Origin of the sequence: Levilactobacillus brevis (assembly GCA_021383565.1) — a bacterium.
GTDB lineage: Bacteria > Bacillota > Bacilli > Lactobacillales > Lactobacillaceae > Levilactobacillus > Levilactobacillus brevis_B.
Map to the genome: position 1 here is coordinate 2,364,532 of CP079699.1, position 115,343 is coordinate 2,479,874.

A 115,343-nucleotide genomic window follows, 5' to 3' on the forward strand; every position below is an offset into this window, starting at 1 on the left:
TGACAACACCTAAACGATACGAACTGGAAGATGCTCAGTGGGACCGAATCAAAGGATACTTCCCGCCATACCGGACTGGCCGTCCATCAAGCCTAGACAACCGTACCGCCCTCAACGCTATCCTCTGGCTCATGCGCAGCGGGGCTCCTTGGCGTGATCTACCTGAACGCTATGGCTCTTGGAAAACGGTGTATAGTCGCTTCCGAGCCTGGGTAAGTTCAGGCTTGTTCGAACAGGTTTTTCTCGAATTGATTGACGATCCCGACATGGAAAACTTGAGCTTAGATTCAACGATCGTTCGAGCGCATCAAAAGGCCACTGGGGCAAAAAAAACGCCGAATGTATGGTCGAAAATCAAGCTATTGGACTAAGTCGAGGTGGCCGAACGACCAAGATTCACGCACTCGTTGACGGATTAGGGAATCCCTTGGGTTTTCGCCTAACAGGTGGTCAAGTACATGATAGCCAAGTTGCCAGTGAGTTGCTGGAAGGCTTCGATATTTCTCAATCAAATATTATCGCGGACAAAGCCTATGGCACCGCGAAACTTCGCCAGTATATTGAAGATAAAGCAGGCGTCTATACCATTCCGCCAAAGGAAAATACCAAAGACAAGTGGACCTGTGATTACCACGTTTATTGTGAGCGCCATTTGATTGAGAACTTCTTTAATCAGTTGAAGAACTTTCGTAGGATTGCAACGCGTTATGATAAGCTCGCTCATGTTTATCTGGCTACGGTCTACATTGCCTCAATTTGCATCTTACTTAAGTAGTTTTCAGACGGACCCTAGTAGTTAAGGGCCAATCGAAATTATTAAATATCTGTTGAGATGTTTTGAGGACAAAAAATTGAGGGGTGCTTATATCATGAAGAAGACTTTAAGCAGTATCGTTTTAGCAAGTGCATTATTATTTGGGGCTATGGCACCAGTTACGGCCAACGCGGCAGAAACTGATGTGACACCTTCAACCGGTTCGACGACTGGCTCAATTACGTTTACTAAGCCAGCAAGTACCACGGAGCCAGTTGATCCTTCCAATCCAGACAAACCAGGTGGTAACACTGATGACAATGGTGGTGCTAAGCCAGGTAGTGATGCCGACTTGACCTTCCTGTACGTTTCACCAAGCATGGACTTCGGTTCAAATATTGTTAACCAAACGACCGCTTCTAAGACTCAGATGTACAATCCAAAGACCATTACGACCACTGCCTTCCCAACTGGGACCACGGATACGAACAAGTTGGTTACCGAAGTTTCTGATACGCGTGGGACCAATGCCGGCTGGAATGTATCGGTTGGTAGTACTGAGTTAAAAGCGGGTGACGACGTGATTAGTGGTGCCCAACTCAATCTGGCTGGGGATAACGCAACGATCAAGAACTCCGCTGACTCTGTCGCTACTGGGCAAGCCGCTAACTTAACTACCGGTGGTGATGTTGCCACGATCTACGATGCAAAGACTGGTATCGGTGCTGGTGCAACCGCAATGCAATTGAACCCAAGTGACATTGTCTTGACTAACATTCCTGCAAACGTTAAGGCTACTGAAGCAGGGACGACCTACACGGCTACCTTAAACTGGACTTTGAACAACACTCCAGCTGAATAATTTTCAAAATGCGATTTAAGGTGTCCATTCGGTGCGAATGAACACCTTTTTGCTTATGAATGTAGTATCATGAGGATATTATAGAGTTGCATTAACTAGGGTAAGGCAGAGGTGTAAGGATGTTAGGATTAAAGCGGATTAGATTGGTCATGTTATTGGTGTTGGGTGTGGTTTTAGGTGGCTTTCTATCGTTAGCCCCGAAAGCGAGTGCGGCGACTAATAACGTTGGTTATAATGTGGCAGCCAAAATCCCAAGTAACCAGATCAATAAACAGAATTCGTTCTTTGACTTGAGGATGAATTCGCAGAAGTCCCAACGACTACAAGTCAGGATCTATAATGTAACCAATCAAGATATTACGGTTGAGACGGCGATTCATACGGCGTGGACGAACACGACTGGTGCGATCGATTACGTTAAGCCAGCAAAGTCTTATGATTCGACTTTACGTTATAAAATGAGCGACTTAACGAAGATTCAGGGGAAAAAGACTTTAACCATTCCGGCGAATGGCTCCAAATTAGTGACCGCAAATGTTAAAATACCTAAGACCACCTTTAATGGTGTCATTCTTGGGGGTTGGTATTTTAAGCGCGTAGATGACAAGGTCACTGGCAAAGTTAAGGGAGCCAATAACATTAAGAGTGAATACTCATATGTTATCGGGATGAAGTACACTATGGGGAAGGTTCCCAATCCGACCATGGCACTTGGAAAAGTTAGCGCAGGTCAGAGTTACACGCGGCGTGGTATTATTGCTAATTTGCGGAATACTTCGGCGGTGATTATCCCCAACTTGAAGTTGACCACCACGATTACCAACCGTAATGGTGCTAAACTGGTCAAGAAAGCCAAACAAGAGAATGTGCAAATGGCGCCGAACACAACGTTCCAATATCCATTGCTGTATGGTGATCAGAAGTTAGAAGCCGGACACTATCATTTGCATATGGTTGCTAAGAATACAGACCGCGAGTGGGTATTTGACCGCAACTTTACGATTACACAGGCACAAGCTAATAAGTACAATAAGGATGCCAATGCTGGGATCAGTATCTGGCTCTTAGTTGCCTTGGGTGCTCTGGGTATGCTGATTCTAGTTCTCTTGATTCTGTTGATTATTTACCTTATCCGGCGCAAACGGCGTCAAGATGATGAAGAAGAACAGTAAAGTCAGTCTCGAAAGGAGGCGGCGGTCATGAAAAAGCTCATTAAGCGACTGGTAATGGTAGTTGCGGTGGTTCTAGGTCTAGGTGTGGGTGTGACGGCGTTTGCTGATACGCCTAGCACAGAGACCAGTTCAGCTAACCAATCGACCAGTACCACTGTGGGAATTACTTTTACGGGAACTTATAAGAACCTGTTTAAAATCTGGACAATTTGATATGATAGTTCAAAAAAGGATGATAACTTATGAACTACCCCAGCAATCCCTCACGGCACCAATTTGAACTAATTCGGCCCGATTTAGAAGCAGCTCGGCAATCCACTAGGCCTCGCAAATATGACCTTTATGATTTATTTTGTGCTGTCGCGTATGTTTTAAAAACCGGTTGTCAATGGCGACAGTTACCGGCTGATTTTCCTAACTGGCAATCAGTCTATTACTACTATCGCGTATGGTCTGAGGAACAAATTATTGATGAACCTTCTATTTTGGATAAATGTTTAAAAAAATTATCTTTACCCTACGGGAAAAACAATCACGCTCGGCTAAAACATCTTTCATAATTATTGATGCCCAAAGCGTTAAAAATACCGATACGGCGGAGCATCACGGTTATGACGGTGGCAAACGTATATCTGGCATCAAACGGCACTTAGCTGTTGATATTAACGGCTTACCTCAAGCAATTCATATAACGACAGCTAATGTTTCGGATCGTGATGGGGCCAGTGCTATGTTAGCCCTCAACTATGATCATTTAAGACAAGTTAAGTCAGTTTTGGTAGATGGCGGCTACACAGGTTCCAATTTTGCAGCTGACGTTTACACTAATTTAAAAGCCACCGTGCAGGTGGCTAAACGCAATGAGCTTCATAAATTTGAAGTATTACCGCAACGCTGGATTATTGAACGATCTTTCAGTTGGTTAGATAAATGTCGCCGTCTCTGGAAAAATTGTGAACGTCAACTTAACACTAGTCGTCAAATGGTCATTTTAGCTTTTTTAGTATTGCTGCTCAAGAGATTTTAAACAGGTTCTAAGCCTGGAAGTAATCCTGGCGGCACACCGGCTACGGATGAATCGGGTGGCGACGGTGATGAAATCGCGCCATCCAATAACCATAGTGGTAGCACAGTGACTACTGGTGGTGACGGCGATACCATCGACGGGGACATCCCCAGTGGCCACAATCCCACGACCAGTGTGACCAGCGCGCACCATTCGGCTGCGAATAAGCCGGCCGGTGCGGTGGCCAGTGTCGTGCATTCCGGAACGGCCGATTTGGTCGCCGGTCGGTTACCACAAACGGGTGAATCACAGGTCTTCTTGGCCAGCGTCTTTGGCCTATTCCTGTTGATCGCAATCGTTCTGCTGGCCGTCGTTCGGTGGCAGGCTCGGTTGTTACGGGAGCACAGATAATTTAAGACGAGATTGAAGCGGTGTTGCCAGTGGGCACACTGCTTTTTTGGCGAAAAAAGGACCGCCCATTCGGGCAGTCCCGTGATCGTCATTTAAATAATTCACCTTAGGCCTTGACCAGTGCCATGACGGCTTCTACTAGCATTCCCACGGCCATGCCATACATGGCTAGCATGTCTTGGTGGACAACAACTAAAAGTAGGACTGCAGCGTAGAAGACGACCATGACTAGCCGCCAGATCTTCCGGCGCATTACAGGGCGACAATCTTACCCACAGCGATGGGCAGCGTCACGTGCGTGGAGTAATGGCCAACTGCGCCAGCAACCGTGTCTGGCAGGTCTACGTCATCGGTCACACCGTGGATGTAGATGACCCGCTTGTCCAGCTCGAGTTCGCTGTCGTTGAAGGTCTCCTTGAACTTGGCATTGAGGGCCGCAAGCGGGACAACCTTCGTGTAGGCAAAGTAACCGTTGGCGTCGGCGACCGGGTAGTTGTCGTTAGGCACGTTCATCTCGTGTGGGGCGGCGTCGAAGGGCACCATGGTCGTACCGGAGACGGCACCGGTTTCGGGTAAGTCCACGAAGCCGTCGTGGTTGACGTCCTGGGCAGCAGTTGCGATTTCAGCCGGTTGGCCGTCCGGGAAACCGTGGAAGTGTTCCCAGTGTTGTAAGTTGGCTGGGGTGTCGAACATTTCGATATTGATGGTCAGCTGATCACCGTTGATGGTGAACAGAGCCGTGCCATGGGCGGCGGTTCCGATGGCGTCTGCGTTCAGGGGCACGATGTTTGCTTGATAGATTTTCATAGTCAAATGACCTCCTTGAATTGATACGCTTAGTGTATAATAAAAGACAAAATATAAAATTGATAATTGTCAAGAAAAGGAGAAAAAGATGACGCACGATCCCTTTAAATGTGTTCAAAACGCGCCAATCTTCAAAGGATTGGCCGATGCCGATATTGCTGAACTGACAAAAATTTCCGTGCACCAACAAGAATTCAAACGGGGCAGTGTCCTCTACGATCCAACCCAACCGCTCGAACGCATGCTGATTATTGATGAGGGCCGCGTCAAGGTCTACCAACTCAACGAGAACGGCAAGGAAAAGGTGCTCTACATGCTACGCAGTGGCGCGATTGACAGCGAAGCCGCGCTCTTCAACCAGCGGCCACATTTCAATTACGCCGAGGCGGTGGAAGATACCAAGATTTGTTCGATTGGCCGAGCAGACTTCCAGGCCCTGCTTCACCGGGTACCGACCGTGGCCTTTAATCTGCTGAATATTTTGGGAGACCGGCTGACGGCGTTGGAATCCGTGAGCGCGTTGACCGGTAATCTCAAGGCCAAGAACCGGGTGCTGGCTTACTTGCAGCAGGTTGGCCAGGAACAGCAGGCGACCCACTTCATGTTGCCGGAAAAGAAGAAGGAGCTGGCAAGCTACCTCGGCATCACGCCAGAAACATTGAGTCGCCAACTGAAACAATTGGTGGCCGATGGGCTGCTAGCGATTGACGGTCGGGAAATGACCTTACTATAAAGTTAAATCGCCGCTGAAATGAGTGCTAAGTTTCGGCGGTTTTTGTAGTCATCAAGCGGCGTGTGACAAAAAACTTACCCACGCCGGTTGCCAAACCAGTCGATGAATGCTATAGTGTACTAGTAAAATATAACACTAGGGAGGCGGCCTAACGTGAAATTTGATGATAAGGTCCCGATTTACTATCAGATCAAGAACTATCTCTATCACGAAATGATTACCGGCCAATTGGCGCCCGGCGCAAAGTTGCCGGCCGTTCGCCAATTAGCCGTGGACTTGACGGTCAACGTCAACACGGTTCAACGGGCACTTGGGGAAATGATCACAGCAGGTATTATCACCTCCAAACGGGGCAAAGGCAACTTTGTCACCACGGAGACGGGGCGACTCACACAGCTAAAGGAGCAATTAATCATGGAGCAATTGGAACGGGCCTACGAGCAGTTACACGCCTTGAATTTAACGGATGACGAAATTATCGCCGGTTTGAAACAATATATCGCGCAGAGGGGGCAACAAGATGACTAACGTTTTAGCCATTCACGATGTGGGCTATAAGCATAATTTTAAAACGATTTTGCACGATGTCGATCTAACCCTCGAGACCGGTAAGATCGTCGGTCTGTTAGGCGAAAATGGTGCTGGAAAGACCACGCTGATGCGCCTGATTACCGGTAGTGCCAAGGGATCCGGGACGATTACTGTCTGCGGAGATACCCAACCGGCCCATCACCGTAGTCACGTCAGCTTTACCGAGCAGTTGCGTGGCTTCAGCGCCAACACGCGAGTTGAGCAGGTGGCGAGTTTCTACCGGACGGTGTATCCCGACTTTGACGGAGCGCGGTTCGAGGAACTGGTGACCTTCCTGCAGATCGATACCAGCTTGAAGCTGGCCGCCCTGTCCAAAGGGATGAAGGAGAAAGTTATCATCGCCTTAACGCTAGCCCGGCAGGTCAACTTGTATCTGCTGGATGAACCGTTCAGCGGTATCGACAGCATGAGTCGCAAGCGGATTATCAGTAGTATTCTCAAATGGAAACCGGACGACGCGACGATGGTCATTAGCGATCACTACGTCTCCGAGATTGCGCCCATCCTCGATGAAATTGTGGAGGTCAAGGACCAGACGGTGGCCGTCCATCAGGATAGTGACGCCGTGCGCGAAGAGTTTGGGTTAAGTATCGAAGCCTACTACGAAAGTCTTTACGAAGGGAGTGATCACCGTGACTAGTTTTGGCGCATTATTTAAAGTGTTGGGGCGCAATCGTTTCCGCCTGATGAATTGGGCTATCTTAGGAGAACTAGCCGTAATTGTCGCGACGCTACTGTGGCGCTTTGCCACCGCGGGGATTCAGGGAGGCGATACCTTCTGGGCCGTCATGGGTTGGTCGCTCTTGGCCTTCATCGTCGTGTTTGTTCTCTTGGCCGTCCAGACAGAGCGGGTCTACACCCGCGACACGTACCGGTTATTACCGCTGGGTGAAACGAAGCTGTACTTAACGGATTTACTCACCTCCCTTGTGATGTTCGTGTACTTTGGTGTCATTCAGGCCGTCTTCTATCTGGTGGCTGAGATGATCGACAACCAATACCTAACGACGTGGCTCCTCAGTGGGCCGAGTGATACGACCCAACAGATGGTTAAGGCGATGATCGGTCTAAGCGGTGTGCTACTCGCCCTGGCCATTATGGGCTGGACCACGATATCGTTCATTCACCTAGTGGTCAGCGTTACCAATAACTTTTTACCCACGGCAAGTCGACGGCTGATCAACATTGTTCTCTACATTGTGATGATCATCCTAGTCGTTTGGGTTGCCGGCTATCTGGTCGATGGTGTCAACCACGTGGGGGAATTGTTCTCAGCGACTGGCAACGCCGGGTTCCTCGTGAATATCGTGGGCTTCCTGGTCGTGGCGGCGATTGAGGCTGGGTTAAATATTGTCTTGCTTAAGAAATGGGTCGAAACGATCCCGAATTAAACGGTACGTTACAGCGAATAGAAGTTAGTGCCAGGTTTTCCACCGTGATTGGGTGGGAAGCCTGGTTTTGTCTTGGGGCCGACTAGTTGCCTTGCGTAACGGCCGGGCGGGGAGGTTCAGCGCGCCGAGGAAGATGAGGATTCCCAAGAGAAATTGTCCCAAGAAGCTGAGTCCACCAAATCCGTCTAAATAAAGCATGGCTAACAGCCAGTCGGCTATTTTGAAACAGATAAATAGGCCCAACCAACGGTAAATCACGGTGACGTTGCGGTTTGATTTCATGAGAAGTCCTCCGAATCTAGTCTGTTAGCCAACAATACCAGAGCGATGGGCTAAAGTAAATTAGGACGCACTATAAATTAAATTATAAGTGAATTAAAACGCCAACCCCTTGTCAGGCTGGCGTTTTTGCCGTTTTAATCGGTCGTGAGCGGATGTTGCCGATGGAGATGAGCAGAGAGACCAACACGAGCGGCCAGCTTAAGCCGTAGAAATACAGGCTAAAATCAGCTGTGTCACTGGGTTTAAAGAAATTGAGGATGCCGACCTTCGCTACCGCGCTAACGGCCACCAGCAGGCCGAACATGACCAATTGGCACAGCAAGCCACCGTACGTTGAGAAACGATATTTATGAATAATGGCACTGTCGCTGTCGATACCTTCGAGGGTGTAGAGCGTCTCGTTGAGCGTCGGGTTGTCGTAGCCCACGTAAAGCGTGATCAGCAGGAGTCCCACGAGGTAGCTCCCGACCCAAGGAATCAGCAGGAAAACTTGCCCGACCAGAAGGCTGATGAGGCTGTACTTGCGGGCCGCACGCGCTTGATGGTGGCCCAGCAAGTTGAAGACAGTGTAGCCGGTCTCAAAGCCCAGCAGGTACACGGCAAAGACGGCATACATCCCCGCCGTTCCCAAATAAAAGTAGGCAAAAAAGCTGTTAAAGAGTAGCACGAGGCTGACCAGAAAACCACGGTTCAGTAGGCGCATCTTGTAGTTGGGCAGAACGTGCCAGTCCGCAACCAATTCAATCAGCAGGATGACCAAGGCCACCGCAATGATGGCGAGCGTCAGCCAGCTGGGGATGGTGATTGTGGCCTTGCGTAGCGTGGTCAACACGGCGATGACGCCAAAGAAAATGAGCGATAACACCCAGCGCCAAGTCTGTGAGAGGCCGTGGACGTGGCGGGGCGTCGCGCGATAGAAGTCACTGGTAAAGTTGTTGAGCAACAGGCCGCCGGGAAGTGCCACGAGGTAGAAGATCCCCAGTAGAATAAACGTCAACGTGTAGTTGAATTTAGCCAGCACGTCGGCACCAATGACCACCGCCAGACCGGCGAAGATGAGCCAATAGAGCCGCTTCATTTTAAAGTTCGCCGTATGGGTCAGGTGAAGCTTGACCGTTAAGAAATACGGCCAAATGGTGGCGGCACTGTAGCCCCACAGTAGGCTGCCCACGATGAGCCAGCCCAGTTGCGCGGTCGCCGCAAAGAGCAGGCTCCCGACCGCACCCAGCGTCAGACTGAGAATGAGGTAGGTGCTGGACCTGAGATTCAGGCGCTTGGTGTAGAAGATGCTGGCGGCTCGCGAGATGTAGAAGGCCACGAGGGCGATCAGATACGTTTCGCTCTGGGTCTGTTGCCACTTGGCCAGAATTAAGACGTAGGGCAGGATAATGCCAATATTTGCTAAGAAATTAAGCGTCCCGACAGAAAAGTCGGTGGCGCCTTGATGAAGTCGTTTCACGAAGAGAGCTCCCTTTTTCTATTAAAGTTGTTGGCGGGGACTAGAAGTCTTTAAAGTCGTTGCCACACATGGCGCCCCACCACAGGCCGGTGGCCATGGCCGCGTAGTCGCTACCACCACCATCGCCGCCACCGGTGCCAAAGAAGCGATGCCGCGGCTTGCGCATGTGGCCGGGGGTGATAGTCGTTGGACTACAGGCAACATTGATGATGGCATGAGTCCAGCGGATGTCGCCTGCGATGGTTTTACCGAATTTATCCCGCTCGCGGTACATCGCTTTTAGAATCTCGTCGTAGGTGTACATGGGACTATCCCGAAAGTAAAAGGGCTTAAAATGATCCCGGTCGGCGGGTTTGAGTTGGCACGTCATGTCCCCTTCTCCAAGGATAAGTAGCCGGTCGTAATCAATCGTCAACTTATCGCGTGTATCCTGAGCGTAGTAAATGACCTCCAAGCCGCTGTAATCGACGGGATTAACGTAGGTTACACCGTATTGTTCGATATATAGCGGGTTTAACAACGGTTCCTGTGCCATGACGGCATCCCTTCTTTCAGCTCAAGTATACCAAACTTCGGCGAAGAGGTCGGTTCCCAGACTTCCGCCGACTCAAAAAGGGCTGACAGCACGCTGCCAGCCCTTCGAAATCAAGTTTATTGAATACTTTAGCGATCACCTTACCAGTCGCCTACGGCTGCCAGGGATTCCACCTGCTGTGGGGACCGGCAAGAGCCATGGGACGGTCTCTTGACTCGCCTTGAAGCCACGCCAGGACCGCGCGTCTCCAAGGTCGTCCAGTGCCATAAGCTGGCTGAAGAACACCAGCTAACGCCACTTTCACGGCTGGCTCCATCCCTGGCCTCCTCCGGCTAAGGACAGATGGTACCAGCCAAAGACGTGTTGGACTAAACTTTTTGTTACTGTAACAGCTTAAAGCAGCCGTGAGTAAGCTAAATTTGGGCTCAGCCGGGGCATTCATAACTGGTGGTTTACCAGTTATGAATGGGCGACTTGGAAATGCCGATCTGTGGCGGTTCCAAGCGAGTTTCGAGACCGTTCTTTGGCTCGAAACGTCCTTCCCCAGCGTTCCAGCCCAAATTTGGCGAACGGTAAGGCGGCTCTTAAGCAAGTGACGCGGGAAAGCCAGTTAGTTTTCCGAAGAAGTCTTGGGGGTCAAGCGCTTTTCGATAAAGGAAAGCACCAGATCAGTGATGATCGCCATCAGAGCCGTTGGTAACGCCCCGGCCAAGATGATGGCGCCTCCGTTCGTCGCGTTGGTCCCGCGGACGATGATATCGCCCAGACCACCGGATCCGATGAAGGACCCAATCACGGTAATCCCAATGCCCAAGACTAGGGCGTTTCGAATTCCGGCGATAATCACGGATAGTGACAGCGGAATCCGAATGGTCTTCATGATTTGGAAACGGGTCATCCCCATCCCTTTACCGGCATCCAGCACGTCTTGGTCCACGCTCAACATCCCCGTGTAGGTGTTTTTCACAATCGGGAGTAGTGAGTAGAGGAAGACGGTGGCGATAACGGTGTTTTGGCCGAGTCCCAGTCCCAGCATCAGGATGGACAGCATGGCCAGTGAGGGGATGGTCTGGATAACGTTGGCAATCCCGATGATAATCGGCGAGAGCTTGCGGTTCTGCGAAATCCAAATTCCAATCGGAATCCCCACGATGGCGCCGAACAGCACGCCATAGATTGAAACGAGGAACGTCTGGTTAAATTGACTGAGGACGTACATCCCGTTGTGTGAGAAGTAATACATCAGTTGCCCGAATAAGCCCATGTCTTTCATGCCTAGTTCCCCCCTTCAAAGTAGTGGTGTTGCTTCAAAAAGTCGTTGGCCACGGTTTGTGGTTCTTCCAGTTGGTCATCGACCTTATAGTTTAAGTTTTGCATAGTCTTCAATGAAATCTTGCCGGTCAACCGGTTCAAGACACCCTTCAATTCTGGGTGCTGTTTCAAGATGGCATCGGTGGCCACCGGACTCCCATCGTATGGTGGGAAGAAGTTCCGGTCGTCCTTGAGGATCGTCAGATCATAGCTACCAACCCGGCCGTCGGTGGAATAGCCAAGGATGGCGTCCATCTTACCGGCGGAGAGGGCATCGTAAAGTAAGCCGACCTGCATCGGGTAGACCGTACCAAAACTAAAGCCGTAATCCTTCTGGAAGGCGGGGTAACCGTCACCCTGACGATTTTGCCAGATTTGGTCAATCCCAACGCGCATGTTCGGCGCTAATTTTTTCAGATCGCTGACCGTCTTCAGGTGGTGCTTCTTCGCGTAGCTCTTCTTGACCATCCAAGCGTAGGTATCGGCGAACCCGTAAGACTTGAAGTAAGTCATGTGGTAGCGATCCTTAAATTCATTGACGACGGTCTTATTAACCTTGGCCGGATCCCGTTCGAACTTTTCGTTCAGGATGGTGGTCAAGTCGGTCCCGTTGAATCGAATGGAAGAAATGTCGGCGTTATCGTTCTTTAAGGCGTTAAAACTAACATTTCCGGAACCGAGGTTATTGACAATAGTTGAATCGAGGTTGGTGTAGTGGCTGATCATGCCTTGAATCATGTAGGCCATGATCTGCTGCTCGGTGGTGTTCTGCGAGGCAATCCGGACGGTATTGTTGCCGGAGCCACTCAGACCAGGTAAGCTACAGCCCCCGAGGGGTAAGAGTACGATGACTAACAGAAGTCCGGCTAGCCATTGACGTAAATGTTTTCGCATGACGGACCTCCTATCGTAATTGCCGTGGTGTCACGGTGTTTTCCAATTTACCTAACAAATAGTCGACGAGTAGGGCCAACAAAATAACGGGAATCGACCCGCCCAGAATCAAGTCGGAGCGGTAGAGGTTCAAGCCGTTAAAGATAAAGTCACCCAAGCCACCGGCCCCAATGTAGGAAGCCAGTGTGGCCCACGCGATGACGTAGGTCGCCGACAGCCGAATTCCAGACATGATAACCGGAGCGGCTAGGGGAATCTCGGCGCGCATCATGGATTGCCACCAGGTCATTCCCATCCCCTTAGCAGCGTCACGCACTGTGGGGGAGACCCCCTCCATCCCCAGGTAGGTGTTACGCAGGATGGGGAGTAAGGAGTAGATGAACAAAGCGACAATGGCGGGTGTCGAGCCAATCCCAAAGATGGGAATCATCATGGCTAAAAGCGCCATGGCAGGGATAGTCTGTAGGACACCGGCCAGTGTGATAATGGCGTTGGCGCCACGTTTCATCCGCGTCAGGAGAATGCCTAAGGGCACGGCGACAATGATTCCTAAAGCCAAAGCGGCCGCAGAAATATAGAGATGTTGGCCGGTCTTATCGATCAGCTGCATCCCGTAGACTTGTAAGAAGTGAATCATTGTGATGATTCGCCCCCTTCATGAGTTGCGGCAGCGTGAATATCTGCGTTGATTGGGGAAGCCGGCTCTTCATCGTTGGCTGGTGCGCCACGTAAGGCATCGTAAACAATATCAACCAATGCGGTTCTCGTGACGATCCCGACCAAGTGTTTCTTGGCGTCGACAACCGGAACGTTTTTAACCCCCTGTTTTAGAATCCGGTCAACGGTGTCCCCAATGAGGGCGTTGGCCTGAACGTAGAAGACTTCGTGGTTGGTGAACCGGCTGACCGGCGTCGTGGCGTCGGTGATTCGGTTAATATCATCCAAATCAACGTAGCCTTGGAGCACACCAGATTCGTCCGTAACCAGTAGCGTATCAACTCGCCGGTCATGCATCAGGTCGATGGCGTCGTCCAACGTCTTGTCTGGCGTGATAGCGGCTGGGTTCTTCAGCATAATCTGGCTGACGGAGAGAATGTTTGGTTGGGCTCTGATCAGCCGTTCCTCACCGATTAAGTTGGTGACGAATTCGTTGGCTGGATGCCGCAAGATATTTTCCGGCGTATCGACCTGCACCTGCTTGCCGTGGCTCATGATGACCACGCGCATCGAGAGGTGAAGGGCTTCGTCCATATCATGGGTTACGAAGATAAAGGTCTTGCCCAAGTCTTCCTGTAAATGCTTGACCAAGTCCTGTAGCGATTCCCGCGTGATGGGGTCCAACGCCCCAAAGGGTTCATCCATCAGAATGATTTCTTGGTCGGCGGCCAGGGCCCGAACGACCCCGATCCGTTGCTGTTGCCCACCGGAAAGTTCGCCGGGGTAACGCTTCAGCATTTCTTCTGGCAGTTGGGCCAGGTTGATCATCTTTTTAGCCTGCTCAGCCCGTTTTTCTTTAGACCAGCCGAGCAGTTTCGGTACGATTTCAATATTCTCTTGGATCGTCATATGCGGCATTAGCCCGATGTTTTGAATTACGTAGCCAATGGAGCGCCGGAGCTTGACGGGATCCATCTTGGAAATATCCTTGCCATCAATCTTGATGGTTCCCGAGGTCTGGTGCAGCATGCGATTGATCATCCGCATGGTCGTGGTCTTCCCCGATCCAGACGTCCCGATAAAGGAGATAAATTCCCCGCGGTCGACTTGCAAGTTAAAGTCGTCAACGGCAACTTTACCATTGGGATATTCCTTACGTAGATGTTCCATTGAAAGTAGCATAGATTAACCTCCTGTGTAGTGATGTCACACTTCTGGAAAAACGCCAGAAATATAAAAGAACGATCGGCATGCCAAAGTGGCACACGCGAGGTGAAGCAACTTGGAATCCGGTCGTATTTGGTTAGGTGGGCACTTATGAATATAGCTATTGTACACGAGTCTGACGCGTTTTCCAAAAGATAACTATTGCGAGTGTTGATAATGGCCGGGTATGAAACAGCTTCCTTGCCTGTTAGAACACCGGAATAGCGCCGTTGGCCTTTTTTTCGGCCTTCCACCAATTAAAGCATAACATACCTAAAGTAGTTTTTAATAAGAAACGCCTTATTGAAAGCGAAAAAGTGATGATAATTATGGCCATTTTTTTGGCAAAAAAGGCTTGCCTTCGACCTACTCTAACCCCGTATAATCTTGATTATCAGTTAAAGTGAAAGGGAGTTACGAACTTGAAAAGAATCTTAATTGCCGGCCCGTTAGACCCAACCAGTCAGGCGTTTGTCCGCCAACTCAGTGAGAATATGACGCTTGATTTAACGGTTTATACCCCTAGCCAAGTAGTGCTGCCTGCCGATGTGACAGGCTTTACAGGTGAAACGATGGACGAGGGGGGTCTGAGCGCCGCCATGTTGGACCAAGACCTGGTCGTAGCCCTAGCGCCGACAATTCATTTGGTGGAGATAGTCAAGGCGGTAGTGACGGCGGCCCAAGCCGTGGCCGTGCCACAGGTCATGGTGAGTCGTACCGACGATATTGACGACCTACCCCGTGAGGTGCGGACGGCCCAACAGCTCTTATTGCGGGCGGGGATGCCGACGGATTTGGTCGAGGGCTTCGGTAGCCTCAGTGCGCTCTTGGGCCTCGACGTGTTGCCAGCCCCGACAGCCGTCGATCCCCTATTCGACGCCCGCTTCGCTGGGTAACACTATTTCAGTTGAGCAGCAATGATCGCCTACGGCTACCAGAAATTCCGCCTGCTGTGAGGACCGGTGAAAGCCACAGGGCGGTCTTTCACCTCGGTTTGGAGCCGAGGACCGCGTCTCCAAACACGTCCAGCGACGTAACCAGGCAATAGGATGCCTGGTTACGTCGCACTCACGGCTGGCTCCATTCCTGACCGACGGCTAAGGTTGTGGCGAATTTAAATCGTGTTGATCGCAGTGGGTTTGCCACTTAGTTTCGAATTGTTGTGGGAGCGGATTTAACTGGTGGTTGAACGAGACACTAGCGTAGCCGCGAGTGAGCCAAATCTGGGCTCAGCCGGGGCAATGATGGCTGGGCTTGCCGTCATTGGGTACCTTGAAAACGCTGAACTGTGGCGGTTCCAAGTGAGTTTCGAGACCGTTTTTTGGCTCGAAACGTCCTTCCCCAGCGTTCCAGCCCAGATTTGGCGAACGGTAAGGCGACCAGTTCCCACAGTTGGTGATAGCATAAACCGCCATCTACCGAGAGTAAATGGCGGTTGTGATAGTCTATTTGGCAGCCGGAGGCGACGGTTAATGACTGGCTTGTCGTTGGCGAATTTCCGGGGCGAACCACCAGAGTAAAGCGAGGTTGATGAGCATGAGGATTGCCGTTGAGAAGAAGACGGCGTTGTAGTTGAAGATCCCCGCCAACCAGCCTCCAAGTAAGGCGCCCAGCATGTTGCCAATCGATTGAAACGATTGGTTCCAGCTGAAGACGGTTGAGGTCAGCGTGACCGGTGTGTTTTTGGTCAGGAGCGTCTGAATCTCGGGGAATAGAGCCCCGTCGGGAATCCCGATCATGAAGCGTAGAATCCCCAGCATCCAGACACTGGTGACGAAGCCTTGCGGAAAGTACATGACAGTGGCAAAGATATAGCCGAAGAGCAGAACCCGTCCCGAGCCGTGATGGTCGCCGTAACGGCCCAGTCGTGGTGCAGCGATGATATTAGAGATGCCCGGTAGCGCGGCCAGAATCCCAGCGACCACGGTAATTGGCCCAACGTTGTGCATGAGTTCCTTGACATACAGACTGATGATGGGCGAGATGGACGTGTTGCCAAATTGAACGAACATGGTCGAGCACAGCAAGATGATAATCAATTTTAAATTGGGAACAGCCGCCAGACGATTCGGACGTTTGGCGGTTTTTGATTGGCGTGGCACCGGTTTGAAGTTCTCCTTGACCAGCACCCAGCTGAGTACGAAGGTAATCAGGAGTAGGCTGGCGGTCACGAAGAAGGTCATGCGAATCGAAAAGATCTGGGCCAACACCCCACCGATGATGGGGCCGAGCAGATTGCCACTGGTCCCACCGGTCGTCAGGGTTCCCAACGCCGCTCCCGAGTATTTTCGCGGCGTCTGGGCGGCAATCAAGGCCTGTGCGTTGGGAATGTAGCCGGCAAAGACGCCTTGTAGGGAGCGCAGGGCGACCAATTGCCAAACGTTGGTGGCGAGGCCCATGAGGCCCATTGCCACGGCAATTCCGAGCGAGGTTCGAAGGAGCATGAGCTTGCGGCCCTTGCGATCGGCGACCATGCCCCATAGTGGCGCGGCGATGGCCCCCACGAAGAAGTCGGCGGCGTACACCAAGCCACTGTACATGGTCACCTGTGCCTTGGTGTACGTCCCCAGGCTACTGACATATAACGACAGAAAGGGCATGATCTCACTGAACGCCATGCCTACAATAAACGAACAGAACCACAGAATGTGGAGGTTCCGCCGCCAGAGATCATTATTCTCCTCGGCTTCATCCACGATGGGTCAACTCCTTAACGACAAAAAAATTGCTGATATTGTCATAAACATACCGCGCAAACCGCGAAACGTCAATGATAATCAGCAATTTTTTTGCGCTCGCACGAGTTAACCGAAAGCCTCAGTTAGGCTGCAAGCAATTGTGCAATTTAATCAGTATAACGGCAATTAGTCGTTGGCCACTTGAATCTGGGGCTTCCGGATTTCCGGAATCAGCCACCAGACCAGCGCCAGGTTGATGAGCATCAACAGCGCGGTGGAAATGAAGACGGCGTTGTAGTTGAAGACGCCGGCGATCCAACCACCTAGCAGTGAGCCTAACATGTTGCCGATTGACTGGAAGGATTGGTTCCAGCTGAAGACGGTCGAGGTGAGCTCAACCGGTGAGTTCTTGGTCAGAAGCGTCTGAATTTCGGGGAAAAGGGCCCCATCGGAAATTCCGATCATGAACCGTAAAATCCCGAGCATCCACACGCTGGTGACAAAGCCTTGCGGTAGATACATGACGGTGGCAAAGATGTAGCCAAAGAGCAGAACCTTTCCCGAGCCGTGGTGGTCACCGTAACGCCCTAACCGCGGGGCAGCAATGATGTTGGACACTCCGGGTAGCGCGGCGATGATTCCGGCGACCACGGTAATCGGCCCGACGTTGTGCATGAGTTCCTTGACGTACAGACTGATGATGGGTGAGATGGAGATGTTCCCAAATTGGACAATCAACGTGGAGCATAGGAGAACCAGAATCAATTTAGGATTAGGAAAGGCAGCCAATGGGTTGTGACTGCGCTTGGCATTGGGTTGGTGCACCACCGGCTTGAACTGTTCTTCGACAAAGATCCAACTGAGGAAGAATGTCAGCAGTAGGAGCCCCGCCGTGATGAAGAAGGTAAAACGAATCGTGAAGAGCTGCGCCAGCACCCCACCGATAACCGGCCCTAGCAACATGCCGCTGGTCACACCGGTCATCAGGGTACTGAGCGACGCGCCGGAATGTTTCCGTGGCGTTTGCGAGGCGACCAGGGCCTGGGCGTTAGAGATGAAGCCCGCGAAGACCCCTTGCAGGGCCCGCAACGCAACTAACTGCCAGACGCTGGTGGCAAAGCCCATGAGGCCCATTGCCACGGCCATTCCGAGCGAAGACCGTAGCAACATGAGCTTACGGCCCTTACGATCGGCCACCATGCCCCAGAGAGGCGAGGCGATGGCACTGACGAAGAAATCCGCTGCGTAGACGAGCCCACTATACATGGTGACCTGTGATTTGGTGTAGTCACCTAAACTACTAATATATAACGATAAAAACGGCATGATTTCACTAAAGGCCATGCCGGCAACGAACGTACAGAACCAGAGAACACGGAGATTACGACGCCACGGTCCCCGTTCTCTTTCGGCTTCGTCCAAAACGAGTCAACTCCTTAGGGTCTAGATTGATTGGTGAGATTACCCCGGGTAACGCAAACCAATCGACATTAAATTCTTGACAACAACCCCACTAAGATACCCTCATAACGGCGAAAGGTCAACATAGACGACTTATTTGTATGCGCTCGCAATGGTTTAACGCCGTCTTTTACCGCGCGTCAAAAATATTTCTCGTGGATCGTCAAGCCTCGGCGGGGGGAACCGGGGGGCGTTGTATCACCGGAAAAAGTCCGGAGATACGAAAGGCTCGAGCGCTGGTCTCGAGCCTCAGTCTTCTATTCTACAGGGAAAAGTTCGCCTTCCGCGATGCGTTCTAGCATCAAGCGAGAGGGGATGAAAAAGACGTTACCGGTGATTGGCGTGCTGAAGTCGAGAAGACGATCACTCTTCGTGAACATATTCTCCAGCATTCGCTGGGTTACGGTGAAGTGGCGGGCATAGCCAATGAAGTAGGTGCCTGCGATGCCTTCGCCCGGATTGCCGTAGGGTACGTTCATGCGCACAATCTTATGTTCGATGCCATTGTCGTTGTCCTGGGAGGCTAGGTTGTGGGCGTTGGGAAGTTTCTCCTCATCGTCGAGCTCGCGGTCGGTGAATTTATGCCGGCCAATCGCTTGTTCCTGACCCTCGGTCTTCAGCGCGTTCCAAGCGTCCATGTTGTGTGTGTATTTCTGCGCAAAGGCGTACGAGCCATTCACGAACTCGGGGTCTTCGTCGCCAATCAAGGCGTATTGCGTGGCATCGTGGCCGTCGGGATTCTCGGTGCCGTCGACAAAGCCGATGATGGCACGGCCTTCGAAGTAGCGGAAGCCCTGCGTTTCATCGACCACCGTGGTCCAGTCACGGAGAAATTCGCGTGCCTGGTCCATGACCTCGTAGACCACGGCCCGCTCCTTGGCGCGCACGTGCATGAACAGGTCGCCGGGCGTGGCCGGTGCGGTATAGCGCGGTCCCTTGATGGGCGTGAAGTCCACGAGTTCCTTGGGTTGACTGGCGGTCGGAAATAGTAAGCGCCAGGCCGTGGCCCCAAAGCCAAAGGCCACCTTGAGATTAGCGTCGGGGTAGCGAATGACCATGCTTCGTTCGATGGCGGCCAAGCGGTCTGCGAATTCAGCTAAGGCGCGGCGGTCTTTGGCGATGTCGGTACGATCAATCAGGTAAGTTGTGAATTGAATATTATCACCGGCATCGCGGTAAACATCTTGAGCAGCATCAGGATTCATCATCGTCATGGTAGGTTCCTCCTCATGAATTAGTGGGGACATCATTAAATCTAGTATAGCAAGCGGATCGCAAAATTTTAGCGGTGGTGCTTGTGAATGCTAAAAAAGTTATTTGGCTTACAAAACAAGACGGGAAGGGGGTGTGTTCTAGGGATGAGACAAGCGCTTGGACAGGGGTCCAAGCGCTTGTCGATTCAAATGCTAGTTCGTGGAATCATCGTTCCGCGCTTAGCAATTAAGCTTTTTGAAAATCCTTCACGCCGGTAACCAGACGCTCCAAGCCGTCTTGAAGGCGTTCGGCGGGGCAGGCCACGTTGATTCGAACGAAGTCGTGACCATCGCCGCCGTAAACGGAACCGGCCGTGATGAAGAGTCCAGTCATTTGCCGGATAAAATCGCACAGTGCCGTCGTATCGGTGGTTACGGCCGTGCAGTCAATCCACACGAGGTAGGTGGCGTGACCAGTAATGACGTGGAGTTGCGGGAGCTTCTTCTCAATTAACGTCGTCAGTGCCTGCTTGTTCGCGGTAATCTGGGCGTTTAACTCGTGAACCCACTCTGCGCCGGTCGTATAGGCGGCGATACTGCCGTCGATGGCGAAGGCGTTGGGTTCAGCTAACTCATCGGTGTTGATACCGCGGTCGACGATATTACGGAGATTCTCGTTTGGCACGATCAGTGTGGCCGCGTGGAGAGCCGCCACGTTAAAGGTCTTGCTGGGGGACACCGCCGTAATACTATTGTTAGCGCAAATATCGCCCGCCGAAGCGAATGGCGTGTAGCCGTAGCCCGTTTCGGTGATGTCGCCGTGAATCTCATCAGCAAAGACGACCACGTGATTATCGGCCGCCAGCTCGCCGATGTGGCGCAATTCTTCAGCCGTCCAGATCTTGCCGACGGGGTTGTGAGGGTTACAGAGAATCATCATGGTCGTCAGCGGGTCCGCCATCTTGGCGCTCAGATCGTCCCAATCAATGGTGTATTGACCATCGTGGTACTGCAGATCGCTAGAGAGGACGTGCCGCCCGTTGTTAACGATCGAGTTGTAGAAGATGTTGTAGACCGGGGCCTGAACCAAGACGTTATCGCCGATATGACTAACCCGGCGAACGGCCGAGGAAATGGCGGGAACCACGCCGGTCACGAAGCGCATCCAATCGGTGTTGGGCGCCCAGTCGTGTTCCGTGGCATACCAGTGTTGGACGGCCTCAAAGTAGGTCTGCGGCACTTCTTCATAACCGAAGATCCCCGTGTCGGCCTTGCGTTTGATCGCGTCGACAATCCCTGGTGCGGTGCGGAAGTCCATGTCCGCCACCCACATTGGCAATTCGTTGGCCGCGACGTCCCATTTTACGGAATTAGTATGCCGCCGATTAATCATTTCTGAAAAGTTATAACCCATTATGCGGAAGCCTCCTGAGTAGTCGTGATGATCGTCTGGTGTGCATCAATAGCGGGATCGTCAAAGATAACCTTGCCGATCGCCGGTGCTGTAATTCTACCATTAATTGGGTTCTTCACGCTATCAATGGCCGTGTTGATGGTGGCGTCGATATCGGAACAATACTCGAAAGACAGGTCGGTATTGATTAGAGAACAGTTCTTCATGGTCAAGTGGTCGACGTAACAGAGTCCCTGATCGCTTTCCAACCAACAGTTGACGAAGGTGATGTTCTTGGTGTTCCAAGACAGGTATTCGCCGATGATGGTGGAGTCGTAGATCGTTACGTTGTCGCAATTCCAAAAGGCATCGTGGGTGATAAACGTGGAATTGTGGACTTCCACGTTTTTACTGCCATCGAAGGCGTAGTTGCCGTTGACCTTCAGGTTGTTGGCGACCACGTTTTCACTGTTCATCCCGAAGTAATCGCCGGTGGCCGTCACGTTGTCTAGCGTGATATCTTTGCACCACCACAGCGTTTCCCCCGCGTTAGCGAAGGTGACATCGTCCAAGTGAATATCTTGGGCGTGACGGAACGTCTTGGTGGCTCGGACCATGCTGTGGGTCATGGTCAGGTCGCGGGTGTACCAGATGCCGGCATGGGCGTCGGGTTGCCAGGTAGTGTGATCGACCGTGGCGTGGTTGGTGTACCACAGTGGGTATTTCCACTTGAAGATGGTGTGATCGATGGCGACGTTGCGACTGTGTTTTAACGGAGATTCTCCGTCGACGAACGTACTATTTGTAATGTGGAGGTCGTGGCCTTGAAACAGGGCCCGTTCTCCGGTTAAGGTTTGTTGGTTAATTTCTTTCAAGTTTTCGACTCCTTTGTTGCGCTTAGGTCAATGAAATAGGGCTAAATTTGCCTATGTTTCCATTCTAGTACCTTAGAGCTACTCGAAGGCAAGTCATTTGGTGGAAAATCTCAAATTCGCCGGCGATACCAGTAGAAACGGTCAATCAAGACGAGCCCCCCCAGCCAGATAGCACCGATGAGCAACCAGAACTTGTTGGGTGTTAGCGTCGGCCCGTAGCTGTGTTGGTCGACGAAGAACCGCAGATACTGGTGGGGATGCGTGGTCAGAGACTGTGGGAGTAAGGCATAATTGGCCGGTGCAGTCACCAATTTCTGTGGCTGTTGACTGGTAGCGGTGATGGTTAGGCGATAGTGGCCTGCCGGGAATAGGGGCAGTTGCTGATCCAAGGGAAGCCACTCACCGCGTGCTTGCCAGACACGCTTTCCCTGGTTATCCGTCAGAGTGAGTTGGCCCGTGAAGGCCTCACCGTTGTTAATCAACAGGTGGTCGAACGGTAACTTGGCGGTAAATGGTTGGGTGAGTGACTGGCGATTGGTTAACTTGAGTCGGTGATTTTGGTAGTAACGGCCTTCGTTTTGACTGATCACGCTGATCGGATGGTTCCGCGGCTGAGTCATTAACCCGTAGTTTTGCCAGGCGCCAAGGCTGAGCGCCAAGGTGAAGGCGACCGCAAGTCCAAGCGGCAACCAACGCGTGCGTTGCGACCACTGTAACAGGTTGAGTGGTTGGCGATAACCCGCGGCGGTGCCGGCAATCAGCAGAGGTAGCAGTGGTAAGGCGTAGCGCTCTTCTGTTTCCCAGAAGATGACGTGAAAACAGATCAAGCCAATGATAAAGACGCCCCCGAGGAGGTAGCCGGTGCTAAGCTTGCGCCGACGAATCTGTTGTAGCCCCCAACCGCAATTCACGACTAATAAGGCAAGGTAGCTGATCTGACACCAGTTGGCCAACAGCCAATCGGTGGTGTTACGGTGCTGCCGATACCAGGTTGGCGCGCGGTCAAAGGCTGGCGAAATCTGAAAGCTGTCAAAGGTTCCCGTAGCGAGAAAGAGGCGAGCCTTGCGATAGAGGTGGTGAATAACCCCCACGGGTCCCATTTGCTGTAGGTAGCGCTGGAAATTAGCCTTAGCTCGGCGTTCCTTGGCCGCGGCCGTGGGTTGCTTGATAATCTGCGTGGCGTCGGTGCGATTGTACTCGCCATAGTTCTCCGGATTCCAACTCATGGCAATCCAACTGATGGCAGGTAATGACCGATCGGATTGTGCTTGGTAACCGGCTACCCGTTCGCCGGCCCGAGTGGCCAGGACACCTCCTAGTAGGAGCGCGAGGATGGCCAACGTCACGCCACTACGCGTGATGAACGGATGCGTGGCGGCGTTGGGTAATAGCCATAAGATGAGGAGCACGGCGATAATTAGGACAATAAAGTTGGCCTTTAATAGGTAAGCGAAGGTTAAGACGAGACCGAGGCCTATAGCGCGGGGCACACGTCGCTGCCAACTGGTTGCGCGAAGCAGGCTACCGAGAAAGACCACCGCGAGTAGGCAGGCCGGGAGCACGTAGATGTCGGTGTAGGTGTTGAGCGCATAGGCGTATAGTGGGACCGTCCCGATAATCAGGGTCAAGAAGAGATGACCGCGGGCGGGGTTGCGTCGGCGAATGGTCCACCAAGCCGCCACTAAACCGACATCTAGCCAGACAAATTGAACGAGATTTAGCCAGACTCCCGTATGCGGCCCCATGAGTTGTTGGCCGATCTTCAGTAAGCCACTCAACAGCAGGGTGAAGCTGACGTTGTTAGGGTAGGTGTAGAAGTAGGCGGCCCAGTGGTGGCTACCACGAAGCAGATTAAGGGCCTGTTGGTGAACAAAGTACAGGTCGGCTCGCGGTGCGGCCACCCAGTGCAGGGCCACGTAGAGTTGGATGAGGAGTAGAAGTCCCCATAGGCCGCCGGTTAAAAGGCGGTGTTGCATGGTCGATAACCGGTGGAACCAGCGAAAGGCAAGGCCAATGCCGCCTAGATACACGCCAGCCCCTAAAATAATGACCAGTGGCGATAGCCAATCATGGTCGACACGAAAGGTAATCGGCGCCAGGCCGGCCAGCAGACCAGCTACAAGAAACGTTAAGCTAATAAGGCCACAGAGACCAATGGCCAACCGCTTTCGAATCGACATGAGTTGCCTCCTTACTTAATAGAGTGATGATCGAGATGAAATTCAGTGACCGGCGACTTCGTATCCGTAAAGGCTGGCGTGAAGGTATCGGTCTGAATGATGAAGCGTGGGCGATGCTTGGCCTCCGTGAAGGCGCGGCCCACATATTCGCCAATGGTGCTGATGGCCACAAGTTGAAAGCCCCCCAAAAACCAGAGTGACAGCATGATGGAACTCCATCCGGTGACGACCACGCCGCGGAAGTGCTGAATTAGAATCCAGAGTAACATGGCTAGCGCCCCGCCACAGATGACGATACCGGCGTAGAGTACGGCACGGATCGGTGCGATTGAAAAGGAAAACAGGCCATCAAGAGCGAAGCGAATCATTTTACGCAGAGGATATTTCGACGTGCCAGCCTTACGCGGCGCACGCTTATAGTACAGGCGCGTGCTGGGAAACCCCAATTGCGGGATGATCCCACGAATGAAAGGCCGGGACTCCCGGAATTGCATGAGCGCAGCGACTGCCCGGCGGCTCATCAGGCGAAAGTCAGAGTGGTTCGGGACGAGGTCGACGCCCATCTTCTTCATAAACCAGTAAAAACCTTCGGCGGTCGACCGCTTGAACCATGTATCGGTGGAGCGATCATTGCGGACGCCATAGACGATGTCGAATCCGGCCTGAGCCTGGTCGACCATCTTAAAGATTAACTGCGGATCGTCCTGAAGGTCGGCGTCAATGGTAATAATCAGATCGGCGTAGCGATGGGCGACCTGCATGCCAGCCATTAAAGCGGCTTCCTGACCGTAGTTTCGGCTGAATTTTAAGCCGGTGAAAAGTGAATCCTCGTGACGGAGCTGGGTGATCAGCCCCCAAGTCCGATCTTGGCTACCGTCATCGACGAATAGAATCTTACTATCTGCGGTAATCTGATGTTGCGTCATCAGGCGCGCCATAATCTTATGCAGGACGCGGGCGCTGGTTGGCAACATCGGTTCTTCGTTGTAACACGGCACCACCAGCGTCAGGCGTGGCGTGGATACTTTCTTCATCATTATCAATTCCCCCCAAAGAATGCTCAATGCTTCGTCTTAGATTATAAACCGTGAGTGGGGGAAGCAAGAAATTTGGCCCTCAACTTAAGCCACTTTTAAGTAACTTATCGCAGAGCTTAAGCAATTGACCAATTTAACTTAAAGTGGTCAAAAAAATTGGCTTAGGCCATGTTCTAAAACCTAAACCAATTACTGCTTATCAGTGACGGAAGTGCCGGTTACCCGTGAAAATCAACGCGACGCCGAGCTTATCGGCCATAGCGATTGAGTCCTTGTCACGAATGCTTCCACCGGGTTCCGCGATGACCTTAATGCCATGTTCAGCGGCATATGCGACGCAGTCATCCATGGGGAAGAATGCGTCGGACACCAGCACGGCTTGGCCAAAATTCGGCTTGTCGCTGGCCTTGGTGACCGCAATCTTCACGGCGTCGATCCGGTTCATTTGCCCGGGGCCAATTCCAAGCGTTTGATCCGGCGTGTTGACCACGATTGCATTGCTCTTGACGAACTTGATGGCTTTTAAGCCAAAGGTAATCGCGGCCAGTTGTTCAGTGGTTGGCTGTGCGGTGCTGACGGTATGAAAGTTTGCCGGATCATCACGGACGTTGTCGCGTTCCTGCCGGAGTAGCCCGCCACGAACGGAAATCAGTTCGTCGGCTTCGGGCGCCTGGGCGGTCGCAAAATCGACGGTCATCAGTCGGAGGTTCTTCTTCTTGGCGAGCACGTCGTAGGCGTCGTCGGCAAAAGCTGGTGCGATGATGATTTCTAAGAAGAGTTGGTGCATCTTGGTCGCAGTGGCCAGATCCACCGGTCGGTTCAAGACGATGATCCCCCCGAAGATCGACATGGAATCGGCGGCGTAGCATTTGTCCCAAGCGGCTTCCAGTGTCGCGGCCGACCCGATGCCACAGGGGTTCATGTGCTTGAGGGCGACAACAGTGGGATTGGAAAACTCACGAATCAGTCCCAGTGCGGCGTCGGCGTCTTTGATGTTATTGAAAGACAACGGCTTACCGTGGAGTTGCTTGGCCGCGGCGATAGAGAAAGTCACGGGCTGACAATCGGCATAGAAAGTGGCCGTTTGTTGCGGATTTTCACCGTAGCGCAGAGCCTGCTGCCGTTGATAGGTCAGGGTGAGCGTCTCGGGCTTGGCCTCGTCCGTCAAGTAGTTAGCAATCACAGCATCGTAATGGGCCGTGTGGTGGAAGACCTTGGCGGCTAAATGCTTGCGAAAACGTTGGTCATCGCTGCGATTCTCCAGAGCGAGGCTAACCTGATCGTAATCGGCGACATCGCACACGACCAGTACGTCGCGATAGTTCTTAGCGGCGGCGCGAATGAGTGAGGGACCACCGATATCGATCTGTTCCACGGCCTCGGCGAGCGTGACTTCCGGATCGCTGATGGTTTGGGCAAAGGGGTACAGATTCACACAAACCAAGTCGATCGGTGTAATCGCGTGTTCGGCTAGCGTTTTGACGTGTTGGGGATCTTCTCGGCGAGCCAGAATGCCACCAAAGACGCGGGGGTTGAGCGTCTTAACCCGGCCGTCGAGCATTTCGGGAAAGTGTGTGACGTCCTCGATGGGGGTCACAGCAATCCCGGCGGCGTTCAGGGCGGCTTGTGTGCCGCCGGTCGAGACGATTTCAAACTGATGGGCAATCAAGGTACGAGCGAATTCAACGATGCCGGTTTTATCGGAAACACTAAGCAATGCACGGCGCATGGGCGGAGACCTCCTAGGATTAAATAAAGTAGCTCTATCATACGTGATTTTATCTGAATATTCAACGGGAACAAAATATAATTATTCGTATATTTTGTCAGGCCAGTGTGAATCTTTATCAGGCTAAATAACTTATTTCTTAACGTGATGGGTCATGAAATGAATGGTGTGGTAAATTGGACATTGAGCTAAGGAAAAATGGATAAAATCCGAACAATTCTCAGATTTTTAGTATTTGTAAGCGACCGCATACTATCCGCCAACTTGTGAAACTCGCTACCCCTAAATTCGGTTGAGACTACCAATTTTTCGACTGAAAACAAGTGCTGACTATCGTTGATTTAGCAACGTTTCTGTAATAAATATAATTGTAAAACGGGGTAACGGAACTGCAATCCTTCTGTTACCGAATGCACATTTAACTCGGGTACTGTTAAAGAGGATTTGAAAACGAGGTGGTGAGTGACACAGAGTTAAGGGGAAGCGTTCGGGGATGCAAGACGCTTTTGTTAGGAGTAGGGCACACCAATTTTTAAGTAGGGAAGTGCCAAAGTTATGTCGAATACACATCGTTGGGTTAAACGGTTAACGCAGACCATCGCGGCCGCTAGTGCTTTGATTGGGCTGGCGTGGGGTGGTCAGACCGTGGCTCACGCTAGTACATTAGCCATTCCGGATATTTCCGAGTGGCAGGGTAAACTGACTGCTAGTCAGGTTTCAAACTTAAAGAGTCAGGTCTCGTTTGTGATTAATCGGCGGCAGTACGGGTCGTCGTATCAGGATTTATACGCGACCAATAACACCGCGCTGTACGTGAAGTATGGGATTCCGTTTGGTGAATACGATTACGCCCGCTTCACGAGTGTGGCGAGTGCCAAGCAGGAAGCCAAGGATTTCTATAATCGGTCCAATAAGAACGCGTCCTTCTACGCACTGGATTTTGAAGAAAACGACGTGACGTCTGGGACCACGAACGCCGCAGTCAAGGCCTGGTATGATGAAATGCGGTCGTTGACGGGGAAGAATCTCGTCTTCTACTCCTACCAATCCTTCGCCACGACCTATGCTAATACGGCGAGAACCAATTTTGATGCGCAGTGGATCGCCAACTATTCGTACACACCAACCATTTCGTACGCGTTGTGGCAGTACACCGACCATAATTACCTATCCGCACTGGATGAATATACGGATAATAGTAAAGCCGTGACTTCGGTTCACCCGATTAGCTGGTGGACGGACAGCGTATCGACGGCACTGGCAAGCGTCAACTACGCTTACAGTAGCTACAAGGTAGGACAGCATATTTACCTACATAATAATGCCTCCAAGTATGCCGATGGAACCAAGATTGCCACGTCCGATCGCCAGAAGTTCTATAAGATTTCCAAGGTGAAGAGCCTGACGCAGTCGCGGTCTAAGCAGGCCCTATACATCAGTGATCTGGGTAAGTGGGTGCTGTCGCAGGACGGTACGGGCTACTATGTTGGTCAGCACGGGTCCTACACGTTGAAGCACAAATTGAATTTATATTCAGATTCTGGTTTGACCAAGAAGACGGGGAGCTACTACGTTTCTGGTGATACGGTCGCCGGTAAACTAGTCAAGGCACCGAGTGGAAAATCCTATCGCGTGAAGACTAAGCTAGGTTACATGTCTGCCAACACGCAGTTTGTGATGCCAGCGTACTACGAATCCCTGAATTCGGCGAAGACCATTACCACCAAGAAAAAGATTTACCAGTACAAGAAGTCTTCATTCGTTAAGTCCAATCGATCAACTGCCGTCAAGAAGGGCACCAAGCTGAAGGTTACGGCCGTCAAGAAGCGTTCGACGGGGTCGCGGTACTTCGTCTTGAGTAACGGCAAGTACGTCACAGCCTTGAAGAGCTACGTCACGCGTTAAAAAAGGAGCTGAATAAACATGCAACGAAAAACAAAGATTATTACGGCGGTCACGGCGACGTTGGCGGTCCTAACGTTGGGATCCGGTACGGTACTGCAAATGCACGCTGCCAATAACGTCAGCGCGGTCAGTCAGACGGTCGCGCCGAGTTCGGTTAAATCAGATAGCGCCAAGCTGACGGCCGATAGCACCAGCGGCACCAAGCAGAACTATACGGTCAAGTACGCCGATAAACAGACGGCCGATCAGTCGGCCACGCTGCAGAAAAAAACGTACGGGTCTAGCACCAGTGCCGAGAAGCAGGTGGACTACGTTGGGCCTAATACGCGTGGGACGACGGTCAAATTGAATAAGTCAACGACGGCCGTTGTTCAGGGCGTCATGGGTCACACCTACGTTCACTGGAATCAAGGCGACTGGTCGGTGACGGCCGTTACCAGCAATGCCGACGAAGCAGGAACTCCGACCCAATTTGCCAAGCAAGTTAACCAGCAAGTGAAGTCGTCCAGCCTGCCGAAGAGCTCGACTGGGGCCATCACGGTTTACAGCGGCACGCAGAACGAGGAAGCCAATGAGGTCACGTGGCAACAGGGCAGGCAGCTCTACACCGTCAACGGCAAGACCGCTGACAGCACGGTCAAGCTGGCCCAGGACGCAGATTGACGCCTAGGGCAGGCAAGAAAATGTAGCTGTCCGCCTTGCCGCTCACCAAATTTGGGCTGGAATGCTGGGAAGCCATGTTTTCGGTTTCCCAGCGAGAGAAAAGACCGCTTCTTCAGGCTTTTCTCGTCTCCCACGGCAGGTGGAATCCCTGGCAACCGCAAGCGAATGACCAGGCGATCAGCCGATACCAAACTGCAAACTACCAATTTTGATGGCATCACCAAAAGGATGTTCTGTCCGGTCACGACCGGGGAACATCCTTTTTCGTAGAACTTTAGCCAGAACTTCGAGCTTCCAGACTAGTCAACGGCGCCTTTCCGCCGTACACTAGGAGAGAAGCCAAATCAGGGAGGGGTCGGATTGAAAAATTTGCGTCAGCCGGAGTCAGGTTTTTCCTGGTTCTATCAGCGATTTTTGAATAATCATATTACGATTCTGCTATTAAATATCTTTCTGTTACTGTTAGTGATTAACGAAATTGTCCAGAATGCGGGGTTACTCGATCCGATCTGGAAATTCGCCAGCATTACCATGCCAGCCATTGTGGTAGCGGGGATTCTGTTTTACGTGCTTGATCCTTTCGTTCATTTGATGGAGCGGCGGTTACATATGCGTCAGGGGCTGGCGATTTCAGTGGCCATGTTGATTGCGGTTGGGGTGATTGTGCTGATCTTCTTGAACTTGATTCCCTTCCTCACCAAGCAGGCCACGGGGGCAATCAGTACGCTGCCACAATTTGCCAACGACATGCTGGCGAAGCTGAATCATTTGAATCAGGAACACCACTGGATTTCGAACAAAAATCTTGCTGACGTGAACCAGCGCGTTAGCACGTACTTCTCCAAGCGTGGCCTGAACTTGTTGACGGGAACGTTGACGTCGCTGGGAAACGTGGTTACGACGGTCAGTGACTGGGTAATCACCATCATTACCGCGCCGCTGGTGTTGTTCTTCATGCTCAAGGACGGTACGCGTTTTCCCCACTACGTCAGCCAAGTCGTGCCCACGGCTTATCGGGAACGGTTCATTGTGATGCTGGATCAGATGAACGTAAAGGTTAGTTCCTACGTGCGGGGGCAACTGACGGTGGCGTTGTGCGTGTTGATTATCTTTACCACCGGTTACTCGATTATTGGCCTCCGCTATGCCCTGTTGATTGGACTGTTGGCGGGGCCGTTGAACCTGATTCCGTACTTCGGGTCGGCGATTGCGTTGATTCCAGCCTTGATTATCGGGGCCATTACGAGCCCGTCGATGTTGTTGGGGGTCGTGATCGTTTACCTGATTGAATGGGTCTTGGAGACGCAGGTGTTGTCGCCACTCATCATGGGCAACAGCCTAGCCATGCATCCGATTACCATCGTCTTTGTCCTGCTGGCGGCGGGCAAGATGTTTGGCCTGGTGGGCGTGATCTTCGGGGTCCCCGGCTTTGCGGTGCTCAAGGTCCTGGTCACCACGGCGTTTGAGTGGTACCAAGAGTATTCGGCACTCTATCCCGATGTTTTTCCGCCCGAGGATAAATTGGGAGAGTCTTAACGGTTTATTAACGGCGTAACGAACAACTAAATAGCTTGAAAACGGTGTTGTCCTGCGGGATAACGCCGTTTTTTGTCGGGTACAGTGTGGCCGGTTAGCCGGCACTTTAGGTTTTCGATAAGTCCGATTTGGCATAATCGAGAGCATGTTAGAAATGGAGGCGACTCGAATGAATTTTTTCAAACGGGCCTGGTTAAACGTGTGGGCGAAGAAGGGCCGGTCAGTCTTACTGATCCTGGTCTCGTCCGCCATTCTTATGTTTGTTTTAGCCGGTCTACTGATTAGGAGTGCGGCAGTCAAGGCAACGGAGACGGCCAAACAGGAAGCAGGAGCTACGATGACGCTGTCGGCGAACCGGCAGTCCGCATTTAAGAAGATGCAGAGCAAGCGTTCTAGTAGTACCTCGAAGTCTAGCCGACCCAAGTTGACGTTGACACCGGTCAAGCTGAGCGATGCGCAAAAGATTGCCAAACTCAGTAACATTAAGAGTTACAACGTGACCAGCAGCACCACGGCCAATGCCAAGTCCTACGATACGGTCTCGACCAGTACGGGGATGGGCGGCAACGGTGGTGGCCCAGGTGGCATGAAGGCGGGAAGTAGTTCGTCGGGTGATACCCAGATCAATGGGGTCACGGCGACGTCACTGACTACGGCCTTCGCCAATAACCAGAGTAAGATTACCAAGGGTCGTGGCATTAAGGCGTTCGATAAAGGGACCAACAATGTGGTGATCGAAAAGGAATTGGCCAGCCAAAATGACTTGACGGTCGGCGATACCATGACGGTCAAGGAGACGACCGGCTCCAAGAGTACCCTCAAGGTTAAGATTGTGGGGATTTACAAGGCCAGCTCCACCAGTTCGGCGAGTGCCGGGCCAATGAGTACGGACCCGTCCAACACGATTTATGCCTCGTACACGCTGGCCAACACGATTAAGGGTAGCAAGTATGCCGGTACCGCGGATTCAGTGACGTTTAACGTCAACAATCCCGCCAAGGTCAGTGCAACGAAAAAGGCCGGTAACCAGCTGATTAGCAGTAAGTATTCACTGAGCACGGACGATTCGACTTACCAATCCGTGAAGTCTTCGATGGATAACGTGGCCAGTTTTGCCAATAAGATCGTTTGGTTGGTGGCGATTGCCGGTACGATAATTCTGGCGTTAATCGTTATCCTGATGATTCGGGAGCGCCGCTTTGAGATTGGCATCTTGCTATCCTTAGGCGAGGCTCGCTGGAAGATTGTCGCCCAGTTCTTTACGGAAATGCTGATGGTGATCGTGATTGCCCTAGCCATTGCGGGCGTTGGCGGAAAATTTGTTGGCAATCAGCTGGGGTCCCAGTTGGTCGCGCAAAGTACAACGACCACGCAAACGACCAGTAGTACCTCGGGCCAGCCCGGTGGCGGCCAACCCGGCGGTGGCATGCGCGGTGGTGCTGGTGGTCCGGGTAACGCGACGACGCAGACAACCGCAACCAAGCAGGCCGAGCTGGACGTTAATGTGAGTGCCGTTGATTTGGCGGAACTCGGCGGCTTCGGCTTAGCTATTACGTTCCTGTCGATCATGATTGCTTCCGGTGGAATCCTGCGACTGGAGCCGAAGAAAGTGCTGATATCATAAGGAGGAACGCGTATGTTACGAACCGAAGATCTGGGGTATTGGTATCAAGATAAAGCCCAACCCCTCTTTCAAAAAGTGAATCTCGAATTCGAGGAAGGCCAGTCCTACGCCATTCTCGGCCATAGTGGAACCGGGAAGACGACCTTTCTGTCCCTGATTGCCGGGCTAGATAAGCCGCGGGAAGGGGAAATCTTACTGAATGACCGGGCCCTCAGCAAAATTGGTCTCACCAACTTTCGCCGACATGACGTGGCGATTGTCTTTCAGGCCTACAATCTCTTCACCTACATGTCACCGCTGGATAACTTGTTGACGGCGATGGCCATCACGGGCGCGCGGCATGCCGGCGATAAAGGCTATGCTCAGCGGATATTAAACGACCTGGGAATTGGCGATGATCTCATCACGCGAAACGTCCAGCACCTCTCCGGGGGCCAGCAACAACGGGTCGCGATTGCCCGAACCATGTGTTGCGATGCCCAGCTGGTTGTGGCCGATGAGCCCACGGGGAACCTGGATGAGGACAACACGCGTGCCGTCATCGAACAATTCCAGCGGATTGCTCATGAGCAGAAGAAGTGCGTGATTATCGTGACACACGAACCAGACGTGGCGGCGAAGTGTGATCATCAGTATCGCTTGGAGAATAAGCAGTTTGTGCAGTTGGTGTAGCCTTGTGTACGAAAAAGTGGTGGCCGTTGGTGGTCACCACTTTTGGTTTTTGCCAAGCTCTTTTCGTGTTGAAAAGTTAAAGTTCTTTCGCTAAGAGAAAATCCGTCTGGTGGTCTGCGCCTAAATCAAAGGTATGTTCACCATAGCGGTGGTAGCCCATGAAACGGTAAAAGGCACGGGCATTGTCGTTATGTTCCCAGACACCAAGGATGATCTGAGGCAGCTGGTGATTGTGCGCTTCTTGTTCGGCAAATTCCAGGAATTTTCGACCGAGTCCTTGATGTTGGAACGCTTGTCGCACGTAGACACGCTGAATTTCTAAGTCGGCGTCATGGTAGAGTAGCTTTCCGTAACCGGCGAGTTGGCCATCCTGTTCAATGAAGAAGAACCGGGCAGTTGAATCGGCGAGTTCGCGGCGAAGCTGTTCGGCACTCAGGTCGTGTTCCAGATAAGCGGCCAATTTTTCCGGCGTATTGTCGGCACCGAACGTGGCGGTAAAGGTTTCCACACTGATATCGTGAAGCGTGGAGAGATCGGTCAGTGTGACCGGGGTAATGGTAGTTGTCATAGATGAAGTCCTTTCAGTAGTCGCGGTGATGGCCACATTTAACGTTGATCCAGTCGGTGTTGATGTTGCCTTCGACGCGTTTTAAGTAGCTGGCAAGCTGATCGCGCTCTTCGGGTGTAAATCCCTGTAGGGCGACCTCGTTGGAGTAGGCGTTCTCCCGCTTAATGGTCGGGTAGAGCGCCTCACCCTTGGCCGTGAGAAAAATTTGTTTTTGTTTCTTGTCGGTGGGACTGGGGCGGCGTTCCAAGATCCCGTTTTTTTCCAGTTTTTGGATGGCGCGAGCCGCCGTGGTTTTGTCGACCTTTACGATAGCCGCCAACCGTTCTAGGATAATGCCGGGGGTTTCGGCCACCCGGACCAAATAAAGGTACTGGCCGCGGTTGAGCTCGAGCGCCTTGAATTCGATGTTACTAATGCCGTCGAGCGCCCGAGCCACCGCGCCGATGGATCGGAGAATTTCTGCCAAATGATCGCCTCATTTCTTAATACTCGGTAGTATAAAACTTTTTAGTTGCAATTGCAACTAAAATAAGTCGCTGTTCCAGTCGCTGGAGAAATTTCCTGTTACACTTAATGATGAATGAATTCAAAAATAAAAGAGGTCTTTGTGATGACAGTGTTCAGTGCTTATTCTGACAGTGATATCTTGACTTATCTGAAAGCCCAAGTCGCGGATGGAACGGTGGCGACGGACGAGGCGACGCTCCGGAAGCAGTCGTTCAACCCCAACGCCACGGGTGGTGAAACCGGATTGGCCCGGGCGTTTGTTTCGGTGGCTAGTGTGGCCGATATCCAAGGCGTGTTGCGGACGGCACGGAAATTCCATATTGCGGTGATTCCGCAGACGACCTTCAGTAGTACGGTGATTGGGTCCGATGGGATTACCGGCGCCATCATCTTGTCTACGCGTAAGATGAACCAGATTCTGGAAATCAGCAAGGAAGATTCCGTCGCGGTGGTTCAACCGGGCGTGGTGAACGGTGATTTGGACAAGGAAGCGCGGAAACAAGGCTTGTTCTACGCGCCAGATCCTGGGTCCAAGCCGTTTTCGTCCATCGGGGGCAACGTCTCAACCAATGCCGGGGGGATGAGCACCGTACGCTACGGGGCCACGAAGGATAACGTGCTGGGTCTCAAGGCCGTCTTGGCGGACGGCCGCACGGTCAAGCTCGGTGGACGCACGTTGAAACAGGCCTTTGGCTACGACCTGACCCAATTGTTCGTCGGTTCTGAAGGCACTTTGGGCATCATCTATGAAGTGACGGTCAAATTAATGCCGATTCCGTTGGGTCAGTCTGTCATGGGCGTGGCGTTCTTCGAGAACATGACGGCCTTGGCCCAAGGGGTTACGGCGATCCGGATGTCCGGCGTCTACCCGACGATGTTGGAGGCTCTGGACGGCAACACCGTGATTGCACTGGATAAGTACGAGAAGACCCACTACGCCGAGAACAGCGGTGCCATGCTGATCTTTCGGCTCGAAGGCGGCAGTCCGGAGAACGTTCAGGTCGTGCGCGACCTTTTGGCCAAGTATCACGGGCAGAACGTTACGGTCACCACGGATGAAACGGAACAGGCCAACTTGGAACAGCTTCGCCGCGACATGTTGCCAGCGGTCTTTGCCGGGCGCAATCACCTGATGGAAGACATGGCGATGCCGCTGTCCAAGTTAGCACCGATGATGGACTATCTCCAAGACTTGGGGCATAAGCTGGGAATCACTATCTATACGGCGGGACATGCCGGCGATGGCAACGTTCACCCGACCTTCGTGTGGGATAAGGACGTCGACGAGGTGCCCGAGGTCATCATCGAAGCGCTCCGACAGACCTTCTGGAAGACATTGGAACTCGGGGGCACAATCTCCGGGGAACACGCCGTGGGGATGCTGAAAAATCAGTGGAACAATCCCGAATTGGGTGAAACGGTTGATCAACTTCAGCATCAGATTAAGACGCTGTTTGATCCCATGAATCTCTTGAATCCTAAGCGAAAGATTGACTAAATAAATGATGATGTGTGGTCCCTTAACCGGGTGAGACAGCCGGTTAAGGGGCTTTTGTTAAAATAGGCATAAAACTTGCAAAAGCGCCCGACAAACCGGATAATAATTGTTACAATGAAAGCGAATGCAAGGCTGGGATATACTAATCGCAATCGGTTGCACGAGTTTGATTATGGAAGGAAGAAAGTCATGGGCGGCGCACAGTGGTGGCAACACGCAGTCGGATATCAGATTTATCCGCAAAGTTTTTTAGATACGAATCACGATGGGATGGGAGATTTAGCTGGTATCCAGCGGAAAATCGACTATCTTAAGACCTTGCGGGTCGACTTTGTCTGGATCTCTTCGTTTTATCCCTCAGGTGGGGTGGACAACGGCTACGATGTCACGCAATATGAGGGCGTTGACCCGCAGTTTGGAACCTTGGCGGAGTTCGACCAGTTGGTGATGGCGCTTCATACGGCTAATCTCAAAGTGGTGATCGACTTGGCGCTGAATCACACGTCGAGTGACCATCCCTGGTTCCGTCAAGCCTTGGCCGATCCGACCAGTGCTTACCATGATTATTATATTTGGCAACCGACCACGCCGGACGTGGCCCCCAACAACTGGGAGTCGGTCTTCGGCGGTTCGGCTTGGACCTACCATCCGGCGAGTCAGGCGGCCTATCTGCACACTTTCGCACGTAAACAGCCGGATCTAAATTGGGAGAATCCGGCGGTGCGTCAGGAAATGGCCGCGATTATTCAGTGGTGGGCCGACCGCGGTGTCGACGGTTTTCGCTTAGATGGTGTCACGCATCTGAAGAAAAAGGCGGATTTTGCCGACGTCACGGCGCCACGAACGGGGTATTACCAAGACTTTGCGGAAGTCACGCCCTATTTGGCGGCCCTTAAACCAGTCTTGCAACGCAATCATTTGTTAGCCATTGGCGAAGCGGGTGGAATTGACATGGCAACGGCGCAACGGTGGCTGGATCCCGAGACGGGGTATTTTGACCTCTTATTGGAATTCGACCACGTGCACTACTGGGAGGATGCCGAACCCAAGCTACCAGTGGCCGCTTTACGCGAGAACTTAACCAAATGGCAACTGGCCATGGCTGAAAAAGGTTGGAACGCCTTGTTCATTGAAAATCATGATTTGCCACGTGCTGTTTCATACTACGGCAATCCCGTTGATTATCGGCGGCGTTCCGCGAAGGCGCTGGGGTTGTGGTACCTGTTGATGAAGGGAACACCCTTTATTTATCAGGGCCAGGAACTAGGCTTGCCGAATGCCCACTTCGATCGGATTACCGACTACCGTGACTTGGATAGTCGCCTGTATTACCGGCAACAGCGGGCGAAGGGTGTTAGCGAACGGGACATTTTGGCCCGGTTGGCTGCAAAGAGTCGGGACAACGCGCGCACGCCGTTCCCTTGGAACGACGAGGCTTACGGTGGATTTTCGGATCACGAACCGTGGATTCGACCGGCGCAGTTGACGGAACGCGTGAACGTAGAACGGGAGAGTCACGACCCGTACTCCGTCTTTACGTTCTACCGGCAGCTGATCCAACTAAAGAAGACGATTCCCACGTTACAAAAGGGTCGTTACGAATTGATTGACACGAAGGACGACCAGCTGTATGTTTATCGGCGGACCTATAACGGCGACAACTGGCTGATTGTTGTGAACATGAGTAATGAAACCGCGACAACACAGGAGTTTGATCTGAATCCCAGCGAAATGATTGTCACGAACATGCGGGTGGATTCGGCGTCGGACGATACGCAACTTCAACCTTGGGAAGCGCGGTTGTACCATTTGCGGAAATTGGAATAAATTTGAAAGCGGGGCGGATCCGGGTGAAAACGCGACCCGCCTTTTTTATACACTAAGTTGTATACTGGTTTGGAATGTGACTTTCCGAACAGAAATAGGTGTCGGAGTAGTTTAAACCATAAACTTTTTGACAAATTAGCGAAATCCTATTGCATTTCACAAGATTGTTCTTTATTATTAAATGTATAGATATTTCTATGGGGTCAACCATTTTGCATATTGCTAATCATGTTAATTATATTAGTGGTTAGCAAGTAAAGATAAGGATATGATGAATACTATGGCAAAGAGTAAGGTCGTACATGCGGAAAGTTTTTTCGAATCTTACATGGAATTAAAGCGAGAATTAGAGAAATCAGCAACGCGGTTCCAGCGAGCCATGGGGATTTCGGTGGATCAATATGCAATTCTGCACCATATTTTAGAAAATCCTGGTAAGCTGACGTCAGCCACTGTTGCCGATAGTCGGGGAATTTCACGAGCAGCCGTTTCGCGGGGGATCTCACAGTTGATCCGCCGGGGTTACGTCCTCCAGAGTTACCAGACATCCGATCGGCGCGTCCGGCCGCTATCGTTAACGACTAGCGGTGAGGACTTAGAACGGGCTTGCCATGACCTGCTGATTAAGTCGGCTAAGATCATGAGTGAGACGCCTCTCAAAGATGAAGGCAGTCAGGTGACCGTGGGGGAATTGACCCAGATGTTGGCAGCCGCAACGGCGCAATTGACGCCCGAATCCTCAGAATCGTAAACCGCTTTAAATTTTAGTTAATCGGATCAGTCGTTCACGACTGGTCTTTTTTTTATGACCGATTCCCCTCAAACCTAAAAAAGTGTGCAATCTAGATACCTGTCGAATTTTTGTTTCACGAGAGACGTGTCGGGGATGTAATCGTTTTCTATTCGCTGAGATTCCATGAAACAAATCTGAAAAAATTGCGTTCACCACGAAATTGGCGTGCTATAATCAAATCTGTTGTTCAAAACGAGCACCACAATATATTGTGCTAAGTAGCCACCTCGCCGGCGATAAAGATACTATATGTGGTTAACAAAACATGAGGGAGCGCAATTAGCATGAAACATTACATTCAATTTCTATCTCACCAACTCAAGGGCTGGCCGCAGCAGAACTATTACCTATTCTTTTTCAGTTTAGGCTGCCAAGTCATGACCTTGGTTGGTCAGAAAATAACGTTGCTGGCCGTGTTAACGTTCATCGGAACGACGCTGGGCGGTTCTATGTGTACTGGCCATCAACGCCGCCAAATCAGTCAACGGCTGGCTGGGTGTGCTTTCCGCTATTTGTTTTATCGTTACGGGATTCGCGGCCAAGAATTACTTGAGTATCTTTGAGCAGGTTGCCTACGTGGCCACACTGGATATTCCCGTTCTCCTGAGTGCAAGCTGGAACGTCAATATGGCGTCTAAGATTCGGCAATTCACTGGGAAGAGTTGGGCCGTCGCGTTGGGGGCCACCCTCGTGATTTACCTGATTTCTGGCTGGGGGATTGGCGCGTTCACGGATGACCCCCGCCCCTGGGTCGATGCCATCAGTTTTGCCATCAGTCTGACGGCCGGCGTCATTTGTTTCTTGCGTTTCAACAACCAATACGTTTGGTGGATCGCTTCCGGTCTGGCACAGATGGTGCTGTGGTTCATTTCGTTTCGGCAGGGTTCCGCGACGTTGGCCATGTTCATTAACAGTTCAGTTTACCTGATCAACGACGTGTTGGCCTTTACGATTTCACCGTGGTACAACCAGAAGGAACGTGCGCGGTTGGTCAAGCAGGAAACGGCCTATGCGGCGAGTCTCAACGAAAGTACCAACTAAATGTTGAAAGTTTGTGAACATGCTCCGGTCCTCAGCTGACGAGGCTCATCGTCATTAAACGAGTTATGAACACCACTTGCGGGTTCTAGCTGTTTTGTAGCTGTCGACTTTTAGGTACCCATTAATTGAGACCACTAGTGATTAGTGGTCTGGAACAAAACTCTCCAAATTTAACCGAAAAAAACGATGTTTCGTGATTTCTTCAGCGTAGCGCTAAGGGACGTGGTAAACTAAAGGCATTGTTTTTTAGCGAGGGAGTCGAGACCATGATAGTTGAAAGAAAAATTGGGGCGAAAGATCAGGATTTAAAGTGGATCATGACCATGGTTGAGAGCGACGCTGACCGCAATGACTTGCAGGTCAAGTACGGTCTCACCGATGAAATCCTCACGTACATTACCGATGAGAATGAACGTTCCCACTATGATCGCGATGAATTCTTGAATTCCCAACTGTTCGTCTTGCACGTGCCAGTTGTGGTGGATCAGGTGTCTCAACGGTACATTACCCGGCCAGTAACCTTTCTGCTGAAGGGAAACGCCGTGTTCTCCATCACGACGAAGACCACGCATTGGGTCAACACGTTACTGAGCGAACGATTGAAGTTAAATCAGATCTACGATACCAACGAGCTACTGCTGGTCGGCATGTTTATTCTCTTTGACCAGTTCATTGGGCCGATTCGAAAAATCAATGCGGAACAGAATCGCTTGGATCAACAGCTCAACAAGTCACCGGACAACAAGGATTTAATTGCCCTGTCCAACCTGCAACAGAGTCTGGCCTACTTCGTCAGTGCCACGCGGAACAACGCCATGATGGCGGTCAACCTGAGCAACACGCCGTTTGGTCGGCAGTTGTCGGACACCAATCAGGAGCGACTGGATGATGCGGTCATTGAAGCCCGGCAAACCTCTGAAATGACGGCGATTGAGGCGGATGTTGTCGATCGTATTTCACGGACGTTTAACAACGTGCTGAACAATAACCTGAACGATACGATGAAGTTCTTGACGATCTGGTCGTTGGTCCTGACGATTCCGACCATTGTGACGGGGTTCTACGGCATGAACGTAAAACTTCCGTTGACCAATTACGGGGGCATTTCGTGGCTGATTACGGTGGCGATTACCCTAGGCGTGATGGTCTGGGTCGCCTTGATGCTGAAGCACCGGCATTTCTGGTAAAATTGTGATAACGTATAAATTTATGGGTATAACGGAGATTCTCTTTTGCGAGAATCTCTTTTTTATTGGGCATCGTTTTCTTGGCAACCCACGGCATATCTAATTAGTTGACAGCGCTTTAAGTATTGTTATTCCGCATGATAGAGCCGTTTGTTCGCCAGATTTACCAAGTGCAATATTTCACTAACAAAAAGTAAGTTAAATTACTGGTATTCGCTTTCAAAACGGACTATGATGTTACCAATCAATGATTTTGAGGTGTCATTATTGGACGACACCGACAACTAAGGAGCGCGATTTAAATGACAAAAATGATTGCGGGTCAAGCATTAGTTAAGGTTTTAGAAGCCTGGGGGGTCGACCACCTTTATGGCATTCCCGGCGGTTCCATCAACCACACCGTGGAGGGGCTCTACCTGGAGAAGGATAAAATCCAATATATTCAAGTTCGTCATGAAGAGGTCGGCGCCTTAGCTGCGGCTGCCGATGCGAAATACACCGGTAAGGTCGGGGTTGCCTTTGGTTCCGCGGGTCCCGGGGCCACACATCTGTTCAACGGTCTCTACGACGCCAAGATGGACCACGTGCCGATGCTGGCGTTAGTGGGACAGGTGCCGACCGCCACGATGAACACCAACTACTTCCAAGAAATGGATGAAACGCCAATGTTTGGTGACGTTGCCGTCTACAATCGGACCGCTACGACCGCGGAACAACTCCCTTACGTGGTTAACCAAGCCATTCGGGAAGCTTACCGGCAAAAGGGCCCGGCCGTAGTCATTATTCCGGAAGACCTGTCCGCAACTGAAATCGACTATGAACCGGTTAAGACGCCGAATACGGTTTCTGATACGTTTACCCAGCAGATTGATCCTAAGGCCGTGACGGCCACACTGGAACTACTGAAGGCCGCTAAGCATCCGTTGATCTACGCGGGCCGTGGCCTGCTGGGTGCCCGGGATGAATTGGTCAAGTTCAGCGAACAATTCAATATCCCCGTCCTCAACACCGTTCCAGCAACCGGTGTCATCCCAACCGACCATCCGAACGCCATTGGTACGTTTGGTCGTTTGGGGTCCAAGTCCGGCTTTGAAGCTCTCCAACACACCGATTTGATTCTGTTCTTGGGTTCCGAATTTCCATTTGCACAGTTCTGGCCGAAGAACATCAAGATTATTCAAGTCAACAACAATGCCTTTGATATTGGTAAGATGGTTCCGATTGACTATGCGGTGATCAGCGATGCCAAGAGTTACCTGCAAGCTATGATTGAGACGGGTGAAACGTTGCCTGAAACAGACTGGCTGAAGGCCAACCGCCTGAACAAGCAAAACTGGAACAAGTGGTTGGATCAATTGGCCGCTGACGATAGTCAAGGCTTAGCACCGGAAGCCGTGACCAAGAAGGTCGCATCGATGGTCGGCCCCAAGGATACCTACGGCGTGGACACCGGGAACGTCTCCGAATGGTCGGTTCGGGGCCTACCGATGGACAAGCAGCAACGCTTTGTCTTATCCGGCCTGTTTGCCACAATGGGCTACGGCTTACCTGCCGGCATGGCTGGCGCCTTGAGTGTACCGGACGGTCAAGCTTGGTCGTTCTCCGGTGATGGGGGCTTCGCCATGGTGGCGCCTGACATCATTACGGAAGCGCGCTATGAGTTGCCAGTCATCAACGTGGTCTTTAGTAACCGGCGTTTCGGGTTCATTTACCGCGAACAGGTTGATACGAAACAACACCTGTACGGGGTTGACCTGACCGACGCCGACTGGGCTAAGGTCGCCGAAGGACTCGGTGGTATCGGTTTTACCGTCACCAACAATGCCGAGGTGGAACAGGTCTTTGATCAGATCAAGGATCTGCAGGCCAAGGGCAATAAGAAGCCAATCGTCGTTAACGCTGTGATTAAGAACGACGACCCAATTGGCACGGCCTTCATGCCACTAGACGCCAAACTTTATGGTCAAGAAACCGTGGATGCTTATGCCAAGGAAAACCACATTGACCTTAAACAACAACCCGCATTAGGGGAATTGCTACGGGCCAAGGGTGACAATCTTTAATTGAAAATCAACTGAAATCCGTTCCACGGCCGTTGTGCAGGTGGAACGGTTTTTTTTGCGTGAAACGCCAAATTTACGCTTGAAGTTTCGATAGGATCAGCTTAAAATTGTTAGCTGACTAACAAAAGGAGTTGACGCAGTTGTTAGAACGACGATTAGGCGCTTGGCTACGCGATGCCGAGCACCAGATGAACTTTGAAATGAACGAGTTTGCCCGGCCGTACGGCTTGACCGGCATGCAGATGTCCGTGATTGATTTCCTCAGTCGACGTGGAACGGCCGAGAGCTTTCAAGTGGACGTGGAACGGGAATTTCACGTCCAGCGTTCCACGGCATCCATCTTGATTAAACGCATGGTGGAACACGACCTCGTGACGCGAGTTGTGGCGGCCAATGACAGCCGCAAACGACAATTGCGACTGACGCCCCGGGGGCAAGCGCTAGTGCCCATGATTACGCGGCATTTGGAACAACAGGATGCCAAGATGGTTGCTGGTTTGACGACAACCGAGGCTCAAGCCTTTCGCCGCGCCTTACGCAACGTGACCCGGTGGGGAAAGACACCTAAGGAGGATGACTAAATGGCAACGGAAAAAATTGAACCGCGCGTGGTGGGGGCCGTTCTGGCCACAGGATTGATGTCGCTGAGCGGTGTCATCATTGAAACAGCGATGAACATTACATTTCCAACCTTGATGAAACAATTTGGCGTGACGACCGGCACGGTCCAGTGGATGACGACCTTGTATCTGCTGATTGTGGCCTGTATCGTTCCGATCTCGTCTTACTTGAAACGTCGCTTTAAAATGAAGCAGCTCTTCGTGACGGCCAACCTGCTCTTTATCGCAGGTCTACTGATCGATGCTTTGGCACCAGCGTTCGCTTGGCTGCTGATTGGTCGGGCCGTCCAAGCTGTGGGGACGGGGATTGCCTTACCCCTGATGTTCAACATTATTTTGGAACAGGTACCGCTGAGCCGCATTGGAATGATGACCGGTGTCGGCACCCTGATTACCGCCGTGGGGCCGGCGATTGGACCGACTTACGGTGGAATTCTGGTCACCAGCTTGAACTGGCGCTATATCTTTTGGCTGTTGCTGCCATTTCTGATTGTGTCGTTCTTTGTCGGCCTCAAGACGATTCGGCAGGTTTCACCCGTTGTCCACGAACGTTTTGATTTATTGAGCGTACTGACGGTTGTGGCGACCTTTGCTGGCCTCATCTACGGATTTAGCGCCATGGGCAGTCAGCCTGTGCTGAGTTGGTCGGTGCTAGGGGCCTGGGTGGTTGGCCTCATCGGTTTGGGCGCGTTTGTCTTCCGTTCCAACCGCGTGGAACAGCCGCTGATTAAGTTGGCAACGGTGAAAAACGGCGCGTTTGCCTGGCATTTAGCCGCGTTCTTTCTCTTACAGACCACCGCGCTGGGCCTGTCGTTTATTCTTCCCAATTACCTCCAATTAGTTGATCAGAAAACCGCTTTCATTGCCGGCTTAGTTGTTCTGCCGGGGGCCGTGATTGGTGCGGCCTTTTCTCCGATTGGGGGGCAGATTCTGGATCGATTTGGCGCCAAGAAACCCATCTTGTTGGGATTGAGCATTGTCGTGGTGAGCCTACTGGCCATGACGGCTTTTGCCCGCCACCTGCCCGTTGTGGCCGTGCTCGGACTCTACGTGACGTACATGATCGGGATTGGCATGGCTTTTGGGAACATCATGACGGCGGGACTGAAGCAACTGTCGTCCGAGCTCAAGGCCGATGGCAACGCGCTGATGAACGCGTTACAGCAGTTCGCCGGAGCCATGGGAACGGCCGTGGTTTCGATGATTATTTCAAGTAGTCAGGCGACTGGCACGGGCAGTACTGTCGTGAAGACGGCCGTTGGTTCTCAGTGGGCCTTGTTGATCCTGGTTATCACGGGTGCCTTGGCACTGTTGAGTATGTTGATGGCTTTTCGGCTGTCGCGTCCAACGCCTTCGCGTTAGTATTGCTATTGGCTTTACCATAGCGACCGCCGGTTAACCTATTTTTATTAACCCCATGCTACACTTCAGTCAATGAAGGTGTATTTGTTGATTGAAAGAGAGGCGACCGGAATGCGGTATGACTGGCGATATGGTTTTCATTCATTTTGGTTCTTGATGACATTGATGCTGTTGATGAGTCCCGTGATCTTTATCGACCGACTGTCTGTAAAACACGTGGCATTGGGCACGATGGTAGCGATTCTAATTGTCGATTACCTATTTACTCGGCAATATCCATATTTTAATCGGTTTGGTCGACAGGGATTTAGCGGGTTACTCAGCATTGGGTTCTTTGTGGTGATGGTGGCGGTGGCGCCTTACTTTGGGTACTGGTCACCGACGGCCTGGGGGTTCGTCAGCTTCTGTGTGGCTAGCTTCGGTGGTTCCCTAGACGGACGCATCGTTCATCCTACCGATATCTTAGTCAGCCAGACGCGCGCCCAGCTTCGAAAAAAAGCCGAGATTCTACGCAAACCGATGCCGCGGTGATGGATTACCGGCAGAGAGATTATTAAACCTTACACTAAAGGCTGAAGGTACGAAAATGGGCCTCAGCCCTTGGGAGACTTGGACTGAAGCTAATAAATATAGTCATTTGGCATCATTGAGCCTTGCCTAATGGTCTGACCAGATTATTAGGCAAGGCTTTTATAAATTCATCGAAAACAGCTTGTATATTGGTTTTAGACGACTCAATTATACTCGTGGAGCAAGCCATGTCTATTTTTGTACAGTAAAAGCCCGGCGTACCGGGCTTTTACTGTGCTTTTAACTTTCAACTTTTAGAAATTCATGTAGCGTGCATTACGCCGCTGTCTGCAGCAACTTTAACGGGTTCTGCCACGAATGGGCTGCCGGATTTTGCCAGTCATTTTGGGCGGTCACCCAACTTTTATGGTTGGTGATACCCAAATGCAGATGGCCGCTAGCTTGGGTCGCAATGACCTGGCCAGTCTTGACGGTGTCACCGACGTGAACGGTGTGGGTCTGCTTGCTCATCGCAAATTCCTGATAGACAATCTGGTCGCCCGCGTTAGTTTCCGTGACGACAACGTCCTTGCCTAGTCCCAGAGGATAGGCGTCGGTCACGCCACGTTTCATGGGGTTACCCACGAAGATGACCTTGCCGGCGTGGATGGCGTGGATCTTACTGCCAACGCCTGCATTGAAATCGACGCCGTCGTGCAAGGGAGAGTCCGCTAGGTCCCGTTTACCAAAGGTTGACGTCACGTAGCGGCCACCGGTGTAGGGCCAGCCCCACTCTGGCGTTGACTTTTCAGTCTTAGCTGGCGTCGTTGCCAGACGCGTCAGTTTGGGCTTGGTTGGCGTCGCCTTTTCCACGTGGAAGTATTGGTAGACGCGTTTGGGCTGATCAGTGGCCAGTTCGGTGGGCGTGTTGGCGATGGTCAGCGTTTCCGCCTTGGCCATGGTCTTGGTGGTCCAAGAAGAGAGAAACAATAAAGTGCTGAGGGCGACCACAGTGGCCATCCCCAGGAGCAAGTAGCGGTTAAGCCGATAATTGAAATGAATGAGTTGATGCAGAGTCGACATTGCTTTGGAACCTACCTTTTAACAGTGATAAGAAAGATTGTACCAGTGATTAGCCGGCTAAGTGTTAAGAAATTGTGAATTTTCCGAGTCACGGGGGTAATCAATCCCCCAAATTAGCCGTCGATTCGCTGATTTGACGGCGCTAGTGACCATTTTGACTGGCAACTAAAATAATTTGCGCCGTGACAAAAAAATTCCGCCCCCAGAGAAATGAGAGCGGAATTTGGTGATACTAAGGTGCTTGGACGTCCATTTCCGTTAGCCGACCGTGTCGCCGCGCGTAGAAGAGCATGCTCAGCAGGGAGAAGGCCGCGGCAATGCCGCAGAGCACGCCGATTTCTGGTAAGGCGGAATTGCCGATCATTAGGGTTTCTCGCAGAGCAGTGACCGAATAACTCATTGGCAACCAAGGATGCAGGGCCTGGAAGAAGCCGTTGGTCATTTGTAAGGGGTAGGTTCCGGCCGAGCCGCCCAGTTGCAGGACTAGCAGCACCATGCTGAAGAAAGCCCCCGGGCGACCGAGGCATAGATTTAGCCAGTAGACAATGCTCATAAATGCCGCGCCAGTGACCAGTAGTGTCAGGAAGGTGGCTCCTGGATGAATGGGTGCCAGGCCATCAATCAAGGCTAAGAGGCCAGTCATAAATAACGCTTCGCCCAAAACGAAGGCGCCCATGATGGAAGCTTTACCTAACCACCAATGCCAACCACTACGCGGATATTTGCGCGGTGTGTACATGTCAAACATCAGGTTGAACGCCAGCGCCCCCACAAAGAGCGACACCGACATCATGTACGGGGCCATCCCCGTCCCGTTGTCCGGGGCATCATCATGATCGGTGTGGGTGGTCGTTGTTGGCTTGGCAAATTGCCGGTAAGTCAGCTGAGAAGGGTGAACGGTCGCGCGTTGTCCCGCTTGAGTTAAAGTGTGAGCCAGCCGGGTGGTCCCCGACTGCACGGTGTTGGCGCCAGTCCCCGCTTTCTGTGCGCCGGCAGCCAGTTGTTCGGCGCCAGTAGTCAGTTGCTGAGCACCGTTCGCCGCGCTATCAGTGGCCGTGGTGAGTTGTGGGCCAGCCGTTGCCAAGGTCGTCAGCCCCGCGTTGAGCGTGTGAGCGCCATGCGCTAACTTGCCGACCCCTTGCGTGAGGGCTGGCGTTGATTGGGTTAAGGTTGTCAAACCCGTGGCCAGAGTCTGGGCCCCGCTGGTCAGCGACGCATTCTTACCCGTCAATTGCTGGGCCCCGGTTTGGAGTTGTCCCGCGCCAGTAGCCAGTTGTCCGGTTCCCGTTGTTAGTTGTTGACCCGTGGTTGTTAAACGTTGCGTGCCACTAGTCAATGTCTGGGCGCCGTAGGTTAATTGGGTAACGCCAGTAGTGAGCGTGGGCGTCTGTGCTTGTAAGGTTTGGAGACCGGAATTGAGGGTGGTCAGGGCTTGATTGGCCCGTTGCAGCCCCGTGGTGAGACTCTGGGAATTCGTCTGAAGGGTCGTGATGCCGTTAGCCAATTGTGCTTGGGCCGCCGCTGCTTGGGTCAGGCTGGTTTGCAGGTCATTGACGGCCGCGGCGTTAGTCTGTAAGCCACTCAGGTCGCTGGTCAAGCGTTTTGCTGCGGTCTGAACTGCCGTGGTCGTGCTAGTATCACGAGGCGTAACGGCTTTTAGCATGGCAGCCTTTTGACTAGCGGTTAATCCCTGAGCGTCAGCCGCGGCGCTGACTCGTTTTTGTAAGGTCGCTGCGTTGGTCGTGCTAGCCTTTAGCGCCGTTTGTAGGGTAGTAGCGTCTTGCTTGAGGGTCGCGGTGCTGGTGGCACTGGCAGCTAGCTGACTAACGGCCTTTTTTAAGGTGGCTTGTTGGCTTTGCGAGGTTTGGAGGCCAGTCTGGAGTTTTTGGAGACCAGCAGTGAGGGCGGTACTGCCAGTTGTCAGCCGGGAGAAATTTTGACTGAGCGTGTGACTGCCGGTGGCCAGCTGGGACACGCTAGTGCTAAGCCGTTGCGTGCCTGCGTCTAAGTTAGTCAATTGGCGCGCCAGCTGTTGGACCCCTTGATGACTCTTAGCCACGCCCTGAACGTAGTGTTGAGTACTCGTATTCACGCGTTGACTGCCCTGGGTGAGTTGCCCGGCAGCGGTCGTGAGCTTGCCCGTTCCCGTCGTATAGGCGGTGACCCCGGTGGCCAATTGCTTACTCCCCGTGGCTAAACGCTGAACCCCGCCGTTGAGCTGTTGCGAGCGACTGAGTAGCTGATCGAGACCGGTCGTTAATTGGCGGCTACCGGCCTGGGCCTGCTGGACCCCGCTGACGTATTGGTCGAGCTTGTTGGTCAGCGTGTGTTCGCCATTGGTCAGCTTCACGGAGCTCGTAGCTAGGGTGGTCAGACCGTGGGCGATCTTGTGGTCGGCAATCGTCAGTTGCTGACTACCAGTGGCGAGGGCTTGACTACCGTGACCTGCGGCGGTGAAGCCATTGCCTAGTTGCTTGACCGTCGTGAAAAGGGTCCGGGCATACGTCTGGGTCACTTGGTCGCCCACGGCTTGGGCCGCATTTTGGGCCGCCGTAGCCGTCATCTTCGCCGCTGTGAAATTATGGCCGGCGCTGGTCTGGTAATGGAGGACCATTTGTTGCGGCGTTTTGGCCATGAGGGTCGTGGCGTTATGGGAGAAGTTGTGTGGAATCGTGACGACCATGTAGTATTTACCGGTAGTCAGGCCGTGGTGAGCGGCCGCCGAGTTGGTCGTTGTGAAATGCATCGCGTGGGACTGGGTCAGGTTGTGGGTGAGGTCGCGCCCGGCGGCCAGGCGGTGGCCCTGGTAGGTCACGGGCTGGTCTTGATTAACGACCGCCACGGGTAGGTCTGCCAGCTTGCCGTACGGGTCCCACATTGATTTCAAAAAGGTCACGGCGTAAATTGAGGGGATCAACATAATGACCACCAATACGACCAATAGTAACTTGTGCTTAAATAAATATCGCCATTCCGCTTGAATCATCGGCGACGCCCCCTATCTGTGGTATCCTGTGAGTGAATAGTGACCTCATATGTGGCTACAGCATACGCAAGGACAAGGGTACCGTCTACAACAGATGCCGCGACTTTGGGGAGTAAGCCTCACTTTTGCCACATCTGGGGTCTAACGGGAGGGATTGGATGACAGATAGACGAGTTGTACGAACTAAGCAGGCGCTACGAGCAGCCTTTAGAAAGTTGGCCCAGCAGTATCGGTATCATGAAATCACGGTCCAACAGCTGACCGATGAGGCCAATATCAATCGCAAGACATTTTACTTACATTTCGACTCGATCGATGACCTGGCAGAAAGTTTTACCACGGAAATTGCGGACCAAATTTTGGCGTTGTTGCTAAAGGCGCCGGCTGACCGTGAGCCGATCGAACACCCCGGTATCTGGGCGCAACGGTTAGGCGAGTTCTTTGAAGAGGCGCCGGCCTTCTACACGTTCATCCTGACGTCAGACGACTATAGCTTCCTATCGCGACGGGTCAAAAATATAGTGGCTGCAGGGATGGCCGCAGACTTCCAGCGAGATTATCATCTCAGTGCGACCGACGCTAAAATTGGTGTGAACTTTCTGATCGACAGCACACTGACGCTGTTTCGCCTGTACGTGACGAAACAGATCGACCTGACAAAGCCAGCTCTTCGCCAACGCTTGGTGGCGTTGAATTTGTCGGGGATGCAGGGATTCTTGGCGTTGACAAAGCAAAAGTAAAACTCACTAGCGACTCTCAATGGAGGGGGCTAATGAGTTTTGCCAGGCTTCAAACAGAGCCGGAGGACAGCTTCACAGGCCGCAGGCGGTTCCCACAGCGCCGGAATCTCTGGCAGCCGCAGGTGGATTGATGACTAGTTTAATGGCGATAAACCCTGTCAGTTGGGGGCTGGCATGTGTTCGCAAACTCTCAGCCTTACACGATAAAAGCCCTGTGTCTCAGCATTAGCTTGAGACACAGGGCTTTTTTGCGACCAATTTAGGAAGTCGTTAGCGTTACCCGCTCGCGGGAGGGTTTAAACACCGGGCTAGTGGCCAGAATTTTAAATTTAAAGGGTGCTTAGTAGGCTGCCGAATACGTCCAGTCGTAGGCCAACAGTTGGTGGAATTTTTCACCGATTGGGACCCAGAGCTTGGCTTTGGCGATGTTGGCAATGGACTCCCAGAACAGGGGATCGTGGCGTTCTTGGTCACTTAAGTTAATGTTGACGTAACGCCCAGCTTCCGTTTTCGCAATCACGTAGGGGTAGAACACCTTCGTAATCTGGGCGGGGGTCACCGTTTTAATCTTGGGATTGTCATCAATCAGCATAATCGTCCGCTTCCTTTCATTTGATGAACCCAGTATAACTGGAAAAGGTTGCGTTCGTCCTTGATTTTAGTTAAGGATTACTTGAGAATTTCTTAGTTTTCCGAGGATGCAGGACATGCATAGCTGAAACCTTGGTTATTTTTGGGGAGCAGCCTGCAGTGTCACGGTAAACTTAGCACCGTGGGGGTCGTTATCGGTAATGGCGATGTGGCCCTGATTCAGTTGAACCAACTGGGCAACGATCGCGAGCCCCAGGCCACTACCCTCAATCTTATTAGAGCGGGAGGTATCCACGCGGTAGAATCGCTCGAAGATGTGCTCGCGGTCGGCTACTGGAATCCCGTCTCCGTGGTCGGCCACGGTGAGGGTCACGGTATCGACGGTCGTGGCGACGTGCACGGCAATCGGCTGATCGGCTGGCGAATATTTGTGGGCATTATCCAACAGGGCCGTCATAATCTGATGAAGCATGTCCGTATCGCCCAGGGCCATGGCTGGTTCGTTAGGCCCGGTGAAGGACAACTTCTGCGGGATTAAAGGCTGGTAGTGAGCCACGACGCCCTGCGTGAGGGTCGCAACGTCTAGGGGTTCTAGGGCTACTTCGGCGCGGTCTGCCCGGGATAAGTGTAGGAGATTCTCGATTAAATGCTGCATGCGCAGGGACTCCTGGTCGATGAAGCCCAACGATTCGGGGATGACCTCGGGGTGTTGATCCCCGCGACGTTCAATCAATTTTAGATTACCGCGAATCGTGGCGATGGGGGTTCGTAGCTCGTGGGAAGCATCGGAAATAAATTGCCGCTCACGCTGGAGCCGACCATTTTGGGCTGCCAGTAATTGATTGAAATCCTTGGCTAGTTGCGCGACCTCGACGGGTTCTGTCGGTTGGGGTAACGCTGTTTGCGTCATTTCCGAGTTAGCCGCGGCTTGCTGGGCAGCGGTCGCCAATTGAATGGTGGGGTCACTAATCCGCTGAGCCAGCCGGCGAACGAACCAGAGGCCAATCAGCAGGCTAATCCCGATCGCGATGATCATGACGGCAATCAGGACGTGGAGATTGCCGATCAACACGTGCATGCCGATGTAGAGGTGATACGTCCGACCGCCCGTCTTCAGCGTTTCGGCGAAGTACAGGCCCCAGCCCTTAAAGTAGGTCAGATGGGTGAAGGGCACCGACCACGTGTTGGCGTTCGCTAGTGAGGCGCCGTGCGGGAGTAACGAGGTGGTCGAACCATCGGCATTACGGATGAAGACGAATGTGTTGTGGGAATTTAGGCCGCTGGACCGATTAATGGCCAACCAGTCTTGAAAATTCGTGACCTGTGAGGTTTGCAGGCTGGCACTGAGTTGTTCAGCCTGGTTTTGTGCCCGAATGAGTTGGTCCACCGCTAGGGTAACGCTGACGGTGAGGACAATCACCACCCCGACCGTTAGCAGGAGACTCGTGAAGGAGTGGCGGATAATGTCCGCGTAAGTGCGGGGAGCTTTAGTGGTCATCGTGATCATCCTCTTTGAGACTGTAGCCGACGCCCCGAATGGTATGGAAAAGGCGGGGAGCATCATCTACGTCAATTTTATTACGGAGATACCCGATATAAACGTCGACCACGTTCTGTTGGCCGAGAAAGTCGACGCCCCAGACGTTGTCGAGCAGTTCATCACGGGTAAAGACTTGGCCGGGATGCTGCATGAGAAATAATAACAGGTCGTATTCACGCTGTGTCAATTGAATTGTTTGGCCGCCACGGTCGACTTGCCGGGTCTTGGTCACCAGCGTGAGGTCTTGTAAGTGGTAGGTCTGATCGAGGCCGCTCTGGTGGGCGGTACGTCGTTGGATGACGCGGATTCTAGCGAGTAATTCCTCAATCTCAAAGGGTTTGGTGATGTAGTCGTCGGCGCCGGTATCCAGGCCAGTCACCTTGTCGCCCAGGTAATCGCGGGCGGTCATCATAATGACGGGTAAGTCGTCGTGCTTACGAATCCGCCGGAGAACCTGCATGCCATCCATCTTAGGTAACATCCAGTCCAATAAGATTAGGAGAAGATCGTCTTTTCTTTCTTGATAGGTCTCCCAAGCGGCTTCACCATCGGCGGCCGTTAAAACGTCAAAATCTTCAAAAGTGAGTTCTTTAGCGACGTAGCTGGCGAGGCCCTCTTCGTCTTCGACTAGTAGAATTGTATTTTTCATATATGGGGATACTCCTTGATGTGACGTGGTTATAGGCATAATATCACATGAATCCGATGCTAAAATAAGAAATTCATATTTTAACCTTAACCAAGCTTAAAGATTAAGCCCCCGATCGGATGGTATAACTAATACATCGAAAGCGAACAGCCAAACAACTAACTGAGGAGTGGTTAAAATGACTAAAATGAAAACGATGATGACTAAGGTAATGCTCGGCGCCATGACAGTAACGACACTATTGGCAACTTCCGCGGGGGCTTCGGCGGCAACCACCACCACGACCACGGCGCCGGCGCCAGTCGTGCGAACGACGGTACAACTGAAGTCCCGGCCAGCTGCTGAAATTCAGGTGACGAAGATTCATCTGAAGCCGGTCACGACCAAGAAAATTTCCAGTCAGGTTCAGACGGCGGTGGATGCTAGCGCCCTTAACCTAGACCAGAAGCACAGCGATAGCCAATTGAAGTAAAAATAACCGCGTGATGGCTTAAATCCTCCAAACACATTTATAGTCATCCATGACCAACTACAAGAGCAGATATAGAAGTTAAAAAACAGTAGCGCGCAGGCGTTACTGTTTTTTAGTGGCGGCTGTAGTTTTAACACTGGCAGACGAAAAGAGACCGTGGCGCTGACCACGGTCTCTCACAAATTCTACTTTTACTTGAGTGCGTCGGCGATAGGTGTATCGCCCGTGACCAATTCAAAGATTCGGTGTGGCAGGGGATGCTTGACCACGGCGACAACTGCGGCCGCAACATCTTCGCGGCTGATCGACTTCGTATCGCTGTTGGCTGTATCCAGCGTAATCTTGCCGGTGGGGGCGTCGTTGGTCAGCGCACCCGGCCGAACGATGGTGTAGTCCAAGTTAGTCCGGTGTTGGAGCCACTGATCGGCGTAATATTTAGCGACGTAGTAGGGGCGAATGCCGGATTTGCTCCAGAAGGACCGGTCGTCGGTTCCCATGGCGCTGACGATGATAAAACGCTTGATACCGGCCTTTTCGGTGGCAATCATGGACTTGATCGCGCCATCCAGATCAATGTTTAGGGTCATATCATCGCCGGTACTGCCGCCAGAACCTGCGGAGAAGATGACGGTGTCCACCCCAGCCATGGCCGGAACCATGGCGTCGGCCGACCCCATGAGATCAACGATCCGAGGTTGGCCGCCGAGGGCCGTGATGGTGTCAGACTGGGTTGCCGAGCGAATGCCTGCGTAGACTTTTTCACCCGTTGCGGCGAGTTGCTGGACGATATGTTGGCCAACGTGGCCGTGCGCACCAATAATTAATGTTGTCATGTAAAAAACCTCCTAAATCTCGTTCACTTAACTAACTTCCACCTTAAAGGTTTTGCCCCGAAATTTCAGCTCAGGCGACTCGCTAATCGCGGGTGATCGTCGCAAAATGGCGAATTGATAGGGGTTAGCGGCCGCGAATTGTCGCCGTTTCGGGCCGCACTAATTATGAAAAAATTTGTAAACCGTTATCAATGGCTTTTCGCTTGATAACTCGTATAATAGAAGTAAATCATCCCTAACGATTAGCAGGTCCACCGGTCCCTTCGGGGGGAGTGAATGTTTGGTTAAAAATGTAACTGTTTTAACTAACTGAAGTGTTAACGAGCTAATCGGGCATTAGGGAACTATAGCAGAAAAGGGGTCGTTTACAATGGCAACGATTTTAGTTCTTGGCGGTGGCTATGCCGGCATGCGGGCAATTAAGTTTTTACAGCGGGAAGTTCCCAGTGAAGACGAGATTATTTTGGTAGATAAAACGGGGACGCACGCAGAGAAGACTAACCTGCATGAAGTGGCAGCGGGAACCATTGCGCCCGATCGGATCACCTACGAAATCAATGATGTGATTGGCAGTCGGGTCGACTTTATTCAAGATGCCGTCACCAATGTGGATGTTGACCAAAAGAAAGTGACACTGAAAAACCATGAGCCGATTACCTACGACTATTTGGTATTAGCGCTGGGCTTCCAGTCCGAAACGTTTGGTCTGAAGGGCGCCGAAGAAAATGCGCTCCCGATGGATGATCTCGAGACGTCCGAAGCCGTTTACCAGCATATTGAAGAACGGGTCAAGAGTTACGCGCAGACGCAGGACCCGAATGACTTGGTGGTTGCGGTGTGTGGGGCCGGCTTCACGGGGATTGAACTCTTGGGTGAATTAACCCAATCCCTACCGAAATTACAGACGCGCTACAACACGCCAGCGATCAAGCTGGTCTGCTTGGAACGGTCACCAGCCATCCTGCCGATGTTTGACAAGTCGCTGGCGGAATATGCCATGCGGTTCATGGCGAAGCATGATGTCGAGATGAAGTTAGGCGCCAACATCGAAGAAATTAAGCCGGGCGCCGTGGTCTACACGGATAGCGAGGGTGGACAGCACGAACAAGCGGCCAACACCATTGTGTGGACCGTGGGGGTCAGTGGCTCGCACGTGATTGCCGATTCCGGCTTCGAACAGCGGCGTAATCGGATTGTGGTTAAGGACGACCTGTCACTCGATGGCCATCCAGAAGTTTACGTTGTTGGAGACGTTGCGGCCGTCATGGATCCTGACAGCGATCGGCCATACCCAACGACGGCCCAGATCGCATTGGCCGCGGGTGCACAAGCGGCCAAGAACATTGGCCTGCAGCTACGTGGTCATGAGACCCGGCCATTCGTTTACAAGTCCGTTGGGACGGTGGCTTCGCTGAGTGATCGGGATGGTATCGGTGAAATCTTCAGCAACAATCGTAAGGTGAAGGGCTATCCAGCCTCGGCCTTGAAGAAAGTCATTACCGACCGATCCATTCTGGAAAGTGCCCACCTGAGCACCGTCTTTAGCAAGGGACGCTTCGACCTCTATCATTAAAATTCGGACAACTTTGACCAAGCGAGTAGGCAATATTAGCCTACCCGCTTTTTTAATGCTAAAATTAAACGAAAAGGGTGATCAAACGATGCGACAAAAACAGCTCATGACGCCATTGGGACCGATTACAGCGGCTAGCGACGGTACGGCGTTAACCGGCTTGTGGTTTACGGATCAACACTATTACGGGAGTACCTTGCCGGCGACGACGCTGGCCGGTGACTTGCCAATTTTTGACCAGCTAGCAGAGTGGTTGACAGCTTATTTTGCGGGCCAACACCCAACCGTAGCTTTCCCGGTTAAGCCAACGGGGACTGCGCTACGTGAGGCCGTCTGGTCGGTGTTACGAACAATCCCATATGGTGAGGTGCGGACGTATGGCGAACTCGCCGCGCTGGTGACGCCTATGATTGGCCATAACCCCGGCGCCCGCGCCATGGGAAATGCAGTTGGTCACAATCCGATTAGTGTGGTCATTCCCTGTCATCGTGTGATTGGTCAAACGGGTGAACTGGTTGGCTATGCGGGTGGCCTAACTCGGAAGAAAACGCTCTTACGACTAGAAGGGTGTCTATCTGCGGGAAGTGATCGGGTAGTTCTCGAAAAAAATTAGGCATTTTCGAAAAAAGTTTCGGATTTCTTACCTATTGTGCACAAAAGTATCGTACAATGTACCGGTAGATATGCTATAATCAAGGCTGTTTAAAAGCTAAATTAGTAGCACTATTGATAGATGTAATTACTCAGCAAGTCACTAATTTTTTTTCGCGAAAAGGGTTTCTTCTCACCGGAAGACGCGTATAATTTTAGTCAGCTTGGGAGATTAGTCTAAGATTCTGGTTTTCTGGGGGGATTGCTAGAATCACATAAAACATAAATTTAAATGGTGTGTGAATGATTGGAGGTATCACGATGGCTGCATCGGAAACTAAGGAGCGAATTGCGGAGGCCTTGGCTTCGTTGTTGAACCACAATACGTTTGATAAGATTACGGTCCGTGAGATCGCGGATGAAGCGGAAGTTCATCGAAAGACGTTCTATTACTACTTCGCCGATAAATACGAGTTGTTAGCCTTTGTCTATCAACACTTTATCGTGGAAGCACCACGTCGCGAACAACCGACAGCATTAACCTTGGAAAACTGGCGTCCGGCCACAATTCAATTGCTGGAACGGATTGCCGAAAATTCCAAGATTTTCCTGAACGCTTATCCTTATGATGATGGCGTTTGGCGTCAATCTATGAACGAGTTTGTGGCTTCACGATTGTCAATTTTGCTGCATGCAATGCCCGAGTACCGTTACTTAAAGGAAGACGTGATCGACACGTCCGCGGAGTTTATCGCTGCTGGCGCGTTGGGAATTATTAATAAGTGGGCGAACGATAACTTTACCGCGACCCCCCGGACGGTTTTGGATCAAATGACGACGGCCAACCGTCTGTTCAACGGGATTCTGGACCGTTGGAAGTTGAGTTAACAAGACAGAAAGAAAATGGATGTTCAACGCTGGTTGCGGCCAGATTGGACATCCATTTTTATTTGCACCCGATAAGTTAGTGGTAGACCAATTTTTAAACTGTCAATTGTGAAGTGACAAAATAAATGGGCAAATTCACAAGCTGAAAATGTTTAAACAATCACAATCTAAATGCTGGCATTCGTGGCTTCGTCCGCGTATAGTACGAAATGTAAAGGGTTACATTGTGAATGCGAACAATCCCGTAAGGAGGAAACCAGAATGGCTTATCAAACCACGAATCCCTATACCAATGAAGTTGTGAAGACCTATGAGGATGCGACTCCCGAATACGTTGAGGAGAGTCTAGCGTATGCGCAGGCACTCTACAAGAAATGGCGGAATGACCCCGTTGCGACGCGCATTCCGGTTTTGCGTAAATTAGCGAAGATTTTTAAGGATGAGACGGACAGTCTGGCGAAGGTTCTGACGGTCGACATGGGGAAGCTCTTTGTCGAAGCACAGGGTGAAGTTATTTTGTGTGCGGACATTGCGGAATATTACGCCGACCATGCCGAGGAATTGTTGAAGCCACGGGCAATTGAGACGATCGCCGGTGACGCCCAGCTGGAGAACCATCCTCTGGGGGTCTTGATGGCGGTAGAACCGTGGAACTTTCCGTATTACCAAATGATGCGGATCTTCGCGCCAAACTTTGCCGTGGGCGACCCCATTGTGTTCAAACACGCCGCGATTACGCCGGCCTCGGCGTTGGCTTTTGAGGATGCTGTCCGCCGAGCGGGGGCACCCGCTGGCGCGTTGACCAATCTTTTCTTGTCCTATGACCAAGTCTCTCAGGTCGTGGCCGACAAACGGGTCCAAGGGGTCGCACTGACTGGTTCAGAACGGGGCGGTGTGGCCGTGGCCGAGGTCGCCGGCAAGTACCTGAAGAAGAATACCATGGAATTGGGTGGGACGGACGCCTTTATCGTGGCACATGACGCCAATATGGACGACGTGAAGGCGATTGCGCCCCGGGCCCGGCTCTACAATGCCGGCCAGGTCTGCACCTCGTCTAAGCGGTTTATTGTGACTGAAAATCACTATGACGAATTTCTTGAAGCCTTGAAGGATGCCTTCTCCGCCGTGAAGATGGGCGATCCGATGGACCCGAACACGACATTAGCGCCAATGAATTCTAAGAAGGCCAAATTACATCTGCAAGACCAAGTGGATGCCGCGTTAGCCGGTGGGGCCACCGCCTACTACGTCCACGAACCGATTGACAGCGATGGTCAGTTCTTCATGCCAACGATTTTGACGGATATCGCCAAGGACAATCCGGCCTATGGTAAGGAAATGTTCGGACCGGTGGCACAGGTCTACAAGGTTAAGGACGACGCAGAAGCCGTGGCGTTGGCCAACGATTCTGACTACGGGTTGGGTGGTATTGTCTTTGCCGGTAGCGCCGAATATGGGGCAGAATTGGCTTCTCAGATTGAAACGGGAATGGTCTTCGTGAACACCTTCTTTAGCTCCCTGCCGGAATTGGAATTCGGTGGCGTGAAGAAGTCTGGGTTTGGTCGCGAATTAGGTCAAACGGGGATTTCCAGCTTCGTCAACCAGGAATTAGTGGTGAAGCGCGACCGGCCAAACGACAATGAATTTGGTGGCTTGGTCTTACCCCATAAGTTTTAAATCAAACTGAACGACTGACTGGCCCGGGGAAATTGTCCGGGCCTTTTGTATTTGTTGACTGGTTGAAAGGTCACGAATACGCTCCAGTCGCCAGATCATGAATTCCCACAATGATTTAGGCAAAACATTTTCCTAGATTGACGCAATGTGATATTCTGAACAATAAGGAACAGCGAAAGGATGATTTTAAGATGACAGATCGTTTAAAGGGTAAAGTTGCAATTATTACCGGTGGGGTAGCCGGTATTGGTTTAGGTATTGCCGAATGCTACGTGCGCGAAGGGGCTAAAGTCGTCGTCACGGCCAACCATAATGTCGATGGTGGACACGCCGCCGTCGAAAAGTTCGGTGACGATGTCAGTCTTTTCGTCCAACAAGATGTTGCCAAGGAAGCGGATTGGCAGAAGGTGATTGACGCCACGATTGCCAAGTTTGGCAAGCTGGATATCTTGGTCAACAATGCCGGTATCGGTGGCGTCAACACCGCCATTGAAGACTTACCCCTGGAAGAATGGCAAAAGGTGATCGACATCAACTTGACGGCCAACTTCTTGGGTGAAAAGGCCGCTATCAAGGCCATGCAAAAGACCAATGACGCCAAGGGGTCCATCATTAACGTGTCCTCCGTTGCCGGTCTGGTTGGTTTACCGATGGCGCCAGCCTACTCCGCAAGTAAAGGGGGGAGTCGCCTGTTGACGCATGCCACGGCGCTGAACCTGGCCCAACGTGGCGTGGATATTCGGGTTAACTCCGTTCATCCCGGCTGGATTGACACGGCGATTATCCCAGATGCCGCTCGTGAACAGATTGTGAAGACCGTCCCAGTCGGCCATTTGGGCAAGCCTCAGGATATCGGTGAGGTTTGTGTCTACTTGGGGAGCGACGAATCGGGCTTCGCCAACGGTGCCGAATTCACGGTTGATGGTGGTCAACGCGCTTAAGCCATTACAAAATTAGTAAAAGCTATCAAAAAGGACTGAGATTTTTTCTCAGCCCTTTTGTTTACGCTCAGGGGGTGAATTCTCGACTTAATTTTGAATAGGTCACCGCGTCTTGATAGCCACCGCGAACTGAGGGAAGGTGCTCACGCAAAATCCCATCTTGGTGGAAACCGCGACGTTCGGCCACCGCACGACTGGCTAGATTCTGCGGGTCGACTAGAATATCGATGACGTGCAGACCGAGGTCGTGAAAGGCCACCGCTTCGACGGCCGCCAGACAACGGGTCATGACGCCTTGCTCCCGGGAATCGTGGCCTAGCCAGTAACCGACTTCAGCCTGATGATCGCGAAAATCATGGAGGTCAATCATGCCAGCGGGCTGACCCGCCACCCAGATGACGGCGAGCCACAGCTGTTGCGTGGCGATTCGGTTTTGACAGTATTTGAGAAAGGCGTCTTCGTCAGCGACTGCGCGGGTGGTCGCTACCCAGGGCAACCAGCGGGATAGGTTCTCACGGTCGGCCGCGATACAGGCGAAGAGTGCCGGTGCGTCGGTGAGTGCCGGTGCTTTGAGCTGAATGGTAGGAGAGATGTTTTGCGTCAACATATGCTCGGCCTCCTTTGAAGACTAGCGGTCGTGTTTTAATTTCGAATAAACGATGGCGTCGTCATAATCACCGGTCGCCGTCAGCAGGTGTTCGCGGAGGATTGCATCCTGGTGGAAGCCCCGACGTAAGGCCACCGCTTGACTCCGGGTATTGGCGGTCGCAATCAGCAATTCCAGTTTGTGCAGGCCGAGTTGGTTGAAGGCCACGTTCTCCACGATACCCAACACGTGGGGCATGATGCCGCGGCCCTGAAAGTCACGGCCCAGCCAGTAGCCCACCTCGGCGTGACCGTCCTTGAAGGCATGGAGGTCAATCGTACCGGCGGGATGGCTACCCACCCAGATAACGGCCAGCCAGAATTGATTGGCGGCAATCCGCTCACGTGATTTGAGGAGAAAGGCCGCTTCGTCTGCGACGGACTGAATGTTAGCGGTACGCGGCATCCAGCGCGCTAGGTTCGCGCGATCTTGGTCGATCAACGCAAATAGCGCCGGGGCATCACTAACGACCGGCGTCATCAGGTGAGTGGATAAAGTAGTCAGTAGACGGGATTTCATGGGAGAACACTTCGCTTCGGGTGATATTGCTTTAGTTATACCCGGCCATGCGCGAGAAGTCAAAAAAACACCCGACTTTTGCAAGTCGAGTGTCCGTTCTAGGCGGTAATGCCTAGGGTATTGAGAATCAGGTAAACATTTAAAATAATGAGGATGACGGCGATGATCCAGCCGAGAATCTTAGACCACGTCTTGTTGGCGAATTCACCCATCAGTTCCTTGTTACTGGTGAAGAGCACCAGCGGAATCATGGCAAATGGCAACGCGATACTCAAGAACACCTGCGAGGAGGTCAAGAGATCTTCAATCTTGGCTTCATTACCGTGGTAAATCACGGCGAAGATAATAACTGGCGTCACGGAAAGCAACCGCGTCAGGAGCCGTTGGGCCCAGAGTGGCATCTTCAAGTTGATGAAACCTTCCATGATAATCTGACCAGCCAGCGTCCCAGTGATGGTGGAACTTTGCCCGGAAGCCAACAGGGCTAGGGCAAACAGCATACTGAGTAGTGGACTGGCGATGGCGCCAACGACTTGGTTATCGCTTAACGCGTTGAACAAGTCGACGAACCGTCCCAGCTCACTGTTGGTACCGAAGAAGAGGGCAGCCCCCAAGATCAGTAACAGACTGTTGACGACAAACGCGATGGTCAGCTGAATGTTGGAATCAATCGTGGTGAACTTGATGGCCTTGGCCACACTCTTGCGGTCACTGCGGTCGAAGTTCCGCGTTTGAGAAATTGATGACCCCAGATACAAGTCATGGGGCATCACCGTTGCCCCGACAATCCCTAAGGTCAGGTATAGCATACCGTGGTTGGTCACAATGGCGCTAGATGGCAGGTAACCTTCGAGCATTTGGGTAACTTCCGGCTTGGCTAAGATGACTTCGTAGAGGAAGACGAAGAGGATGACGGCAACCAAGGTCGCCACGATAGCTTCAATCTTACGGAAGCCCAACTTCATCAAAACTAACAGAATCAAGACGTCGGCGGCCGTAATAATCAGCCCGACAATTAATGGGAAACCGAATAATAGCTTTAAGGCAATCGCGGACCCGATAATTTCGGCAATATCCGTCGCCATAATAGCCAGTTCGGTGACAATCCAGAGGAACAGTCCGGTCTTCTTACCGGTACGTTCTCGCGTGAGTTGGGCGAGATCCTTACCCGTAACAATCCCCAACCGTGCCGACATGGCCTGTAACAACATGGCAACCAGACTGGAAAGTAAGACAACAGTCAGCAAGGCGTATTTATATTGCGCACCACCAGCGATTGACGTGATCCAGTTCCCGGGGTCCATATACCCTACGGCAATTAAGGCGCCGGGGCCCGTATAGGCCATTAGGGTTCTCCAGAAGCCCGCATTTTGCGGCACTTCAACGGTACCATTGACTTCGTCGAGACTCTTCTGGTCGTTGCCAGTGGACTCGATCATATGGTGCTTGGACTTTGGGTCGGTTTCATGATTTTTCATAAAATCCCTCTTTTCTATTGGCTTAGAAATTCAGGTAGTCGATTGACTTCTGTCTTTCCTGGTAAAAGCGTGGTCGGAACCAGTAATAGATGGTGCAAATAAGAGCAAAATCGGAAAACTGATGTCGATCACTCACTTCAATTCCAACCGTAAGTATAGGCTATTTAGCCGCAATGTCAACCTTGTAGGGCTGAAGTTTTGGGACTCCAAAAAAATATTTATATACGGAAACCGGATTTTCTTGGGGGTCATCAGGCGACAGGCTTTCGGTCGAAAAGGAGGATGGAATTTGGTCTGGTTCCGGTTTCATGGTTGCGGTGATTGACAATGTGCATCCTGACGCAAGTGGTCGAAATGAAGGCGAAACGGGAAAGGACTCTCACTGAACTAATTGCAGGATTAGCTGGACCTTAACTGGCAAGTGTTAAAAAATTTTTTATTGGGGTCGAAATGATTGGTGATCGGCGAAAATACTGTAGGGGCGTCCGCAAGTTTTCTGCTTGGTAAGGGTACATATGGAACTAACGGCAGATGATCTAGTTTTCAAAACTAGATAGTTGCGTTATAATAACGATTATTATCCAAGAACGATACTAGGAGAAACGAGGTAACACCCATGCCACAAGAAAAGATTGCAATTTTAGTGGACTCATGTTCTGACGTGCCAGCGGATGTTCTGGAGGCGGCTGACATGGCCCTAATGCCCATGAACGTTATTTTTCGAGACCGTGCTTACGAGGACCGTGTCACCATCACCCCGGCGGAATTTTACCGGCGGCAGGCGACGGAGAAGGCGACGACGGCTAGTCCAACGGGGAAACATATCCTGGAGGCGTTGAACCGGATTCAAGCTTCCGGCTACACCCACGTCATCGCGGTTTGTATCTCGGCGGGACTTTCGGGGACCTACCAGGAAACCCAGCTGTTAGCCGCTGACACGGATTTAACCGTCCACGTGGTCAATACCCGTAGTGTGGGAATTGGTAGCGGCTTTGCGGCTATTTATGCGGCTAAACTGCGGTCTGAGGGCCGGCCTTTCCAAGAGATCGTTGACGAGGTGGAACGGGTGACGGCGCAGACCAAGGTCTTCTTCTACGTCCCCTCTTTAAAGTACCTGCAAGCCGGCGGTCGGATCGGCAAGGTGGCTGGCATGGCCGGTACCTTGTTAAACGTTAAGCCCATCATTTCCTGTGACGATGAGGGCATCTACTATCCCATCGCGAAGGTTCGGGGCGAAAAGCGCACGATTACCAAGCTATTGGCGTTGGTCAACGACGCTATCGGAGATGCCAAACGCGTCAACGTGGCGGTCTGTGACGGGGTCAATCCGGAGCTACGGGCGACGGTCCTAGCGAAGCTACAGGCAGCTCATCCGAACGTCTTGCAGTGGTATGCGGGCGATGTTTCCCCCGCGCTGGGTGTCCACACGGGCCCCGGTTTGATTGGTGTCGGCGTGCAGGTGCTGGATTAAGTCATCTAGCACGTCGCAAATTTAGCCTGATTTGTAAGGGAGAGGTGTCAGCACTTCTCCCTTTTAATTTGAATTTAAAGCTTTTGCGTTTAAAAATCCTGATCCGGATACGCAAACCTTCAGACCAATAAAAAAGCCACGATAACTGTGCTATCGCGGCTTGAGGGGGGATACGAGCAGGATATAGATACTTTGGGGGAGTGCTACTTGCTGCCCGTAAAAAGAGTAATAAGAATTTGGTACAACCCAGCTAGCAACAGTCATTGGTTACTAACTTGCTTGTAGTGTAACGCCTTCGCTCTTTGGGTGCAATTGATTGGTTCCATAAATTTACTAATAACTGGATTATCCCTTGCGTGGCAACACTTTTGGCTGTTCATTAGTCAGCCACCGAAAAATAACATGCGTTAAATAAATGTTAAATCTACGGATGATTTCATCGTCAAAAAGGTGATAACTGCAACGTTTCGCGACATATTGCATGGGGGAGTGACCTTTCTTTTGGAGTGAAACCACCTGACTTTTCAAAAATTCCCCGTATAATGGAAGGGCGGGCGAGTAACGCTAAATTTCGGCGACACTTTCGGCGAATTGAGAGACCAGCTCTGCGGTGACCCGCGTGTTGGCATTGACGAGTTGATTTTGAAAGACGGGAGAATGGTGCTCTAACGGTGTAATATGGCGATTATGGCGGGAGAATCACCTGTTAATTGTTCATACGAATTAGTGATTGAATCATAGAGTTAGCCTGGACTACCGCCCAGTCAGCCGTTAATTGGTGCACTAGCGAATTGTTGGAAATGCTTCCCCCAAAACGTGAACAGTTAAGCCGTTGAATGGCCGTTTTGGGGTCGGTATTTCCGGAATATTAGCAACAATGAACCGGACAATCTCGACTAAAGCGTGGGTAGAGGTTGGGAAAAGTAGCAATGGTGGTTGTGGCGGCGGTGGCCTGCCGACAACCGACTAGAAAAAAGGGAGCTTCGGTATGACGGTTTTATTCGAAATTTGGGATATGATTTGGCATCCCTTGAATGTGTTGGTACCCTTAACGAATCAGCTGGGAACGGGGATTTATCCGGTGCTTTTCTTTTTGATTTTCTTGGAATCAGGCATGCTGATCTTCTCGTTTATTCCGGGTCAATCGCTCCTCTTCATGGTGGGCTCAATCTCGGCAAATCCGCGGTCGCAACTGAACATCTGGCTGTTGGTCTTGATGTTTACGTTGGCGGCCACGCTGGGGTCGGCCATTAAGTACCTCACCACAATTCGGTGGCACAATTATCAAGACAAGTTAATCGAACGGCTACCGGACCAAAAGGTGGCGCAGGCCACGGCGGCGTTCAATCGAAATCAAGACCAGACCATGCTAATCGGTCGCTTCATTCCCTTTGTGGGGTTATTTGTCCCAATTATGGCGGGGACGGTTGACATGACCTGGCGGCAATTTCGGTTTTACAATCTGCTAGGCAGCCTCCTTTGGGTGGGGAGTTGCTGTGCGGTCGGATACTTCTTCGGCAACACGCCGTTTGTCCGGAATAACTTCACCTGGCTATTCTTGGCACTCTTAGCGATTCCTTTTCTGGGTCAGCGGTTGATTCAGTACGTTAAGGCGCAACGGACGGCCTAAGAATCAAAGCAAATAAAAAACGGTCATGACTGTGGTCATGGCCGTTTTAGAACATAAGAAAAGCCCCGAGTAACATGCGGATTACTCGGGACCTCATTAGGAATCTGTTAATAAATCACTTGTTTTGGGGGGAGTGCATCTATAGACAGTGATTCCTATCATCTATCACAGTGCTTAAGGTCAGAACGTATCACGAACTAACTATAGTCATCATAATCGCCGATTAGTGGATACGCAAGCTAAATGTGACTGTTCCAGTTAAGTGGTTATAAATTGAAATTAATTGTTAGTAGGGTGTTCGAACTGGCCGAACTGAAGACGCTGAGGCAACCGGTAGCAAGCCTTTATTTATAGGCTGATAAGGACAAACTGTTACAGGCAAAAACGGTTTGTAAACGGTTTAAACCAACTAATTTAATAAGGGATAAGATGAATTACGGTATCGACAGTCCCTAAAAGCCGAACAAACTGGTAAAATAAGGACAGTGGTAATGAGCCTTACGGGGATTTGGAGGATATCGCTTACAAATAATGGAAATTATAATCGCATTATAAGTAATTACATAAAATATCTAGTGCATGATGCACGCTCGTCCGTCATTTTTCGTGAAGTGTGAGGGTTTTACCGCTATTTCGGGTTTTTCCGAGGCGAAGTCATTTATCTTTCGCTAACTTTCTAGTAGACTACCGTTAGAATCGTTTTTCATGTAGGAGGGTAAACATGAAAGTCATCATTGTTGGTAGTACACACGCTGGTACAAATGCGGCGCTCCAAATTTTGCGGGATCATCCAGAGACCGACGTGACCATTTACGAACGGCACACGAACGTTTCGTTCCTTTCTTGCGGGATTTCACTGTTCTTGGATGGACAAGTTAAGCACCTTGAAGATATGTTCTATTCTTCGCCAGAAGCACTGGCTGAAGCGGGAGCCAAGGTGTTAACGCGGCACAACGTGATTAAGATTGATTCAGAAAATAAATCGTTGGATGTGGTGGACATGGATACTGGGGACCTGTCCACGGATACTTATGACAAGTTAATTATGGCCACCGGCTCAACGGTGACTGTTCCACCAATCTTTGGGATTGATGAAGATAAAGTAATGATGTGCAAAAACTACGAGCAAGCGGTGGCCATTGATAAAGCGGCTAAGGGCAATAAACGGATTGCCATTGTTGGGGCCGGTTATATCGGGACCGAACTTGCTGAGAGTTATGCACGAACTGGGCACGACGTTCAGTTGCTACAGTCACGGGATATCATCCTGAACCACTACGTCGACAAGGAATTATCCGACCACGTGGTGAGCTTATTGGAAGACAACGGCGTTAAGGTCATGTTGAACCACCGGGTGACCTCCTTTACGGGGGATGAAAATGGACAATTGATTATCGAAACCACGGACGGCGATTTCACGGCGGACCTGGCGGTTGTCTGCACCGGGTTTGTACCGAATACGGAATTGTTGCGAGGACAAGTTGACATGGATCGGCACGGTGCCATCATTATCAACGATTACGTTCAGTCCTCTAACCCCGACATCTTTGCCTGCGGAGATGCCAGTGTGGTTAACTTCAACCCAACTGGCAAACCAGCCTACACGCCACTGGCGACTAACGCCGTGCGGCAAGGGATGTTGGCCGGGATTAATATTTTTGGCAACATTCAGAAATACATGGGAACGCAAGCCACCTCTGCCATGCAAATCTTTGGGCGGACGCTGGCTTCAACCGGTTTGACTATTGATCACGCTCTACGTTCTGGTTATGATGCCGATCAGGTTACGTACCAAGGAACTTGGCGACCGGATTACATGCCATCGACGGATGATTTGACCATCAACTTGGTTTACAACCGGGAAAATCGGCGGATCTTGGGGGCACAATTCCTGAGTCAACATGAGGTGGCCCAATCCGCCAACGCCATGTCGATCGCCATTCAAAATCGCAATACGATTGATGACCTAGCTTTTGTGGACATGCTGTTTAATCCGAACTTCGATGCGCCATTCAACTACCTGAACTTAGTGGCACAGATGGCGGTTGAAAAGGAAACCAAGCGTGGCAACAATCATCCGCGGTTAACGGCCGGTGTGGATGAAGATCCGGAAAACGTCTAAATTTAAAATTGGTGGTTTAACAAGTTTGAGCTCGGGATTAATTCCCGGGCTTTTTTGGTGAAAGCAAAATGCTAGACAAGATATACCCTCGGGGGTATACTTAGCACATTCAATTTTATTATCAAGGAGACTGGAAAGTATGCAAGCAATTACAAGTAAGGACTTTGAGCACGTTGGTGACGATACGGCCGTGACGGTAGTGGACTTTTGGGCCGACTGGTGTGGGCCATGTAAGATGCAGACGCCGGTCTTAGAAGAACTTGACCGCGACTACGGCGATCAAGTGAAGTTTGCCTCGTTAGATGTCGATCAAAATCAGGAGCTGGCGCAGTCGCTGGGAATCATGAGTATTCCTTCACTGGTCATCTTCAAGAACGGGATGCCAACGGAAAAGGTTGTGGGTTTTCACCCCAAGTCAGCCTTGAAGAAGTATATTGACGAAAAAGTCGCTGAGGTGACCGCCTAATGGTTCAAACAACGTCGAATCAGCTGAAAAACCGGCTGCGGCGTGCGGATGGTCAATTGCAAGGAATTCTCAAGATGGTTGATGAGGGTCGTGACTGCCAAGACATTCTGACCCAGCTTGCGGCCGTTCGCTCGGGTGTTGAGCGGATGATGGGTGTCGTAGTTGCGGAGAACGTCAGACAGTGCGTGGCGAAAGACCAGCTTGATGACCAGCAACAGGCCGAGCTCCAAGCCGCCCTAGATTTAGTCGTTAAAACGCATTGATTTACTGAAGTCGCCCATTGTGGCGGCTTTTTTGGTATAATCAGAGATATTTTGTAAAGGGGATGTGACGTTGGCAAAAATTATCGCAATCATTGGCTTTGCCTTTGTTGGTGGGGGCTGTCGGTATTGGTTAGGAACGATCTTACCCGTCACCGCTGGCTTTCCCTGGGCAACGGTCGTGGTTAATCTGGTTGGAAGTGGCGTACTCGCCTGGCTATCGCACGCAGAGACGCTCACCGATAAATGGCCCAACGCCCTGTCGGTGGGGCTGGGCGTCGGGGGACTCGGGGCGTTCACGACCTTCTCCACATTTAGCGTGGATACAGTACGCTTGCTGCAGACGCAAGCTTGGTTAACGGCGAGCGTATACGTTGTCGTGACGCTCATTGGCGGACTCGTGTTAAGCGGCTTTGGGGTCTGGAGTGCCCGCCGCTGGTGGCAATTACCGGTGACCCGAGCATGATGGTTGGGATCGCTGGACTAGGTACGGCCGTGGGTGCGTTGGGGCGTTACGCTACGACGCGCTTGGTCACCCGATTGTATGGACAGCACTGGCCGTTAGCGACCCTACTGATTAATTGGTTGGGGTGTCTGCTCCTCGGGGGCCTCATGGGCTATCAGCTGGATCACGGCGTTATGGTCCTTTTAGGTACGGGTATCTTGGGAGGCTTCACGACCTTCTCCACGTTTAGCCATGAGGTGGTCATGTTGGTCGATCAACGGCGTTTTGGGGCCATGATCGGGTATTTATTCCTGAGCGTTGTCGGTGGCCTGATATTGGCCGCCGGTGGACTCTGGTGGGGCCTGTATTTACGCTGAAATGCAGAAATCAGTGGTGTTTTACCACGAACTTCCTTATCATGGAACCAGACAACTTTAGTGAAGGGAGTGGCTGGCGTGGCGCGAATCGCAACGATTATTAAACAAAACGCAGCGATGCGGCAAAAATTAAATCCGGAAAACCAAGCCTACTGGGATAAATTGGTTGAACGGATGCGTGAACAACCCAAGTACGCGGATGAAGGCTTTCTTCAGCGCGAATTACGGGATTTATTGGATGAGGTGGTCGCGGCCCAGGACGCCGGGCAAACGGCGGCGGATTATTTGGGTGGTGGACCGGCAACGGTAGCCATCGCTTTGGGCAAGCTGCCCCGGTCCCGGCCGTGGTGGCAGAACTGGGATCTTCTGGCGCCCTTACTGATCTTTACGTTAGGCACGATTCTACCCGGCGTGATTCTACCGGCAGTGCCCTTACAGCTTCTGTTGGTGGCCGTTCAGTATGGCCTATTTATCATTGCCATGGGGCTGGGCGTCTGGTTGACGCATCGCTTCACGGCGCGGGGCCGCTTGACTGGCTGGCTCGTTATCATCGTGGGCCTACTGGCGGCGATGAGTTTGGCGGCGCGGCTCGTTCCGGTTCGAGGCCTAGTCTATCTGACGCGGGTTGGCGGTAGCCTGACGCTAATCGTCTTTGCCTTGGTCGTCACCGGATTAGCCTGGTGGCAGAATCGGCAACATCCCAATTCTTGGTTACCCGCCGTTCTGGGTAGTCTGTGGATTACGACGTTGCTAGCACTGCTAGCACGGATTCCGCTAACGTCGGGGTTGATGGTCACCTCGGCAGGTAACGTTCTGATTGGGCTAGGCACGCTGCTGGGGGATGCCAGTTTTTTGATTATTGGCTGGCACATTTGGCAAGCGCGGCAGAAAGAAGCAACATCAAATAGCTAACAGCAAGTTAAAAAGGTCTGCCCACGATAGCTCGTACATCGTGGGCAGACCTTTTGTAGAAATTAGACCATAAACGTCAGAACCCCAATGGATCCAGGGCATCTGTTTGAAACGTGCTGTTGGGCGATAGTCCCAGGGCTTGTCGCAGGTTGGTCGAGACCTTGTTGATCTCGGCTTGCGGGGCAATTTGGTAGTCGATGCCATTGAGTGTGGCATTCTCTCCCTGTAGCGTTTGCGACTGAATGTGTCGGCTGGTGTGGCTGTCCTTGGCACGAAGCCACATGAGGTCGTTGAAGGTCAGATTCGTTTGTAGATTATCGCTGAGGGAGTCCAGCACGGAATGGTAGCGTGTCAGTGAACTCAGACTGGCCTCCTTGAGGACGAGCGCCTTAATGATTTGCCGTTGGCGCGCTTGGCGGCCGTAGTCGCCTAGCGGATCTTGGTCGCGCATTCGTGAGTAGGCTAGGGCGCTGGCGCCGTTGAGGTGAATCGATTGGCCCTTGACCACGTTTGCCTGTTCGTAGTGGAAGGTTAACAAAGGCTTAACGGTCACACCGCCTACCGCGTTAATCATTTTCTTTAGGCCGCCCATGTTGAGCAGAACGTAGTAGCTAATTGGGATATTGACCAGGTGCTCCACGGTTTTAACGGTCGTTTTCGCGCCATATAGCGGATAGGCGGCGTTGATCTTTTCTTCATCCTGTTGGCTGCCGTAAATGTTAACCAACGTGTCACGCGGAATACTGGTGAGTTTAGCCGTCTGCTGTTGCGGGTTAATGGTGGCGACAATCATGGTGTCGGTCCGCCCAACGTCGTGACGACCCAGTGCGCCCGTGTCCGTTCCCAGCAAGAGAATGGCGAAGGGCTTTCCACTGGCGAGGGCCGTGCTACTGGGTTTCAACCCATCGGCCTGATAGGTGTGAGAAAAGGTGGCCTGCGCGCTGTGCCAAGCCCGCCAGCCATAGAAACCGCCGCCGACGAGGAGCAAGCTACAGAGAACCAGCAGCCACCGACGTAGACGATGCCGCCGGGGCGTGAATTGTCGTTGTCGTAATGGTGTATTTTGCATGATGTTGCCTCCCTAAATCTCTTAGTCCGCAACCTAGTATAGCCATGCCGGGTGAAAGTGGGGCAACTGCGGCTTAGTTTTCACGGTTTCTTAGTGATCTTAACCGGATTGAAACGAAACCTTTAAAAGTTAGCGATTAGGACAAATAAAAACGTGGCAACCGATCAGATGAAACCGACCAGTTGCCACGCTTTTTAAGCGTGATGCGTTTGAAACAGGACTAAACGCTGGTGTACCAAAAGACAGTTTTAATGCCCATCGGCTAATTGCCCTTTGTCCCACGCATAAGTCAACTAAATGACTTCGCGCTTGAATGGGTCCTTAGAAATCCCCTTGTCCAGAATATCCTTGCACCATTCCTTAGCGGAGAAGAGACTGTGATCACGGTAGTTCCCACAGCTGTACTTGTCGGTCCCTTGGACATCCTTCCATTCCGTGTCAAAGGCAATACGGTGAAGGGCAACCTTCAAGGCTTTGGCAACTTCTTCGGTGGATTGTTCCCCCCAAGTAATTAAGTGGAAACCAGTCCGGCAACCGAATGGTGAGCAGTCAATGACGCCGCTCATTTCGTCGCGGAGGTAGCCGGCCAACAAGTGTTCAATCGTATGTAACCCGGCCGTTGGGATAGCGTTGGTGTTGGGTTGAACGAGACGTAAATCAAAGTTAGAGATAACGTCACCCTTCGTCCCAGTTTCGCGCGTAATTAAACGAACGTATGGTGCCTTAACAGCGGTGTGATCTAACGTAAAACTTTCAACTTTTGCCATTATGTGCCAACTCCCTTATTCAAAATAAATGTACCCCTTTACTGTACACCAAGACCCGGCCACGGTGCCACTAATTTCCAAGGTGGAATTTGAAAGTCTTGGCGCGGCAAAAAAGACGGTGATTGGCCCAACGAAACATGGTGTTTGGTGGTGATAGTATGGGTGCGTTACACTTAAAGGTGTTGATTCATGAGAGGATAATCTAAAGAAAGGAACCTGAATGTGAGCAGGTTACGAGTGGGATTAGTGGTACTATTGGCGGTCATTTTAGGCTGTCTGCCGGGGATGACGGCAGAGGCCTATCACGTCGTTCATCAAAAGACGTCGGCCTTACAGGTCGGGCGGCTACGGGTCGTCAATGATCGCGCCGTGCATGACGTCTCAGTACCCAAAAAGTATCAGCAAGCCCGGCACCCACACGGGCGTAATCAGATTAAGAGTACCCAGGGGGCCCACGTGACGTTTACGACCAAATACCTCCTACCGTATCCGGGGTATCGACATCAAGCTTGGGGTAATCCCCAGAGTGTCACGACGATCGGCCGTTATTTATACGTAGTCTACTGTCCGACTGCGTGGAAGAATCGGGGGCGGATCGTGCGCTATGATTTACGGCAGTTAACCGCCATGCATGCGACACCCGAGGCGATTCAACGGGCTTATGTATCTCATGCCCGATTGTCTCGGCGAGTTCGAAGCGCAATCAAGGTGGGGCCAGCCTTTGTTACGGGGCACGGTCAGTCGCTGGCTTACAATTGGAAGCGTCATCAGCTCTATATGTGGTGTGACCGGGAGTCGGCGCCCCGGGTACCAACCAATCAGTACGGTTATATTTCGCAGATTAGTGGCAGTCAGCTCAAGCCAATTCACCAAGTTCGTTTTCGGCTGAAACACGGGAAGTTTGCGGTTCCGGGTGGCCACGTATTGACGTTCGATCAGGCGGGGCATGCCTACTTCTGGTCGCGGCCATCGAAGTACCGTGTTTATCTCTATCAAGGCACGGTGACGGCCAAGCACGTGAAGTTTCGGCTGACACATCAAGTTTTGCGCCAGGGGCCGGGCACGCGGGTACAGAGCATCGCGTATAACCCACGAACCCACCGATTGTATTTGGTGGCCGATGGGTCGATTGCGAACTTGCCAGTGGCCAAGCTCAAGGGCAAGGGGCATTTGACGGCGGGGAATATCAAATGGAATCGCTTCACGCCGCGCCGAGAATTCGAAGGCTTAACCTTCGCGAAAAACGGGCGCGCCTACCTATTGAGTAATCACAATCCGGAGATCTTGACGAGCAATCGGTTGACCTGGTAGGGGACTATTGGGTCGAACTGGAGAAATCAGTAATTGTGCTGAGTGGCTTGCTGTAGACACCGATTCGCTAGAATTTAGTAAGTTGAGTGAGAAATATAAATGTTCTGAATCCTCCTCTGGTAGCAATCAGTTTATACTGATTGAAAATATTGGGGGGTGATGGATGATGCGAAGAATTCATTTATGGGGAGCGCTAGTCCTGGGCCTGAGCTGCGGGTTAGCTTTAGCGACGGTTCCGGCTCACGCCATGACGACAGTCAATCAGGGTGCGGCGGCATTGGCCGCACCAGTCGCCCGACGAACGTTGGATGATTCGCAGGTTCACTTTGTCACGGTACCAAGTCAATATGCTCAGGCGGCCAATCCACACGGCAGTAATACGATTGCGAGTGATCAGGGGGCGGCCGTTACCTTCACTACGAAATATCTGTTGCCGGTACCCGGTTACCACCATCAGGCTTGGGGTGATCCCCAGAGTATGGCCGTGGTGGGCCACTACCTGTACGTGGTGTACTGTCCAACGGCTTGGCACAATCGTGGCCGGATCGTTCGGTTTAATATGACGAAATTGGCGAGTTTGCAGGCCACGCCTCATCAAATCCAAGACGTTTACACGGTGGCAGCCAATCTATCGGCCAAGGAAAAGCGAATTCGAACGGCCATTAAGGTGGGACCGGCCTTTGTCACAGGCCACGGCCAGTCACTGGCTTACAATTGGAAGACGCATCAGCTCTACATGTGGTGTGACCGTGAGTCGGCACCACGGATTCCGGTTAACCAGTATGGCTATATTCAGCAGCTGAGTGCGGCGACGTTACAGCCAGTCCACCGTATTCGCTTCCGGCTACGTGCAGGAGACTTTGCGGTTCCTGGCGGCCACGTACTCGCGTTTGACCATCAGGGTCGGGCATACTTCTGGACTCGTCCGGATAGTGGGGGCGTCTACATCTATCAAGGAAAGATTAGCCGCAATCACGTGCGCTTTCGGTTAACCAATCAGGTTCTGGCGCACGGTCCCGGAACCTGCGTACAGAGTATGGCCTTTAATCCCAACAACGACCGTCTCTATCTGGTAGCAGACGACTCGATTGCTAGCTTGCCGGTAGCGAAGTTAGCAGGCAAGGGCCATCTGACCAGCGCAGACGTGACTTGGACGCATTTTGCCTCTAAGCGCGAATTCGAAGGGTTGAGCTTTGCCGGCAACGGCCGCGCCTATCTGTTGAGCAATCACCAACCCGAAGTTCTGGTCGGAAATTCATTGAATTGGTAATTAAAATAGCGTCGATGGCCATCATCGTGGTTGGCATCATTGCCACGGTGATGGCCGTTTTGGGTCTATGGCTTTTGCCGGTTTGGGCGTAGAATATAAGCGGTTTGATATTAATGATGAAATGATGGGGCGAATAGGATGCGCTATTTAAAGGGATTAGTCGCTGTGTTGTTGGGCTTGAGCTTAGTGATGCCAGCGACCACAGCGCGGGCAACGACGATTGCTCATGAACAGACGGTGATTAAACGATTGATTAAACGCGATATGCGGCCGGTACACGGGCGGTGGTCCGTCAAGGTGACCCGGGTTGGTGACCGGTCGCTGGCAGTAACGACGGGTAACCAGAAGGTCCGCAGTCAGCGCTCGGCCAGCACAATTAAGGTCTACGTGATGCTGACCATCTTCCGGCAGGTTAAAAACCATCACCTGAAGTTAACACGGGCGGTTAAGACCGATCTGGCACGGATGATTCACAATTCGATAATGCCGCGACCAACCGGCTGATTCAACGATTAGGCGGCTTCAAGCGCGTGAACCAAACGATGAAAAAATATGGTTTCAATCAGTCTCATTTGCGCCGCTACATGTTGGATACGCAGGCTCTGCGGCGGGGGCATGACAACTATACGTCGGTCAAGGACTTGACGTGGTTTTTAACGTTGGTTAGTCAGAATAAGTTGTTGGGTAAAATCTATGATCGAAAAATGATGACGTTATTGCACCATTGTCGGAATCATTCGAAGCTACCGAAACGGGTCAAGCAGGCCGCAGTTTACAATAAGACCGGGGAGTTTCTGGCCAAAGGTGTCCAAAACGACGCCAGCTTATTTAAAACGAAGCACGGGACCTATACGGTGGTGGTACTGGCGCAACAGGGCAATCAATATCAGCAGTATCGGGCGATGAATCGGCTAGGCCACGATACGGTGACCTACTTGAATGGACATCGTTGAGATAGCGTTTTAGCTGTCCGAGCAGTCGGATCTGGGACTATTCGGTCTCAGGTCTTTTTGTCTGCCGTCAAATTATGTAACTATTTTTATAATTAACTTTATGAATCGTTTTGGTGGCTTTTTGAAAATAAATCCGGTAAGCTTACCTTACTCAAAGAAATCGGAGGGAGCTGGGGACTACGACGAGGATTGTGTTTGTGGAGCGGCGGGCGCTGGATCGATTGCCGCAGGAGAATCACTTTATCTACGTGGTGGACTATCCCATCTGCCAAGTGGCGCAGTCGGGCCAGCTGGTGGTCGCTAAGAATTACGCGAGTTGGGGTGAGATCACGCAGATTACCCGGGATGCCAATCAGCGCTTCGTCATTGAATCGACATCCGGCCACACCCTAACGTTGGGCGTTAAGAAGATCGTGACCTACGAGACGGATGCCGACCTTTCCAGCGTGGCGACATTGTTAGAACGCAATGGCTACAGTCTACCCACGACGACGGCGCTTCCCGTCACGGATAAATTTCGGCAACAGTTGGCGGCCGTTTTCCCTAAAGTTACCAATTTGACGACGATTCCTGAATGTTATGCCGTGATCGACTGTGAATTTGGCATCTTATTTGGTGTCCAGCACCAAGGCGATAGCTTGGTGCAACGGCGGGTGTCAATTTTGGGAGAAAAAGCCAGTATCTTTCAGCTAGCCGTGCTCGGTTATGCCGGTAACCGGCCGATTGATCTGTTCTTTAATCGATATTTAGATCATCCCAACTTTTCACCGACGCTTAAATTACGGGGCTTAAAAGAGACCGCCTTGCCACTGGTGGCCTATGAGGCGCAAGCGAAGCCGACGACGGTGTTGAAGGCCTTTATTCATGAGGTGGTGGCGCGGCAGTTGCCGCTGGTCTTCTGGGATAAAGGCAACGACCTGCGCCTGTTGCGTCAGGCCTTGGCCGTCCACTTTACTGAGTTCTCGGTGGAAGAGCAGCTATTGTTGGGCAAGCCGCTTGCGGTGTTTGACGGCAGTGTCTACACGAATCTGGTCATTAATCGCAGTAATCATGCTAAGAAAGACGCCCACCACTTCTTGCCACTGAATGGTGTGGCCGGACTGCTCAATATTTTCAATCCGCATCAACACAATGCGCTGTGGGATGCGCAAACCACTCACTGTGTTGTCAATGCACTGGCAAAGATTCAAGAAACGCAACCGCTAGTCTTAACGCAACCGTATCCCGTAGCCCACGAGAGCTCGGTGGCTGAAGTGTCGGGCACATCAGTTTCGCGGCCCGCACCACACGTGCTGGTGCCCACCACGGCGACGTTTTGCCAGCTCCGCTCGGTGGGACGCACCTATCGGGAGATTGCCCAGCAGTTCGGGGTCAGCACCAGTACGGTCTGGCGGGCGGTGCAGCAGGCGACGCGGGTGTAGGTAATCATAATAAAAAATTGGTACCCAGCCCCCATGAGCCAGATACCAATTCTTCAGACGTAACTTTTAATTCTGTTCAGCTTTTTCAGTAGCGTGCCGTGCCGTAATTTCTTGGTTCATCTTTTCAACCTTTTCGTCGGTCAGACGGTAGAAGGCGAAGACAACCATAGCCAAGACGGTCACGATGATTGGAATAATCGTCGTAGTCATCCGGATACCTTCAAGACTGCGTGCGGTTTGTTGGTGATTGGCCACGAAACCGTAGGCCGCTAAGACGTAGCCTGGAACAACACCACCGAGGGCCATCCCAAATTTGAAGAAGAAGCCAATGACGGCGTTGATAATTCCGTTTTCACGCTTGCCGGACTTCCATTCCCCATAAGTAATGGCTTGGGGCACCAAGGCCCACTGAAATCCAGTCGAAAGGATAATCCCAGCGGCTTCAATCGTCCGGCCAATGAAGGTCCAGGTAATGTTGGTAGCTGGAACCGCATACATAATCACGAAACCAATGACAGCCAAACCTAGACTTCCTTGCATTAACCATTGCGTCCCGATTTTTCGGTTCAACCACGGTGTAATTGGCACCACGATGAAGGCTGGTAGCGTCCCTAAGAGGTTATACCATTGCATCATGTCAGGGTTGCCGGCGTTGTAGGTCATGTAGTAAGCCCCAACGGAGTTGACCACGGACATCAAGCCAAAGGTGATGATGAAGAAGAGCGCCAACGTCCGGAGTGGCCCGTTGATAACCAGTTGGTGGTACAGATCGGAAACTTTAACGTTAGATTCCTGTTCTGGCGCCATCTTGATCCGTTCAACAGATTGGCTGAAACAGAAGATGAGAATGGCTGCCCCGGCGATCCCGTAGATCACCATGGTCCAGAACCATCCGTTTTGAGATTGAATACCGGAGTAGTGACCGCCGGAAATCAGCTTAACGAAGACGGGAACACCGAAGCTAACGGCTAAAGAACCTAGGTTAGCCAAGAGCATCCGGACGGAACTCATGGAGACCAGTTCCTTGTTGTTCCGCGTCATTGCGGCATTCAGAGACCCATAAGGAATGTTGACGGTCGTGTAAATAACGGATAAGCCAACATAGGTCACGTAAGCGTAGACCAATTTGCCCATAGCGCCAACGTTCGGCACGTGGAAGCAGAGCATCGCGAGGACGGCCAGTGGGATGGACATGTAGAGTAACCAGCCACGGTACTTTCCCCAACGTGTCGTGTGCTTGTCGACAATTGTCCCAACAATAGGGTCGTTAATGGCATCAATCAATCGAACGACTAAAAACATCGTTGCCGCATCGGCAGCGGGTAAACCATAAACGTTCGTGTAGAAAAATAGCAGATACGTCGAAATGGTGGTATAAATCAAGTTCTGCGCGAAATCTCCGGTTGCCCAACCGAACTTCTCACGCCATGGTAGCTTAACGTCAGTTTGTGCTAACGCTTTGGAAGCAGAATCCATAGTTTCTCACCTCATGTAATCTTATTGACCAGTCAAGTTTAGTTGGTTGGTTGTTTACCACAACATACTAGCACTTTTTGAAAACGCATACAAGAATTAATTTATTCTTTCGACTTTTCATGGACAGTCAGTATGTTTAACAATTGGGTCCATCTCATGTGAAAAAATGGAGACGATTGCAAGATCAGCTTAGCACATCTTGAAAACGGATACAATGGCATAACAGCGGAGATGAATACGAGGACGACTTTCAGAAAATAACCAGTTTACTTTAATATTCCTAAATTTATAAGCCGTTAGTCACCCGCTTTCATCCAAACCCCGTATAATGAAATTAACAGTCAAACGAAGTGGGGGCGTGAGGATGGTCGGACGACTACGGGGACTCTGGCGACTTAATCAACGGGTGAATCAGTGGCGAGCGATGCGGGCCGTACGTGAAGCATTGCGCGTGGCCTATCCGTTTATTTTAGTCATGGCATTTGTCGATGTCGTGGGTCAAGGGTGCCTATCAAAGAGTGGGTTTTTCTTTCAGATTTACCACATTGGAAAGTGGTTACCAGGGATTGACCTTTGGCGGCAGGGGTTACAGGCCGTCAGTGTCGTGGTTAACGGCTTAGTTGCCGTGATGATTGCCTTTACCACGGGCCATTATTTGGCGCGCACGTATCATACGGAACCGTTAGCCGTGGGGATGATGAGTGCGCTGGCTTTTCTAACGCTGAACGTGAATTATGAAGCATTGGGTCAGGGCGGTCACGATGGTGGTGATGCACAATTTTTACTGACTAATCTGGGGCCGCAGGGGATCTTTCTCGCGATTTTGGTGGGACTGGGTGTGGGCTGGCTGGCAAGTCGACTCATGCAGGCCTTGGCCAAATGGTGGTTGCGGTATCGGCAAACGCCTATCTCGTGGACGGGACGGATCGCCTGGTCCCTTGCGGTTGTTTTGACCCTGACCGTGGTGCTGGGGTTTGCGCTCAGTTGGTTTGTCGGTGGGGGTCTTAACAATCTGGTTTATTTAGCCCTACAGACGCTTAACACCAGTCTGGGGCACGACGGCTTTCGAATTCTAGCCGTCACGGCACTGAGCAACTGTCTGTGGTGGCTGGGATTGATCGGGCCCATCGACGTTGCCGGGAATAGTTCGGTGACTTCTCTACAGAACCTGGCCTATGCTGTCCAACATGGTTCAGGCTGGGGCGCACCGCATCCCATTACCCTGCATACACTGGGGGATGCCTATGCCAACTTTGGTGGTGCTGGGATGACGCTAGCCTTACTGATCGCAATTTGGATCGGTTCACGCCAGGCCAGCTATCGACGCATCGCCAATCAAACGGCGCTACCGAATCTCCTGAACCTTAACGAACCAACGTTATTGGGCTTGCCGTTACTCTTCAATCCCGTCCTGTTGATTCCCTTTGTGCTAGCGCCCGCCGTGAATATGGTGTTGGCTTGGGTGGCCATTTCGTGGAAGTTAGTCCCGCCAATTGTGTATCCCGTACCGCGAACAACGCCAGGTCCTTTAGTCGCTTATTTGGGAACGGGCGGGGATTGGCGGGCACTACTCCTGAGTTTGCTGTGTTTGAGTGTGTCGGTTGTGATTTATTTACCGTTCGTCCGGCTGCTCAATGATGAAGGGGGTGCGGATCATGGGGCATAAATGGTGGCGTTGGCTACTAATTTTGCTGGCTATATTGGTGGTCTTTGTGCCCAGCCAGCTCTGGCTCAACCCAGTATAAGTCGACCTATAAAACGCCGCTGAACCCGACCATTATGGTTCCCGGATCGAGTGCGAGTCAGAACCGTTTCGACGCGTTGATTACGCAGCTTCGTAAGGAGACGAAGAAGCCCCATAGCGTATTGAAGGTCCAGGTGGCCGAGAGTGGTCAGATTACCTATACGGGGGCCATCAAACGTGGAGATAACCATCCCTTCATTGTGGTGGCCTTCGAAAATAATCGTGATGGTTATCAGAACATTAACAAGCAGGCACAATGGTTGAATCTGGCCTTTAAAGATCTGGTTAAGACCTACCACTTCAACCATTTCTCGATGTTGGGTCACTCAAATGGTGGCCTGATTCTCAGCACCTTTTTGGAAAAATACTTGGCGGAGACGGCCCACGTGAAGCCGGAGCGGCTCATGACGATTGCGACACCGTATAACATGGAGTCGGACAGTACCACCAAGCAGACGGCCATCTTGCGGGAACTCATCAAGGGGCGAACTAAATTGCCGAAGAAGTTGACGGTCTATTCCGTCGCCGGTACGGAGAATTATTCGAGTGATGGGACTGTTCCAGCCAATAGTGTCAATCAAGGCAAGTATGTTTTCCAAAATCAAGTGGCCCATTACACGCAGATTACGGTGACCGGAGATGATACGACCCATTCGGATTTGCCGCAAAACAAGCAGATTGTGCTCTTGATCCGGCAATATCTCTTAAAAGAAGTATTGCCAAGTAAGGAGCGGTTCACGCCTAATCAGTCGCGCAGCAACGATGCCAGCGAGACGGACCTTCCCTGACTTCTGGTATAATTAAGGAAAACGGACGGGGGAGGGCGCTGAATATGAATTTTCGGCAACTGGAATACTTCTTAGCAGTGGCGGATGCCGGCCAGATTACCGCGGCCGCACGGCAGTTACACATGGCGCAGCCACCGCTAAGCTACCAGATTAAACAACTGGAAAATGATTTGGGCGTTGAGCTACTGCATCGGTCGGCCAACGGCGTCACCCTGACGCCCGCCGGTCAACTCTTGCGCGACTATGCGCGGCAGCTTTTGGACCTACGTGAGCGAGCGGACAGTCAAGTACGGTCGTTAGGCCAGGGATTGGCTGGCACGTTGTCGGTGGGGCTGATTTCATCATCGATTGGCGCCACGCCCAATGCCAAACTACGGACGTTAACCCGACACTATCCCAAAGTCCAACTACGATTATTTGAGGACAATACGTACGGCTTGATTGAGCGGCTGAATAAACATCTGATTGATGTTGCCATCGTTCGGACGCCATTTTCCGCGCCGGGTCTAGCCAGCAAGGAACTTGTGACGGAAAATATGGTGGCCGTGGTTCCTCAGAAATACGATCACTTTGCCGGTGCGACCCTACAAGTCGCCGATCTGGCCGACGTGCCGCTGATCATTTACCGCCGATTCGAACAGGTCTTTCAGACGACCTTTGCCGAGCAGAAAATGCAGCCCTTTATCGCCTGTACCTGTGATGATGCCCGCACGGCGGTCCAGTGGGCGGACGCGCGGATGGGCGTGGCGGTCGTTCCCCAGACGGTGGCCGAAGAGATCAGCGGCGCCACCACGGCGATTCGACCGATTCGCTACCGTCCGTGGCGCACAACTTTAAAGCTGGTGTGGCCGGCTGAAATTAAACCCAGTCCGCTGTTGCAGCGCTTTATTGATAGTTATTAGATATATGATAAATACAAATTAAATGGTTCTCCCATACTTAAAAAATATGGGAGAATCGTTTTGGTGTGTAACCGGTTTAATGGGGCTGGCACTAGGGCTTTCGGCATGAGGTGAAGGTCAGGCAAGGATCTATCGACAAAACGACGCTCTGTGCAGTTGCTCACGAGATTGGCTTACGTGACGTACAGTTATTGTCATATCAGCTTTATTGGCTTGTTGACAGTCGAACATGTCGCAACACTAATCGTGGCATTTCAACTTGCCCCCAACGCCGGAAAGGCTGATAATCAATGACGTAGATTGATTCGTGAGGAGGAAATAAAATGATTCAAAAAGCCTTAATCATGATTGGCGTGGGCATCTTTGCCGGGATCGCCGGTGCTATTCTGGGCATCGGTGGGGGCATGATCATCACGCCAATTCTCACCCTGGGGATGGGCTTAAATATTAAATATGCTATCGGGGCCAGCATCATCGCCGTGATTGCCACGAGTTCGGGGTCCACGATTGCTTATTTACGGGATAATGTCCTGAACCTACGGGTGGCGATGTTTCTGGAAATTGCGACGACCATCGGAGCTATCGTTGGTGCGTTGCTGACTGGTGTCTTGGACCCCAAGTATCTGTACCTTCTGTTCGGATGTCTGCTGGTCTTCTCCGGGTGGAACATGTATCGTAAGCTACGGCGGGGGCAGGAAGTTCTGCAGCGCGTGGAGCCCGACAAGATTGCCAGTAAGCTCAAGCTCAATGGCACTTACTATGACAAGGCCGAGATGAAAGATATCGACTATCAAGTTGAAAACGTTCCGGCCGGCTTCTCCGTGATGTTTGGCGCCGGGGTGGCCAGTGGTCTTCTGGGGATTGGTTCTGGGGCCTTCAAGGTCATGGCGATGGACACCTTCATGAAGATGCCGCTCAAGCCGTCCAGCTCGACCTCTAATCTGATGATGGGGGTCACGGCGGCGGCCAGTGCCACGGTGTACTTCTTTAACGGGTCCATTTTGCCCGGTATCGCGGTTCCAATGGCCTTGGGGATTCTGGGCGGTGCCGTGATTGGTTCACGGATCATGCAGGTGCTACCCGCACGGTGGATTCGCATGGTCTTCATCCCCATTATTCTGTATATCGGAATTGAAATGTTACTGAAAGGATTGGGGGTTCACTTCTAATGCCAGAAAAGACGAATGCAACGGCCACGGAAATGGCCCAAGTTGAAACGATTATCGGTCGGATTCTGCAGGTCGGGGTAATCTTCTCGGCCATCGTCATGGGGATTGGTTTGGTTATCTTCTTGGCCACGGGGGACTCCGGGTATGCCGGCAATACGGTTCCGCTGACCATGGGGGCCATTCTCCTGGGTACCTGGCAGCTGAAAGCCTATGCCATCATGATGTTGGGGACGTACTGCTTGATTTTGACCCCCGTGCTACGGGTAGTGGTCTCCATCTACGCCTTTTACAAGGAACGTGACCACCTATACGTGGCGATTACCACGTTGGTTCTGATTATCTTGATGATTGCGTTGTTAATTGGGGTTACAGGAAAATAAAGTCCATGAAAAAAGTCACCGACCATTAGGCCAGTGACTTTTTTAATTTACAGGAGTTTATGGGTTTATTGTGCGGTGTAACCACCGTCAACAACGAATTCTGCACCAGTAGCGAACTTGGATTCATTAGAACCTAAGTAGACACAGATCCAGGCGATATCGTTAGGTTCACCAATGTGGCCCATTGGCGTCTTGGTCCGTTCTGACATAGCAGCTTCGGCACCAGGAAGATCGTCAACTAATGGCGTCTTGATGTAACCTGGGTGGACAGTGTTAACCCGCACATCGTAGTCCTTCAAAGCACAGTCAACAGCGGCTGACTTGGACATGATCCGAACGGCACCCTTAGAAGCGTTGTAAGCGCCCAAGTTAGGGTCCCCAACGAGACCTTCGATGGAGGAAATGTTGATGATGGATGCGCCGAGGTTCTTGTTCTTCATCCGTTGAATTCCCAGACGAGTACCGTAGAAGACACCATCCAAGTTAACGGCTAATTGCTTCTTCCATTCTTCAGTCGTGGTGTTTTCAACACTCTTGTTAACGGCCATACCAGCGTTGTTAACGATCGTGGTAACGGGGCCAAAGGCTTTTTCAGTTGCATCGAACAACTTCGTCCAGCCTTCTTCATCAGTAGCATCGTGTTGGAAGAATTGGATAGTATCTGGACCACCAATGCTCTTAGCAGCCTTTTCACCAACGTCACTGTGACGTCCAGTGATCATAACTTTGGCGCCTTCTTCAACGAACTTGTCAGCAACGGCCAACCCGATTCCGAGAGTACCACCAGTAACGATTGCAACTTTTCCATCTAAACGATGTGCCATTTGTATTACCTCCAAAAATTTTTGTGATCTGCGTCATGTGCCTTCGTTGAATCCCCAGTGAAGCGGCCAAATAGTCAAGTGAGGGGTGCCAGTAGCACCATCAACAAAAGTATAAAGTGAACAACGTCACATGCTTGACACCTATTATGTAACAAAACCATCAAAATTCCAACCCTTTTATTAAAAAAATTTACAAAAAATTTTGACGGTCAGGTTAACGGCTTCAAACCGGGATTTATGCTACACTAATAGATAATGCAATTTTAGCAAAGTGAAGAGGCGATAGTGTCGTGGGCACACGAAAACCTGAACAATGGCGGCGAAATTTAGCCGTATTGTGGTTAGGAACATTTATTGCAGGGATGGGTTTCAGCGAAGTCATGCCCTTCTTGTCCCTGTACGTGGACGATCTAGGAACGTTTACCAAGGGCCAATTGACCATGTATAGTGGGGTCACCTACGCCGTGACCTTTTTGGTGATCGCCTTGGTCTCCCCACTGTGGGGTAAATTGGCCGATACCAAGGGCCGTAAGATTATGCTGCTACGGTCCTCGTTTGGGATGGCCATCGTGATTGGTCTGATGGGGTTCGTTAGTAATGTATGGCAACTAATTGGTCTGCGTTTCCTGCAGGGCTTCTTTGCGGGGTATATCCCCAATGCGACCGCGTTGATTGCCGCGGAGACGCCCCGTGAGAAGAGTGGTAACGCACTGGGGATTCTGACGACCGGCTACGTGAGCGGTAACCTGATTGGCCCCGTACTGGGGGGGATCTTGGCGGAAGTCTTTTCTATTCGATGGACCTTTATTCTGACCGGGATCTTCTTGATTATCGTGTTCTTCCTCAGTGCCACGATGGTTCACGAGCATTTCACACCAATTACGCGCGACCAGCAAGAACAGTCCGGTAGTTGGTTACGGCGGGTCAAACGGCCTAAGCTGATTCTGGTGCTGTTGGTCTCAACCATGATTATTCAGATGGGAAATAATTCAATTACGCCCATTATCAGTCTGTATGTTAAACAATTAATGCACAATGTGGGCCCCATTACGTTAGTGGCCGGCATTATCGCTGCACTGCCGGGGATCTCTACGTTGCTGGCGGCCCCTAAACTGGGAGAGTACGGCGATCGTCGCGGGACCAGCCGCGTCTTAGTCTTTGGCTACGTGTTCGCTGTTTTGATGTACTTTCCCCAGGGATTTGTCACCAGCGTTTGGCTATTAGGGATTTTGCGGTTTATGATTGGGGTCTCCGATGGGGCCTTGTTCCCAGCGGTGCAGACCCTCTTAACCAAGAATTCGCCCCAGGAACTTACCGGGACCGTCTTCAGTTGGAACCAGTCTTTTCAAGCGCTGGGCAGTATGCTGGGGTCATTACTCGGCGGTCTGGTGGCGAATGTCTTCAACTATAATGGCGTCTTTATGTTTACAGCCATTACGTTACTGCTGAACTTCATCCTCTTGTGGTGGGTGGTTCCCGAGATTCGGCAGTTTCGCCGGCAAAAAGTGTAACTAGGAAGGATTATTTATGGCTAACGAGAATTTACCAACGCAATTTGCGGAGGACCCGACGTCGTTGGCGGCGGTCGAGCAGTTTCGGCGGTTAATGTTGGACTACAACAGTGCGGTCAAAGTGGTTCGGACCAAGATTGAATACTTAGATCAGGAATACAAAATTCTGCATGGCCATACTTTAGTGGACAGCCTTCAGTCGCGAATTAAGTCACCGGAGAGTATCCTCGAGAAAGTACAACGAAAGCATTTTAAGTTTGATCTCAAGACCCTACCGGATGAAATGCACGACATCGCCGGTATTCGCGTCATTGTCCGGTTTGAGGACGATATTCTCGCGATGGAGAGTCGTCTGGAAAAACAGCCGGACATTCAGATTTTACGGCGCAAGGACTACATCACGCATCCCAAACCCAACGGCTATCGGAGCCTACACTTGATTCTCTCGGTGCCCGTGTACCTGGATGCGGGGGTGGAGCCGGTGAAGGTGGAAGTTCAGATTCGCACGATTGCGATGAACTTCTGGGCCTCACTGGAACACGAACTGAGCTACAAGAAGAATGTGCAGCACCAAGCGGAGTTGCGACAAGAGTTAATTTCTAAGGCCAAGCTGGTTCATCAGTTGGATCAGGATATGAACGCCATCAAGAATCAGATTCGAGCGGAAGACGCGCAGGGCCTGTGAGGGTGGCTGGCGGCAACTGACGGCTCAAAGCGAGGGGGAAGACAGGGATTTAGCTTTTTAGCGCAAACAAAAAACCCTGGCAAATCCGCCAAGGTCGGTTGTTTCGGTCATGCTTATTGTGAACGTTTATTTACCTTCAGAAGTCTTGACGTCGCTACGGCCGAGTAATGTAATCCCATTGACGGCGATAACGGCGACCACGGCCATCGTGATGCCGATAGTCGTTGGATCGTAGGTCATTGCCTTCAAGGTACCAGCGATGTAACCAACGACTTCACCGAAGATAACTGCCCAAAAAATCACGACTAAATTAGATGCTAACCACTTCACACGCGTCACCTCACAATCGTTATTAGTTTAACACGATTCGGGGGTCGCTGGTAGCTATAATTTTGTTGTGGGGCGCAAATACCCGGTCTGGTGCGGTTGGGTTGCGGTGCTCCCGACTTTTCTGTATAATACAAAGCAATTAAATTAAAGATGGTTGAAGCGACTGCTTTCAAGAATGGCGTTCCCCTTGGGTTGGGGGAACCGTTTTGAGGCGGTCGCTTTTTGGTTGTTTGCGTACTTGGGTACCAAACAACTTGTGGCGAAAACAAGGAGGCTACTCGTGGAACTTTTAAGAAATCTAACGTTAATTTTATTGGCAACGACCATTGTGGGGCATTACAGCACGCGTATTGGAATTCCTGCCGTAATCGGCCAACTGCTGGTCGGCGTGGTGATTGGACCGGCAATGTTGGGATGGGTCAGCCTGACCCACGTCCTGGAAAGCTATGCCGAGCTGGGCGTCATCGTGTTGATGTTTATCGCCGGACTTGAGAGTGACTTAAAACTCTTGAAGCGCTACCTGAAGCCGAGCGTACTGGTAGCCTTGATGGGGGTCTTGATCCCAGTCATTGGGACGTACTTGGTGGGGATGGTCTACCACCTGGGAACGGTCGAGAGTCTCTTCATCAGCGTAATCTTCGCGGCTACCTCCGTATCGATCTCGGTCGAAGTCTTGAAGGAAATGAACGCATTGAACAGTCGCGAGGGTACCACTATTTTAGGCGCCGCCGTGGTCGATGACGTGTTGGCCGTGGTGATTCTGAGTGTCCTGGTCTCCACGACGGGAACGGCCGTGGGCGACAGTGCGGCGGCTTCCAGTAGCCTAGTGTTGACCACGATTGAACAGGTGATCTACTTTGCGGCCATCTACTTCGTGGTCCGGTGGGTGGCGCCGTACATGGCTAAGATTGGCGATCGCCTGTTGATTCTTATGGGGCCAACGCTGATGGCGATTATCCTCTGCTTCGGAATGGCCTACGTGGCCGAATTCGTCGGCTTAAGCGACGTGGTGGGGGCCTTCTTCGCCGGCATCGCCATCTCCCAGACGAGTGCCAAGTCCACGGTGGACCGGCACATCGAACCGATTGGCTACGCGCTGTTCATCCCGGTCTTCTTCGTCAGCATCGGCTTGAACATGGACTTCAATGGCCTGGGCAAGCAACTCGGGTTCATCGCCGTCTTGACGATTGTTGCGGTACTGACCAAGTTGATTGGTGCCGGTGGCGGGGCCAAAATGGCGGGCTTCTCCCTGGCGAGTTCAACGGCCGTGGGTGCCGGGATGGTATCCCGGGGTGAAATGGCTCTAATCATCGCCCAGATTGGCTACACGGCCAAGCTGATGTCCCCGGTCCGGTACTCGGCGATTGTCGCGGCGATCATCATCGCTACGCTAGTCGCGCCGTTCTTATTACGGGTGACCATGGATCACGCGCACAAGGGCGAGGTCGATCGCTCGAAGGTTCGGCCAGCGGAATAGAAGAGATTTAAGTAAACCTAGCTATTCTTTGTGTAGCGTATGTTTCGATAATTTAAACTGAAAAATTAAGAGGCGTTTGGGTACTTTTCCCCCAGCGCCTTTTTAGTGCGGAATCATTCAACCGTTAAAACGATTCTTTCAATTATTCTGCCCAAACGTGCAACAAAAAGCACTGAAAATACATTAGTAATCAATAGGGGATAAAAAAAGAGGTTAGCGTGAAAATCACGCTAACCCCGCAGATAATTTAGTTCAGGTTGAAGCAAGACCTTATGCTTCCCGACGCTTACGCCGGATGCTCCGACGCCATTCCCCAGTAATCACCAGGAAGGCGAAGATGGCAGCGCCCAGAGCACTCAGTAGTGCACCGATTTTCAGCCCCGGTGTCGTGTAGGTTAGGACCACGTGGTTCTTACCTACGTGAATTGGGACGCCAATCATGCCACGGTAATTCTTCACCACGGGGATGATTGACTGGGCGTGCATGGCCGAGCGAATCTTGACCGGTTTGCCGTTGACCGTGGCCTGCCAGCCCGGTGTATCGGGAATCGAGACGTAGAGTAGACGCCGTTGCGCACTTCCCGTGACGTTCCCGGATAACCAGGTGACACCACTCTTGCGGTTGAGCTTGAAACGCTGTTGTTTCAGGCTCTGCGCCAGACTGACGTATTTTGCCTGGTCCAACGACACGAATTCGTTACTGTAACCGACTTGCGGCTGCGTCGTGACGTAGCTGACCGTGAGTACCTCGCCCTTGGTGTGTTGCCCCAGTTTGAAGACGTAGCGGGTGCCATCGGCGTTAATCATCGGCTTAGCCTTCTTACCGTTTACCAGCAGGCTTGAGTAGATGACGTTAGTCGTGGGCGAATACCCGTGCAACAGGCCGGTCGCGTTAACCCGTAGCTTAAAGGTTTGAACGTAGCGTGGCCCTGTGTGGGCGTTGCGCTTGGCGGCGACGCGATTCCCCTCGGTGGCCGAAGCCTTGTGGGACGTCACGTCCAGCACCGTGGCTCGGGCCAACGTGTCTGGCTTGGCGCCTAGGGCCTCCAGAATCATTTGCTGATTGAACAACGCCGTCTGGTCGCGTAACTGTACGTCGGCTAGCTTCGTCGGTACAGCGAACCCTAATCCGGCGTAGGAATCCAGCTTGGAGATCGGTTGGCGATTGTTGGCATTTAACCGGTATTTGACGCTAAACAGCGTGTCCGTCAGGTGCGTATACCCCTGTGCGCTGATCCGTCGTACGTTTGGACTGAAGTAGCCCAGATCGTGCTGGAAGACGCGGGATTGCTCATCCAGGGTGGACGAGTAGGAGCTGAGCCCGGCGTAGTCCAGCATCAGCGGATCGTTGTAGTGGTTGTACGGTCCCGAGTAGGCGTTACCGATGGTCGAGTGCAAGTAGTCGACCCGGTGCAGGTTGAACTTGGTCGATGAGGCGTTGATCTTGTCCAGTAGAGCCGAATCCTTCTTGAAGTATTTCTCAAACTTGGTCTCGGACCCGAAGTCCATCCCCTGCGATGCCAGGTAAAGGTTGCTGCCCAACTCACCGGAAATAATCAGAACCATCAGGCCAATCCGAATCGGCCGCCACTCGGTGATGAAGACCAGCATGGTATTCAATAAGAGCAGGCCCAGTGCTAACCAGAGCAAGTGGAAATTCGGTTGGCTGTTGGCGTAGAGTGTGTTGTTGTAGCTCGGCATGAACCGTGACCAGAGCTGAGGGACGAACTGCGCCGAGGCGAAGCCAATCGTTAATAAGCCGGCCCCCCAGAGCAAGGCTAAGAACTTCTGTGGATCATTCATGGTCTGGTCGGGATGCGTTTGCCAAGCCCGGTAGGCCGTGATGAGTGCGAGAAAGGTGAAGAAGTAGACGTTGCGGAACGGGAAGCCCGCGGGTTGCTGGAACATGTGCCAGATGGTGTTGAACAACGTGACAAACAGGCTCAGGCCCATCGCAATCAGCAGCCACATCGTCCGGGTCTTCTCGACCGCCTTAATCTTCGGTGATACGAAGTAGACAATTAGCAGTAAGAACATGAGTGTTCCCATGAACAGACTGGGCGCGTGGTATAGATGTGCGTTGAAATTCCCCGTGCCCACGCCGAATTGCGCGAGGACTTCCGGTCCGAACAGGGGGGTCGGCAGGTAATTTTCAACAAAGAAATTACTCTTCCCGGTTAGCATCATGCCCAGGGCCGTCGGAATCAACACGATCATCGACATGAGACCGGCTAGCAAGGACCCAATGATGAATTGCCGAATGGCGGGCCAGTGCATGCGCCACGTTTCCTTGAACGGCGTCGGGACCGGCTGATGCTCCACAATCAGGTAGATGAAGTACATGACCGAGAACAGGCAGGTCATGTAGCCCAGGTAATAGTTGGAAAAGATGGTGATGGTCAAACTCAGTGTATACAGCCCGAAATGATGGGTACTAACAATACGGTGTAGGCCTAGCGCCACCAGCGGCAGCCAAATTAAGGCGTCAAGCCACATGATGTCGTAGAAGTACATGGCCACGAAGCCGCACAGGCTAAAGGCCGTTGAAAATAACAGGAGTGACCAGCCACTGCGCAGAAACGCGTGGCGTAAGAAGACCGCCATGGTCAGGCCAATCGTGCTAATTTTTAAAATCATAATCCACGCTACGGCAGTCGGTAACTGCGCGGCTGGAAACAGAAAAATCAAGAGATTAAACGGGCTGATGACATAGTAGGTCAGTAATGGCACCATACTACTGCCCGTCCCCAATGCGAATGAAAACAGATGGAACTGTCCGTGCGTCACGGTCGAGCGCAGATACTCTAGGATTGGAATATACTGTGCGCCCGTGTCGCTAAACAACAGACTATGCTTGCCAAAGGGCGTGACCTTCAGTTGCCAAAAGACCACGCACATGATGACCAGCGGAATTAAAAATGCCCCCAAATACACCCAGCGACTTACCCTTAATTTCGCTAAGGCGTTGTGATGTTGTTCCATGAAAACCCCTCCGTTGATGACAATCAAAATGTCTGACCCTAATAGGATAACATTCTCTGTGCTTGGATAAAAGTTTACTCTAAATCAGGAGCATTGCGGTAGAGAACGTGCTAAACTTCGGATAAACTTAGACTTTGGTAAGGAAAATAACTTAAGGTTGCGTTATCGTTAATAAAGTAGACTATACTCTTAGCTAAAGGCCGAAAATTCGTGACTAGGGCTACGTAGCTTGGACGGGGGGGCCGCCTACCGTTCCCCACAGCAGGCGGAATTGCTGACAGCCGCAGGCACTGGTTTAGCCACGTTTATGGTTCTAGACGCACTGTGTCTCGGAAAGAGATCTAAAATAAAAGACTTGTGGCCCGTCTCGCAACAGGTAAGAGTGAGGCCACGGATAATTTAAAAGGAGGAATGCCCGTTGAGTACGACCGCTAAAGTATTAGTTGTAGAAGATGAACGAGAATTGTCTGCGGACATTGTTGAATTAATTAAACCGATCTGTGAAACCACCACCGCCTTTGATGGCGAGCAGGGGGAGTTTCTGGCTAGCCAGGGGGTCTTCGATGCAATTATCTTAGACCTGATGTTACCCGGTGAGAGTGGGCTGGATCTGCTCTTGCACATCCGCAACAAAGATATTAAGACGCCCGTCCTGATCTTAACGGCCAAGGACACGATTGCCGATAAGTTGCGGGGCTTCAATGACGGTGCCGATGATTATGTCACCAAGCCCTTCCACCGGGAAGAATTGTTGGCAAGAATGAAAGCACTGTTGAAGCGGACTGGTCATTTGAACAGCAGTGATGTAATTAGCCTCGGCCAGCTGGAAATCAACACCAGCAAGCATTTGGCCACCTTTAAAGGACAACCCTTGACGCTGAAGGGCCGAGAATTCGATTTGTTGGCGTATTTGGTCGCCAATCCTGGCACCATCATTACGAAAGAACAGATTTTCAACCGGCTGTGGGGCTTTGATTCCGAGACGAGTCTGTCCGTGGTCGAAGTCTACATGAGTAACTTGCGAAAGGAGCTCAAGAATGCCGGCAGTGACCTGTCGTTACGGACGATTCGTAACGCAGGCTACATTGTGGAGGCCCCTGATGAGCAATAAGGTTAACCAGGCGCAGCAGTGGCGACTCTTTATCAGTAATTTTATTGGGTTCACCGTTATTTTCGTATCGTTGGGCGTCATTGTGTTTGTGCTCTTCCGCAACGCCATGCTCACTAGCACCGACCAAGCGTTACGCGTGGAACGGACATCACGGTTGCGGGGAGTGCCGGTGACCAAGAAACCCGTCGAACAGGGCAAACAGCCCGGGGGCCGCGTCCAGTATGGTCGCGCCATTCATCCGTTTATGACCACGACCTTAATCTTTAATGACGCTGGTAAAATTACCAATCACGTTCAGTTAGGGTCGCGTTATGACACGTTAAAAAATATCAATCTGGACAAGTCGCAGGTTGGTCAGCTCCACACGATTCAGGTGGGTGGTAAGTACAATTTCCGTACGTTGCTGGTGCACGTTCCCAAGAGTAACGCTGACAAGCTGGTTGCCGGTAAGTACCTGCTGATTATGGAAAATATCGACCCGCAGAAGGCCGCTATGAGTAACTTTACCCGGGTATTGCTGATTACAATGGGCGTCTTTTGGCTACTGTCGATCCTGATGAGCATTTGGATGTCACGGCTGACCATGCGACCAATTCTGAAGTCATGGGGCCGTCAGACGGAGTTTGTGGGCAATGCGGCGCATGAACTACGGACACCTCTCACGATTATTCAAAATAAACTGGAACTGTTACTGACCAAGCCTAACGATAAAATTATTGACCAAGCGGAAAATATTGCGATTGCCAACAGCGAGAGTCAGCGCCTGCAGAAGTTGACGCAGGACCTGTTGGCATTGGCCCGTTCGGATTCCAACACGCTTCAGACGAACTTTGAGACGACGCACGTGGCCGACTTTCTTCAACGCACGGTGGAACCCTATACCGAGATTGCGGCTAGTCAGGGGAAACGGCTGGAATTAGCGCCGGTCGCGGATTTTCGCGCGACGTTAGACCAAAATCTGATTCATCAGTTGATGAACATATTAATTGATAATGCCCTCAAGTATTCACCTAAAGACAGTACCATTACGATTTCGGCACGAGTCGTTGGCCGTAAATGGCAATTGATCGTGGCCGACCAGGGGATTGGCGTTAACGATGCGGATCGCAAGCGAATCTTCGACCGGTTCTACCGGGTGGACAGTTCGCGGAGTCGCCAGACCGGTGGTAATGGGCTGGGGTTGTCGATTGCCCATTGGATTGTGAATCTTCATCATGGTGCGATTGCGGTCAAGGCCAATCAGCCGCGGGGCAGTCAGTTTGTGACGACCCTCCCGCTCACGCCCTCATCCGGATTGAGTGGCCATCACGAGAAAAAATAAGGCTTGCACCTTACCGTTTGCTAAATTTGCTGCATCTATAGCTACACAGCTAAAGGTTGAAAGCTATAAAATAGCTAGAATCCGTAGTATGACAAGAATGCCATCCATGATAATAGGCTAGTCGCGTACTGGCCGCCTTGCCGTTCGCCAAATTTGGTCTGGATCGTTGTGGGGAGGACGGGCCAAGCCAGAGAGCGGTCTTTTCCCTCACTTTGAGCCGTCAGCCCGCGTCTCAAAGTCGCCATTTTCCAAGCAGAGCCCTTGGAAAATCCCACGGCTGAGACCAAATTCAACTCACTCATGGCTACTTTGGTGTATCCAATTATGCCGGTTGAACGTTGTCACGCCAGCGATTTCACCGCGCGTTTAGTGGCTTTCACCCAACCGGAGGCAGCCAGAGATGGAGGTAGCCGTGGCAGCGGTGTTAGCTGACGTTTTGAGTCAGCTTACAGCGCGGGACGTGTTTGGAGACTGGCGATTCTTGTCAGGCTTCAAGCCGAGCCGGAGGACAGCTTCTCAGGCCGTAGGCGGTCCCCACAGCGCCGGAATCTCTGGCAGCCGCAGGTGGTGTTGATGATTAGTGTTATGGCGGTAAGCATTGTCAGCTGGGGACTGGGGCGCGTTTGCGAGCTTTCAACCTTCAGTACAAATACAGTTATAACGTGGTTACTGTACGCTTAAGAAGATCAGAGATGCGTTAAAGTAAGGGCCCTCAAACCGGAGAGCCCTTTTGTTAACGCCAGCTATACCATTAGTCTAGACGACCGTAAATCATTGCCTTTAGACAGCTTAAGAATGCCTAGTATCACGTTTTTATCGTTTGTTTTCTCGGCGTAATCCCACTAATGTAGACCAATTACTGGTGATTTGCGGTAGGAACTGTTTTCATTCGTCCGTTTCTATGGTAAGATTTATTTCATGAGGACACTGCTGTTAAGCGCATAAGGAGCTTTCGAAAAAGATGTTAACCATTCGTGATATTGCCGCCAAGGCGGGGGTTTCAGTCTCTACCGCCTCCCGGGCCTTGAATAATAATCCGCGGATCAGTGCCGCCACCCGGAAACGAATCCAGGAGTTGGCCGCCGCGGAGGGCTATCGGCCCAACTACAATGCTAAAAATTTAACTGCCGGGGAAGCTAACGCGGTTGGGGTGGTCTTTCCCACCTCGGATCGTAATTCGACGGACAATCCGTTTTACATCGACCTCCTACGCGGCATCAATACGGAACTGATGAAACGCCAGTACGTGCTGTCGGTGGCCATCAGTAAGACGGCCGAGGCCTTACTGGAGAACGTCAAGGCGATGGTCGCCCAGGGGAAGATTAAGCGCTTCGTCCTGCTGTACGTCCACCAAGACGACCCGGTGGCGGCCTTCTTGCGCGAGAAGCATCTGCACTTTGTGACGATTGGGGAGCCCGTCGATGGGCACGACGACTATTTCGTGGATAACGACAACCTAGAGGCTGGGATTGGCGGCGCCAGCTTCCTGCTCGACCAGTTGGCCGTGAAACATCCCGTCTTCGTCGAGTCTGGGCACGATTGGGGCTACGAGCGACAACGGCGCCAAGGTTATGAACGTGTCGCGGCTCGGTTCAACGTGGAACCGTTGACGTGTAAGCTCCGTGATCTCGAGTATGTTCGCTCGTTCGTTCAGCACCATCCTGAGATTGATGGCATCATGGCGACGGATGATTTTAACGCCATCGAGTTCTATCGGCTCGTCCGTGAACGGTATGCCGTCAGTCATTTTCCCGTAGTCAGCTACAACCAATCATTACCTGCGGGCCTCACGGACGCTAATCTTCACTCGGTTAATTTATTCCCCGAGAAGATGGGATCGGCCACGGTTAGTCTGTTGTTTGGTGATCAACACCCGGCCCAGGATGCGGTGGCCAAACAAATCAGGATTCCCTACGAAATTAAATAAAAAATTGTGGCCCGGCCAAGGGAAAGAAAATCCCATAGCCGGGCCTTTTTGAACTGTCAGGTGTGAAAGCGTACACAAAGAAAGTTCTGCGCAAACGGTTGCATTTTTATGTAAGCGGTGCCATAATGATTCCACGAAGCAAGTTATCACTTAGCAATTATTTAAGCAACACGAGCCTGAGGAGGTTTTGGATTATGGCAGATGAATCACTTTCAGCCGCGGCTGCCCAGAAAAAGAATGGGTTACCAACACTACCGGCCAGTACCATTTGGATGATCAACTTTGGTTTCCTAGGGGTACAAACGGCCTTTACGTTACAGAGTTCCCAAATGAGCCGAATTTTCCAGACGATTGGGGCCGATCCGAACAGTCTAGGATGGTTCTTCATTTTACCACCATTGGCTGGTCTAATTGTGCAACCGATTGTCGGGTACTATTCCGATAGAACCTGGGCCCCGAAGTTAGGGGGACGGCGGTTGCCTTATCTGTTGTTAGGGACCATCGTGGCCGTCATCGTCATGTGCCTTTTGCCCAACTCCGGGAGTATGGGCTTTGGCTACGCGTCACTGGCTGCCTTACTCTTTGGTGCCTTGACCGTGGCGTTCCTGGATTTATCGTCCAACATCGCCATGCAACCCTTCAAGATGATGGTTGGGGACATGGTCAACGATGACCAGAAGAGCTATGCTTACGGGATTCAAAGTTTCTTATCCAATACGGGGGCCGTATTAGCTGCCGTCTTACCTTTCCTGTTTGCTGCGATTGGGATTGCCAACACGGCGGCCAAAGGGGTTGTTCCCGCAACGGTTAAGGTTGCTTTCTATGTGGGGGCTATCCTGTTAGTCATTACGAGTCTGTTCACAATTTTCCGGGTTAAGGAATACGATCCGGATACGTATGCCAAGTATCATGGGATTTCCAAGGAAGATAATGCCCAAGGCGGAAACTGGTGGACGTTGTTGAAGTCCGCCCCCAAGGTTTTCTGGACCGTTACTTTAGTTCAATTCTTCTGCTGGGTAGCCTTCCAATACCTCTGGACTTACTCCGCTGGGGCCATCGCTTCCAACGTTTGGCACACGACCAACGCTGCTTCAGCCGGCTATCAAGCCGCTGGTAACTGGTACGGGGTCTTAGCCGCCGTTCAGTCCATCGCCGCTGTCGTTTGGTCATACGTTTTGGCTAAGCTCCCCAACAGTATCCACAAGTTGGGCTACGCCGGAAGCTTAGGCTTAGGCGCCATTGGGTTTATCTCCGTCTTCTTCGTGCATAACCAATACACCTTGATCGCCTCCTTTATTCTCGTCGGGATTGCTTGGGCGGCAATGAACACCTACCCATTGACGATGGTCACCAACGCCTTGTCTGGTGCCCACATGGGAACTTACCTAGGATTGTTCAACGGGTCCATCTGTTTACCACAGATTGTGGCTTCCCTGGCCAGCTTCGCCCTCTTCCCATTACTGGGTGGTGCCCAAGCCAACATGTTCTTATTAGCCGGAATCATCATGGCGATTGGGGCGTTGTCCGTTGGTTTCATCAAGGAAACGTACCGTGCTTAACGCAATGCGCTAGAATAAAAAAGGGCGGATCACGTCCGTCGTAACCAGTGATTAACATAAAAAGGAGAAATTACACCATGAAACGAATTTTTGAGGTACAGCCTTGGAACGTCATTACCCATACTTTTGACCCCAAAGACAAGCGCCTACAGGAATCCATGACCAGTATGGCCAACGGTTATATGGGCATGCGGGGCGATTTTGAAGAAGGATACAGCGGCGACTCCCTGCAAGGTATCTACTTGGGTGGCGTCTGGTATCCAGATAAAACCCGGGTTGGCTGGTGGAAGAACGGTTACCCCAAGTACTTCGGTAAGGTGGTTAATGCCGTCAACTTCATCAAACTGCCAGTTGAACTGAACGGAAAGCCGGTCGATCTGGCCAAGGATAAGATCAGTGACTTTACCCTCGACCTCGATATGCACCGGTCCGTGTTGACCCGCTCCTTTACGGTCGAACGGGGTGACACGCGGGTGGCCTTGACCTTCGAACGCTTCCTGAGTGTCAGCCAACAAGAACTCTCCGTGCAAAAAGTCACGGTGAAGAATCTGGGCAGCAGTAGCGTTGATGTCACGCTGAAGCCAAGTATCGACGCCGATGTCATGAACGAAGAAGCCAACTATGACGAACGGTTCTGGGACGTTCTGGCTACGGACCAACAAGCCGATCGGGGCAGTGTCATTGCCAAGACAACACCGAATCCATTTGGTACGCCACGGTTCATGTCCGGCATGGAAATGCGGTTAGTCACGGACCTGAGCAATGTCGCCGTGACCCAACCCAATGATAAGGAAGTCATGACGGCCTACACGGGCAGTTTGGCGCCGGAAGCATCAGCAGAATTAGAGAAGCGCGTGATCGTGGTCACCTCTAGAGACTACGATTCGCAAGAAACATTAACCCAGGCCATGCACGACCTGAGTGACAAAGTGGCTGGCGAAAGTTACGCCGACCTTCTCGCCGCCCACACCCAAATCTGGGCCGATCGTTGGGAAAAGTCAGACGTCCAAATTGCTGGTGATGACGAGTCTCAGCAAGGGATTCGTTTCAACCTGTTCCAGTTATTCTCTACTTATTACGGAGAAGATTCACGACTCAACATTGGGCCTAAGGGCTTCACCGGTGAAAAATACGGTGGGGCGACCTACTGGGATACCGAAGCCTTCGCCGTTCCCGTTTATCTGGGGATCACGAACCCTGAGGTCACTCGGAACCTTCTGATGTACCGCTACAAGCAATTGGACGGGGCCTACGTCAACGCCCAAGAACAGGGCTTGAAGGGGGCGCTCTTCCCGATGGTGACGTTCGATGGGATCGAATGCCACAACGAATGGGAAATTACGTTTGAAGAAATCCACCGGAATGGTGATATTGCCTTTGCCATCTACAATTACACGCGTTACACCGGCGACACCTCCTACGTCCTGCATGAAGGGGCCAAGGTTCTCTCCGAGATTTCACGGTTCTGGGCCGATCGCGTGCACTTCAGCAAACGGAACAACCAGTACATGATTCACGGGGTTACCGGTGCGGATGAATACGAAAACAACGTTGATAATAACTGGGACACCAACCTCCTGGCACAATGGACGTTGAAGTATACGTTGGAAATCTTGGGTCAAGTGGACGCCGCCACGGCTAAGCAGCTCGACATCAACATTTCGGACGAAGAGAAGGCCAAGTGGCAAGATATCGTGGACCGGATGTACCTGCCTTACGACAAGGATCTGAACATCTTTGTCCAACACGATGGTTTCCTCGACAAGGATATCGAACCGGTCAGCGCCATTCCTGCCGACCAACGGCCAATCAACCAGCACTGGTCTTGGGATAAAATCCTGCGGTCACCGTACATCAAGCAGGGGGATGTCCTGCAAGGAATTTGGGACTTCATCGACGACTTTACGCCGGAACAAAAGAAGGCCAACTTCGACTTTTACGAACCCCTAACGGTTCACGAATCCAGCCTGTCACCCGCCATTCACGCGGTATTGGCGGCGGATCTGGGCTACGAGGACAAAGCGGTGGAGCTCTATTCCCGGACGGCCCGGCTGGATCTGGACAACTACAACAATGACACCACGGACGGTTTGCACATTACGGCCATGACCGGGGGCTGGATTGCCGTGGTTCAAGGCTTCGCTGGCATGCGGGTCCGCAACGGTCAGCTCCGCTACGCACCATTCCTGCCGAAGACGTGGACGAGTTATTCCTTCCGTCAGGTCTTCCGTGGTAGTCTGATTGAAGTCACGGTTGACGCTGACGGCACCCACTTTAAGTTAATGAGTGGTAAGCCGTTGACGATTGACGTGGCCGGCAAGCCCGTTGACGTGAAGTAACAGCCTTGACGACTAAGGAACACCGGCTCCTTTGCTCGGTGTTCGGTCAGTCAGTAGACTAGGGCGAAACGTGATTGAAAATCACACAAGACGACTTTTAAAAGCCCCACCTTATTTATAAAATCGACAGAAAATCACCATTTTCACGGGACCTGAGTGTTCCGGAAAATGGTGATTTTTGGTGTTGTTTGCGATTAGAAATCTTGTGGCAGGTTCTCCTGTTGCTGGGCCTTAATCTGGGTTAGCGGGCCGTCGTCTTGCCAGAAAGTCAACCATTCGCCGGTAGTGGTGAGGCTTTCCAACTCGAGTTGTTGGTCGACCAGTAAGTCTTGTTCCAGGCGCGTCTTGAAGCTGGCGATGAGGGCCTGAATGACCTGTAAGTTCTGAGTCAGATCGTTGCCGTCCAGGGCCGCCATTTGGTCATGAAAGTCATGGCGCATAGCGTCTTCAATGGCCCGTAGCCGGCGTTCGTTTTGCCGGGATAACTTCGGTTGGTTGTTGGCGTCAAAAGCCATAGCGGGGCTGACACCCACGAATTGGGCGTTAATTTTGGGCGTATCAATGCCATAAGGTGTTTGGCCACCGTTGCCAAAGACATCGAATTCCCGAATAACGGTTAAGACTGTTGTCATAGAAAAAAAGCTCCTTTTGTTCGCGTCATGTTTTCAGTTTAGAGCAAAGAAAAATCCACGTCAATCCTTGCCGTAGCGGGGGTGACGTGGATGAATTTGTGATTTAAATATAGCCTAGGATTTACCAGCTAGCCTTGCGTACGCCGGGAATCTTTCCCTCATGGGCCAACTGCCGGAAGTTCAGACGAGATAAGCCGAATTTCCGCATGTAAGCGTGAGGCCGGCCATCCAAGTGGTCGCGGTGATGAATCCGAACCGGGGAGGCATTCCGTGGTAGCAGCGCCAGTGCGGCGTAGTCGCCAGCTGCCTTCAGTTCTGCGCGTTGATCGGCGTACTTCGCAACGGTTGCTTCAATCCGTTTTTCTTTAGCAATTTTTGACTTTTTAGCCATGAATATGAGTATCTCCTTTGATTAAATAGTAATAATTACGTTCTAATCAGCATAGCATTTTCACGCGAAGACTGTCAACGATTTTGACTCTGAGTAGCGATAGCCCCCAATGATTGTGGGATGAATCAGTTAGTCAATAGCATTGATAGCTGACTGAACTAACCAACGTTTTAGACTGATATTAGTGGTCCGCTTCGCCATCGGTCTCCGCCTGCCATGGCTTTTCACGATAGGGGAGATTGTGGCTAGTAAGTTATTGACATTAACTAGTTAGTCGGTAAGCGTTTTCGTCGAACCGTTCGGCAAGGGATGATAGGCTATAAGTGAGGGTTAACGTGAATTTATTAATTGGGGGGATTCACTATGAAACAGCACAATCAATTTAAACAACTAATGTTTGCGGGAATATTGGGGGCCGTGATGACGGTTGGCGGTGTGATGACGACCCAGCTCACTGGCCAAGCCGCGACTGAACCGACGACGGGACAGACCACTACGGAGCCACATGCCGATCAGGATGTAGTGACATTTGGCGACTCGAATTTGGAAGAAATCGTAGCTAAGGGATTAGGTGTGACGGGTCCGGTGACTTATGGTGATATTCGGCATTATTCTGGGAAACAACTGGACTTGGATTATACGTTATTACCGAAATATGACGCAAAAGAAAACACTCCAATTCTGCTCAGCTCGTTAGAGGGCATACAGAGCCTACAGGAACTGCCAGCAGGAATCGGGGTCAAGGTTCAATTGGCACTTGAGAGTGATGTCTCCTTGGCGCTATTTGAGGGATTACCGGTTTCTGGCAGTTTTAGTGTTCTGCAAGATAACATGCATGGCAGAAGGGACTTTACGGATTTGAATCGCATCAACCTCATCGCAGATCCTACGCATTCGCCTATGCGAAAACTGACGATCGGAGGAGCAACTAGGTACAAAAATCAGGGGGGATTGACCAATTATGATGTTAAAGAATTAAAGCCCCTGTTTGCTAAGTTTACTAGTTTAAGAACAGCCACTGCCGAGGATCCGACTAATATTGCTTTGCCTGATCAAAATGTAACGGATTTTTCGTTCTTTAAGCAGTTTTCTCCGGTTTATGTCGTAGCGTATGGTGAATTCACGGTCTTTAGCCAGCCAACCTACATTGATCCGGCAACTTTTACGCAAGAGACTCAGTTGCGGGTACCAGCGCCATTTAAGGGATTAGATGGCGAACCCGTTCAGACGAGCACCTCCGTTTGGTCCGCCGCCTCGCAAAAATTCACAGAATTTCCAACAGAGGGCACAGACGCCCTAGTAAAAGGAATCGATGCTGAATCGCCCTGGTTAATCTTAGGACATTGGCAAGGTAATAAGAATTTTAACTATTTGGCCCCGATTCAGTATAAGGATGGGAATAAGTTGAGTGTCGACGGCTATCAATATTACAAGCTTGTCTGGGAGAAAGCGCCAGACGAATCTTCCAACTCATCCTCAAATACGAATACCAACACGCCAGGAACTGGCACGACCACTTCACCCGACGCGGATTCCAGCTCTGCTGTAACTTCTTCGTCTGAAAATGCAAAAGAGGGCGACCAAGCTGTGGCGGTCAAAGGTAGTGTGGTTTATGCCGTTAAGCCAATTTATCTCTATCAGCGACCAACCTTTAAGCAGTCACAACGCCAGGCCAGGTACGTCAAACAGCCACGGATTAACCGGCCAATGTTTGTCGTGACCGGCTATGCGCAATCCGTGAATGGTCATGCACGCTACCTGGTCAAGGACGTCAATCACCACAGTAAGACAGCAGGCAAAACGGGGTACATCACGGCTAACGCGAAATACACCGTGCCGGTCTACTATCAGAAGAAGGCAGCTAAGATGACCGTGATCAATCCGGCGGGGGTCAACGCTTACCGGCAAGTGGGCCTGAAGAAACGGGTCACGCACTATCGTCAGGGAACCACGCTGAAGGTCACTGGCTTAAAGCATTACCGCCTGACCACGCGGTTTAAGCTGAGTAATGGCACCTACGTGACCGCCAACCGTAAGCTGGTCACGACCCAGAAGACCACCACGCCGGCCTACATTCGGACTAAGACCACGGTGAACCGTTACCGGACGGTTAATTTGACCGGTAAACGGGGGAGCTATGCCGCCAAGAAACGGGTGAAGGTCTTGGGCTGGGCCTACTCACAACCGACAAACTTCGATCACTTTGGAACGTTACGATACCGCGTAGCCGGGGGTTATGTGACGGCCAACGCGAAGTATGTGCAGGCGATTCGTTAAAGTGGCGATGATCATTTTAGAACACAAAAACACCACGCAATGGGTAGCGTGGTGTTTTTTAGGTTAAATCAGTTTGAATTAATACTTCACTTCGTAGGCAATTTCGTAAGTCTGGGTCTTGCCAGCGGGGATAGAAACGTCCCCAAAGTTTGGATGGTGTGGTGTGTCGGATAAGGTTTGCGCTTCCAAGGCAACCCCCATGTAAGGTTGGCCGGCACCGGTAGCGAGCTTCATGTCAGACGTGAAGGAGTTAGCGGTGAAGACCACCAGACCGTTACGGCTAGACTTGATGGTGACGGACCGGTTGGATTGCGGATCGCTTAATTCAGCAATCTTATTGTCAGCGGCGGGTTCAACATGGAATAAGTCGTCGAAGCCTTTTTCGGTAGTATCCTGCATGCCCCGGATGGCTTCGCCTAAGTTTTGACCCTTAGAGAAGTCGAATGGCGTGCCGGCATTTTGGATGAAGTTCCCGGTTGGAATCTTTTCGCTAGTCACTTCCAAGTGTTCCTTGGCGTTGATTTGAAGCGTTTGACCGGAGATCAATTGGTCATCACTCAGGTTGAAGTAGACGTGTAACGTTGGGTTGAAGAGAGTCAGCGCCGTTGAGTTGGCTTCGAACTTCAAGTTAACCCGGTCGTTGTTGTCCAGAGAGTAGATCATCTTGGCAGTCAAATCACCAGGGAAGGAGTCGTCGCTGGACTTAAATGTGTGGCTCAAGATAATCTTGGCCTCGTTGGCGTCACTATCGTCGATTTCACCGTCCCAGTTGACCGTATTAAAGCCATGAGGGCCACCGTGAAGCGTCGTGTCTTTACCTTCGTTGGTATCAACGGTGTACGTCTTACCGCCCATTTCAAAGGTTCCACCGCCGAGACGACCACCAGTCCGGCCAATTCCCATGCAGACGTAGAACGGATTTGACAGGTAATCTTCCATTTTGTGGTAAGATAGCACCAAATTCTTGTCGCCCTTGTCCGTTGGAACGGAGAGCGTATGTAACGTTGCGCCCCAGCTTAAGATGCCAAGTTTGACGCCATTCTTGTTTTCAATCGTATATTCGGTGACAGCTTGATTCTGGTAAGTATCCCATTTAGTTGTAGCAGTTTTCATGAGCAAGTCCTCGATTTCTATAGATTAAATTAAAGCGTTTTCATTTCTGGCTCTATTTTATATTTTTATCCGTACAATTGTCAAATATACTTGGGACTAAAATCAATAACCGGGTAACCTTTTTGAAAGAATCACGTTTTAATTCCCGGAATATCAGCATTTCTATTGCCAAATAAGTTTTGTGCGGATGAATTTTTAGCAAAGTTGTTCAGCATAATAAATATACAGCGAACGAAATTTCACTTGTACGCAATCGAAAGAACTGGCATAATAGATTAGTTTAGGGGGGATTGAATTGACTCGTAAATGGCGATGGCTACCAACGGCGATCGTGGGTGGATGGTTAAGTTACCAGTGGCTTGGTCGCTTGGCCGTTCCGCCAGAAGAATTGGCGACGCGGCGAGCGGATGTGGTCTATGCGGCGACCCCAACCTTATTTATTCCGGGCTGGGGTGGTAATGCCTGGACGTACAACCGATTACTACGGTGGTTGGCCCGTCAAGGCTACGGCCATAAACTATTAACGATTCGCGTTGATTGGAACGGGAATCCCCATTTTGTCGGGCATTGGGAACAGACGGCCACGAATCCACTGATTCAGGTCCTCTTCGATCATAGTCTGACACGGGACTATCAGCCCCAGGTTGCGTGGATCACAACCATTTTGCAGGCACTGAAGCAACGCTATGGGGTGACCACGTATAATCTGGTTGCCCACTCCTGGGGTGGGAGCGCGGCAATCCACAGTGTGTTGTTGCACGGCCAGCAGGAAGATTTACCTCACTTGCGACGATTAGTCCTATTGGGGGCACCGTTTGACGAGAGTCGACCGGGTGGCCGTCCAGATGCCGCCTATGAGCGCCTTAGAACGATGCGCTCGCAGTTGGGAACCAATCGTAGTGGTCAGGTGATAAACGTCTATGGCACGCTGTCAGGGCGTCTGACGGACGGTTCAGTTCCCGTTCACCAAGCTCAGGCACTGCGGCCGATTCTGGCAGGTAGCGCTTGGGACTATCGGGAAGTGCACGTACCACGGACTAGCCACGGCCAATTACACGCCTTGCCCAGAATGTGGCGTTTAATCGCTCAGGCGGTGTGGGGAATAGATGAAAAAAGCCGCCAACCGTAAGTCGGTTAGCGACTGAAAATTTAGCTGGCTTTAAACTTCACCTGCTAAAATAGCATCAATAACGTTGAGAACGCCGTCGTGATTGTTATCAGTCGGGGAGATGAGGTTCGCAACGGCCTTGACCGTGTCCGTTCCGTTTTGCATGGCAACGCCTAAACCCACGTGGGCCAACATGTCACGGTCGTTATCGTTGTCGCCGAACGCGGCAATCTCGGCGGGCTTAATGCCCCATGATTCGGCGAGCTGCGTGATTCCGATGGCCTTGTTCATGTGAGCGGCCACGATGTCGATGCTGCCGAATCCGCTGGCCATGGCGTTGATTTGGCCGGGAAAGCGGTGGTTCAGACGGGCCGCGACGTGTTGAATGGTGTCGTTGGGCCACTCGCCGTTGATTTTGTAGAACGTATCGTCAACTTGAGTCAAATCAGCCACTCGAACAATATTGTTAAAGAAGTAGTCTTGGGCGACCGGGTCACTGGGCCGGTCGCGTTGGTTAATGTAGGTGCCATGAGCACCGGACAGACGGAGAACCTGGGGCCGCAACGTATCGTCGGCGAGAATATCGGCGACAATCTGGTGGACGGTTGGGGTGGGGATGATGTCTTCAAACAGCGTCTTCCCTTGGTCAACGATTAAGCCGCCATTCTCTGCCACAAACGTTTGCACAGCGGGAGTGGGGGCAAATACTCGGTAAAGGTGGCCGAGGTGGTTGCCACTAGCTACGACGAAGTGGATACCCGCGGTAGTTAGTTGGTGAAGTTGCCGTGCAAACCGCTCGTGGTTGTAACGGCGTTCTTGATTTAAGAATGTGCCGTCAACATCGGTCGCAATCATTTTAATTCGTGTCATATCAGGCCCCTCATTCGTTTAGTTTTTATTAACTTTAATCATACGGGCTTCTGTTTCTGAATTCAATGCTCTAATCTGGAAGAAATATGACAAAATGACTACGTATCACTAGTTTTTTCATTCGTAATGCTATAAACTATTAATGAATCGGTAACATAAAGGCTGAAAATGAGGGTTATAATAAATGGTTAGCGGATAAGAATAGTAACGTAGTCTTTACGCTGCCTTATAGCTCAACTGGAAAGGAAGAAAGCAAAAAATGACGCAAACTAACGATTTAAACCAATCCTTGGAATGGTTTTCCCAACTCCAAAAGATTATGCGGCCAGTAACAACGATTAAAACGGAGGAAGTTACGATTTCTCTGGAACAATTCAACTTGTTACATGCTATCACGACTCAGCGCGAAGAATTTACGCCTACGAAATTTGCTGGCCAGATCGGCGTGTCTAAGTCGATGATTTCTGGGCAAATCTCACGGTTATTGCGGGCTGGTTTAATTGAAAGTATCGCTTCAACAGTCGATCGGCGCCAGCACAACCTGAAGTTAACGCCAGATGGTGTGAAAGTTTACACGTCAGTACGTAGCCAAGTTGTGGAACGACTTGATGGCTTACACGCTGATATTGCCAAGTTAATGTAAAGAATTAAACTTAATTTACAATTGAAAAGAAATCCCCTTTTACGACTAGAATCTTTCATTCGTGTGACAATTTGGTTAAGATGACCCAACGCTTTGATGTCTTAGCTATAATGAAACTGTTGGAAGAATTTTTAACTGGAGGGGATTTTTTGAATTTGAGGGTAAAACTCGGGTTGTTGGCCACGGTCGCAGTGGGGGCGACCGTCCTGGGACTGAACGGGTTACCGGGAACAGTTGAACCGGCCAATACCATTGTTGCCCAGGCGGCAACGACGATTAATGCCCAGCACCAAGGCATGGTTGGCAACGCTAAGAGCGTAAACAACGAGGCACTGCAGGATATGCTGGACAAGTGGGACAACGATGATCTCACGGTTCACGTACCTAAGGGAACCTATGTGTTTGATGCTGGAAATATCAAATTACACTCGAACATTACATTTAAGTTCGATAAGGGCGCCGTCTTTCGGATTACGTCAGGTAACCGGGTCAACTTCGTCTATCCAAGTCCCGAGGCGGGATACGATGGCGGGATTAGCAACGTGAAGTGGGAAGGCGCAACGTTCCAAGGCGATAACACGTCAATGGGCCAAAGCGTCTTCACGCAAAGCGTCCACCACGCGACGAACATCACGTTTAACAAGTGTGTATTCGACAACGCCGAATCCCCGACTGGCCATTACATCGACTTGGATGGGAGTCACGATATTAATATCACGAATTCTGTCTTTACGGGATTTAATGGGTCCCAAGATTTTAAGGAAGCTATTCAGATTGATTACTCGAACAAAAAGGCCATGTCTTACAAGAACCCTGGTGACCAGTACGATAACCTCCCAACGTATGACGTTAAAGTCAATAAGAACCAGTTCCTCCCAGTCTCTAAGAAGTCTGGTCAGGTTCAATCCTATGCGCCAAACCCAATTGGTGAACATGCGATTTACGGTCACGGTAAAGCCGGCATTATTCACAATGTCTACTTCACCAACAACACGGTCGTCGATCCTAAGCCACTGATGGATGACGGCGTGGCTACGATTCATTTCAAAGGAATCTCTGATCTGTGGGTTACCGGTAACAAGTTCATCAACCAACACGTGTTAGGTTCTGGGAACTATATCTACTTATACAATTCAGAGCCTGACTATAAAATGACGAACTTAAACATTGAAGACAATACGTTTACCAATGTTAACCCGACAAAACAATACATCTTCTTGGACAGTTCTGATTCAGACAATCCAATGACGGACGTTACTATCACTGGGAATAAAGTGACGACTCAGAAGAAGGGTGCTTCGTTCGTGAAGAGTAACTTCGCCTTGACAGGGGACTCCATCAAGATCGCCAAGAATACGATTAAGAAGACCAAGCCAAAGAAGACGACGGTGTCAACACAACAAACGATTACCAATACATCTGTCAGCAATTCTACGTCGCAAAAGCTCAAGAAACGTAAGCAGACCAACAAGTCTGAAAAGTACTATTCAGGGTTGGCCACGCAACACGCGCAGTTAGCTTCGAAGTACAAGACGTATTCGGTTTATAACCATATCCGTGGTCATAAGAACTGGAACATCTTGAAGTTTAACTGGAAATCAATCAAGAGCAAGCGTGTTTACATTGATATGCGGGCCAATGCCGATACAGGTAAGTGGTACCGGATTCGCTTCAGCAAGAGCGCCAACGCTAAGAAGTACTGGATTCGTAAGGGTGCCTTGAAGTTTGATACCTTCAAGAGCGAAACCTACGACCGGGAGTTCAACCTGATGAAGGTTTACCCCGTCTACACGCGGCCATTCGATGATCCGTTGTTGGCTAAGCAAAAAGGTACGACGGCCGACATCACGGAACGGCGGGTTACCATTACGCACCGAGTTAAGCGGACAGATTCCAATGGTAAAGTGTCGACTTATTACCAGATGGATAACGGTCTATGGACCCGGGCACTCGCCTTTGATTTGGACTCATAATTTCCAATCTTTAGCTAACTAAATTTAAAAGACCTCCTCTAAGCCATAATTAATGGCAAGGGGAGGTCTTTTAGGTTACGGTGCCAGTTGCTTGGGAAATGGCATCTTTGAGACGCGGTCTGACGGCTCAAAGCGAGAGAAAAGACCGCCCTTTGGCTTTTTCCGTCCTACCCACAGCGATCCAGACCAAACTTGGTGAACGGTAAGGCGGTCAGCATGCAACTACCACTATTATGGTGGGCGTTATCCTTGTCACACTAAGGATTTGGGCTGCAGCGCACCTTTTTTGCTATTATTGATCGAAATCAAGGGTAATTTGTCATGAAAAATGGTAAACTATTTCCAACCTCGATGGTGCTTAGCCGCTCACGTGGGGGTTAAGCTTTCATGAGGGCTTGAAAAATGTAAGCCCTAACAAATTCATAAAATTTTCATTTTTCTGTCTGAAAAAGGTTGGATTCAGCTGGTATGGTTAGACTAAGCCCGTCGGACCGGGATTGCAGGTAAAAGACTGTTTTCTCGAGAATCTTGCGAAAGTCTTAAAAGGCAAGCTTCACTGAGGGTAATGGGTTTCATCATTTCTCATTGTGGTGTACAATAAGAAATATAAATTAGCACTCAAACAAAAGAGTGCTAAATCAAGTACCTCATCGAAGAGAAGATAATTGGAGGGCGATTCTATGATTAAAATGTACTTTCATGCTAAGACTACTGCGGTAACGAAGGCAATGAAGTGGCTGGCTAACCACGACGCCATCTTTACTGCTCGTGATATCAAAAAACAACCATTAACTCGTGACGAAATTTTATACATGTTATCCCTGACGGAAGACGGCACCGACGATTTAATTTCGACGCGGTCTAAGGCCTACAAGGCTTTACCGGACTCCGTGCAAGACATGGGGATGAATGAGCTCGTGGACTTACTGCAAAAGAACCCAGGAATATTAAAGAATCCGATTGTAGTCGATCGCAATAAGTTAGCGACGGGCTTTGATTTGGAAACCATCCGTGAATTCGTACCCGCTGCTTACCGGAAGAAGGAACTGGCTAGTTTCTTCAAGATTTTAAACGGGGGCAACAAGAACATGGACGTGTCTCCAGCATAGATTTAACCTGAATAGTAAGGAAGGGCGTCGACTCCGTGGGGAGCTGACGTCCTTTTTGTCTATCATAGGAAATAAAAAGTCTGGGTATGATCCCAGACTTCCAGTGATTAACTTAACGTTGCGGGCCGTGAATAACCGACCGTGTGCCACCAGGAGACGTTCGTGGCTTCGGTGATGACGCCGCGGAGTTGGGCATCGATCATCTTGTTGTTACCCAAGTAGATCCCACAGTGGGTGATGTTGTTGGCACTGGTCCCAAAGAAGATCAGATCGCCGGGTTGCGCATTCTTCGCACTCACGTGGGTGTAGGCGTTGTATTGTTCTTGGGCCGTCCGTGGTAAGGTCTGGCCAATCGCCTTATTGAAGACATACTTGGTGAAGCCGGAGCAGTCAAATGAACTAGGGCCATTGCCACCGTATACGTAAGGCTTACCCAGTTGCGCCTTGGCCGCCTTCAAGATGGAGGCGTAAGTGCCATTGCCGGTCGTGGATACGCTATTCGTGGTAGTGTGGGCATAGCTCTTCTTCTGTAAGTAGCCATGCCAGATCCAACCGGAAGCCGTCTTCCGACCGTTTGTCACATAGTAGTAGAGATACTTAACGCCATTCTTCTTAATAATGTAACGCTTCTTGGTGGCGTGCCAAGTCGTGTTGGGATAATTCTTCAGGTAGTGGGTCTTCTTGCCGAAGGTCATGTTCGTCGCGGTGCCGCCTAGATTGTAGGTCCAACCGGTCGCGCTCTTCCGCACGTAGGACGTGTCGGTCATATTGCTGGTACTAACAATCGTGTTGGTGCTATTGGCCTGCGCCGTGGTAGTTCCCAGGCTAATTGCCGGAACCAAAGCGGCCGCAAAAGCAACGGCCAAACCGATTTTCTTCATATTCATCATTAATATATCCATCCCTTATTATGTAAAGATTGTCATCGCTTAAGTACAGTCTCTAAGATAGCCCTAAAGTTTTACAGCAGCGTTACACCGGGGTATTATTGCCGTTACGCTTTGCCGATCTTCGTAATATTACAAGGGTTGGGTGAATTTATAATCATTTTGATGATCGAGTGATCGGCTAGAAATCAAGCGCCCCATAGCCTGACAGTTATGGTAGACTATGAATAGTCTGAAATTTCCGCTTAAAAATATAACAAGGTGGGTGTCATTTTATGAATGGTTTTATTGGAGAGTTCTTCGGAACCCTGATTTTAATCCTATTAGGGACCGGGACTGGGGCCGGAATCAACCTCAAAAAGACGTACGCAACCGGGAGTAACTGGACGTTTGTCAGCGTGGCGTGGGGGATGGCGGTGACCATGGGTGTTTACGTTGCCGGCATGCTCGGCTCGGATGGCCATTTGAATCCGGCCGTGACGATTGGTTTCGCCGCATTTGGTTTCTTCCCTTGGGCGCACGTGTTGCCTTACTTAGCCGGACAGTTTTTGGGGGCCTTTGTCGGCGCAGCCATTGCGATTTTCCAATTCTATCCGCATTTTAAAGCGACCCCAGATGAAAGCGCTGGCAATAGCGTGGGTATTTTTGCGACGCGGCCGGCAATTAAGAATCCCTTCTTCAACTTTGTTTCTGAAGTGGTGGCCACGTGGGCCTTTATCTTTATTCTGCTGAATATGGGGGACTTCACGCAAGGGCTGAAGCCATTCATGGTAGGGATTTTGATTATGACAATCGGGATGTGTCTAGGGAGTACGACGGGATTCGCCATCAACCCGGCGCGTGACTGGAGTCCCCGGTTGGCCTACACGATTCTGCCGGTGCCTAACGGTGGTTCCGCCGAATGGAATTACGCTTGGGTCCCGATGTTTGGGCCGTTATTAGGCGGTCTGTTGGCGGCCGGTTTGCAGGCGTGGATTAAGTAAAATGGGTTGAACGCTAATGATTAGTGAAGAGGCAACTACGATATTGAATCGTGGCTGCTTCTTTTTTTATCCAGATTGAAACTTGTGTTACCCAAAGAATAACTAAGCAACATAAGAACTACTTTGATGTAGATTGAGTCCAAGTATCCTAGTTATATCAGGCAATTAAAATGGATGAGTTGCCGAATTCTTAGACTTATCAAACGATACAGTTCACTGTAAATATTGTTACCTGTGTACTAGCTATTTCGTATTATTCAAGTTATAATGGGGGTGTAGAGGGGGCTTCATTTTTGAGCGGGCAACGGTTTAACCCTAAATAAGCATGTGGGACACTTTTCTGAGCAATCATTGAGGAGGATTAACAATGACTAACTCACCAAGCGCCACCCAACGTGGTAAAACCTGGCTCTACGCCGGCGTTATTTCGGCCGGTTTAGGGCTGGGCTTACTGGGCACCCAATCGACCGTGACACACGCGGCCACGACTGATACGCCCAGTGATTTAGCGACAACGGACAGGACAACACAGGAGCAAGAAGTCACGTTAAAACCAGCAACGATGCCGGCTGATGAAGCGGTCACTGAAGCTGTGGTAGACGAGCCGACGATCACAGAGGAGGCTACAGTCGACACCACTGTTGAAGAGCCAGTAACCGATCCTGACGTGAGTGTAGACGATGAAAATGTAAGCGGTGACACAAATGTTGACGTTAACCCGCAGCCGTCTGTGGAGAGCGAGGCGGCGGTCACGTCGACTCCAGACACCAGTGAACCGGCGGAACCGCGCGAACCCGTTAAGACGCAGTCAACGCCGGCGGCCACTGCCGCCAAGGCCGCCACGACCGTAGCCGCCACGCCAAAGGCCACACCACAGGTTAAGGCCGATATCGATCAGTGGATGCCTAACGAAACGCTACAGGACTTGGTATGGCAAACACTGAAGCATGATAACAAGGATCGAATGTGGGCGAGCGCCAAGGACGTGACCCAGGAAGACATGCTATTACTGACGCGGTTAAGCGCGCAGACTTTTCTGGTGTCATTGTATATTGACGGTCAGTCAGAATTTTCACTGGAAGGTCTGCAGTACGCCACGAATCTGGTGGAGCTGGACCTCTACAACAGCTTAAACATTCACAACAACGCGATGCGTGGTGATATCGTGGATATTTCACCTCTCAGCGCGCTGGTAAACTTGGAGTATCTGCAGCTCGGAGGCAGTCGGATTAAGGACATCACACCGATTGCCAACCTGACTAAAATCACGGATTTAAGCATTGGGACGAATTGTATCGCCGATTTTTCGGCGTTGGATTCTCAACAATATACCCAGCGTTTTAACATCGAGGGGCAGGTCTTAGATCAGGAACTGGTCTACGTGAACAAGAAGACCCGGACGTATACCCTGAAGAATCCGATGAAGGCGCCTCAAGGGATGACACTTTCCTTCGGGACCGTGGGGACTGTGATGGGGATTCCTATTTTTCCAATTGGTGTTGCGGATAAGCCGCTGGCCAGAATCTACTATAATGGAGCGGCCAATCAAAAATTGGTCGGCGATCAGATTGTCTATAGTGGGATTGTCGATCAGGTGATGCCAGGGGTAACGACCAGTCCATTCCCGGGTTACGGCGCCTACCCGAGCGACTACAAGTACTACTTGATTTCAACCTACGTTACGGCCAATGGGTCGAAGGTCATCAACATGTTTACGCCGTACGTTTTAGCCGACGAGGCACAACCGGTCACGGTGAACTACGTTGATGATCAAGGAAAAAAACTCAAGGACCCGGTAACCTTGACTGGGATGGTGGGTGAAAATTATGCGGCAGTGGCCGAAACATTCGACGGTTATACGCTGACGAAGACTCCGGACAACGCGAAGGGCCAATTTGGCGAGGAAGCCATTACCGTGACCTTCGTTTATCAAAAGGATGGGGACGTGACGCCACCGGTCGATCCACAGCCGGATACAACGGTGACCATTACCGTACAGTTCTTGACGGCTGATGGGGTGAAGGTCGCGGCCGATCAGATTCTGACGGGGAAACCGGGGCAGAGTTATACCACTTCACCGGCCGATGTTGATGGTAATCGGTATGTGTTGGTGTCGACGCCGGCTAACGCTTCCGGAATGTTTGGCGATAGTGACGACACGGTCACCTACCTCTATGAGGAAGTGGTCGATGATGGCGATGGCGACCAGGTGACGACCGATCCCGACGTGGTTGCGCCGGGGGATGATGACACGACGGGCGGTCAGGTCACGGTGGACAAACCAGATACCACGACGGCTGGCCAGGGTGATCAGATTCTAACGACGGGCGCGTCGGCAACGAAACCCCAGTCGGCACGGCAACCGGTAGCGGCGAAAACCGCTCAAAAGCAGGCGGCCGCAACCCTACCGCAGACGGATGAACGGGCGGTATCTCCAATCTGGGGAGTGGCCCTACTATTGGGACTGGCTGGGTTCTTCGGTTTTAGACGAAAACGGTAATTGACAAATTAAAAACTGAGCGTTAGAGGTTTTCCCCGCCAACACGGCCCAAACGGCTGAGTGGCGGGGATTTTCTTTGCTTTGGCTGAGACCAGTTATTAGGAGACGCATTGGTAACGATAAGTAGACGTATAGGCAAATTTCACGCTGAACATAAATTGTTTTATTTTTTAAGCATTTTTCCTCCGGACCAATTTTTTTCGATATACTCTGGTCATTGATAACGGTAGTCGACTGCGACTAGACCGTTTGGTGTGTCGGGGCCGGTCTGGCCAGTCATGAGAGATTAGGGGAGTGCAACGATGAATAAATCGATGGAAAATAAGACGCATTATAAAATGTATAAAAGTGGTAAAAGCTGGGTTATTGCCGGGGTTGTTAGCGGCTGCTTAGCGCTGACGTTTGGCGGTGGGGTTACCGCGCAGGCCAGTGATCAAGGGGAGGTCGCGACCAGTGAGACGGCGACCACCACGCCAGCGACCGATTCGACGGTAACACTGACGACACCAGCCACGACCGATGAAGCGGCGACGAGTATGGCACCAGCGGAGACACCAGTGAGTGCTGGGCCGACAGAAACGATAGCGGCTGATGAAAGTGCAGCGGCCGTGACGGAAACACCAGCATCCGTTGATACGTCGGCGACCGCTGACGACGCCACCGTCGTGCCCACTGACGATGTGACGACGCCAGCAGCACCGGTCGTTCCGGAAGCGCCAGTGGTGACGACGCCGGTCGCCGATCAAACAGCTGATACCACCGGGGCGACCAGTCCAGCTGGGGAACAGCCAGTCGGGGAAGCTGAAGCACCAGTGACGGACGCAACCGATACGGCGACCACGAAGCCGGCATTTGACGAGACTGAAGTGGTGACGGAAACCCCAGATACACCAGTGGTTCCAGAAACACCAGCCGTGACGACGCCAGCAGCACCGATAGTCTCGGAAACGGCAACAACCCCAGAGACGCCAGAAGTTTCGGCAACACCAGAAGCCCCGACGACTTCGGCGACTACGGTTGCCACAACACGGCCGGTTGATGACCAAGTCATTCCCGTGCAATCCGACGTGACGCATGCGCTGGGGGCTAGTCATACGGAAGTGGCCGTGCCAGCTGTTCAGGCTGAAATGACGAAGCCAGCAACAATGAAGGTGACGCACGCCCCTACGGCAAGCACGATTGACGACTGGATGCCGAACAAGCGCCTACAACAAGCCGTTTTACTTCACTTACAACGCCTCACCGGGGTCGATAAGAAGTGGAATAGCGTGGCTGACATTACCCAAGAGGACCTCCAACTGCTCAAAAAGCTGATGGTACTGGGCAATGATGGCTTCGATACCTATATCGATGGGCACACGGCCTTCTCATTGGAGGGCCTCCAGTACGCGACGAATCTGGAAACAATTATGATGGAAGCCTCGCTGAACCATAAGCCGGGCGCATTTTATGGAGATATTGTGGATGTATCGCCGTTGGCTAACCTCCAACATTTGACGACGGTCCACCTCCAACACAACCGGATTGAAGACGTGACGCCACTGGCTAACTTGCAAAATGTTACCACCATGGCGCTGGCGTACAACCACATCCGTGATTTCTCACCACTGAAGGGTAAGCCCTATAAAGACTTTACGTATACGGGCCAATTTATCATG

Annotated in this window: 100 protein-coding genes and 3 pseudogenes (2 of these 103 only partly in view); 65 read left to right on the forward strand and 38 right to left on the reverse strand. The window is 51.4% G+C overall.

Annotated features, from left to right (window positions below):
* The 6 genes and pseudogenes from KB236_10940 to KB236_10965 form a co-directional block, all read left to right on the forward strand.
* Positions 1-775 (forward strand): IS5-like element ISLpl3 family transposase gene (locus tag KB236_10940; GenBank protein UIF29019.1). Its coding sequence is split into 2 segments (ribosomal slippage): positions 1-324 and positions 324-775, totalling 777 coding nucleotides (it extends 1 nt beyond the left edge of the window); the frame shifts between segments, so codons are not numbered across the junction.
* Positions 776-869: 94 nt separating this feature from the next.
* Positions 870-1,616 carry a WxL domain-containing protein gene (locus tag KB236_10945; protein UIF29020.1) on the forward strand — a complete coding sequence of 249 codons (747 nt, stop codon included), beginning with the start codon at positions 870-872 and terminating at the stop codon, positions 1,614-1,616.
* Between the two features lie 119 nt (positions 1,617-1,735).
* Entirely contained in the window at positions 1,736-2,788 is a 1,053-nt protein-coding gene (locus KB236_10950; GenBank protein UIF29021.1) for a DUF916 and DUF3324 domain-containing protein, read from the forward strand.
* 27 nt (positions 2,789-2,815) lie between these two features.
* A complete protein-coding gene (locus KB236_10955) occupies positions 2,816-3,001 on the forward strand; it encodes a hypothetical protein (protein ID UIF29022.1) in 186 nt (61 codons plus the stop codon).
* A 29-nt stretch (positions 3,002-3,030) separates the two neighbouring features.
* Positions 3,031-3,815: pseudogene (locus tag KB236_10960) on the forward strand (IS5 family transposase).
* A gap of 105 nt (positions 3,816-3,920) precedes the next feature.
* Positions 3,921-4,205 (forward strand): LPXTG cell wall anchor domain-containing protein, encoded by a 285-nt coding sequence (locus KB236_10965; protein UIF29023.1) that lies wholly within the window; start codon positions 3,921-3,923, stop codon positions 4,203-4,205.
* Between the two features lie 106 nt (positions 4,206-4,311).
* On the opposite strand, the gene KB236_10970 is transcribed toward KB236_10965, so the two are convergent.
* Complete coding sequence (locus KB236_10970; protein ID UIF29024.1) at positions 4,312-4,458, reverse strand: hypothetical protein; 147 nt, start codon at positions 4,456-4,458, stop codon at positions 4,312-4,314.
* Positions 4,458-5,012 (reverse strand): hypothetical protein, encoded by a 555-nt coding sequence (locus KB236_10975; protein UIF29025.1) that lies wholly within the window; start codon positions 5,010-5,012, stop codon positions 4,458-4,460. The genes KB236_10970 and KB236_10975 overlap by 1 nt, the downstream gene beginning before the upstream one ends.
* 88 nt (positions 5,013-5,100) lie before the next feature.
* Here KB236_10975 and KB236_10980 point away from each other — a divergent pair, with 88 nt between their 5' ends.
* The 4 genes from KB236_10980 to KB236_10995 all read left to right on the forward strand — a co-directional run bounded on the left by KB236_10980 (position 5,101) and on the right by KB236_10995 (position 7,727).
* Positions 5,101-5,745, forward strand: a complete 645-nt coding sequence (locus KB236_10980; protein UIF29026.1) for a Crp/Fnr family transcriptional regulator — start codon at positions 5,101-5,103, stop codon at positions 5,743-5,745.
* 153 nt (positions 5,746-5,898) lie between these two features.
* Positions 5,899-6,273, forward strand: coding sequence for a GntR family transcriptional regulator (locus KB236_10985; GenBank protein ID UIF29027.1), 375 nt, complete (start codon positions 5,899-5,901; stop codon positions 6,271-6,273).
* Entirely contained in the window at positions 6,266-6,976 is a 711-nt protein-coding gene (locus tag KB236_10990) for an ABC transporter ATP-binding protein (GenBank protein UIF29028.1), read from the forward strand. Before KB236_10985 ends, KB236_10990 begins: the two co-directional genes overlap by 8 nt.
* Positions 6,969-7,727: an ABC transporter permease gene (locus tag KB236_10995; GenBank protein ID UIF29029.1), complete on the forward strand. Its 759-nt coding sequence runs from the start codon at positions 6,969-6,971 to the stop codon at positions 7,725-7,727. Before KB236_10990 ends, KB236_10995 begins: the two co-directional genes overlap by 8 nt.
* Before the next feature lie 394 nt (positions 7,728-8,121).
* Here the strand turns inward: KB236_10995 and KB236_11000 are convergent, their stop codons facing one another.
* The 6 genes from KB236_11000 to KB236_11025 form a co-directional block, all read right to left on the reverse strand.
* Entirely contained in the window at positions 8,122-9,468 is a 1,347-nt protein-coding gene (locus tag KB236_11000; GenBank protein UIF29030.1) for a hypothetical protein, read from the reverse strand.
* Between the two features lie 40 nt (positions 9,469-9,508).
* The gene (locus KB236_11005; protein UIF29031.1) at positions 9,509-10,003 is read right to left on the reverse strand and encodes a hypothetical protein; all 495 of its coding nucleotides are present in this window, start codon (positions 10,001-10,003) and stop codon (positions 9,509-9,511) included.
* Positions 10,004-10,613: 610 nt separating this feature from the next.
* Positions 10,614-11,267: an ABC transporter permease gene (locus KB236_11010; GenBank protein UIF30363.1), complete on the reverse strand. Its 654-nt coding sequence runs from the start codon at positions 11,265-11,267 to the stop codon at positions 10,614-10,616.
* Positions 11,268-11,278: 11 nt separating this feature from the next.
* Positions 11,279-12,208, reverse strand: coding sequence for an osmoprotectant ABC transporter substrate-binding protein (locus KB236_11015; GenBank protein UIF29032.1), 930 nt, complete (start codon positions 12,206-12,208; stop codon positions 11,279-11,281).
* A 10-nt stretch (positions 12,209-12,218) separates the two neighbouring features.
* Positions 12,219-12,845, reverse strand: a complete 627-nt coding sequence (locus KB236_11020) for an ABC transporter permease (GenBank protein ID UIF29033.1) — start codon at positions 12,843-12,845, stop codon at positions 12,219-12,221.
* Positions 12,842-14,047: an ABC transporter ATP-binding protein gene (locus KB236_11025; protein UIF29034.1), complete on the reverse strand. Its 1,206-nt coding sequence runs from the start codon at positions 14,045-14,047 to the stop codon at positions 12,842-12,844. The genes KB236_11020 and KB236_11025 overlap by 4 nt, the downstream gene beginning before the upstream one ends.
* A 446-nt stretch (positions 14,048-14,493) precedes the next feature.
* Here KB236_11025 and KB236_11030 point away from each other — a divergent pair, with 446 nt between their 5' ends.
* The gene (locus tag KB236_11030) at positions 14,494-14,967 is read left to right on the forward strand and encodes a hypothetical protein (GenBank protein ID UIF29035.1); all 474 of its coding nucleotides are present in this window, start codon (positions 14,494-14,496) and stop codon (positions 14,965-14,967) included.
* A 573-nt stretch (positions 14,968-15,540) separates the two neighbouring features.
* Here the strand turns inward: KB236_11030 and KB236_11035 are convergent.
* The 8 genes from KB236_11035 to purH form a co-directional block, all read right to left on the reverse strand.
* Positions 15,541-16,767 carry an MFS transporter gene (locus KB236_11035; protein UIF29036.1) on the reverse strand — a complete coding sequence of 409 codons (1,227 nt, stop codon included), beginning with the start codon at positions 16,765-16,767 and terminating at the stop codon, positions 15,541-15,543.
* Between the two features lie 168 nt (positions 16,768-16,935).
* Positions 16,936-18,171 (reverse strand): MFS transporter, encoded by a 1,236-nt coding sequence (locus KB236_11040; protein ID UIF29037.1) that lies wholly within the window; start codon positions 18,169-18,171, stop codon positions 16,936-16,938.
* Positions 18,172-18,467: 296 nt separating this feature from the next.
* A complete protein-coding gene (locus tag KB236_11045) occupies positions 18,468-19,424 on the reverse strand; it encodes a Dyp-type peroxidase (protein ID UIF29038.1) in 957 nt (318 codons plus the stop codon).
* 226 nt (positions 19,425-19,650) lie between these two features.
* Entirely contained in the window at positions 19,651-20,817 is a 1,167-nt protein-coding gene (locus tag KB236_11050) for a pyridoxal phosphate-dependent aminotransferase (protein UIF29039.1), read from the reverse strand.
* Positions 20,817-21,671, reverse strand: a complete 855-nt coding sequence (locus KB236_11055; GenBank protein UIF29040.1) for a DUF3737 family protein — start codon at positions 21,669-21,671, stop codon at positions 20,817-20,819. Before KB236_11055 ends, KB236_11050 begins: the two co-directional genes overlap by 1 nt.
* Positions 21,672-21,781: 110 nt before the next feature.
* Complete coding sequence (locus tag KB236_11060; protein UIF29041.1) at positions 21,782-23,851, reverse strand: glycosyltransferase family 39 protein; 2,070 nt, start codon at positions 23,849-23,851, stop codon at positions 21,782-21,784.
* 11 nt (positions 23,852-23,862) lie between these two features.
* Entirely contained in the window at positions 23,863-24,885 is a 1,023-nt protein-coding gene (locus KB236_11065) for a glycosyltransferase family 2 protein (protein UIF30364.1), read from the reverse strand.
* Between the two features lie 202 nt (positions 24,886-25,087).
* Positions 25,088-26,617, reverse strand: a complete 1,530-nt coding sequence (purH, locus tag KB236_11070; protein ID UIF29042.1) for a bifunctional phosphoribosylaminoimidazolecarboxamide formyltransferase/IMP cyclohydrolase — start codon at positions 26,615-26,617, stop codon at positions 25,088-25,090.
* A gap of 555 nt (positions 26,618-27,172) precedes the next feature.
* Here purH and KB236_11075 point away from each other — a divergent pair.
* The 5 genes from KB236_11075 (at position 27,173) to KB236_11095 (ending at position 33,017) form a co-directional block, all read left to right on the forward strand.
* Entirely contained in the window at positions 27,173-28,522 is a 1,350-nt protein-coding gene (locus tag KB236_11075; protein UIF29043.1) for a glycosyl hydrolase family 25, read from the forward strand.
* Between the two features lie 18 nt (positions 28,523-28,540).
* A complete protein-coding gene (locus tag KB236_11080; GenBank protein UIF29044.1) occupies positions 28,541-29,185 on the forward strand; it encodes a hypothetical protein in 645 nt (214 codons plus the stop codon).
* Between the two features lie 360 nt (positions 29,186-29,545).
* Positions 29,546-30,721 carry an AI-2E family transporter gene (locus tag KB236_11085; protein UIF29045.1) on the forward strand — a complete coding sequence of 392 codons (1,176 nt, stop codon included), beginning with the start codon at positions 29,546-29,548 and terminating at the stop codon, positions 30,719-30,721.
* A gap of 169 nt (positions 30,722-30,890) precedes the next feature.
* A complete protein-coding gene (locus tag KB236_11090; GenBank protein UIF29046.1) occupies positions 30,891-32,345 on the forward strand; it encodes an ABC transporter permease in 1,455 nt (484 codons plus the stop codon).
* Between the two features lie 12 nt (positions 32,346-32,357).
* Positions 32,358-33,017 carry an ABC transporter ATP-binding protein gene (locus KB236_11095; protein UIF29047.1) on the forward strand — a complete coding sequence of 220 codons (660 nt, stop codon included), beginning with the start codon at positions 32,358-32,360 and terminating at the stop codon, positions 33,015-33,017.
* Between the two features lie 76 nt (positions 33,018-33,093).
* Here the strand turns inward: KB236_11095 and KB236_11100 are convergent, their stop codons facing one another.
* Both KB236_11100 and KB236_11105 read right to left on the reverse strand, forming a co-directional pair.
* Entirely contained in the window at positions 33,094-33,585 is a 492-nt protein-coding gene (locus KB236_11100; GenBank protein UIF29048.1) for a GNAT family N-acetyltransferase, read from the reverse strand.
* A 13-nt stretch (positions 33,586-33,598) separates the two neighbouring features.
* Positions 33,599-34,051: a MarR family transcriptional regulator gene (locus tag KB236_11105; protein ID UIF29049.1), complete on the reverse strand. Its 453-nt coding sequence runs from the start codon at positions 34,049-34,051 to the stop codon at positions 33,599-33,601.
* Between the two features lie 144 nt (positions 34,052-34,195).
* Here KB236_11105 and KB236_11110 point away from each other — a divergent pair, with 144 nt between their 5' ends.
* The 9 genes and pseudogenes from KB236_11110 (at position 34,196) to KB236_11150 (ending at position 45,014) form a co-directional block, all read left to right on the forward strand.
* Positions 34,196-35,590: an FAD-binding protein gene (locus KB236_11110; GenBank protein ID UIF29050.1), complete on the forward strand. Its 1,395-nt coding sequence runs from the start codon at positions 34,196-34,198 to the stop codon at positions 35,588-35,590.
* 189 nt (positions 35,591-35,779) lie between these two features.
* Positions 35,780-37,417, forward strand: a complete 1,638-nt coding sequence (locus KB236_11115; protein ID UIF29051.1) for an alpha-glucosidase — start codon at positions 35,780-35,782, stop codon at positions 37,415-37,417.
* A 280-nt stretch (positions 37,418-37,697) separates the two neighbouring features.
* Positions 37,698-38,168, forward strand: coding sequence for a MarR family transcriptional regulator (locus tag KB236_11120; protein ID UIF29052.1), 471 nt, complete (start codon positions 37,698-37,700; stop codon positions 38,166-38,168).
* A gap of 326 nt (positions 38,169-38,494) precedes the next feature.
* Positions 38,495-39,251: pseudogene (pnuC, locus tag KB236_11125) on the forward strand (nicotinamide riboside transporter PnuC).
* A 266-nt stretch (positions 39,252-39,517) separates the two neighbouring features.
* Entirely contained in the window at positions 39,518-40,438 is a 921-nt protein-coding gene (locus tag KB236_11130) for a magnesium transporter CorA family protein (protein UIF29053.1), read from the forward strand.
* Between the two features lie 302 nt (positions 40,439-40,740).
* Positions 40,741-42,501, forward strand: coding sequence for a pyruvate oxidase (locus tag KB236_11135; protein ID UIF29054.1), 1,761 nt, complete (start codon positions 40,741-40,743; stop codon positions 42,499-42,501).
* Positions 42,502-42,641: 140 nt separating this feature from the next.
* Positions 42,642-43,082, forward strand: coding sequence for a MarR family transcriptional regulator (locus KB236_11140; GenBank protein ID UIF29055.1), 441 nt, complete (start codon positions 42,642-42,644; stop codon positions 43,080-43,082).
* Positions 43,083-44,483, forward strand: coding sequence for a DHA2 family efflux MFS transporter permease subunit (locus KB236_11145; protein ID UIF29056.1), 1,401 nt, complete (start codon positions 43,083-43,085; stop codon positions 44,481-44,483).
* A 111-nt stretch (positions 44,484-44,594) separates the two neighbouring features.
* On the forward strand, positions 44,595-45,014 hold the full coding sequence (locus KB236_11150; protein ID UIF29057.1) for a hypothetical protein: 420 nt from the start codon (positions 44,595-44,597) through the stop codon (positions 45,012-45,014).
* A gap of 315 nt (positions 45,015-45,329) precedes the next feature.
* On the opposite strand, the gene KB236_11155 is transcribed toward KB236_11150, so the two are convergent.
* Together KB236_11155 and KB236_11160 are read right to left on the reverse strand one after the other, a co-directional pair.
* Positions 45,330-46,076: a M23 family metallopeptidase gene (locus tag KB236_11155; GenBank protein ID UIF29058.1), complete on the reverse strand. Its 747-nt coding sequence runs from the start codon at positions 46,074-46,076 to the stop codon at positions 45,330-45,332.
* A gap of 232 nt (positions 46,077-46,308) precedes the next feature.
* Positions 46,309-49,062 (reverse strand): YhgE/Pip domain-containing protein, encoded by a 2,754-nt coding sequence (locus KB236_11160; GenBank protein ID UIF29059.1) that lies wholly within the window; start codon positions 49,060-49,062, stop codon positions 46,309-46,311.
* A gap of 158 nt (positions 49,063-49,220) precedes the next feature.
* Between KB236_11160 and KB236_11165 the strand changes: the two genes are divergently transcribed.
* Entirely contained in the window at positions 49,221-49,802 is a 582-nt protein-coding gene (locus KB236_11165; GenBank protein ID UIF29060.1) for a TetR/AcrR family transcriptional regulator, read from the forward strand.
* 340 nt (positions 49,803-50,142) lie between these two features.
* Here KB236_11165 and KB236_11170 read toward each other — a convergent pair whose 3' ends face one another.
* From KB236_11170 to KB236_11180, 3 genes are all read right to left on the reverse strand, one after another.
* Positions 50,143-50,394: a hypothetical protein gene (locus tag KB236_11170; GenBank protein ID UIF29061.1), complete on the reverse strand. Its 252-nt coding sequence runs from the start codon at positions 50,392-50,394 to the stop codon at positions 50,143-50,145.
* 135 nt (positions 50,395-50,529) lie between these two features.
* Positions 50,530-51,891, reverse strand: coding sequence for a HAMP domain-containing histidine kinase (locus KB236_11175; protein UIF29062.1), 1,362 nt, complete (start codon positions 51,889-51,891; stop codon positions 50,530-50,532).
* A complete protein-coding gene (locus KB236_11180) occupies positions 51,881-52,582 on the reverse strand; it encodes a response regulator transcription factor (GenBank protein ID UIF29063.1) in 702 nt (233 codons plus the stop codon). Before KB236_11180 ends, KB236_11175 begins: the two co-directional genes overlap by 11 nt.
* 178 nt (positions 52,583-52,760) lie before the next feature.
* Between KB236_11180 and KB236_11185 the strand changes: the two genes are divergently transcribed.
* The gene (locus KB236_11185; protein UIF29064.1) at positions 52,761-53,054 is read left to right on the forward strand and encodes a hypothetical protein; all 294 of its coding nucleotides are present in this window, start codon (positions 52,761-52,763) and stop codon (positions 53,052-53,054) included.
* Positions 53,055-53,245: 191 nt separating this feature from the next.
* Here the strand turns inward: KB236_11185 and KB236_11190 are convergent, their stop codons facing one another.
* Positions 53,246-53,887 (reverse strand): SDR family oxidoreductase, encoded by a 642-nt coding sequence (locus tag KB236_11190; GenBank protein UIF29065.1) that lies wholly within the window; start codon positions 53,885-53,887, stop codon positions 53,246-53,248.
* A gap of 370 nt (positions 53,888-54,257) precedes the next feature.
* On the opposite strand from KB236_11190, the gene KB236_11195 reads away from it, so the two are divergent.
* From KB236_11195 to KB236_11215, 5 genes are all read left to right on the forward strand, one after another.
* Positions 54,258-55,460, forward strand: coding sequence for an NAD(P)/FAD-dependent oxidoreductase (locus tag KB236_11195; protein UIF29066.1), 1,203 nt, complete (start codon positions 54,258-54,260; stop codon positions 55,458-55,460).
* Between the two features lie 88 nt (positions 55,461-55,548).
* Positions 55,549-56,073 carry a methylated-DNA--[protein]-cysteine S-methyltransferase gene (locus KB236_11200; protein ID UIF29067.1) on the forward strand — a complete coding sequence of 175 codons (525 nt, stop codon included), beginning with the start codon at positions 55,549-55,551 and terminating at the stop codon, positions 56,071-56,073.
* A gap of 299 nt (positions 56,074-56,372) precedes the next feature.
* On the forward strand, positions 56,373-56,939 hold the full coding sequence (locus tag KB236_11205) for a TetR/AcrR family transcriptional regulator (GenBank protein ID UIF29068.1): 567 nt from the start codon (positions 56,373-56,375) through the stop codon (positions 56,937-56,939).
* 261 nt (positions 56,940-57,200) lie between these two features.
* A complete protein-coding gene (locus KB236_11210; protein UIF29069.1) occupies positions 57,201-58,616 on the forward strand; it encodes an NAD-dependent succinate-semialdehyde dehydrogenase in 1,416 nt (471 codons plus the stop codon).
* A gap of 191 nt (positions 58,617-58,807) precedes the next feature.
* A complete protein-coding gene (locus KB236_11215; GenBank protein UIF29070.1) occupies positions 58,808-59,557 on the forward strand; it encodes a glucose 1-dehydrogenase in 750 nt (249 codons plus the stop codon).
* Between the two features lie 67 nt (positions 59,558-59,624).
* Here KB236_11215 and KB236_11220 read toward each other — a convergent pair whose 3' ends face one another.
* The 3 genes from KB236_11220 to KB236_11230 form a co-directional block, all read right to left on the reverse strand.
* Positions 59,625-60,164 carry a GNAT family N-acetyltransferase gene (locus tag KB236_11220; GenBank protein ID UIF29071.1) on the reverse strand — a complete coding sequence of 180 codons (540 nt, stop codon included), beginning with the start codon at positions 60,162-60,164 and terminating at the stop codon, positions 59,625-59,627.
* 21 nt (positions 60,165-60,185) lie between these two features.
* On the reverse strand, positions 60,186-60,722 hold the full coding sequence (locus KB236_11225) for a GNAT family N-acetyltransferase (GenBank protein UIF29072.1): 537 nt from the start codon (positions 60,720-60,722) through the stop codon (positions 60,186-60,188).
* A 98-nt stretch (positions 60,723-60,820) separates the two neighbouring features.
* The gene (locus KB236_11230) at positions 60,821-62,200 is read right to left on the reverse strand and encodes an Nramp family divalent metal transporter (protein ID UIF29073.1); all 1,380 of its coding nucleotides are present in this window, start codon (positions 62,198-62,200) and stop codon (positions 60,821-60,823) included.
* 616 nt (positions 62,201-62,816) lie between these two features.
* Here KB236_11230 and KB236_11235 point away from each other — a divergent pair.
* The 8 genes from KB236_11235 (at position 62,817) to KB236_11270 (ending at position 69,883) form a co-directional block, all read left to right on the forward strand.
* Complete coding sequence (locus KB236_11235) at positions 62,817-63,671, forward strand: DegV family protein (protein UIF29074.1); 855 nt, start codon at positions 62,817-62,819, stop codon at positions 63,669-63,671.
* A gap of 988 nt (positions 63,672-64,659) precedes the next feature.
* On the forward strand, positions 64,660-65,301 hold the full coding sequence (locus tag KB236_11240) for a VTT domain-containing protein (GenBank protein UIF29075.1): 642 nt from the start codon (positions 64,660-64,662) through the stop codon (positions 65,299-65,301).
* A 721-nt stretch (positions 65,302-66,022) separates the two neighbouring features.
* A complete protein-coding gene (locus KB236_11245; GenBank protein UIF29076.1) occupies positions 66,023-67,423 on the forward strand; it encodes an FAD-dependent oxidoreductase in 1,401 nt (466 codons plus the stop codon).
* Between the two features lie 139 nt (positions 67,424-67,562).
* A complete protein-coding gene (gene trxA / locus KB236_11250) occupies positions 67,563-67,889 on the forward strand; it encodes a thioredoxin (protein UIF29077.1) in 327 nt (108 codons plus the stop codon).
* A complete protein-coding gene (locus KB236_11255) occupies positions 67,889-68,152 on the forward strand; it encodes a metal-sensitive transcriptional regulator (GenBank protein UIF29078.1) in 264 nt (87 codons plus the stop codon). Before trxA ends, KB236_11255 begins: the two co-directional genes overlap by 1 nt.
* 70 nt (positions 68,153-68,222) lie before the next feature.
* Positions 68,223-68,615, forward strand: a complete 393-nt coding sequence (locus KB236_11260; protein UIF29079.1) for a CrcB family protein — start codon at positions 68,223-68,225, stop codon at positions 68,613-68,615.
* Positions 68,615-68,971 (forward strand): CrcB family protein, encoded by a 357-nt coding sequence (locus KB236_11265; protein ID UIF30365.1) that lies wholly within the window; start codon positions 68,615-68,617, stop codon positions 68,969-68,971. The genes KB236_11260 and KB236_11265 overlap by 1 nt, the downstream gene beginning before the upstream one ends.
* 78 nt (positions 68,972-69,049) lie before the next feature.
* The gene (locus tag KB236_11270; protein UIF29080.1) at positions 69,050-69,883 is read left to right on the forward strand and encodes a hypothetical protein; all 834 of its coding nucleotides are present in this window, start codon (positions 69,050-69,052) and stop codon (positions 69,881-69,883) included.
* A 76-nt stretch (positions 69,884-69,959) separates the two neighbouring features.
* Here the strand turns inward: KB236_11270 and KB236_11275 are convergent, their stop codons facing one another.
* Both KB236_11275 and KB236_11280 read right to left on the reverse strand, forming a co-directional pair.
* Positions 69,960-70,952, reverse strand: a complete 993-nt coding sequence (locus KB236_11275) for an LCP family protein (GenBank protein ID UIF29081.1) — start codon at positions 70,950-70,952, stop codon at positions 69,960-69,962.
* 293 nt (positions 70,953-71,245) lie between these two features.
* Entirely contained in the window at positions 71,246-71,719 is a 474-nt protein-coding gene (locus tag KB236_11280) for an S-ribosylhomocysteine lyase (protein ID UIF29082.1), read from the reverse strand.
* A 216-nt stretch (positions 71,720-71,935) separates the two neighbouring features.
* Here KB236_11280 and KB236_11285 point away from each other — a divergent pair, with 216 nt between their 5' ends.
* From KB236_11285 to KB236_11300, 4 genes and pseudogenes are all read left to right on the forward strand, one after another.
* A complete protein-coding gene (locus tag KB236_11285) occupies positions 71,936-73,030 on the forward strand; it encodes a hypothetical protein (GenBank protein UIF30366.1) in 1,095 nt (364 codons plus the stop codon).
* Between the two features lie 166 nt (positions 73,031-73,196).
* Positions 73,197-74,300 (forward strand): hypothetical protein, encoded by a 1,104-nt coding sequence (locus tag KB236_11290; GenBank protein UIF30367.1) that lies wholly within the window; start codon positions 73,197-73,199, stop codon positions 74,298-74,300.
* Positions 74,301-74,438: 138 nt separating this feature from the next.
* A pseudogene (locus tag KB236_11295) lies at positions 74,439-75,253 on the forward strand (class A beta-lactamase-related serine hydrolase).
* A 191-nt stretch (positions 75,254-75,444) separates the two neighbouring features.
* Entirely contained in the window at positions 75,445-76,674 is a 1,230-nt protein-coding gene (locus KB236_11300) for a helix-turn-helix domain-containing protein (GenBank protein ID UIF29083.1), read from the forward strand.
* Between the two features lie 66 nt (positions 76,675-76,740).
* Here KB236_11300 and KB236_11305 read toward each other — a convergent pair whose 3' ends face one another.
* On the reverse strand, positions 76,741-78,150 hold the full coding sequence (locus tag KB236_11305; protein ID UIF29084.1) for an MFS transporter: 1,410 nt from the start codon (positions 78,148-78,150) through the stop codon (positions 76,741-76,743).
* A 364-nt stretch (positions 78,151-78,514) separates the two neighbouring features.
* Here KB236_11305 and KB236_11310 point away from each other — a divergent pair, with 364 nt between their 5' ends.
* The 5 genes from KB236_11310 to KB236_11330 all read left to right on the forward strand — a co-directional run bounded on the left by KB236_11310 (position 78,515) and on the right by KB236_11330 (position 83,133).
* A complete protein-coding gene (locus KB236_11310) occupies positions 78,515-79,816 on the forward strand; it encodes a PTS transporter subunit EIIC (protein ID UIF29085.1) in 1,302 nt (433 codons plus the stop codon).
* Positions 79,817-79,929: 113 nt separating this feature from the next.
* Positions 79,930-80,682, forward strand: a complete 753-nt coding sequence (locus KB236_11315; GenBank protein UIF29086.1) for an alpha/beta hydrolase — start codon at positions 79,930-79,932, stop codon at positions 80,680-80,682.
* A 44-nt stretch (positions 80,683-80,726) separates the two neighbouring features.
* Complete coding sequence (locus tag KB236_11320) at positions 80,727-81,584, forward strand: LysR family transcriptional regulator (GenBank protein ID UIF29087.1); 858 nt, start codon at positions 80,727-80,729, stop codon at positions 81,582-81,584.
* Between the two features lie 323 nt (positions 81,585-81,907).
* Complete coding sequence (locus KB236_11325; protein UIF29088.1) at positions 81,908-82,753, forward strand: sulfite exporter TauE/SafE family protein; 846 nt, start codon at positions 81,908-81,910, stop codon at positions 82,751-82,753.
* Entirely contained in the window at positions 82,753-83,133 is a 381-nt protein-coding gene (locus tag KB236_11330; GenBank protein UIF29089.1) for a DUF1634 domain-containing protein, read from the forward strand. The genes KB236_11325 and KB236_11330 overlap by 1 nt, the downstream gene beginning before the upstream one ends.
* Positions 83,134-83,198: 65 nt before the next feature.
* Here the strand turns inward: KB236_11330 and KB236_11335 are convergent, their stop codons facing one another.
* On the reverse strand, positions 83,199-83,957 hold the full coding sequence (locus KB236_11335; GenBank protein ID UIF29090.1) for a glucose 1-dehydrogenase: 759 nt from the start codon (positions 83,955-83,957) through the stop codon (positions 83,199-83,201).
* Between the two features lie 290 nt (positions 83,958-84,247).
* Between KB236_11335 and KB236_11340 the strand changes: the two genes are divergently transcribed.
* Both KB236_11340 and KB236_11345 read left to right on the forward strand, forming a co-directional pair.
* Positions 84,248-85,468, forward strand: coding sequence for a multidrug efflux MFS transporter (locus KB236_11340; protein ID UIF29091.1), 1,221 nt, complete (start codon positions 84,248-84,250; stop codon positions 85,466-85,468).
* Positions 85,469-85,484: 16 nt separating this feature from the next.
* Positions 85,485-86,153 carry a GTP pyrophosphokinase family protein gene (locus tag KB236_11345; protein ID UIF29092.1) on the forward strand — a complete coding sequence of 223 codons (669 nt, stop codon included), beginning with the start codon at positions 85,485-85,487 and terminating at the stop codon, positions 86,151-86,153.
* A gap of 126 nt (positions 86,154-86,279) precedes the next feature.
* On the opposite strand, the gene KB236_11350 is transcribed toward KB236_11345, so the two are convergent.
* Complete coding sequence (locus tag KB236_11350) at positions 86,280-86,483, reverse strand: YjzD family protein (protein UIF29093.1); 204 nt, start codon at positions 86,481-86,483, stop codon at positions 86,280-86,282.
* 280 nt (positions 86,484-86,763) lie between these two features.
* Here KB236_11350 and KB236_11355 point away from each other — a divergent pair, with 280 nt between their 5' ends.
* Positions 86,764-87,960, forward strand: coding sequence for a cation:proton antiporter (locus KB236_11355; protein UIF29094.1), 1,197 nt, complete (start codon positions 86,764-86,766; stop codon positions 87,958-87,960).
* Positions 87,961-88,230: 270 nt separating this feature from the next.
* Here the strand turns inward: KB236_11355 and KB236_11360 are convergent, their stop codons facing one another.
* Positions 88,231-90,942, reverse strand: coding sequence for a YfhO family protein (locus KB236_11360; protein UIF29095.1), 2,712 nt, complete (start codon positions 90,940-90,942; stop codon positions 88,231-88,233).
* A gap of 418 nt (positions 90,943-91,360) precedes the next feature.
* Between KB236_11360 and KB236_11365 the strand changes: the two genes are divergently transcribed.
* From KB236_11365 to KB236_11385, 5 genes are all read left to right on the forward strand, one after another.
* The gene (locus KB236_11365) at positions 91,361-92,053 is read left to right on the forward strand and encodes a response regulator transcription factor (GenBank protein ID UIF29096.1); all 693 of its coding nucleotides are present in this window, start codon (positions 91,361-91,363) and stop codon (positions 92,051-92,053) included.
* On the forward strand, positions 92,043-93,374 hold the full coding sequence (locus tag KB236_11370) for a HAMP domain-containing histidine kinase (protein UIF29097.1): 1,332 nt from the start codon (positions 92,043-92,045) through the stop codon (positions 93,372-93,374). The genes KB236_11365 and KB236_11370 overlap by 11 nt, the downstream gene beginning before the upstream one ends.
* A 961-nt stretch (positions 93,375-94,335) precedes the next feature.
* Positions 94,336-95,301 carry a LacI family DNA-binding transcriptional regulator gene (locus tag KB236_11375; protein UIF29098.1) on the forward strand — a complete coding sequence of 322 codons (966 nt, stop codon included), beginning with the start codon at positions 94,336-94,338 and terminating at the stop codon, positions 95,299-95,301.
* 194 nt (positions 95,302-95,495) lie between these two features.
* Positions 95,496-96,860 (forward strand): SLC45 family MFS transporter, encoded by a 1,365-nt coding sequence (locus KB236_11380; GenBank protein ID UIF29099.1) that lies wholly within the window; start codon positions 95,496-95,498, stop codon positions 96,858-96,860.
* Between the two features lie 77 nt (positions 96,861-96,937).
* The gene (locus tag KB236_11385; protein UIF29100.1) at positions 96,938-99,199 is read left to right on the forward strand and encodes a glycoside hydrolase family 65 protein; all 2,262 of its coding nucleotides are present in this window, start codon (positions 96,938-96,940) and stop codon (positions 99,197-99,199) included.
* Positions 99,200-99,393: 194 nt separating this feature from the next.
* Here KB236_11385 and KB236_11390 read toward each other — a convergent pair whose 3' ends face one another.
* Both KB236_11390 and rpsN read right to left on the reverse strand, forming a co-directional pair.
* A complete protein-coding gene (locus KB236_11390; GenBank protein UIF29101.1) occupies positions 99,394-99,831 on the reverse strand; it encodes a hypothetical protein in 438 nt (145 codons plus the stop codon).
* Between the two features lie 121 nt (positions 99,832-99,952).
* Positions 99,953-100,222, reverse strand: a complete 270-nt coding sequence (rpsN, locus tag KB236_11395) for a 30S ribosomal protein S14 (protein ID UIF29102.1) — start codon at positions 100,220-100,222, stop codon at positions 99,953-99,955.
* Positions 100,223-100,585: 363 nt separating this feature from the next.
* Between rpsN and KB236_11400 the strand changes: the two genes are divergently transcribed.
* A complete protein-coding gene (locus KB236_11400) occupies positions 100,586-102,499 on the forward strand; it encodes a hypothetical protein (protein UIF29103.1) in 1,914 nt (637 codons plus the stop codon).
* A gap of 78 nt (positions 102,500-102,577) precedes the next feature.
* On the opposite strand, the gene KB236_11405 is transcribed toward KB236_11400, so the two are convergent.
* Positions 102,578-103,612, reverse strand: a complete 1,035-nt coding sequence (locus tag KB236_11405) for a galactose mutarotase (protein ID UIF29104.1) — start codon at positions 103,610-103,612, stop codon at positions 102,578-102,580.
* Positions 103,613-103,907: 295 nt separating this feature from the next.
* Here KB236_11405 and KB236_11410 point away from each other — a divergent pair, with 295 nt between their 5' ends.
* Complete coding sequence (locus tag KB236_11410; GenBank protein ID UIF29105.1) at positions 103,908-104,741, forward strand: alpha/beta fold hydrolase; 834 nt, start codon at positions 103,908-103,910, stop codon at positions 104,739-104,741.
* 30 nt (positions 104,742-104,771) lie between these two features.
* Here the strand turns inward: KB236_11410 and KB236_11415 are convergent, their stop codons facing one another.
* Positions 104,772-105,590 (reverse strand): Cof-type HAD-IIB family hydrolase, encoded by an 819-nt coding sequence (locus tag KB236_11415; protein ID UIF29106.1) that lies wholly within the window; start codon positions 105,588-105,590, stop codon positions 104,772-104,774.
* Positions 105,591-105,849: 259 nt separating this feature from the next.
* Between KB236_11415 and KB236_11420 the strand changes: the two genes are divergently transcribed.
* The 3 genes from KB236_11420 to KB236_11430 all read left to right on the forward strand — a co-directional run bounded on the left by KB236_11420 (position 105,850) and on the right by KB236_11430 (position 109,315).
* The gene (locus tag KB236_11420; GenBank protein UIF29107.1) at positions 105,850-106,233 is read left to right on the forward strand and encodes a MarR family transcriptional regulator; all 384 of its coding nucleotides are present in this window, start codon (positions 105,850-105,852) and stop codon (positions 106,231-106,233) included.
* A gap of 110 nt (positions 106,234-106,343) precedes the next feature.
* Positions 106,344-108,206: an N-acetylmuramoyl-L-alanine amidase gene (locus KB236_11425; GenBank protein ID UIF30368.1), complete on the forward strand. Its 1,863-nt coding sequence runs from the start codon at positions 106,344-106,346 to the stop codon at positions 108,204-108,206.
* A gap of 680 nt (positions 108,207-108,886) precedes the next feature.
* Complete coding sequence (locus tag KB236_11430) at positions 108,887-109,315, forward strand: Spx/MgsR family RNA polymerase-binding regulatory protein (GenBank protein UIF29108.1); 429 nt, start codon at positions 108,887-108,889, stop codon at positions 109,313-109,315.
* A 107-nt stretch (positions 109,316-109,422) separates the two neighbouring features.
* On the opposite strand, the gene KB236_11435 is transcribed toward KB236_11430, so the two are convergent.
* Positions 109,423-110,205: a C40 family peptidase gene (locus tag KB236_11435; protein UIF29109.1), complete on the reverse strand. Its 783-nt coding sequence runs from the start codon at positions 110,203-110,205 to the stop codon at positions 109,423-109,425.
* A 272-nt stretch (positions 110,206-110,477) separates the two neighbouring features.
* On the opposite strand from KB236_11435, the gene KB236_11440 reads away from it, so the two are divergent.
* The 3 genes from KB236_11440 to KB236_11450 all read left to right on the forward strand — a co-directional run.
* The gene (locus tag KB236_11440; protein UIF29110.1) at positions 110,478-111,185 is read left to right on the forward strand and encodes an aquaporin family protein; all 708 of its coding nucleotides are present in this window, start codon (positions 110,478-110,480) and stop codon (positions 111,183-111,185) included.
* 367 nt (positions 111,186-111,552) lie between these two features.
* Positions 111,553-113,685: a MucBP domain-containing protein gene (locus KB236_11445; protein UIF29111.1), complete on the forward strand. Its 2,133-nt coding sequence runs from the start codon at positions 111,553-111,555 to the stop codon at positions 113,683-113,685.
* A gap of 302 nt (positions 113,686-113,987) precedes the next feature.
* A protein-coding gene (locus KB236_11450) for a MucBP domain-containing protein (GenBank protein UIF29112.1) crosses the window boundary here: on the forward strand, positions 113,988-115,343 show its 5' portion. 1,284 nt of this gene lie beyond the right edge of the window; only the first 1,356 of its 2,640 coding nucleotides appear in the window; its start codon is at positions 113,988-113,990; the stop codon falls past the right edge of the window.

Excerpts from the sequence above, each read along its gene's own strand:
- KB236_10945 (UIF29020.1), top strand. The coding sequence starts at position 870 with ATGAAGAAGACTTTAAGCAGTATCGTTTTAGCAAGTGCATTATTATTT.
- KB236_10950 (UIF29021.1), top strand. The coding sequence starts at position 1,736 with ATGTTAGGATTAAAGCGGATTAGATTGGTCATGTTATTGGTGTTGGGT.
- KB236_10955 (UIF29022.1), top strand. The coding sequence starts at position 2,816 with ATGAAAAAGCTCATTAAGCGACTGGTAATGGTAGTTGCGGTGGTTCTA.
- KB236_10970 (UIF29024.1), bottom strand. The coding sequence starts at position 4,458 with ATGCGCCGGAAGATCTGGCGGCTAGTCATGGTCGTCTTCTACGCTGCA.
- KB236_10975 (UIF29025.1), bottom strand. The coding sequence starts at position 5,012 with ATGAAAATCTATCAAGCAAACATCGTGCCCCTGAACGCAGACGCCATC.
- KB236_10980 (UIF29026.1), top strand. The coding sequence starts at position 5,101 with ATGACGCACGATCCCTTTAAATGTGTTCAAAACGCGCCAATCTTCAAA.
- KB236_10990 (UIF29028.1), top strand. The coding sequence starts at position 6,266 with ATGACTAACGTTTTAGCCATTCACGATGTGGGCTATAAGCATAATTTT.
- KB236_11005 (UIF29031.1), bottom strand. The coding sequence starts at position 10,003 with ATGGCACAGGAACCGTTGTTAAACCCGCTATATATCGAACAATACGGT.
- KB236_11010 (UIF30363.1), bottom strand. The coding sequence starts at position 11,267 with ATGGGCTTATTCGGGCAACTGATGTATTACTTCTCACACAACGGGATG.
- KB236_11015 (UIF29032.1), bottom strand. The coding sequence starts at position 12,208 with ATGCGAAAACATTTACGTCAATGGCTAGCCGGACTTCTGTTAGTCATC.
- KB236_11020 (UIF29033.1), bottom strand. The coding sequence starts at position 12,845 with ATGATTCACTTCTTACAAGTCTACGGGATGCAGCTGATCGATAAGACC.
- KB236_11025 (UIF29034.1), bottom strand. The coding sequence starts at position 14,047 with ATGCTACTTTCAATGGAACATCTACGTAAGGAATATCCCAATGGTAAA.
- KB236_11045 (UIF29038.1), bottom strand. The coding sequence starts at position 19,424 with ATGACGATGATGAATCCTGATGCTGCTCAAGATGTTTACCGCGATGCC.
- KB236_11050 (UIF29039.1), bottom strand. The coding sequence starts at position 20,817 with ATGGGTTATAACTTTTCAGAAATGATTAATCGGCGGCATACTAATTCC.
- KB236_11060 (UIF29041.1), bottom strand. The coding sequence starts at position 23,851 with ATGTCGATTCGAAAGCGGTTGGCCATTGGTCTCTGTGGCCTTATTAGC.
- KB236_11065 (UIF30364.1), bottom strand. The coding sequence starts at position 24,885 with ATGAAGAAAGTATCCACGCCACGCCTGACGCTGGTGGTGCCGTGTTAC.
- purH (UIF29042.1), bottom strand. The coding sequence starts at position 26,617 with ATGCGCCGTGCATTGCTTAGTGTTTCCGATAAAACCGGCATCGTTGAA.
- KB236_11075 (UIF29043.1), top strand. The coding sequence starts at position 27,173 with ATGTCGAATACACATCGTTGGGTTAAACGGTTAACGCAGACCATCGCG.
- KB236_11080 (UIF29044.1), top strand. The coding sequence starts at position 28,541 with ATGCAACGAAAAACAAAGATTATTACGGCGGTCACGGCGACGTTGGCG.
- KB236_11090 (UIF29046.1), top strand. The coding sequence starts at position 30,891 with ATGAATTTTTTCAAACGGGCCTGGTTAAACGTGTGGGCGAAGAAGGGC.
- KB236_11095 (UIF29047.1), top strand. The coding sequence starts at position 32,358 with ATGTTACGAACCGAAGATCTGGGGTATTGGTATCAAGATAAAGCCCAA.
- KB236_11100 (UIF29048.1), bottom strand. The coding sequence starts at position 33,585 with ATGACAACTACCATTACCCCGGTCACACTGACCGATCTCTCCACGCTT.
- KB236_11110 (UIF29050.1), top strand. The coding sequence starts at position 34,196 with ATGACAGTGTTCAGTGCTTATTCTGACAGTGATATCTTGACTTATCTG.
- KB236_11115 (UIF29051.1), top strand. The coding sequence starts at position 35,780 with ATGGGCGGCGCACAGTGGTGGCAACACGCAGTCGGATATCAGATTTAT.
- KB236_11120 (UIF29052.1), top strand. The coding sequence starts at position 37,698 with ATGGCAAAGAGTAAGGTCGTACATGCGGAAAGTTTTTTCGAATCTTAC.
- KB236_11130 (UIF29053.1), top strand. The coding sequence starts at position 39,518 with ATGATAGTTGAAAGAAAAATTGGGGCGAAAGATCAGGATTTAAAGTGG.
- KB236_11135 (UIF29054.1), top strand. The coding sequence starts at position 40,741 with ATGACAAAAATGATTGCGGGTCAAGCATTAGTTAAGGTTTTAGAAGCC.
- KB236_11145 (UIF29056.1), top strand. The coding sequence starts at position 43,083 with ATGGCAACGGAAAAAATTGAACCGCGCGTGGTGGGGGCCGTTCTGGCC.
- KB236_11150 (UIF29057.1), top strand. The coding sequence starts at position 44,595 with ATGCGGTATGACTGGCGATATGGTTTTCATTCATTTTGGTTCTTGATG.
- KB236_11155 (UIF29058.1), bottom strand. The coding sequence starts at position 46,076 with ATGTCGACTCTGCATCAACTCATTCATTTCAATTATCGGCTTAACCGC.
- KB236_11160 (UIF29059.1), bottom strand. The coding sequence starts at position 49,062 with ATGATTCAAGCGGAATGGCGATATTTATTTAAGCACAAGTTACTATTG.
- KB236_11165 (UIF29060.1), top strand. The coding sequence starts at position 49,221 with ATGACAGATAGACGAGTTGTACGAACTAAGCAGGCGCTACGAGCAGCC.
- KB236_11170 (UIF29061.1), bottom strand. The coding sequence starts at position 50,394 with ATGCTGATTGATGACAATCCCAAGATTAAAACGGTGACCCCCGCCCAG.
- KB236_11175 (UIF29062.1), bottom strand. The coding sequence starts at position 51,891 with ATGACCACTAAAGCTCCCCGCACTTACGCGGACATTATCCGCCACTCC.
- KB236_11180 (UIF29063.1), bottom strand. The coding sequence starts at position 52,582 with ATGAAAAATACAATTCTACTAGTCGAAGACGAAGAGGGCCTCGCCAGC.
- KB236_11185 (UIF29064.1), top strand. The coding sequence starts at position 52,761 with ATGACTAAAATGAAAACGATGATGACTAAGGTAATGCTCGGCGCCATG.
- KB236_11190 (UIF29065.1), bottom strand. The coding sequence starts at position 53,887 with ATGACAACATTAATTATTGGTGCGCACGGCCACGTTGGCCAACATATC.
- KB236_11195 (UIF29066.1), top strand. The coding sequence starts at position 54,258 with ATGGCAACGATTTTAGTTCTTGGCGGTGGCTATGCCGGCATGCGGGCA.
- KB236_11200 (UIF29067.1), top strand. The coding sequence starts at position 55,549 with ATGCGACAAAAACAGCTCATGACGCCATTGGGACCGATTACAGCGGCT.
- KB236_11205 (UIF29068.1), top strand. The coding sequence starts at position 56,373 with ATGGCTGCATCGGAAACTAAGGAGCGAATTGCGGAGGCCTTGGCTTCG.
- KB236_11210 (UIF29069.1), top strand. The coding sequence starts at position 57,201 with ATGGCTTATCAAACCACGAATCCCTATACCAATGAAGTTGTGAAGACC.
- KB236_11215 (UIF29070.1), top strand. The coding sequence starts at position 58,808 with ATGACAGATCGTTTAAAGGGTAAAGTTGCAATTATTACCGGTGGGGTA.
- KB236_11220 (UIF29071.1), bottom strand. The coding sequence starts at position 60,164 with ATGTTGACGCAAAACATCTCTCCTACCATTCAGCTCAAAGCACCGGCA.
- KB236_11225 (UIF29072.1), bottom strand. The coding sequence starts at position 60,722 with ATGAAATCCCGTCTACTGACTACTTTATCCACTCACCTGATGACGCCG.
- KB236_11230 (UIF29073.1), bottom strand. The coding sequence starts at position 62,200 with ATGAAAAATCATGAAACCGACCCAAAGTCCAAGCACCATATGATCGAG.
- KB236_11235 (UIF29074.1), top strand. The coding sequence starts at position 62,817 with ATGCCACAAGAAAAGATTGCAATTTTAGTGGACTCATGTTCTGACGTG.
- KB236_11240 (UIF29075.1), top strand. The coding sequence starts at position 64,660 with ATGACGGTTTTATTCGAAATTTGGGATATGATTTGGCATCCCTTGAAT.
- KB236_11245 (UIF29076.1), top strand. The coding sequence starts at position 66,023 with ATGAAAGTCATCATTGTTGGTAGTACACACGCTGGTACAAATGCGGCG.
- trxA (UIF29077.1), top strand. The coding sequence starts at position 67,563 with ATGCAAGCAATTACAAGTAAGGACTTTGAGCACGTTGGTGACGATACG.
- KB236_11255 (UIF29078.1), top strand. The coding sequence starts at position 67,889 with ATGGTTCAAACAACGTCGAATCAGCTGAAAAACCGGCTGCGGCGTGCG.
- KB236_11265 (UIF30365.1), top strand. The coding sequence starts at position 68,615 with ATGGTTGGGATCGCTGGACTAGGTACGGCCGTGGGTGCGTTGGGGCGT.
- KB236_11275 (UIF29081.1), bottom strand. The coding sequence starts at position 70,952 with ATGCAAAATACACCATTACGACAACGACAATTCACGCCCCGGCGGCAT.
- KB236_11280 (UIF29082.1), bottom strand. The coding sequence starts at position 71,719 with ATGGCAAAAGTTGAAAGTTTTACGTTAGATCACACCGCTGTTAAGGCA.
- KB236_11290 (UIF30367.1), top strand. The coding sequence starts at position 73,197 with ATGCGAAGAATTCATTTATGGGGAGCGCTAGTCCTGGGCCTGAGCTGC.
- KB236_11305 (UIF29084.1), bottom strand. The coding sequence starts at position 78,150 with ATGGATTCTGCTTCCAAAGCGTTAGCACAAACTGACGTTAAGCTACCA.
- KB236_11310 (UIF29085.1), top strand. The coding sequence starts at position 78,515 with ATGGTCGGACGACTACGGGGACTCTGGCGACTTAATCAACGGGTGAAT.
- KB236_11315 (UIF29086.1), top strand. The coding sequence starts at position 79,930 with ATGGTTCCCGGATCGAGTGCGAGTCAGAACCGTTTCGACGCGTTGATT.
- KB236_11320 (UIF29087.1), top strand. The coding sequence starts at position 80,727 with ATGAATTTTCGGCAACTGGAATACTTCTTAGCAGTGGCGGATGCCGGC.
- KB236_11325 (UIF29088.1), top strand. The coding sequence starts at position 81,908 with ATGATTCAAAAAGCCTTAATCATGATTGGCGTGGGCATCTTTGCCGGG.
- KB236_11330 (UIF29089.1), top strand. The coding sequence starts at position 82,753 with ATGCCAGAAAAGACGAATGCAACGGCCACGGAAATGGCCCAAGTTGAA.
- KB236_11335 (UIF29090.1), bottom strand. The coding sequence starts at position 83,957 with ATGGCACATCGTTTAGATGGAAAAGTTGCAATCGTTACTGGTGGTACT.
- KB236_11345 (UIF29092.1), top strand. The coding sequence starts at position 85,485 with ATGGCTAACGAGAATTTACCAACGCAATTTGCGGAGGACCCGACGTCG.
- KB236_11360 (UIF29095.1), bottom strand. The coding sequence starts at position 90,942 with ATGGAACAACATCACAACGCCTTAGCGAAATTAAGGGTAAGTCGCTGG.
- KB236_11370 (UIF29097.1), top strand. The coding sequence starts at position 92,043 with ATGAGCAATAAGGTTAACCAGGCGCAGCAGTGGCGACTCTTTATCAGT.
- KB236_11375 (UIF29098.1), top strand. The coding sequence starts at position 94,336 with ATGTTAACCATTCGTGATATTGCCGCCAAGGCGGGGGTTTCAGTCTCT.
- KB236_11380 (UIF29099.1), top strand. The coding sequence starts at position 95,496 with ATGGCAGATGAATCACTTTCAGCCGCGGCTGCCCAGAAAAAGAATGGG.
- KB236_11385 (UIF29100.1), top strand. The coding sequence starts at position 96,938 with ATGAAACGAATTTTTGAGGTACAGCCTTGGAACGTCATTACCCATACT.
- KB236_11390 (UIF29101.1), bottom strand. The coding sequence starts at position 99,831 with ATGACAACAGTCTTAACCGTTATTCGGGAATTCGATGTCTTTGGCAAC.
- rpsN (UIF29102.1), bottom strand. The coding sequence starts at position 100,222 with ATGGCTAAAAAGTCAAAAATTGCTAAAGAAAAACGGATTGAAGCAACC.
- KB236_11400 (UIF29103.1), top strand. The coding sequence starts at position 100,586 with ATGAAACAGCACAATCAATTTAAACAACTAATGTTTGCGGGAATATTG.
- KB236_11405 (UIF29104.1), bottom strand. The coding sequence starts at position 103,612 with ATGAAAACTGCTACAACTAAATGGGATACTTACCAGAATCAAGCTGTC.
- KB236_11415 (UIF29106.1), bottom strand. The coding sequence starts at position 105,590 with ATGACACGAATTAAAATGATTGCGACCGATGTTGACGGCACATTCTTA.
- KB236_11420 (UIF29107.1), top strand. The coding sequence starts at position 105,850 with ATGACGCAAACTAACGATTTAAACCAATCCTTGGAATGGTTTTCCCAA.
- KB236_11425 (UIF30368.1), top strand. The coding sequence starts at position 106,344 with ATGAAACTGTTGGAAGAATTTTTAACTGGAGGGGATTTTTTGAATTTG.
- KB236_11430 (UIF29108.1), top strand. The coding sequence starts at position 108,887 with ATGATTAAAATGTACTTTCATGCTAAGACTACTGCGGTAACGAAGGCA.
- KB236_11435 (UIF29109.1), bottom strand. The coding sequence starts at position 110,205 with ATGATGAATATGAAGAAAATCGGTTTGGCCGTTGCTTTTGCGGCCGCT.
- KB236_11440 (UIF29110.1), top strand. The coding sequence starts at position 110,478 with ATGAATGGTTTTATTGGAGAGTTCTTCGGAACCCTGATTTTAATCCTA.
- KB236_11445 (UIF29111.1), top strand. The coding sequence starts at position 111,553 with ATGACTAACTCACCAAGCGCCACCCAACGTGGTAAAACCTGGCTCTAC.